Source organism: Rhodobacter aestuarii, assembly GCF_900156655.1.
Lineage (GTDB): Bacteria > Pseudomonadota > Alphaproteobacteria > Rhodobacterales > Rhodobacteraceae > Rhodobacter > Rhodobacter aestuarii.
This window is the reverse complement of record NZ_FTOG01000009.1, coordinates 114,299-224,798: the sequence shown is the minus strand read 5'-3', so window position 1 is coordinate 224,798 and position 110,500 is coordinate 114,299. Positions and strand designations below refer to the sequence as shown.

Below are 110,500 nucleotides of genomic sequence, written 5' to 3'. Positions count from 1 at the left end.
GATAGGCCAGCGCGACCCCAAGGCCCACCAGCCCGGCAAACCAGTAAAGCACGCGGAACGGATGCAGCCCGTAGCCGATGAAAAGCTTCGAGCCCCAAAGCCAGATCCGGTCGCGCAGCGGCGTGTTGCCGGCGCGGCGTTCGTGCTCGAACCGGGCCTCTTCCACCGCCTCGGCCTGCGGCAGCGCCCCCGCCTCGGTCAGCGCCCGCGCCAGCGCGCGATAGGGCTGCGGGGTGAAATAGGCGTCATGGGCGGGGTCGGGTCTGCCCGCCGCATCGCGCCGCTCGATCAGCGCAATCAACTGCGCGGCGCTGGCATCGGCCAGATTGGTGCGCCCCGAACTGCGATCGGCGGCCCTGAGCCCGCCAAGGGTGCGGTAGTCGAAGCCCGCAAGGTCAAGGTCGATCCAGCCGCCATCGGCGCGCTGAAATGCCTCGATCTCGGCCTGAAAGCCCTGCGCGGTGGCATTGCGCAGGATCAGGCTGGCCTCCGCACCCCAGTTCGGGCGGCCGATATCGGAGGAAGAGAGGATCAGATCCCCCGCCACCCGCGCCCCGGAAAGCTCGATCCGGCCCGCGAAAGTGCTGGCGCCGAAGTGCACGTTGCCGCCCACCCGGGCGCCGGTCAAGGCGATGCCTTGCTTGAACACGGCGCCCTCGCGCAGGAAAAGTTCGCCCCCAACCTCGATCCCGTCGGCGCGCACCTTGCCTTTGATGCTGGCGCCGATGGCCGCGACATCCCCGCCGACCTTCGCGCCGATCAGGCGCAGATCGCCCTTGACCGTGGTGTGGTCGTTCAGGAAAAGATCGCCCCCGACCTCGATCCCGTCGGCGCGCACCGTGCCGTCGAAGCTGGCGCCGGAGGCCGAGACATTCCCGCCCACCTTCGCGCCGGGCAGGCGCAGTTCGCCCTTGACCGTGGTGTGGTCGCGCAGGAAAAGATCGCCCCCGACCTCGAGACTGGAGGCGGAAACCTTCCCGTCGATCTGCGTGCCTTGCACGATCAGCGACCGGGCGAAGTGGCTGCGCAGGAACGTCGCCCCTGCGGTCAGGTGGCTCTGGAGCAGGGCCAATTCCGGCGCCACCGCGTCGTTTTCCAGATCGAGTTCCCCCTCGATCCGCGCGCAGTCCACCTCGACCTGCGGCCGCTCCAGCGCCGCGGTATATTGCGGGTGGGTCAGGATCAGCCGCAGGAAGCGCGGTGACAGGCGGCGGCCCTCGGGCACGGTGTCGGTGATGTCGGCGGGGTTGCAGGGCTGATCATCGCCCGAAAACTTCCGCATGTCGGCCCAGCGGCCCTCGCAAATCTGCGTCCAGGCCCAGATCTCGGCCTTGCTCCACTCCCCCTCGGCGGGCAGCTTCAGCGCGCATGTGCCGCCCGGAAAGGTGCGTTGACCCTCTTCGGCCCGCAGCGGCGGGGCAAGGCAGAGGGGGCCGAGGATCAGGAGCGCGAACAGGGGCAGCAAAAATCGCATGACGACTTCCGGGGTAAAAACACTGACGTTCAGCTTTGCCGCCTTTCGCCCATGCCGCAACCGCCTGCCTTGCGGCAAAGTGCCGTTTGCGGTATCGAGCCGCGATCACGGAGAGCCCTTATGACCGATGCGCAAAACGAGCCCAAAAAGCTCTTTATCAAGACCTATGGCTGTCAGATGAATGTCTATGACAGTGAGCGCATGGCCGAGGCCATGGGCGCGAAGGGCTATGTGCTGACCGAGGCGCTGGAAGACGCCGATCTGGTGCTGCTCAACACCTGCCACATTCGGGAAAAGGCGGCCGAGAAGGTCTATTCGGACCTTGGCCGCTTGCGCCCTTACAAAGACGCCAAGCCCGATCTGAAAATTGGTGTGGCGGGCTGTGTCGCGCAGGCCGAGGGCGAAGAAATTTTGAACCGGATGCCCTTGGTTGACTTGGTGGTGGGCTCGCAAAACTACCATCGCCTGCCCGATATGGTGGCGGCGGCCGAGCGGGGCGAGCATCCGGTGGATACCGAATTCCCGGCGGAGGATAAGTTCGACCTTCTGCCCGAGCGCCCGGTGCAGGCGCGCCCGACTGCGTTTTTGACGGTGCAAGAAGGCTGCGACAAATTCTGTGCCTTTTGCGTGGTGCCCTATACCCGTGGGGCGGAGATCTCGCGCCCGGTGTCGCGGATTTTGTCCGAGGCGCATAAGCTGGTGGAAAAGGGCGTGCGCGAAATCACGCTCTTGGGGCAAAACGTCAACGGCTACCACGGTGAGGGGCAGGGCGGTGCTTGGGGGCTGGGCCGCTTGGTGCGGGAACTCGCGAAAATCGACGGGCTGGACCGCATTCGCTATACGACCTCGCATCCCAATGACATGGCCGATGATCTGATCGCGGCGCATGGCGAAGAGCCGAAGCTGATGCCCTATTTGCATTTGCCGGTGCAATCGGGCTCGGACCGGGTGCTAAAAGCGATGAACCGTAAGCACACCGCCGAGGAATATTTGCGCCTGATCGAGCGTATTCGGGCCGCGCGGCCTGATATTATGCTCTCGTCTGATTTTATCGCCGGTTTCCCCGGGGAAACGGATGCCGACCATCAAGACAGCCTCGATCTGATCCGCGAAGTGGGCTTTGGCGCGGCCTATTCGTTCAAATATTCGCCGCGCCCGGGCACTCCGGCGGCGGGCCGTGAAGGTGTGCCCTCTGAGGTGGGCGATGCCCGGCTGCAAGAGTTGCAAGCGCTGATCACCGCGCAACAAAAGGCCACGCAAGAAAGCATGGTGGGCCGCACCGTGGGCGTATTGTTCGAGAAACCGGGCCGATTGGAAGGCCAGTGGATTGGCAAATCTGATTACCTGCATGCCGTCTATGTGAAGGCCGACGGGATCGGGCAGGGCACGCTTGCGCAGGTGAGAATCACGGCCGCAGGGCCAAATTCCTTGGCGGGTGAGCTGCTCTGATCTGCTTCGGGGCGGGCGCTGCAAGAGCAGGCGGTGCCGCAATCTGAGGCGGTAAAGTGGTTTCGTCTGGCACCATTCGTGCCAATTTGTCCCCGGTTTGTTTGCGGATCAGACACAATAACAAGGCAAAGCCCCTTCCTTTGTCGCAAGGTTTTGTTACTGTGTGCCAAATTCGTTACCGTTTTGCGCAGTCAAAACGGGTGCTTTCGAGGAGGCTTGGTGGGGATGACTAGATTGATCCGCGAATTCAAACCGGCGGCTTTGCGCCTTGGTGCGGCGGCGGTGGCACTGGTGGCCACACTGGGCACGGCTTCGGCTGATGAAGCCTATGTTCCGACGATCTGGGTTGATCCCGATGGCTGCGAGCATTGGGCGATGGACGACGGGGCGGAGGGCTATATGGATGCCCGTATCACCCGCGACGGTCGCCCGGTTTGCCACCGCGATGTCTGCGGCGTGCTGCCCACCGACCAGCTGTTTGCCACCGATAGTTCGCGCATCACCGCGCAAGGCCGCGCCACGCTGCAAAACTTCTTCCAAACCGCACAGGCGCGCAGCTTCATCATCTCGGGCCACACCGACAGCCGCGCCTCGGATGAATATAACATGCGCCTGTCGAAGCGTCGCGCCGAAGCGGTTGCGGGTGTTGCGCAGTCGATCGGGGCGCCGGTTCTCGCGGTCAACTGGTATGGCGAGCGGATGCCGCGCGCGACCAATGGCACTGCCGCGGGCATGGCGCAAAACCGCCGCGTCGAAATCATTTGTGTGAAGTGAGGGCAAGAACATGAACGGTACGAAATACCTTCTGATGGGTCTTGCCGCTGTTGGGTTGGCCGCTTGCGATGATGTTGGCCCCGACAAAAGCTACGACCGTGGTGTCAACGCCCACCATCTGAGCCAGCTTGAGGCCGGGATCTGGATCGACCCGGAAGGCTGCGACCACTGGATCATTGACGATGGCGTCGAGGGCTACCTGACTCAGCGCGTTGACGATTACGGCAAGCCGATCTGTTCGGGCGCTGGCGCCCCCTCGACCGCCGTGGGGCCGTTTAAGCAAGGCTCGCCGATCGCGGACCCGCTCTAACGCGAGTAAAGGGCGCGAAATTCAGCGCCTGCTCAAAAATAAGGCATTCAAGCCGCGCGATGCTTCGCGCGGCCTCTTTCGTGACGTCTGCGTGAATTTTGGGTCATTGCGCGCGGATTGTGCAAACCATGTCTTGCGTCATTTAAGGGGTAGGTGCACCATATCTTTACCAACGCCAGCCAGGGAGACGCTTTTGGGCTTTAGCGCGATCACCCCCCCGCCCAGCACTCAGGATGCTTACGAGACCCTTCTCGAGTTTCCTGACAACCGATTGCTGATCGACCTTTGCGGAGAATTTGATCGCAACCTCGCGCAGATCGAACACAAGATGTCGGTCCATATCCTGCGTCGAGGGAACCAGCTGGCCGTGGTCGGCACGCCCGAAGCGCAAGAACAAGCCGCCGCCGTGCTCAACACGCTTTATGCGCGGCTTGAACAGGGCAAGGCGATTGACGCGGGCGAAATTGATGGCGCGATCCGGATGTCGGACCTTGGCCATGATGGCGTCTCGGTGGACGAGCAGCTTGAGATGTTCGCCGCCGGAAAATACGAAATTCGCACCCGCAAGAAACAGATCGAACCCCGGACCGAGGCGCAAAAGGCCTATGTGCGGGCGCTTTTTGAAAATGAGCTCGCCTTTGGCATCGGTCCGGCGGGCACGGGCAAAACCTATCTCGCCGTTGCCGTGGGCGTGACCATGCTGATTGGCGGGCATGTAGATAAGATCATCCTGAGCCGTCCGGCGGTGGAAGCGGGCGAGCGGCTTGGCTTCTTGCCCGGCGACATGAAGGAAAAGGTCGATCCTTACATGCAGCCGCTTTACGACGCGCTGAATGATTTTCTGCCGTCGAAACAGCTTGCCAAGCTGATGGAAGAAAAGCGCATTGAAATTGCGCCCTTGGCCTTTATGCGCGGCCGCACGCTGTCGAGCGCCTTTGTGGTGCTGGATGAGGCGCAAAACGCGACCACCATGCAAATGAAGATGTTCCTGACCCGTCTGGGGCAGGGGAGCCGCATGGTGATTACTGGCGACCGGACGCAGATCGACCTTCCGCGCGGCACGGCCTCGGGTCTGCAAGATGCCGAGCGCATCTTGGACGGGGTGAAGGGCATCGCCTTCAATTACTTCACGGCTTCCGATGTGGTGCGCCACCCGCTCGTGGCGCGGATCATTGATGCCTATGACAAATCCGAAATCGCCTAGCCCGGTTCAGCGGTTCTTTTTGGCGGCTTTGCCCCCGCGCTGGGGGCAAAGCATGATGCGTTCTTCTGAAGCTTGGAAGATGATCTGCCCCAATTGTGGGCATGCAGTTTCGGTTTGGGAGAGCGGCGGCATTCGTTGGGGCGCAAAATCTGTTAGCAAGCGGGTGGCCGGGCGCTGCCCAGCTTGCGGTACGGCAGGCATGATGCCGCTTGAAAAGCGCCCCTAAGCTGGCATGCTTTTTGTCTTGCTGTAACCTTGGGGGCAGAGTAACGCGCGCAGATGCAGATTGAAGTTGATATCGAAGATCCGCGATGGGAGTCTCTTGACCTTGCCGCGCGCAGTGAAGTGGCCGCGCGCGCGGTGCTCGCCGATTTGGGGGTGGCGCCTGAGGGTGTGACGCTTTCGGTTTTGGGCTGTGATGACGCCCGAATTGCTGAATTGAATGAAGAGTTTCGCGGCAAGCCCACGCCCACGAATGTGCTAAGTTGGCCCGCCGAAGAGCGCGGCGCCGAAGCGCCGGGCGGCGTGCCTGAGAGGCCAGTGGCGGATGTTTTTGGTGAGATTGAACTGGGCGATATTGCCATCGCCTATGAGACCTGTGCGCGTGAAGCCCAAGAAGCGGGCAAATCCGTTCACGATCACGTCACACATTTGATGGTACATGGTGTTTTGCATCTTCTGGGCTATGACCATATCCGCGACGCAGACGCGCAGTTGATGGAAAGCTGTGAAGTGCGTATCTTGGCGGCTCTGGGAATTTCTAATCCCTATGAGCTTTAGCGGCAAAGCCGCTGCATTTGGAAAGGTAAGATGGGACAAGTCGCAGACGGAAGTAATTCCGCCGCCGTGCCCGCTTCGGACCCCGAAGCTGGCGAGAGTAGTTCTGAGCCGCAGTCTAGAGGGTTGTTCGGGCGCATATTTGGCGCGCTTGGAGGCAACTCGGATGACACTGACACAATCTACCATGATGGGGCCGCCAACAGCGCCGCCACGCCTGTAGGCCCGCCGGGGCTGGGCAACCTGCGCAAAATGCGGGTGGGCGATGTTGCTATTCCCAAGGCTGAGATTGTCGCGGTGCCCATCACCACAACCCGCGATGAGCTGGTTGAGGTGTTTCGCGAGCAAGGCTATTCGCGGCTGCCCGTTTTCAAAGAAACGCTCGATAGCCCGATGGGGCTTGTCCACCTGAAAGACCTCGCCCTTGGCTGGGGCTTTGGCGCGGGCTCGGGGCGGTTTTCCCTGCGCAAACTGCTGCGCCCGCTGCTTTATGTGCCGCCTTCGATGCCGATTGGTGTGTTGCTGCAAAAGATGCAGGTGCAGCGCATCCATATGGCGCTGGTGATTGATGAATATGGCGGGGTCGATGGGCTGGTCACGCTTGAAGACCTGATCGAACAGGTGATCGGCGAGATCGAAGACGAGCATGACGAGGCCGAGGACGGGCTTTGGAAGCTTGAAAAGCCCGGCCAATGGATCGTGCAAGCCCGTGCGCCGCTTGATGAATTTGAACCCGAGATCGGGATGCAATTGGCTGACCCGGAAGAACATGGCGACGTTGATACGCTCGGCGGTCTGGTAGTCACGCAAATCGGCCGTGTGCCTGCGCGCGGCGAAGTGATCGTGGCCGAAAGCGGCGTTGAATTTGAAGTGGTCGATGCCGATCCGCGCCGCGTGAAGCGGTTGCGGGTGCGTTTGCCTGGCGTGGCCCCGGCTGAGTAATACCTGAATGCGCGTACCTGCTGGCTATAATCCGATTTGGCGTCCGCTTGTCTGGGGGCTCGCCGCCCTTCTTGGTGCCGGTGTGGCGTTTGGGCAGGCACCCTTTGGGCATTGGTGGCTGGCGCTCATTGCGCTGACCTTCCTTTTCCCGCTCGCGTTGCGCACCGCGCCTTTTAAGGCAGGGCTTGCGGCGGGCATGGGCTATGGCCTTGTGACGATGTTCTGGATCATTGATCCGTTCTTCGTTGAGCCAGAGATTTATGGCTGGATGGCGCCTTTTGCCCTTTTCTTCATGGCGTCGGGCGTGGGGGTGTTTTGGGCGCTTGGTATGGGGCTCGGGGCCAAACTTGGCGCGGGCGAACCCTCGCGCGCGCTGGGCATGGTGCTTGGCCTATTTGCCGCCGATTTCGCGCGCAGCTACATCTTCACCGGCTTTCCTTGGGTGCTGTTCGGCCACATCTGGCTCGATACACCTGTCGCGCAATGGGCCTCGGTCGTAGGGGCCTTGGGCTTGGGGCTCTTGACCTTGGGCATTGCGGCGGCCCCTTGGCTTGTGCCGGTGCCGGGCAAGCGCTGGCTGGCGGATCTGGTCGCAGCGGTGGTTTTGGGGCTTCTTTGGTGGGGTGGCGATGCGCGGTTGAAAGACCCGCTGCCGGAGCGTGAAACGCCTATCAACCTGCGCATCTTGCAGCCCAATGCGCCGCAAGACCTGAAATGGGACCCGGACTACGCCGAAGAGTTCTTTTTCCGGCATCTGGACCTGACGGCCGAACCGCCCGCCGAAGGTAAGCCCAAGCCCGATTTGATCTTGTGGCCGGAAACGGCTGTGCCCTTCTTGCTCAACCGTCCCGGCGCAGGGCTTGAGATGGTGGCCGAGGCGGCGCAAGGCATCCCAGTCGCGCTGGGCATCCAGCGGGGCGAGGGGATGCGCTACTATAATTCGCTGGCTGTGGTGGGGGCGGGCGGCACCGTCAGCGCCACTTACGACAAGGTGCATCTGGTTCCCTTTGGCGAATACATCCCCTTTGGCGATGCGTTCGCGAAAATCGGCATCACCGCCTTTGCCGCGCAGGCGGGCAATGGCTATTCGGCGGGGGCGAACCGCACGCTTTTGGACCTTGGCCCGCTCGGTGTCGTACAACCGCTCATTTGCTATGAGGCGGTCTTTGCCCATGAAATCCAAGGCAAGAACCCGCGCCCCGATTGGCTGTTGCAGATCACCAATGACGCATGGTTTGGCACCTCTTCCGGCCCCTATCAGCATCTCGCCCAAGCGCGGTTTCGCTCGATCGAATTTGGCCTGCCGCTCGCGCGTTCGGCCAATACCGGGGTGAGCGCGCTCATTGATGCGCGCGGGCGGATGGTCGAAAGCCTGCCCATGGGGGAACAGGGGGTGATTGATGCGCCTCTGCCCCCCTCTGCCACGGTGACGATCTATGCCGGAATGGGGGATTACCCGTTTCTCGAAGGGCTTGCGATCGTGGCTCTGACACTTTTTGCCACTGCGCGCTTTGCGCGCGTTGACCGCCGTAAAAAGCAGGTCTAGGCAGGATTATCCGTTCCAACGGCTTCCTGGCGGGACGGAGCATTTCTCTAATGGAGCACTTCTCAATGTCTCGCACGAACTACGTTTTCACCTCCGAATCCGTTTCGGAGGGCCATCCCGACAAGGTCTGCGACCGCATCTCTGATGCCGTCCTCGACGCCTTCCTTGCCGAAGAACCCAACGCCCGTGTCGCCTGTGAAACCTTCGCAACCACCAATCAGGTGGTCGTTGGTGGCGAAGTGGGGCTTTCGGACAAGACGCGCCTTGCCGAATTCATGACCCGTATCGACGGGATCGTGCGCGACTGCGTGAAAGATATCGGCTACGAGCAAGATGCCTTCCACTGGGCGACGCTGAACTTCGCCAACTACCTGCACCCGCAATCGGCGCATATCTCGCAAGGCGTCGATAAAGACGGGGCGGGCGACCAAGGTATCATGTTCGGTTACGCCACCGATGAAACCGAAGCGCTGATGCCCGCGCCGATCCAATACAGCCATGCGATCCTGCGTCGCTTGGCCGAGGTGCGCAAATCTGGCGAGGCGGCGACGCTTGGCCCCGACGCGAAATCGCAGCTTTCGGTGCGCTACGAAAATGGCAAACCCGTCGGCGTGACCTCGATCGTGCTCTCGACCCAGCACAAATACGAAAGCCAAACCTCGGATGACATCCGCGCCATCGTGGAACCCTATATCCGCGAAGTGCTGCCCTCGGGCTGGATCGACGAAAAAACCGAATGGTGGGTGAACCCGACCGGAACCTTTGTGATTGGTGGCCCCGATGGGGACGCGGGTCTGACGGGCCGTAAGATCATCGTCGACACCTATGGTGGCGCGGCGCCGCACGGCGGCGGGGCGTTCTCGGGCAAAGACCCGACCAAGGTGGACCGCTCGGCCGCTTATGCCGCGCGCTATCTGGCGAAAAACGTGGTCGCGGCGGGTCTGGCGAAGAAATGCTGCATCCAAGTCAGCTATGCGATTGGGGTGGCGAAACCGCTTTCGATCTATGCCGACACCTATGGCACGGGGGAAGTGCCCGAATCCGAGATCGAGCGGATCGTGGCCCAATGCATGGACCTGACCCCGCGCGGCATCCGCGAGCATCTTGAACTGTGCAAACCGATCTATGCCCGCACCGCCGCTTACGGCCACTTTGGCCGCGCGCCTGAAGCCGACGGCGGCTTCTCGTGGGAGCGCACCGATCTGGTCGAGGCGCTGAAAAAAGCGCTCTGATCTGATCCGACATATGATCGAAAAGGGGGCCTCGGCCCCCTTTTTCTTTGCGCGTATTGAGGTAGCGCGAGGTGCAACAGCGCAGTATCGCTTGCCTCAGCGCCGCAGTTCAGCGAGCCTTGCCATGGGAGAAATGGGAGGTGCGCATGGGCGAGAGCTTGCGCTACGCGGCAGTGATGCTGGCCGCGGGTATTGGAATTCCGGTTTTGGCCGCGCTCAATGCGCAACTCGGCACACGGATCGGCTCGCCCGTGGTGGCGGCGGTTGTTTTGTTTTGCGTCGCTTTAACGGGCGCGGTGGTGGTGATGCTGGTCACCGCAGGGCCAACGGCGCTGCGTGACGTGCCCGCACAACCGCGCCATCTGTTCTTGGCGGGGCTGCTGGTTTGTTTTTACGTGCTCTCTGTCACCTTTGTTGCGCCGCGCTTTGGCGTGGGAAATGCGGTGTTCTTCGTGTTGATGGGGCAGATGATTTCCGCCGCGCTGATCGACCAATTCGGTCTTTTCGGGGCGATTGCACGCCCGATCAGCCTCGCCCGCGCTGCGGGCCTTGGCCTGATGGCGAGTGGGCTTTTCTTGATCATGCGCGGATAATGCGTCAAATCCCGGGGGCGTTGTCCCGCGCGCCTTGATGCAAGTCTAAGAGCAGGAGGTGCCTCTGTGGCGAACCGATGGAACATCCCTGCATGGCTTGAGGCAAAGGTGCGGGCGCGCGACCAAGTCTGTGTTTACTGCGGAACGGCTTTCACGGCCTTCAAAGTCTCTGCAAGATCTGGGCCGAGTTGGGAGCATATCATCAATGACGCGACGCTCATCCGTGAGGACAATATTGCGCTTTGCTGCCGCGGCTGTAACGCGAGTAAAGGGCAAAAACGCGTGTCAGATTGGCTTGTGACGCCCTATTGCAAAGATCGAGGGATTTCTGCTCAGACGGTGGCACCAATCATTCAGCGCGCGATCCGCAACGGTCAATAGGTTCAAGAGAGAAGCTGTGGCCCTGCCAAAGCAGCGATTTCAACATTTTTGAAGGTAGAGATTTTATGGAACGCACCGATACATCTGGTTTGACCCAATTGGGCCAATCTGTCGCCGCGCCGACCTCCCCGGAAGAGGCCGTGTTGGAGCGTGTGCCGGCCTCGCATCCGGGCACCGATTATACCGTGCGCTTTACCGCGCCGGAATTTACCTCGCTGTGCCCGCTCACGGGGCAGCCTGATTTCGCCCATATCGTGATTGATTACATCCCCGGTGACTGGCTGGTGGAGAGCAAATCTCTCAAGCTTTATCTGGCAAGTTTCCGCAATCATGGCGTGTTTCACGAGACCTGCTCCGTTGAGATTGCGCTGAGCTGGTGGAGCTGCTCGCGCCGAAATGGCTACGCATCGGGGCCTATTGGTATCCGCGCGGGGGCATTCCGATTGATGTCTTTTGGCAAACCGGGGCGCCGCCCGAAGGTGTTTGGATCCCCGATCAGGGTGTGGCCCCCTATCGCGGGCGCGGTTGAGAAGGCTTGACCGAGGCGCAACAGCCCCCTAAAGGCGCGGCCATGAGCGAAGAGACCAACATCCCCGAGGAAACCGCCGCCGCCCCGCAACCGGAGTGGCGCAATTTCTATGGCCGCCGCGCAGGCAAAACGCTGCGCCCAAGCCAAAAGGTTTACTTGGGCGAAGATCTCGACACGCTGACCCCGCAGGGCTTTTCGCGCGAAGAAAACCCTGAGCGGGATGTGGTCGATCCGGCGACGATCTTTGGCAATGATGCGCCGTTTTGGCTGGAGGTTGGCTTTGGCGGCGGCGAGCACATGGTGCATATGGCCGCCACCTATCCGGGGATCAACATTCTGGGCTGTGAGCCTTTCATCAATGGCGTTGCGATGCTTTTGGGCAAAATTCGCGCGGCGGGCGTGGAAAACGTTGCCGTTTGGCCGGGGGACGCGCGCGATGTGATGGATGTGCTGCCCGAGGGCTCGGTTGCCAAAGCGTTTTTGAACTATCCCGACCCTTGGCCAAAGCGTCGCCATCATCGCCGCCGCTTTGTTACGCAAGACCATCTTGTGCCGCTTTATCGGTGCCTTGCGCCGGGGGCGGAGTTCCGCGTCGCCACCGATATTCCCGATTACATGCGCCAAGCTTTGCGCGAAGTGCCGAAAGCGGGCTTTGAGCTCATCGCGCATTCCGGCACGGCGTGGGAGGATTGGATCTCGACCCGCTATGAACAAAAGGCGCTGCGCGAAGGTCGCGTGCCCGATTACGCCACTTTCCGCAAACCTTAAGCCGCCCCTTGGGGCTTTTAGGCGGGCGCGGCTTGCGCTATGGGAGGCCGAACCATCAGGGAGGCTTTTCATGTCCGGTCACGGCGATCCTATTTTGATGACCGCGCGCAAGGGCGGGCCGCTTTCGGGCGTGGCCGAGGTGCCGGGCGACAAGTCGATCTCGCATCGGGCGCTGATCTTGGGGGCGCTGTCGGTTGGGCGCACCGAGATCACCGGGCTTTTGGAAGGCCAAGATGTGCTCGATACCGCCAAGGCGATGCAGGCGTTTGGCGCCACGGTCACCCAACATGGCCCCGGCGCTTGGTCGGTAGAGGGCGTGGGCGTGGGCGGCTTTGCCGAACCCGAGGCGGTGATTGATTGCGGCAATTCGGGCACCGGGGTGCGGCTGATCATGGGGTGCATGGCGAGTTCTGCGCTGACCGCCACTTTCACGGGCGATGCGAGCCTGCGCAAACGCCCGATGGGCCGGGTGACGGACCCGCTCGCGCTCTTTGGCGCGCGGGCTTATGGCCGTGAAGGCGGTCGTTTGCCGATGACGGTGGTCGGTGCGGCAGAACCTGTGCCGGTGTGCTACACCACGCCGATGGCCTCGGCGCAGGTGAAGTCTGCGGTGCTCCTCGCGGGGCTCAATGCGCCGGGCGAGACCGTGGTGATTGAGAAAACCCCCACCCGCGACCATACCGAGCGGATGCTGCGCGGCTTTGGCGCCGAGGTGACGGTGGAAGAAACGCCCGAGGGCAACCGGATCACGCTCAAGGGCCAGCCGGAACTGACCGCGCAAAAGGTAGCCGTGCCGCGCGACCCGTCGTCTGCCGCTTTCCCGGTCTGCGCCGCGCTGTTGGTGCCGGGCTCTGACATCATGGTGCCGGGCGTCAGCCAAAACCCGACCCGTAATGGGCTCTTCCTGACGCTCAAGGAAATGGGCGCAAATATCGAATTTCTGAACGAGCGCGAAGAGGGCGGCGAACCGGTCGCCGATCTGCGCGTACGTTATTCGGAGCTGACGGGGATCACCGTGCCCGCCGCGCGCGCGGCAAGCCAAATTGACGAATATCCGGTGCTGGCGGCAGTGGCGGCTTGTGCGCGTGGCACCACCACCATGCCCGGTGTGCATGAGTTGCGGGTGAAGGAAAGCGACCGGATCGACGCGATGGCGCGCGGGCTTGAGGCTTGCGGCGTCAAAATTGAGGAAGACGAGGACACGCTGATCGTGCATGGCCTTGGGCCGGATGGCGTTCCGGGCGGCGCGACGGTGGCAACCCATATCGACCACCGTATCGCGATGAGCTTTTTGGTGCTCGGGCTTGCAAGTCAGCAACCGATCACGGTGGATGACGGCTCGCCGATTGCGACCTCTTTCCCGGTGTTTGAAGAGCTGATGCGCGGGCTCGGCGCTACGATCACGCGCGCAGAGTAAGAAAGCGAGACGTTCTGTGGGGCTATTCCGGCAAGCTGAAAGTGTTTTTCATCTTGCCATAAATATCCCCGCTGAAGGCGCTGCGGAGAAAACGAGAGGGCCGTATGCAGTTCACAGTCGCGATTGATGGGCCCGCTGCGGCGGGTAAAGGCACGCTGTCGCGCGCGGTGGCGGAAAAGTTCGGCTTCGCGCATCTTGATACCGGCGCGCTTTACCGTGCCGTTGGGGTGAAGGCCGAGGCAGAGGGGCTGGACCCGGTCGCGGCCGCGCGCAGCCTGACGCCTGCAGACCTTGCGCGCGCGGATCTGCGCACGCTTGCAGCGGGGCAGGCGGCTTCCAAGGTCGCGGTGATCCCCGAGGTGCGCCAAGCCCTGCTTGACTATCAGCGCGATTTTGCCCGCCGTGCGGGCGGTGCGGTGCTTGATGGCCGCGATATTGGCACGGTGATTTGCCCCACGGCGGAGGTGAAGCTTTTTGTCACCGCCTCTGCCGAGGTACGGGCGCATCGCCGCTGGCTGGAACTGGGCGGCGATGAGGCGCAGGTCTTGGCCGAGGTCCGCGCCCGCGATGAGCGGGATATGAACCGCGCCGATGCGCCACTCAAACCCGCCGAGGATGCGGTGCAGATTGATACCTCTGACATGAGCATCGAGGCCGCCGTGGCCGCCGCTTGTGATTTGATTGCAAAGGCGATGGCGTGAATCGTCGCCAAACCAAAAGATAAAGAGGGTTTCATGAAGGGTATTGGGTCTTCCGTTCTGCTTTGCGGGCTCGCAGCGGCGCTTTCGGCTTGCATGGAGGCGCCATCTGCCCCCGCACCGGTGACCGTGACCCCGCCGCCTGTAGAGGTTGCCGAGCCCCCCGGCACCAGCCCCGCCAGCGCCATCCCGGCCAGCAGCGTTGCCGCCGAATACGCCTATGTTTCGGAGCATTTCCCCGGTTGGCAGGTGCAAACGCAGGGGCTGATGATGCAACCCTCGGGCCGCGCGGTGGATGTGCTGACGCTGGAAAAGGCGGGCGAGAACCGCGATCTTTACTTCGATATCTCCAGCGTCTTCGTGACCGGGCTTTAAGCCTGACTCTGTGCCGCCGCGCATGGGGTCCGTGCGCCATTGCGCAGAACTTGCCATTGTGCGGTTTTTGGGTGCGTCTAATCTGCGGCTCCTTCCAAGATCGCGCAATAAGGACCCCTCATGCTGATCGACACGCTCAACTGGCGCTACGCCACCAAAAAGATGGACCCGGCCAAAGCCGTGCCGGAAGAGAAGGTGGCCCGCATTCTGGCTGCGGCGCAGCTTGCGCCGACCTCTTCGGGGCTTCAGCCCTTTGAAATTCTGGTGATCACCAATGCCGATCTGCGCGCGCAACTTCGCGGGGCCGCCTATGATCAGGCCCAAGTCACCGATGGTTCGCATCTGATCGTTTTTGCCGCTTGGGACAATTACACCGACGCGCGCATTGAGGCTGTGGTCGATCACACCGTGGCGGAGCGCGGTATCCCGCGCGAAATGGTCACGCCGTACTATGACAACCTCAAAGCGCAATTCCTGCCCCGCCCGGCGGAGGTGAACTTCGACCATGCCGCGCGCCAAGCCTATATCGCTTTTGGCATCGCGCTGGCCCAAGCCGCCGAAGAAGAGGTGGATGCCACCCCGATGGAAGGGTTCGACCCCGCAAAAGTCGACGAAATCCTTGGCCTGCGCGAAAAGGGCCTGCGCTCGGTTACGCTGATGCCGCTGGGCTACCGCGCCAACGAGGGTGACTGGCTCTTGGGCATGAAGAAAGTGCGTAAGCCGCTGAGCGAGCTGGTCACGCGGATCGACTGAGCGCGCAAAACCCCCTGTTTTGCGAGGCGCTGCCGCAAGGCGGCGCCTTTTATATTGCGGTGTTGCGCGGCAGGGGGATTCGCCACTAGGCTAAACTGCGGCTTGAAGGATCGCGTTCACCCCCGGCAAAACGGAGGAAAATTCTTCATGCCAACCACGCATATCGCACGTTTCACCCAAAAAGTTTCGGCCGCCGCTCTGACATTGGGCTTGGTCTTGAGTTCTATGCCGGTTGCGGCACAGGGCCCTGCGACGCAGATGATGAATGGCCGTCCGGTTTTGGCTTGGGAGGTTGGGCATCCAGAACGGAAAATTTGGTCGACCCGCCTGCGTGAGCGAATTTACAAATACCTCGATAAAATGGGCACACCCGCCGATATAGCGGATTATTGCCCCAATTTTGCGGAACTCCCGCGCGCGCGCCGGGTGGATGTGTGGGCGCAGATTGCCGTGACGATTGCCGGACAGGAAAGCGACTTCGTGCCCGGTTTGGTGGTGCCTGCGAAATCGCCCCGCGGGAAAGACCGTGCTGGGCTGTTTCAGCTGACCTATGGCAAGTCGAACAAGGTCTGCACCTATGATCCGGCGACGGCCAGCCTGACCAATCCGCTGGAAAGCATTGATTGCGCCGTGTCGCGGATGCAAAGCGGTGTCGCACGCGATGGGCTGGTGGCGCAGGGCGCGCGCTCGGGCGAGTATCGCGGCATCGCGCGGACATGGAAATCGATGCGGATCGGCAAGGACTCCCGCAAGGCGGACGTGCAAGCCGCCGTGCGTGCCTTGCCCTTCTGCGGGTAGGAGCCGGATCGCGCTCACCCCCACATTTGCCAACAAATCCTTGCCCTGAGGGCGATTCGCGCCTATAGGGGCCCGGTCGAAGGGGGTAGCCATGGGCTGCCCCCTTGCGACATTCGCAACGAAAGACCGGCGGAGCCAACCGCATGGCCAGTCAAACCATGATGTAAAGGAAACTGAGACGAATGTGCGCCAAAGCAACAATGGAAGAATTTGAAGCCCTTCTCCAAGAGAGCTTCGAGATCGACACCCCCCAAGAGGGTTCGGTCGTCAAAGGCAAAGTCATCGCCATCGAGGCGGGCCAAGCCATCATCGACGTCGGCTACAAAATGGAAGGCCGCGTTGACCTGAAAGAATTCTCGAACCCGGGTGAAGCTCCCTCGATCGCCGTTGGCGATGAGGTCGAAGTTTATCTGGATCGCGTCGAGAACGCGCGTGGCGAAGCCGTCATCTCGCGTGAGAAAGCCCGTCGCGAAGAAGCTTGGGATCGTCTGGAAAAAGCCTATGCTTCGGAAGAGCGCGTCGATGGCGCCATCTTCGGTCGCGTCAAAGGCGGCTTCACCGTCGATCTGGGCGGCGCTGTGGCCTTCTTGCCCGGCTCGCAAGTCGACGTGCGTCCGGTGCGCGACGCTGGCCCGCTCATGGGTCTGAAACAGCCGTTCCAAATCCTGAAAATGGACCGTCGTCGTGGCAACATCGTTGTGTCGCGTCGTGCCATTCTCGAAGAATCGCGTGCCGAACAGCGTGCCGAAGTCATCGGCAACCTGTCGGAAGGCCAAGTGGTCGACGGCGTGGTCAAGAACATCACCGAATACGGTGCGTTCGTTGATCTGGGCGGCGTGGACGGCCTGCTGCACGTCACCGACATGGCGTGGCGCCGTGTGAACCATCCGTCGGAAATCCTGTCGATCGGCGAAACCGTCAAGGTTCAAGTCGTCAAGATCAACAAGGAAACGCACCGCATCAGCCTCGGCATGAAGCAGCTGCAAAACGACCCGTGGGATTCGGTGGAAACCAAATTCTCGCTCGGTTCGGTCCACAAAGGCCGCGTCACCAACATCACCGACTACGGCGCATTCGTCGAGTTGGAAGCTGGTGTCGAAGGTCTGGTTCACGTGTCCGAAATGTCGTGGACCAAGAAAAACGTGCATCCCGGCAAAATCGTTTCGACCTCGCAAGAAGTCGACGTCATGGTGCTCGAGATCGACACCGCGAAACGCCGCGTGTCGCTTGGCCTCAAACAATGCATGCGCAACCCGTGGGAATCGTTTGCTGACGCCCATCCGGTTGGCAGCATGATCGAAGGCGAAGTGAAGAACATCACCGAATTCGGTCTGTTCATCGGCCTCGACAACGACATCGACGGCATGGTTCACCTGTCGGACCTGTCGTGGGACAAGCGCGGCGAAGAAGCGATCCAAGATTACCGCAAAGGCGACGTGGTCAAAGCCGCGGTCACCGAAGTGGATATCGACAAAGAGCGTATCTCGCTCTCGATCAAAGCGCTCGACGCCGACACCTTCTCTGATGCGGTTGATGGCGTGAAACGTGGCTCGGTGATCACCGTGAACGTGACCGCGATCGAAGACGGCGGCATCGAAGTCGAATACAACGGCATGAAGTCGTTCATTCGTCGTTCGGACCTTGCCCGTGACCGTGCCGACCAACGCCCCGAGCGTTTCCAAGTGGGCGACCACGTGGACGTGCGCGTTGTCAACGTCGACAGCAAAACCCGCAAACTGGGCGTGTCGATCAAGGCGCGTGAAATCGCTGAAGAGAAAGAAGCCGTGGAACAATACGGCTCGTCGGACTCGGGCGCTTCGCTCGGCGACATCCTCGGCGCCGCCCTCAAAGGCCGCGAATAAGCTTCTCCCGAAAGGGAACGGAAAGGCCCCGCGCAGGCGGGGCCTTTTGCTTTTCGATTCGCGCAAAAGGTGTGTTGAAGGGGCGAAAGAGGCGCTTCTGAGCCATATCTGGCCGCTTTCCGCCCCGAGAATGCCGCCTGCAAAGCGAAAAGCGTGCCCAAATCTCCCGCTATCCCCCCTGAATTCCCCGTTTTTCCAAGCCTTTGCTGTTTGAGACGCCGAGAATTCCTCCTATAGTCGGAGAAAGAGAAAATAGGGCTGACAGTCGGATAGCCTACGGGGGGATATTATGATTCGATCTGAATTGATCGCCAAGATTGCCGAGGAAAATCCTCACCTTTTCCAGCGTGACGTCGAAAAGATCGTCAACACGATCTTCGAAGAGATCATTGAAGCGATGGCCCGTGGAGACCGGGTTGAGTTGCGCGGTTTCGGCGCCTTTTCGGTAAAGAAACGCGATGCTAGAACGGGGCGCAACCCGCGCACCGGCACCTCGGTCGCGGTAGAAGAAAAACACGTCCCCTTCTTCAAGACCGGTAAGCTTTTGCGAGACCGGCTGAACGGGGCAGAGGAGTAAGACCCCAGATGATCCGCCTGATCCGCTACCTGTTCCTGTTGGTGCTCGCCGTTGTTTTGGTCGTTTTGGCGATGTCGAATCGCGCCATCGTCGCGCTGCAACTGCTGCCCGCAGAGGCCGAGACCTATCTGGGCATGAACTGGCGCGTGGATGTGCCGCTTTACCTCGTGATCTTTGCGGGGCTCGGCGTCGGGCTGCTGGTTGGCTTCTTTTGGGAGTTCTTCCGCGAGCGGAGCTTCCGTAAAACCGCCCGCAAAGCGACCAAGCGCGCGCAAAACCTTGAACGTGAGCTGGGCCGTTTGAAAGAAAAGACCCAAGGCCCGCGGGATGACGTTTTGGCGTTGCTCGACAAGCCGCGCGCCTAACGCGGCATGGTCACCGTTGCCATCAATAAAGGCCGCCCCGGCGGGGTGCGCTGTAAGATCTGCGGGCTGAAAACGCCCGCAGATGTCGTTTCAGCCTCTGAGGCTGGCGCAGGCTATATGGGGCTCGTCTTCTTCCCGCGCTCGCCGCGCCATGTGGAAATTGCCCAAGCGCGGGAACTGGCGCTGGCTGCGCCCTTGGGGCTCGCCAAGGTCGCGCTGGTGGTGAATGCCGAGGATGACCTGCTTGATGCGATCACCGCCGAAGTGCCCCTTGATATGCTGCAGCTTCACGGCAAAGAAAGCCCCGCCCGCGTGGCCGAATTGCGCGCGCGCTACGGCCTGCCGGTGATGAAGGCGGTGGGCGTGGCCGAGGCAGCAGACCTGAAAGCGATTGCGGATTACGAGGCGGTCGCCGATCAAATCCTGCTTGATGCCAAAGCGCCCAAAGAGGCCACACTTCCCGGCGGCAATGGGCTCTCGTTTGACTGGCGTCTGATTGCCGGGCGCGACTGGGTGCGGCCTTGGATGCTGGCCGGCGGTCTTACGCCCGACAACGTGGCCGAGGCGGTGCGGCTGACGGGGGCAACGCAGGTCGATGTGTCGTCAGGCGTGGAAAGCGCGCCGGGCGTGAAGGATGCCGCCAAGATCGCCGCCTTCGTGCAGGCCGCGCAAAGCGCCTAAGCCGCCAAGGCCCGCGGTATTTCAGCCTTATCTGCATGGGAAACTTTACCCAGCCCCAAGAGCGCGCTATCTGCGGGGCAAGGGAACAGGGGAATGAGACCAATGGCCGAAGATCTGCCCAACAGCTACATGACCGCGCCGGATGAAAACGGGCGTTTCGGCATCCACGGGGGCCGGTTCGTTTCGGAAACGCTGATGCCGCTCATTTTGGAGCTGGAAGCGCAATACGAACATGCCAAAACCGATCCGACCTTCTGGGCGGAGATGGACCTGCTTTGGCGCGACTATGTGGGCCGCCCCTCGCCTTTGTATTTCGCGCCGCGCATGACCGAGGAATTGGGCGGGGCCAAGGTTTACCTCAAGCGCGAAGAGCTCAACCACACCGGCGCGCATAAAATCAACAACGTGCTGGGGCAAATTCTGCTCGCGCGGCGCATGGGCAAAAGCCGGATCATTGCCGAAACCGGCGCGGGCCAGCATGGCGTGGCGACGGCGACGGTTTGCGCCAAGTTCGGGCTCAAATGCATCGTCTATATGGGCGCGACCGATGTGGAGCGTCAGGCCCCGAACGTGTTCCGCATGAAGCTTCTGGGCGCGGAAGTGGTGCCGGTGACCTCTGGCCGCGGCACGCTGAAAGACGCGATGAACGACGCCTTGCGCGATTGGGTCACCAATGTGCGCGACACCTTCTATTGCATCGGCACGGTGGCGGGCCCCGCGCCTTACCCGGCGATGGTGCGCGATTTTCAATCCATCATCGGGCGCGAAACCCGCTGGCAGCTTGAACAGCAAGAGGGCGAAGGCCGCTTGCCCGATACGATCATTGCCGCCGTGGGCGGGGGGTCGAACGCGATGGGCCTGTTTCACCCGTTCCTTGATGACAAAGAGGTCCGCATCATCGGCGTTGAGGCCGGGGGCTTGGGCGTGGATGACCGGATGCAGCATTGCGCCTCGCTCACCGGGGGGCGGCCCGGCGTGCTGCACGGGAACCGTACCTATTTGCTGCAAGACGAAGACGGGCAGATTCTCGAAGGCCATTCGATCTCGGCGGGCCTCGATTATCCCGGCATCGGCCCTGAACATAGCTGGCTGCGCGACATCAAGCGGGCGGAATATGTGTCGATCACCGATGCCGAGGCTTTGGAGGCGTTCCAGTTCTGCTGCCGCACCGAAGGGATCATCCCGGCGCTGGAGAGTAGCCACGCGGTCGCCCATGTGATGAAACTCGCGCCCACGCTGCCCAAAGACCATATCATCGTGATCAACCTCTCGGGCCGGGGCGACAAAGACATCTTCACCGTCGCCAAACACCTTGGCGAGGAGATGAAGGTTTAATCCGGCGGTAGGCAGGGATCGGGGCGGATGAAGAAGGGTTCCAGGTAGCGAGCCATCCCGTCTCGATACTGGCAGAGCGTGACGGGTATGGTTGCGGGTAGGCCGATGGGCGGGCTGTCGGCCCAAGCCCAGACGTCGGTGAAATGGGCGGTGTCTAGGCCGACGACCTTGTTGAAATCGGCGCCCGAAATCTGAGCCCGGTCCAGATGCGCGTACGAAAGGTCGGCCCCCTCCATCTGCGCCTTCCAAAGGGAAGCCTCCTCCAGATGTGCGCCCCGGAGGTCCGCCCCTTCCATCTGCGCCTCCCAAAGCGCCGCCCCCTCCAGATGCGTTTCCCGGAGGCTTGCCTTCTGCAGATACGCGCCCCCGAGCCGCGCCGCCTCAAGATGCGCTTCGAAGAGCCCCGCCCCCTCCAGATGCGCGACTCTGAGGTCTGCCCCTTCCAGGTGCGCCTCCCCGAGGTTCCCACCCGCCAGATGCGCGAGCAAGAGCTTCGCCCCCTGCAGATGCGCGCGGTAAAGGTCCACTCGCTCCCCCTCGGGCGCCTTTGGCGTCAGACGCATCAAATCCACCGGATTGTCACAGGCCTTCTGCGCCTCATCCCAACCGCCGCCCATCTTTTCGCACGACAGATCAATCCCCCGCAGCGACACCCCTTGCGCCGCCAGATATTCCAGCGCCTCGCGCTTGCCCGAATTGCCGGTGGCCGGGGCGGTCAGGATGCTCCATGCGCGGTTGATCGCTTCCTCGCGGCGGGTGTCGTGTTCTTCCTTCCACGCCCAGATGCCGAAGATCACCGAAACCAAGGTCGCCATCAGCACGACGCGCTCAAACCACGCCCATCCGTTGGTAATCTCCCGCCCGCCCGCCATATGGGCGGGATGCGCGGTCTTTGCGGGGCGTAAACCCGGCGCGGGGTGCTGCGTCGCTTGGCGTAGGAAAAGGCGTTTTTGCGCTTTGAAGCGCTTCGAACCGGGCATGAAATATCCTCGTCACAAATCGCCCCAGCCTAGGCGCGCGCGAAAGCCCGCGTCAATCGGCCTTGGGCGTATATACCGGGGGTTTATAGAAGTGCTTTAAGCTGAAAAACGTCTCTCGCACTGCTTGCTTTCCGTGTGCGGCAGGCGTTTCCTACCCTTGGCCCGTCCCCCAAAGCGTGGCCAGGTTCCCTCCCAGCCAGCCGACCCCAATCGGTCCGAGGGAGCCAGATTTTCGGCCGGGGGCCCGGGGGCCTCCGTTTCCTATCGCTCACGGAAGATGGGGCGGAGCGGGCTCCCGGTCGATCGCAGACAAAGCTGGGGCAGAATTGACGCGCACTGGCGCAAGGCAGGAACGAGATGGATTGGTTGATCGGAACACGTGAAGGCGATCGCAGCACGGGGCAATGGCCGGGCAAATTGGCCTTTGCCACGGTGATGCTGGGCGTGGTCATGGCGACTGCGGGACCGGTGCTGGCCGACCGACAAGAAGAGATCATCTCGGAGCTTGAGGCCGAAGGTTATACCGATATCACCACCTCCAAGACATGGCTGCGCCGCACGCGCATCGTGGCGCAGGGGGAAGAGGGGGAGCGCGAGATCGTGCTCGACCCGCGCAATGACGAAGTTCTTCGCGACTATGTCCGCCCCCCGCGGGAGGGCCAGCGTGGTGGGCCGGGGGGGCGCCCGGCTCCCGATGGGCGTCCGCGTCCCGATGGTCCGCCGCCCGGTGCACCGGGGGAGGGGCGCGGTCCGGGCGGTCCAGCGGGTGATCCGCCGGATCGGCCTTCCGGTCCCTCAGATCATGGTCTTGGGGGATCGCGCGGCGGGGAGGCTTTCAGATGACCGAGCAAATCTCCGAATCGGCTCGCCCCTCGCCCGTTGTGCAAAGCTGGCTGCGCTCGCGGGTGATCGTTGTGGCCTTGTTCGTTCTTCAAGCAATCCCGGCACTCTACTACGTTTCCGATATCGTTTCGGCGCTGATCGGGATCGCTTTGCCGCCGATCCCGTGGGAACTGCGCGAGGCGTTTGAAATTGGCGCGGCTGTCGCGCTTTTGGTCGGGCTTGGCTTTGGCGCGCATGTGCTGTTGGCGGTGCGGCGTGAAGCGAAAGTGGCGCGCGAAGGTTTGCGGCGCGCTTCGGCGGAATTTGCCGATCTTTTGGAAGAGCGTTTCACCGAATGGGGCCTGACCCCGGCAGAGCGCGATGTGGCGCTTTTCGCGATCAAAGGGCTGAGCTTGGCCGAGATCGCGCAATTGCGGGCCACGTCCGAGGGTACGGTGAAGGCGCAGACGGCTTCGATTTATCGCAAGGCCGGGGTGGGGGCGCGCAGCCAGCTTGTCAGCCTCTTTATCGAGGATCTGATGGAAGTGCCCGAGCAACGCGCCGCAGTTGATCGTGCAGAGACGCATCCGGTGCCCCGGTCTGCCACCCCAGCGCCCCGCACGGCGGCGAAAGCGGAAAAGACGGGCGCAGAGACGGTGCTGCGCAAAAGCGCCCCTGCTACGAAAAGCCGTGCGCGTGCGGCGCGGGTGAGTAAGGCCTAAGCCTTATTTGCCGCGCTGGCCTTTCTTCTTTTTCTTCTCGGCTTTGTCGGCGCCCATGAATTGCGCGAAATCGGCGGCATCGCGGCGCAGTTGCCGGGCAAACCAATCCTCGGCCACTGCTGACATTTCGGCCAGCGCCGCAACGCGCGGGTCCGTGTTATCGGTCGCGGCCAGTGTGGCGAGCCTGTCGGTTAAGGGGGCGATTTCGCGGCGGTGGCGGTCCGCCAGCGCGGCGCGCAGCAGCGCCCAAGGGTTTGGGTCAGCCACATAGAAATCACGCCTTGTGCCTGGCGCGCGCGCCACCTGCACGAGCCCCGCTTGGCGCAGTTCTTTCAGCGCGACCGAGACATTGGAGCGCGAAAGGCCAAGCGCGTTGCACAGGTCTTCGGCAGAGGGGGCCTGCGCCGCGCGCCAGATCGTGCCAAGGCAGGCGCCCGCGGCGCGGCTCATGCCAAAACGGGTGGCGAGATCGGCAAACAGCGCCGTGACTTCGGAGGCGGGCGGGGTGGTCATAGCGCGGTCCTCGCGGGCTTGTCCGTGGAAATGCTACGGCTCAGCTGCAATCGGGTTACTTGGCGCCACGTTTCGCCCGGATGGAGCGTAATGGCAGGGAAATCGGGATGTTGCGGCGCATCGGGCCACATCTGCGGCTCAAGTGCAAGACCTGCATGGGGGCCATACGCCGCACCGCTGAGGCCAAGGACTGGGTGCGCGCCGATATGCTGCCCATCATAGACCTGAAGTCCGGGTGCATCGGTTTCAATCGTGAGCGAAACACCCGCGCTGCCGGTCAGTTCTGCTACCGCGCGCAGCCCCGTGCCGGGCAGGCAGTAATTGTTATCGAGCGGCGGCAGGTCGGCGACAAGGCGCGCTTGGCGCAGGTCATAGACCGTATCCGCGACTGAAATCGGGGCGCGCGGCAGGTTTTGCGCATCGCAGGGCAGCATCTGCTCTGCTGCAACTTTCAAATGATGCGCTGCGGTGGTTGGCTTGCCGTCAAGGTTCCAATAGGGGTGATGCGCAAGGTTCATCAACGTCTCGGCATCGGTTTCTGCGCTGAGCGTGATCTCCAGCGTGCTTGGCGCCAAGATCTGATAACAGGCCCGCAGCACCCGGTTTCCGGGAAGGGCGGCCGCCCCATGCGGCAGATCAAGCCGAAAGGTGACACTGTCAGCATTGGCGGTTTCGATTTCCCAAACCTGCTGAGAGCAGCCTGCATCGCCCGAATGTAACAGGTTTGCCCCGTCATTTGGCGCGGCACGCCAAAGCTGCCCGGCAATTTCGACCTGCGCGCCTGAGAGCCGATTGGCCACCGGGCCGACCACAGCGCCTGCCCAAGCCAGCGCCCCGCTTTCATAGGCGGAAAGGGTATCGGAGCCCAAGATCAGCGGCCAAGGTGTGCCCGCCAGACGCAAATCTTGCAAGCTGGCCCCAAAGGTGATTAGCCGCGCAGTCAATTCGCCCGCGCGCAGCGTTACGGCCTCGACCAAGTCTCCTGTGGATGTGGTGCCGAAACGGCGGATATCGGCTGACATGGCGCCCCCTTGTTCGCCCGGAGCGTTTCACGAATGCCCCGGACGAACAAGAGTGCGTAAGACCTTATTCGGAAAGGCAATCGCGCAATGTGTCGGCCAAGCCGGTCATCAGCGCGGCGTAAAGCTCGGGGCCATAGGGCAGGGCGGAACCAGAGGGATCGAGCGTGCCGCCGCGCTTAACCGAGGTGCCCTCGAGCAGAGCATCAATTTGCTTCGGGTCATGCTGCGCTTCGGGGAAAGCACAAACAATGTGTTGGGCCGCGAATTGGTCGCGCAATTCGGCCAAATGCGCGGCGCCCGGCGCGGTTGCATCGCCCAGATTGACCGCGCCGGCCACGTTCAGCCCGTAATGGCTCGCAAAATAGCCATAGGCCGCGTGGAAGGTGACAAAGGGTTTCTGCGCAACCGGGGCCAGTTCGGCGGTGATTTGTGCGTCTAGGGCGCGCAGGGCTTCCTGCGCGGTGGCGGCATTGGCGGCATAGATCGCGGCATGTTCCGGATCGGCTGCCGAAAGCTCTTGGGCAATCACGCCCAGCCAAGTTTCGGCGTTTTCGGGCGTCAGCCAGGCATGGGGGTCCAGCCCTTCGTGTACATGGTCATGATCGTCGTGATCTGCTTCGCCATGCTCATCATGGTCTTCTTCATGGGCTTCGTGATCCTGCGCTTCTTCGGCGGGGGCGTGCATATGGGCATGGCCGTCAAAATCTTGCAGATGCGTGCCAGGGGCATCAAGCAATTCGAGTTGCGCACCTTTCAAGCTGACACCGTCAATGGCGCGTTCCAGCCACGGGGTCATTTCCGGCCCGAGCCAGATCACCAGATCCGCGTTTTGCAGGGCGGCTGCTTGGCTCGGCTTCATCTGGTAGTTATGCGCATTGCCGCCCTGTTCGAGCAAAACGGCGGGGCTGCCCAGATCGCCCATCACTTGCGCGGTGAGCGAATGCACGGCGGGGATATCTGTCACCACATTCGGCACATCGGCCAAAGCGGGCAGGGGCAAAAGCGCGAGCGCGGGGATCAGTGTCTTCTTCATCGAAACCTCAGAGGAAGGTGAGGGGGAACTTGCGGGTCGGTTGCGGGTTATCTATGTTATACCGTAACAGGTCAAGAGAAATGTGATAAAGTAACATGCCTCACGATACCCCTACCGATCCGGGCTGCGCCTTCGGCCAGCATGACCATGCGCATTGCGCGGGGGCCGTGCTTGAGCGCGCGGCGGCTGAAGCCGAGCGGCGGGGGCTGCGGTTTACGCCCGTGCGCAAGCGGGTGCTGGAGATATTGCTGGAGGCGCATCGGGCGATGGGCGCCTATGAGGTGCTGGATCGTCTTGCGGCGGAGGGCTTTGGCAATCAGCCGCCCGTCGCTTATCGCGCGTTGGAATTTCTGGTCGAGGCGGGGCTGGCGCATCGGGTGCAGCGGCTCAATGCCTTTGCGGCCTGTATGCATCCGGGCGAGGCGCATGCGCCGGTGTTCTTGATCTGCCGGGAGTGCGACACCGTGGTGGAAGCCGAGGCGGCCCCGCTGCGCCAAGCGCTTGATCTGGTTGCCGGGGAGCTTGCGTTCACCGTAGAGCGTGCAAGTTTTGAGGCGCTGGGTCTTTGCCCAGATTGCCGCGCCAAGGCGGAGGCTTCCGCATGAGTGCGTTGATTGCCGCCGAGAACCTGTCAGTGCGCCATGGCGAGGCGACGGTGCTGGGCGGAGTTCAGTTTGCGATTGAGCGCGGCGAAATCGTTACCGTTGTTGGCCCGAATGGCTCGGGCAAATCCACCTTGATCAGGGCCTTGATTGGCCTTGAAGCCGCCGCGACGGGGGCGGTCACGCGCGCGCCGGGGCTGGTAATCGGCTATGTGCCGCAAAAGCTGCATATTGATGCCGGCCTGCCGATGACGGTGCGGCGTTTCCTGTCTTTGCCGCGCCGGGTGAGCGATGCGCAGGCCGAGGCGGCTTTGGCGCGCACCGGTGTGCCGGGGCTTGGCCCAAGGCAATTGGCGCGACTTTCGGGGGGGCAATTGCAGCGCGTGCTGGTGGCGCGCGCGCTTTTGGCAAACCCCGATATTTTGATCTTGGATGAGCCAACGCAGGGGCTCGACCAGCCCGGCACGGCGGGCTTTTACCGACTGATTGAAGAGGTCCGCGCGGAAATGGGTGTCGCGGTGCTGATGGTCAGCCATGATCTGCATGTGGTGATGTCTGCCTCTGATCGGGTGATTTGCCTCAATGGCCATGTCTGCTGCCAAGGCACGCCCAAGGTCGTTTCTGCCGCGCCGGAATATCGCGCGCTTTTTGGCCTTGGCACCGGGGGCGCCTTCGCGCTTTACCGCCATATGCACGACCATGATCATGAGGAAGACGAGGGGCATGGCCATGACCATGGCGCGCCCCATGTTGCCCATCCGCATGAGCCCCACAGCCACGGCCACCATCACGCCGCAGGATGCACCCACGACCATGCTTGACGATTTTCTGATCCGTGCCGCGCTGGCGGGCATTGGCCTGACGCTTGCCACCGGGCCGCTCGGCTCTTTCGTGGTCTGGCGGCGTATGGCCTATTTCGGGGATGCCACCTCGCATGCCGCGATTTTAGGGGTAGCACTGGCCTTTGGGTTTGGGCTGCCACTTTATGCGGGCACACTGGTTGTCGCGCTTGCAATGGCGCTGACCGTGGCGGCGCTGTCCGGGCGCGGGCATGCGATGGATACGGTCTTGGGCGTGCTCGCCCATGCGGCGCTGGCCTTTGGCCTTGTCGCGGCATCGTTCATTTCGGGGCTGCGGGTCGATCTGACGGCGTTTCTGTTTGGAGATATTTTGGCCGTGAGCCGCACCGATTTGGCCGTCGTTTGGGGCGGCTCTGCCGTGGTTGCGGTGCTTTTGATCTGGCGCTGGCAGGAGCTTTTGACCGCCACAGTGAACGAAGAACTCGCCCAAGCCTCGGGGCAAGATCCGCTGCGCGCGCGGTTGGTGCTGACCTTGGCCTTGGCGCTGACGGTGGCGGTGGCGATCAAGATCGTAGGCGCGCTGTTGATCGCGGCACTTTTGATCATTCCGGCGGCCGCCGCACGCCAACTTGCGCGCGGCCCCGAGTCGATGGCGCTCGCGGCGACGGCGATTGGAGCCACCTCGGTTCTGGGCGGGCTACAGGCCTCGCTCAATTTCGACACGCCAGCAGGCCCGTCCATCGTCGTTGTTGCGGCGCTGATCTTTGTGCTGAGCTTGGGTGTGAAGCGGCGCGGTTGAGTGGCGCCTCACACCGACCTCTTGCACCATCTCTGACGCATCAAAGCTTTTCCTCGAGCGCTCATTTTTCGCGTCCTGCGGGTGCAAGAAGGGCCGCTTCAAGCCCTTTTATCATGGGTTTTCGGGGGATTTTCTGCAGATGCGTGCAAAACCGCAACACTTCCTTTACGCCACGTGAAAGGGCCCGCGATTTACCCTTTGCAATTCCCAACGCTTGTGCTTTTCTCGCCGTGATGCTGCCGGGCTTGGCGGCTCTCTACAGCAATGACGGAGATTTAAAATGAAAAAGATCGCTACCATCGCCCTGGTTGCCAGCCTTTCGGCTTCCACCGCTTTCGCCGGCGGCTACACCGCCCCGGTCGTCGACGCGACCCCGGTCGTCGCCGAGTCGTCGTCCTCGAACGCCGGCATCCTGATCCCGGTGCTGCTGCTCGTCGGCGTCGCCGTTGCGGCTTCGTCGAACTAAGTTCGACACCGAATTTCGCGGTCTTCGGACCACGAGAAGGCCGGAAAGCGCAAGCTTTCCGGCTTTTTGCTTACGCGCTTGGCGGGGCATCGGTTTAGGTTTCCTTAAGCCTTTGCCACGGTTACGCCACAAACTCTCCGCATTTTAACCACGTGTTTACTTTGCTGGCCCGATTCAGCAGCCTTTGCTTCGAATTTGGGGGGGAATCGTGTATCCATTGGTTATCGAAACCCTAACGCCAGGATGAAACGTAAATGCAAAAGATCTTCCTTCCTGTGGTCGCTCTCATGCTTTCGGTTGCTTCGGTCTCGGCGCAACCGGTCCTTCCGATCATTTCCGCTCTCGCGCCGACCGCCCCCAATGGCATGGTGATCAGCGCGCTCTCTGCTTCGTCCAGCACCACGACTGTGGCGACTGTTGTGGCCTCGGCCATGTCGGAAGCAGGCGGGACTTCGGCCACCGGCACCACCAACTGACGGTCAGAAAGACGTTCAGGGCTTCGGTCAGAATGGCCACCAGCCGCGCTCGCATGAGGGGCGCTTTGTAACGCGTACCAACCGAAAAGGCCGGAGCAGTGATGCTCCGGCCTTTCTAATAGGTTTCGCGACTGTCGGGCCGAGTTAGGGGCGCAGCACTTGCAGCGTGAAATAGCCCAGCTCCGGGGTCACCCATTGGCGTGAGGTGGCGATCTGCCCGCTGCTGGTGACAAGGTAGCTGTTGGTGAAGTCAAACCCTTGCCCGGTGCAATGCTCGGCCATCACCGTGCCGTTCCAGTCGCGCCCGGCGAAGCTGTATTTCGCACCGGTTTGGGCCGGTGCCACCGTGCAGGTGAGCGGAAGCGGGCGTTCAGTGCCCAGCCCGTCAAGCAGGCGGATCACGCGTGCGCCCGTCCCGGCGCGGCGCGCATGGATCAGCGTGGCGACCTCGTCCACCTCGGCGGACATCATATCATGCCCCAAGCCACGCGTGCCGACGACCAACCCGTTGCGCAGCATCAGGGTCTGCATTTGCGGCGTGGCATAGGTGCGCATTGGGCCGTTTTCACCGATCATGCCCAAAACAGCGGGCCCGGTTCCGGCATTTTCGCGGGTTGAAAAGAGCAGCGGCCCTTGGTTGAGCGCCAGCGCCTCGCGCGCCATGGCCTCTGGATCAGGGGCGGTCACGCCTTCAGATTTTGCGCGCCGCGCGGCAACCTTGCCCTTCAAATCGGCGGTCATCGCGCGAAAGAGACCGCCTTGGCGGTCTTCGCGGGCACTGTCATGGCTACAGCCAGCCGCCACCAAAACGGCCATTGCAAGCGCGCCGAGGCGCCATTTGCGCATCATCGTGCTCACCGCCAGAACCTCCCCCAGTTCTCGTAAAGCGCCCCCATATGGTCGCTGCGCACCGTTTCGTACAAACGTCCGTCAACATCCAGACGGGCGCCGCCATCGCGTTGCAGCGGGCGCAGGACGGTACTCATCGACGCGCGCGAGGGTTTGCCCGAGAGCCAAGCAATCGGTGCGGTGATGCGGATACCTTTGTCAAACGAGCCTTCGCCGAAATCTGCCGAAGACATATCGGTCACCGTCGCAAAAGCACCAACCTGCCAACCGTTCGAGAATTCGCGCGCGAGCGAGATCGTCGCGCCCCAATCTTTGGCGAGATAACGGCCAAGGTCCAATTCGCCAGTATAGCCGCCGCCGAAATCGTAATAGGCCGAGGCATGGCCGGTGGCGACATCGTAATCTTGGAAGCCAAAGCGTTGGTCATAGTCGCGCTTGGTGACCCAGTTGGCCTCCACGCCGAGTGCCAGCCGGTTGTCGACCGGTTTCCAGAGCAATTCGCCCGAAATACCGCCGTACATACGCTCCAAATAGCCTACAGTCAGGCGCGAATAAAGATTCTCGGCCGGGCGTCCATAGTGGGCGAAGGTCAAGCGGTGCAGCGCAAGATCGCCGTTCTTTTGGTATTCGGAACTGTCAGAGCGCACATGCGGCGCGGTCGAGGTCGAGACGCGGTCACTTTGGTCAAGGTTGCCCAGCAGCGTTTGCCGCAGATCGCCCGACAGCACAAAACCACTGCCTAGATCATAGCGCGCCTTCAGGCTCAGCCCGACATCGGCACGAAGTGGCGAATCCGGGTCGAAATACGAGGCTTCCAGATAGGGCCGCAAAGACCATTGGAAGCGCGGGAACAGCCCTTCGGTCACCACTTGGGTAGGGTCTTTCCCGGCTTCGGTGATTTGTGCAACGCTCAGGATGTCGCCGGATCGACCGTTTTCCAACCGCTCCAGATCAGAGCGGGTTACGGTCACCGACGACACGGCCATGCCTTTTTCCATCAGCGTGACGGTGATCGTCTCGACCGAGGAGGGCAGGGCGCGGGTGGCGATGCGGGCGACACGGCCCACGGCTTGCGGCGCAGCGTTATAGGTTTCGTTGCGCACGCGCAGCTCGGCCCGGGTCGCCGTCAGCGACATCGATTCGAGGATTTGACCGTCTTTGGCCAGCGCCTGCGCGATGGCGCCCTGAATCGCGGGTTGTGCAGTGGGATCGGCGGTCCAAGCCCCCGACCATCCATCAACATCGGCACTTTGCGCCGGGCGCGGGCGCACCGGCAGCGGCGCGCTTTCAAGCCCGGTCGGATAGGCGGGCCGTTTCGGGTCAATCGCATAAGAGAACTGGAAGCCGATCTTGTCGCCATGCAGATAGAACATCTGCAGGTTCGTCGCGGCACCAAGTTTGTAATCCAGCCCCACGTTCACAGCGCTTTGGTGTTCCCAGTCGCTTAGCCGCGTTTCTTGCACGTAAGCGTCAGAGGAATACTCCGCTTTCAGCGTCAGCCGGTCGTTGAATTTGTAGCTCACCCCAAAGAAGGGGGCGACATCGCCGCGGAACCATGCGCCCGAATTGAATTCGCCGCCGTTGGAATTGTAGTCATAAACCGGGCGCGTGCCGGTGGAGCCGATAGAGCCAAAGCTCCCCAAGCGCCCCCAGCCAACGCCCGCCGTGACCCGCAGCGCGCTGCCAAAGCCTTTGGTGGCAACGATATATTCCGAGGAATAGACGCTGGTGCCGACCATGTCGTTAAGGCCGACGGCGAGCGCAGGCGTATAGCGCCCCTCTTCAAGCACTTGCCAGCGAATGTCGAACGAGCGGTCGTAAAGCTCTTTGTAGCCAGAGATGCCGCCAGAGCCATCGGGGATCGGCATCAGGTCGGGCACGCGCGAATAGCGGAACGCGCCGGTCACATGCGGGGCGATCTGGAAGGTGAGCGTGTTGCGCAGCGTGCCGCCCCCCAGCGCCGTGATCGAGACACCAAGCGTGCCATCGCTAAACCCTTCGGCCGTTGGCATGTCGATCAAGCCGGGCATGCCATAGGTGTTGCGCGAGGCGCCGACCATCGGATCGGCGAGCCCTGGCACAGCGGTTGACACGGCATACACAAGGGCAGACGCGCACAAAAGCGCGGCCCGGTTGCGGGAATGAGGCATAGCGGTCCGGGGCAGGGCGGACCGGTTCGGTTGGGCAGACTGCACGCGTTCCTCCGAAGTCTTTGGGCCGTTATACCCAATTTCACCGCAGAGACGAGATGAAACACGTCGCCGCAAGGCAGTTTTGCCCTGCCATGGCACGAATGCCGCAAAGAAAAGACCCGACGGCGCGTGAACGCCGCCGGGGAGGTCAATTTCGCGCCCTTACATGCAGGCGGCGAAAAGCGCGCGGGTATTTTCCTGCGTCATTTCGATTGGGTTGCCGCCGCAAGATGGGTCTTCGAGCGCCATTTCGGTGAGCATATCGAGGTCTTCTGCCTTCACGCCCATGTCGGTGAGGGTTTCGGGGATGGAAAGCTCTTTGCGCAGCGCAACAATCGCGGCGCGGAACCCGTCAAACCCGCCCGAAATACCCAAGTAAGCAGCGGCTTTTTCGATCCGCTCCTCAATGGCCGAACGGTTATAATCCAGCACCATCGGCATCACGCAGGCGTTCGTTGTGCCGTGGTGCGTGCCATAAACCGCGCCAACGGGGTGGCTCAGCGAGTGGATCGCGCCAAGGCCCTTTTGGAAGGCCACGGCGCCCATCGCCGCCGCACTCATCATATGCGCGCGGGCCTCAAGGTCAGTCGGGTTGGCATAGACTTTCGGCAGGTTTTCAAACACCAGCCGCATGCCTTCCAGCGCGATGCCTTGGCTCATCGGGTGATAGAAGGGCGAGCAATAGGCCTCAAGGCAATGCGCCAGCGCATCCATGCCAGTGCCTGCGGTGATGAAGGCGGGCATGCCCACCGTCAACTCCGGGTCGCAAATGGTGATTGCGGGCATCAGCTTCGGGTGGAAGATGATCTTTTTCTTATGCGTGTCGGAATTTGTCAGCACGCCTGCGCGGCCCACTTCCGAGCCCGTGCCAGCGGTGGTCGGCACCGCGATGATCGGGGCGATTTTCGACGCATCCGCACGGGTCCACCAATCGCCGATGTCTTCCAATTCCCAAACACTGAGCGTTTCGGGCTGATCGGCCATCAGCGCGATCATTTTGCCAAGATCGAGCGCTGAGCCGCCGCCAAAGCAGACCACGCCATCATGGCCGCCCGCTTTGTAAACGGCGATGCCCGCTTTCATATTGGCTTCGGTCGGGTTCGGGTCCACCTCGCAAAACATCGCGCGGCCAAGGCCCGCTTTGGCGAGCACATCCAGCGCGCCTGCGGTGATCGGCAGGCTGGAAAGCGCTTTATCGGTTACCAAAAGCGGTTTCGCCATGCCCACGGCCTTGCAATGCTCGGCCAATTCGGCAATCCGCCCGGGGCCAAATTTGATCGGCGTGGGGTAGCCCCAGTTCATGCTCGGAACGCTCATTTCGTCACCTTCTTGAGATGGTAGGATTTCGGTCGGGTGACCGAGTAATAGCCAAGCGCCGAAAGCGCCGTGCCGCGCCCGGTGTCTTTGCAGCCGGTCCAGCACAAAGCCGGGTCAAGATAGTCGCAGCGGTTCATGAAGACGGTGCCGGTCTCCAGCCGCGCGCCAATTTCGGCGGCTTTGTCGGGGTCGGCAGTCCAGATCGAGCAGGTCAGCCCATAGGGGCTGTCGTTCATCGCAGCGATCGCTTCTTCATCGTCTTTCACCGACATGATGCCGACCACGGGGCCAAAGCTTTCTTCGCGCATCACCCGCATTTCGTGGTTCACATTGACGAGGATCTGCGGGGCAAGGTAAGCGCCGCCATCATCGGCTGGGAAAAGCGCCGGGTCAATGAGCGCCTCGGCGCCCTCGGCCACGGCCTCAGCGATTTGGTCGCGCACGATATGGGCAAAGCGTTTATTCGCCATCGGGCCCAGCGTGCTTTCGGGCTCAAACGGATTGCCCAGTTTGAGCGTTTTCACCCAAGCCACGGCCTTTTCGACAAAAGCGTCATAAAGGCTTTCGTGCACATAGATGCGCTCGATCCCGCAGCAACATTGGCCCGCGTTGAACATCGCGCCATCCATCAGGCCATCGACCGCGGCATCAAGATCTGCATCGGCCATCACATAGCCGGGGTCTTTGCCGCCAAGCTCCAGCCCGACACCCGCAAAAGTGCCCGCCGCCGCGCGCTCGATCGTGGCACCGCCGTTCACCGAGCCGGTGAAGTTGATGAAGTTGAACGCCCGCTGGCCGATCAGCGCCTCGGTCACGTCATGCGTCAGATAGACGTTTTGGAACACGTCTTCGGGCACGCCCGCCGCGTGGAAGGCTTCGGTCAGCCGTTCGCCCACCAGCATGGTTTGCGTGGCATGTTTGAGCACGACCGTATTGCCCGCAATCAGCGCGGGCGCGAGCGTGTTGATCGTGGTCAGATAGGGGTAGTTCCACGGCGCGATGATAAAGACCACGCCCACTGGTTCGCGCGCGAGGTAACGGCGGAATTTATCGCTGTCTTCCACCACTTTGGGGGCCAGCGTTTCGGCGGCGATCTCGGCCATGTAATTGGCGCGGTCATTCACGCCGCCAAATTCGCCGCCAAAGCGGGTGGGGCGGCCCATTTGCCAAGCGAGTTCTTCAACCACGCGGTCTTTCATCTCGTTGAGCTTGGCCACCCCGGCTTGCACCAGCGCGATACGCTCTTCAAGTGGGCGCGCGGCCCATGCGGGTTGGGCAGCGCGGGCGCGCGCGGCCATTTCCTCTGCATCGGGCAGGCTCAGGGCCGGCCGCTCGGCATAGACCCGCCCATCCACGGGCGAGATACACTGGATCATCTTCGTCATGTCGACCTTCCTCTCGTGGCCCCTTCGGCCCCGGTAAACTTGAAATCTTAAGCCCGTTCGAAGCCGCGCATCCGTTCCCAATCGGTCACGACGCGATCATTTTCCTCGATCTCCCAGCGCGCCGCGCGCAGGTAATGCGCCACGACCTCTTCGCCAAGGGCGCGTTTGAGGAAATCAGAATTCTCGAGCGCCGCGGCCGCTTCGGGCAGGGTTTTGGGCACTTCGGGCGCCGCCTCGGCATGATACAAATCGCCCGAGATCGGCGCGCCCGGATCAAGCTTGTTTACGACGCCCTCAAGCCCCGCTGCCAAAAGCGCCGCGCAGGCCAAATAGGGGTTCAGATCGGCCCCGCCGATGCGGCATTCGACCCGCACACCCTTGGTGCCTTCGCCACAAATCCGGTAGCCCGCGGTGCGGTTGTCAAGCGACCAAACCGCCTTGGTGGGGGCAAACAGCCCGACACAGAAGCGTTTGTAGCTGTTCACATAAGGTGCCAAGAAGTAGCTGATATCGCGCGAAAATTCGAGCTGCCCGGCGAGGAAATGGCGCATCAGATCGCTCATGCCATGCGCGGCCTTGGGGTCGTAAAAGGCATTCGCGCCGTCTTTCCAAAGCGATTGGTGCACGTGGCTCGACGAGCCCGCCTTTTCGGTGTGGTATTTCGCCATGAAGGTGGCCGAGGCGCCGTGTTGCTGGGCAATTTCCTTCACGCCTTGCTTGATGAGCGTGTGCATGTCGGCGGTATCAAGCGCTTGGGAATATTTCGCGTTGATCTCTTCTTGGCCGCGTTCGGCCTCGCCCTTGGAGCATTCCACCGGGATGCCCGCACCATAAAGGTAATTGCGGATATCGCGCATGATCGGCTCATCGCGCGCGGTGCCCATGATCGAATAATCGACATTGTAGCGCGCGACCGGTGTGGGGGTTGGGTAATTCGTGTCGAAAAGCTCGGTATAGCTTTGCTCAAAAAGGAAAAACTCAAGCTCCGTCGCCATCATCACGTCAAAGCCCATCGCTTTGGCGCGGTCGATCTGTCGCTTGAGCACCGAACGCGGCGCATGCGGCACGGGTTCATGGGTGTGATGGTCGAGCACATCGCACATCACAAGCGCGGTGCCATCCACCCATGGGATACGGCGAAGCGTCTCCATATCGGGCTTCATGACATAATCGCCATAGCCGCGCGTCCAGCTGGAGGCCTCATAGCCCTCGACCGTGACCATCTCCATATCGGTGGCGAGCAGATAGTTGCAGCAATGGGTTTCTTCCCAAGCGCTGTCGATAAAATGCTGTGCGTGGAAACGCTTGCCCTGCAACCGGCCCTGCATATCGCAAATACATGCGATCACGGTGTCGATCTCGCCCGAGGCGACAGCGGTTTTCAGGGCCTCAAAGGTCAGGTTGGCGGGCATGGTTTCCTCCGTTCAATGGCGCGGTTGTCCCGCCGCGCGCGGGTCGTGGGAGTGGGCCGGGGATGCCCCGGCCCGCACCGATCAGTAGCGATAAGGCACGCCGGCCTTGACCATCGTCTCATTATATTTGCGGATGATGTCCACCACCTTGGCCTTGAGCGGGCTTTCGGCGGCCACCTCATCCCAGAACTTATGCGCGGCTTCTTCAAGCTTGGCATAATCTTCTGTGGGCAGCGAGGTCAGCGTCATATCGGCCCCTTCGACGCGCAGCTTGGCTTCGCCCGCCCAATACCACCATTGGCGGTGATAATGCGATTGGTCGAAGCAGGTTTGCAAAAGCTGCTGCAGGTGGGCGGGAACCGCGTTCCACCGCTCCATATTGGCGAAGAAGTGGCCGATCCACGCGCCCGAGATGTTGTTGGTGAGGAAGTAAGGCGCCACTTTCGACCAGCCCGAGGTGTAATCCTCGGTGATGCCCGACCAGGCCAAGCCATCCAACTCGCCGGTTTGCAGCGCAACTTCCACATCTTCCCACGGGATCGTCACCGGAATGACGCCGAATTGGGCCAGGAAGCGCCCTGCGGTCGGGAAGGTGAAGACGCGCTTGCCGCGCAGATCTTCCAGCGAGTTCACCGGCTCTTTCATGTTGAAGTTGCACGGATCCCACGAGCCTGCCGAGATGTGCTTGATGCCCACCTTGGCATATTCCTCTTCCCAGATTTCCTTCAGACCCCAAGAGTTGAAGAGCGCGGGCACATCAAGCGAATAGCGCAAAGCAAAGGGGAAATAGCCGCCGAAGACGGTGACTTCGGTGGGCGAGGCCATAGAGTCATCATCCGATTGCACGGCATCGATGGTGCCGTTTTGCATCGCGCGGAAAAGTTCGCCCGTCGGCACCAACTGGTCCGAGGTGTAAAGCTCGATCTCCATTTGCCCATTGGCGATGGTGTTGAACGCCTCGATCGCGGGTTTGACCACCTCTTCGGCGAGCGCCGGGCCCGCATAGGTTTGCAAACGCCATTTGATGGTTTCTTGCGCGCGGGCCGGGGCGGCAAGCCCTGCGGCGGCTGCGGCGCCCACGGCACCAGTGGTTAGAAACTTCCGTCTCGTCGTCGTCATTTCTCTCTCCTTGTTGTGGGGTGCCCCGTTCGGGGTCATTTTTCTCAGCGCCCCAGCACCGTTTGCGGCAGCCAAAGCGCAATTTGGGGAAACACCATGATCAGAACCAAGGTCAGCACCATCACGAGCACGAAGGGCAGCACCGAACGGTAGATCACCGGCAAGGTGAACTCGGGCGGGGCGAGCGCCTTCATCAAGAACAGATTGTAGCCAAAGGGAGGCGTCAGGTAAGCGATTTGACAGGTGATGGTGTAGAGCACGCCATACCAGATCAGATCAAAGCCAAGCGCTTTCGCCAGCCCCACAAAAACGGGGGCAACGATCACCAGCATCGCGGTGTCGTCCAAGAACATGCCAAGGAACAAAAAGCTCAACTGCATCAGCACCAAGATCATCCAAGGCGCGAGCCCCAGATCCGAGGTGAAAAAGTTTTGGATCGCGCGGCCCGCGCCCAAGCCATCGAACACCGCGCCAAACGACAGCGCGGCGGTGATGATCAGCATGAACATCACCGTGATATGCAGCGTTTGCTTGGTGGCGGTTTCAAAGACGCGCCAGCTTAGACGGCGTTTGATCGCGGCCACGAGCACAGTCGCGGCAACGCCCACGACCGAGGCCTCGGTCAGGCTCGCCCAGCCGTTGATGAAGGGCACCATCATCGCCGCAAAGATGAAGATCGGCAAAAGCCCCGCGCGCAGAAGTTTGTATTTCTCGGCGCGCGGAATGCTGGCGCGTTCCGCGGCGCTCATGCGCGGGGCAAGCTGTGGGTTCAGCCAAGTGCGGATGGTGATATAGGCGATGAACATCACCGCCATCAAAAGCCCCGGCCCAATGCCCGCAAGCCAGAGGTTGGACACCGGCTGGCGCGCAATCAGTGCAAAAAGCACCAACACCACCGAAGGCGGGATCAAAATGCCAAGGCTTGAGCCCGCCTGAATGACGCCCGAAATCATCAGCTTGTCATAGTTACGCCGCACGAGTTCGGGCAGCGCAATGGTCGCCCCAATCGCCATGCCCGCGACCGAAAGCCCGTTCATCGCCGAAATCAGCACCATCAACAGGATCGTGCCAATCGCCAAGCCTCCCGGCAATGGCCCGAACCAGACGTGGAACATCCGATACAGGTCTTCGGCCAAGCGGCTTTCTGACATGACATAGCCCATGAAAACGAACATCGGCAGCGTTAGCAGCGGCGTCCATTTCATCAGCTTCATCACGGCGGAAAAGCCCATATCGGTGCCGCCCGGCCCCCAAAGCGTGAGCGCCGCAATCACCGCCACAAAGCCAATGGCGCCAAAGACCCGCTGCCCGGTGAGCATCATCAACAGCAGCGATGAAAACATCAAAAGCGCGATGGTGTTGTGATCCATCAAATCTTCTCCCCGCGCAAAGTGGCAATGTCGCGGATCAGAAGGGCCGTTGCCTGCAACAGCATCAGCGCGAAACTGAAGGTGATGATCGACTTGAGCGGCCACAGCACGGGCCGCCATGCGGTCGGATTGCGTTCGTTATAGGTGTAGGAATAGACGGTGCTGTCAAAAGCGCCGTAAAGCATGATGCCGAGATAGGTCATCAAAAAGAAGACGGTCAGCGCATCGGTTAGTGCTCTGCCCTTGTGCGAAAACCTTGCGTAGATCAGGTCCATCCGCACATTCACTTCGGATTGCATGGTCCAAGGTGCGCCAAGCATGTAATAGGCGACCAGCGTGAATTGCGCCATTTCCAGCGTCCAAAGCGCGGGGATATGGGCGAATTTGGTGATCATCGACCAAACCATAATGCCCATCATCACAAACAGCAGATACATGGCCACCCGGCCAAATGTGCGGTTGATCGTTTCTACAATCTGGACATAGCGCACAAGGAACCGCGGCATCACACGACCTCCAGCGGTTTTTGGATCCGCGCCAGCGCCGCTTGCAGCACCGGGGCGAGCAAAGAGGCCATCGCCTTTTGCGCGGCCGCGTCTGGAAGCAGATCGTTGCGCAGTTCCAGCATCACATTCATCAGACCCAGCGGTGTGGCCTGAAGAGCCAGCGTATGGGTCACCTCATCGGCGGCACTATAGGGCTCGTTCAGCCGAGAATCGAGCCTTGTCTGGGCGCGCGCCTCTTCCAGAACGGCGCAGGCAAGGGCAGGGTCCGCATCATGAATGATGCCCAATTCCACATCCCGCGGGCGGCCATAATAAACGGGCGTGAACGAATGCACGGTCACCAAGATCGGGCGCTGCCCCAGCGCCAGCTTTTCGGCCAAAAGCATGCGCAATTCGGCATGGAAGGGCAGGTAAAGCGCCTGCGTGCGGTCTAACCGCTCTTTCGCGCTCAGATCGGCATTTCCGGGAATGTCATGCAGTTCTGAACGCGCGGGCATCGCGCTCGCAGATTGTGGCGGGCGGTTGAGGTCATAAATCAGCCGCGAGGTGGTGGCGCGCACCAGCGGGCTTTCAAGTTGCACAGACAGCGCGCGGGCAAGCCCCAATGCGCCCGGGTCCCAAGCCACATGCGCGTGGCGTTGCGATGCCGTGAGGCCCAAATCGCCCCAGCGCGCCGGAAAGGCATTGACCGCATGTTCGCATACGAAAACGAACGGGCCTTTGGCCGCGCGTCTCTCAAGGACGACCGCGCCTTCAGTCTCGTCTTCCACAGTCTCCCCCGAGCGTTTCGTCGATTCTGCAAGCTTCGTTCCACAGGCTTGACCGGAGCGGTGAAGCTGTCAACATTATTTCAGGAGAGATAATCTTGTTACAATCTGTTCGGCGGTGCGGCAAAGCGTCCGCAGCAAGGAGTGCCTGTTTTGGTGGCAGTGAAAGGTACGATCGAGGACGAGCTGCGCGCATCCATTGCAACGATGACCCGCGCAGAACGGCAATTGGCCAGTCATATCTTGCGCAATTACCCCGTTTCGCTCTTGGGGTCGGTGACGCAACTCGCTAAAGCCGCGGATGTTAGCTCGCCCACCGTGGTGCGGCTTGCGCAAAAAATGGGCTATGGCGGCTATCCGGGGCTGCAAGCCGCGCTACGTGAAGAAATCGAATCGCGCCTTGTTGGCCCTTTGGCGAAGCACGATCTTTGGGCCGCGCGCGCGCCCGAAGGGCATATGCTGAACCGATTTGCCGATGCGGTGATGGCCAATCTGCATGCCACATTGTCACAGATTGATCAGGCGGATTTCGATGCGGTTGCCGCGCTGCTGGCGGACCCGACCCGTAAGATCTTTGCCACCGGGGGCCGGATCACGCTGGCGATGGCGGAATATTTCGCCACCCATATGAAAGTGATCCGCCCCGATGTGGAGCTGCTGATCCCGCTGTCCAATGCTTGGCCGCCCGCGCTTTTGGAGATTGAGCGGGGCGATGTGCTCTTGGTCTTCGACATTCGCCGCTATGAAAACGCGGTGTTGCAACTGGTGGAAATGGCCTCTGAGCAGGGCGCGGAGATCGTGTTGATCACCGACCCATGGGTGAGCCCGGCGGCGGCGCATGCGCGTATTCGGCTTTCGGCGCAAGTGGAGGTGCCAAGCGCCTGGGACAGCACAGTTGCCATTCAGCTGATTGTCGAAACGCTGATGGCCGCCGTGCAAGCGCTGACATGGGACACAACTGCCGCCCGGATGCAGCGGCTTGAAGAACTCTACGAGCGCGCAAGGTTCTTTCGCGGCAAGAAATAGGCGGGGCGAGAGGCGCTGGGCAAGGGGCACGCGCACCGGGGCGGCCCCCGGATTTTCGGTGCCCGGCGCTCTTTTTTCTTTATTTTCGTCACAGAATAAGATGATTTGGATTCATCTTTCGTGATGCAGGCATCGCAAGCGCGATCTTGCCGTTAGCCCGCCTTTCCTTGCTCTTAAAGATGGATTCAGATGACCGCTCTCTTTCCGCATGCCTTGACGACGTTCGCCTTGGTAGCCCTTTCGTGTGGGGCCGCGCAGGCACAAGATTTTCAACGCACCGACGATCGTTTCTGCCAGCAATATGCCTCGACCACCGCGGCTGTGGCGCAAGAAGCGATTGATCAAAACCCGAACTGCCTCGACTTCAGCCGTGGTGTGCATGGCGTCTATCAGATGCATTACGACTGGTGCATGCAAAACACCCGTGACGAGGTCTGGGGGGCCGCCGATCATATCCGCAATCTGGCGGCGGAATGTACCACCCCCTTCGCGCCGCCGATGCCAGCAGCCCCCGCATGGCAGCCGCAACAAAGCGCGCCCGTGGGGCCAACCCAGACCTATGCGCAACTTGGCGCTTGGGAGATTTTGCAATGGGCGCCGGGCTCGTGCAGCGCGCTTTTGATGGATTGGTCAAAGCCCGAGGGCGCAGGCCGGTTGCTGCGCTTTGATGCCGGGCCAGAGGGCTTCATGGTTGTGTCGGATCAATGGTCTGATACTTCGCCCGCAGCGGCTTTGATTGACGGGCAATTTTACCCGATGGTGCTGAGCCAAATTGGCGAAGTGACCACCTCGCCGATTGATCGCAGCTTTTTGGCGGCGGTGCAGCGAGGCAACCGGCTGAACCTGAACTTTGACCCCGACGGGCCGGAATACGCGCTTTCGGGCTCTTCGGCGGCGATCGACACAATGCTGCAATGTGCAGGCATGGCGCAGCCTGCGCCCGCCGCGCAGCCCTATGTCCTCAACGGCACCTGCAAGCTGATCGTGGATGGGTGGACCTATGTCGATATGAACGGCAACTGCCCGATCTGGATGGCCAATGACGGCACCGGCAGCTTCTGGATCAACACCAACCGCGACACCTATTTGGGCGATTTCTTTGCCGAGATCGTGCCCTCGGGCAATGGTTTCGCCTCGGGTCACTGGAACGCGCAAGCCGGGGCCACCCATGCGCAAGCCCCGCTGGGCGAGGATTTCCGCCAAGTCGGTGGCGGGTGCTGGGTGAATGCCCGCGCCACGGTTTGCGCCGCGCGCTAACGGTTTTGGGGCCGCCGCAAGGGCGGCCTCATTTTTCTTTGCGGAGCTTCTTTGATGCGTTTTCTTATTTTGGCCCTTTGGGCCGTGCTGCTGCCCAGCTTTGCACTTGCCGATACCCGCCCGGTGAATTGTGAAATCACCGTGGGCGGGGTGCGTCATGTCACTGGCCGGTGTTATTTTTCGCCCCGTAGCGGCGGCTCGTTTCAGGTTGGCAATGACAGCTATTTTGCCGATGTTTCCGTGAATACCCCGGGGCAGGCCGATGGGCACTGGAACGCCGATCCGCTCTCCACCCATGCGCAGGCCCCGCTTGGGGCGCTGCGCCAAGAGGGGGCGTGCTGGGTCGCACCAGGCACGCGGATTTGTGCTTGGGCCTTGCCTGCGGCGGAAACGCAGGCGGCCTTGGCCGCCCAGCCCGATGGGGTGATGCTCTCGCCGATCTCGGCCAGTTCGGCCTGTATTGGCGCGGCGGGCCATTGATGGCGGGGCAGCCGCTCGAGTTGCACAATTGTCGGCTCGGGCAGGATCGTTTGTTCGATATTATGCCGGGCGGGCGGATTACGGTGAACAAGCACCCGGATCTGTGCATTGGGCTTGAGGCGCCGGGGATGATGAAACCCGCCGAATTGGTGCTCCAGCCTTGCGACGAGGTCACGGCCGATTGGTATTGGGTGCAACAGGGCCAATTCGCGTTCGAAGGCCTGGTGCGGCGCGGCGGGGACGGCACCTGCTGGACGATCTTGCAAGAGACCCGCGACCCGTCAATGAGCTTTCCTTGGCCGGTCAATGCTGTGCCCTGCGATGCGCAGGCAGAGCAAACAGCACATTTCGCCTATTCGCGCGAGTGAACGGACGTGATCGGCGGGTTAGCCGCCGATCACCAAAAGATCCGCCGGGTCGAGCCCGAGCGCGACCGTTTCCCCCACTTTGGGCGGGGTGGTTTTGGTGGTGTTGAATGTGTCAAAGGCAATCGACTGACCGGCCAAATCGGCCCGCAGTCGGATCACCGAGCCCAAGAAATCAACGTCTTTGATCGTCGCTTGCAGTTGTGGGCCAGTGCCATTGCCGAGACGCACCGCCTCGGGGCGCAGCCCCAGCGTGACCGACCCTGCAGGCAGCGGGCCGGGCAGGGTGATCTCTGCCCCGCCAAGCGCCACTTTACCCGCAGCGGCATCCAGCACCTTCGCTTCCAGCGTGTTCAACGTGCCGACAAAGCCTGCCACAAACCGCGTGGCGGGGCGGTTATAAATGTCAAACGGCGTGCCGACCTGATCGGCAATGCCTTCATGCATCACCACCACCCGGTCCGACATCGACAGCGCCTCTTCTTGGTCATGGGTCACAAAGATCGTGGTGATGCCCAATTCGCGCTGAATCTGGCGAATTTCATTGCGCAGGCTGACCCGCACCTTGGCATCAAGCGCGGAAAGCGGCTCATCAAGCAACAGCACCGAAGGTTTGGGTGCGAGCGCGCGCGCAAGGGCCACCCGCTGCTGCTGCCCGCCCGAAAGCTGGAACGGATAGCGGTTGCCAAGGTCCGAGAGGCCAATGAGCGACAGCATCTCTTCCACCCGGCCCTTGATCTCGGCCTTGGGGGTGCCTTTGACCTTCAGCCCAAAGCCCACGTTTTGCGCCACCGTCAGGTTTGGGAAAAGCGCATAGGCCTGAAACACCATGCCGATATTGCGTTGGTTCGGGCGGAGGTGCGTGACGTCTTGCCCTTCAATCGTGATGCCGCCCGAGGTGGGCAGTTCAAACCCTGCCACCATGCGCAAGACCGTGGTCTTGCCGCAGCCCGAGGGGCCCAAAAGCGAGATGAACTCACCCTGTTCCACGGTGAGGTTGAAATCCTTCACCACCCGCGCCGGGCCGAAGCTTTTTTCCAGATGCGATAGCGTGAGATAGCTCATCGGGCGGCCTTGTCGTGTTTGGTGAGCCGGGTCACGAGCTGGATCAGCCCCATGCAGGCCCAAGTGATGATGAAAGCGATGGTGGAAAGCGCAAACGGCTCATAGGCTTTGTTGGCGCCCATAAGCTGCAGATAGGGGCCAAAGGCGGGCCGGTCCAAAAGCGCGGCGAGCGTGAATTCCCCCATCACGATGGCAAAGGTGACGAACGCGCCAGAGAGCACCGCCACCAACACATTTGGCATGATGATCTTCGCCAAGATCGTAAACCAGCCCGCGCCAAGCGATTGCGCGGCCTCGGTCAGCGTGGCGACATCAATCGTGCGCAGCCCCGTGTCGATAGCGCGATACATGTAAGGCAGGCTCAGCATCGAATAGCCAAAGAGCAACAACAGGTTCGTGCCGGTGACAGAGCCGGTCATCGGCAACCAGCTTGAGGTGTTATAGAGCCGTATATAGCCAAAAACGACGACAATCGCCGGGATCACGAGCGGCAACAGCGTGACGAATTCTACATAGGGCCGCAGACCCGGCAGCTTAAGACGCACCCAAAACGCCGTGGGCACCACCAAAAGCACGCCAAACAGGATCGTCAGCACTGCCATCAAGACCGAGTAGGAGAAGGTCTGGCGAAACTGCGGATCGGCAAAAACAACGCGATACGCCTCAAAACTATAAACCCCGCGCTTCATCGAGAGCGAGAACTCCACCATGCCGACGAGCGGCAAGATGAAGTAAAGCATCCCAACAAGCAGGATCGACCAAGCGGCAGCACGTTTCATTTGAGCCACCTTTCTGAGCGCATCCGCAGCACGATATAAAGCACATTGGCCAGCGCTGTGACCAAGATCATGCCAAAGGCCATCGCATAGCCCAAATGCGGGTTGCCCAGCACGTCGCCGCGAATTTGCGCAAAGAGCATGATCGGCACGATGTTGAGGCTAGAACCCGTCAGCGCAATCGCCGTGGCCACAGCCCCGAAAGCATTAGCAAACAGCAGCGCGAAAGTGCCCAAAATGTTGGGGGCCAAAATCGGCAGCGCGACTTGGGTCCAATATTGCGTGGCAGAGGCGCCAAGCGATTGCGCCGCCTCGCGCCATTCGCGTTTCAGCCCATCAAGGGCGGGGGTGATGATCAAGATCATCAAGGGGATCTGAAAGAAGATATAGGTGATCGTCAGACCCCAGAAACTGAGGATGTTGAACCCCATAGCGCGCAGGTTGATGCCAAATTCGGTGCGCAGCCACATGGTCACCAGCCCCAGCGGGCCAAGGGTCGCCAAAAACGCAAAGGCGAGCGGCACGCCCGCAAAGTTTGACGCCACGCCCGAAAAGGTGAGCAAAGGGGAGCGGATGAAGCGCGGCAACCCGCCCAGCACCATCGCTGCCGCCATCAAAAAGCCGATCAACGACCCCAAAGCCGAAGAGGCGAGCGAAATTTTGATAGAAACCCAATAGCTTGAGAGGATCGTCGGCGTGAACAGCCCAAAGATGTTTTCAAGCGTGAAGCTGCCATCGGCCCGCTGAAAGGCGCCGATCACGATCTTCATCGTTGGCGCAATCAAAAACAGCGCGACAAAGGCGGCGAAAGGCAAAATGCCGATCCAGGCAAGGTTGAGCCTGCGGCGCGGGGGCGGCGGGGGATGCTCTGTCACGCGTGGGTCCATTCGGTCAAAAGCCGCCCCCGGCGCGGGGCCGGAGGCGGCGAAGGGGCAGGGGCCCCGGTTTATTGGACGTTGGCGCCCACGACCGCATCCCAGCCAGCGGTCACGGCTTCTTTGTTCGCGCCTTGCTCGTCAAGAGACGGGAAATAGGCCTTGGCATAGGCTTCTGCCGGGGGCAGCGCGTCGATCAGCTCTTGCGGCACAACGCCCGCTTCGGCCATCGCGTTGAAGCGCGCCGGGTGGCAGTAGCCTTTGAGCCAGAGGTTTTGGCCTTCATCCGAATAGATGTATTCCATCCAGAGTTTCGCGGCATTCGGGTGCGGCGCATGGGCGGAAATCGCCTGCACATAAACGCCCGCCAAAACGCCGGTTTCCGGCACAACGACCTCAACCGGCGGGTTGCCCGCCAGCGTGTCGCGCGCGGCCAAGGCGTTATAGTCCCACATCACGACGATCGGCGTCGCGCCTTGGGCGAGCGTGCCCGCTTTGCCGATGACCGGAACGAAGTTGCCGTTCGCATTCATTTCCTTGAAGTATTCAAGGCCTTTCTCACCGGCTTCTTGGCCAGCCGCACCGCCATTGGCCATGCCCGCGGCGAGCACCGCCAAGATCGCTTGGTTCGAGGCACGCGGGTCACCGGCCAGCGCCACTTGGCCCACGTAATCGGATTTGAGCAGATCGCCCCAATCTTTGGGGGTATCCATCACGAGGTCTTTGTTCACCATGAAGGACATGACGCCATAATAGTCGCCATACCAATAGCCATCAGCGTCTTTCACGGCATCCGGGATATCGTCCCAGGTGGACACTTTATAGGGTTGGATCAGGCCTTCTTCTTTGGCTTGCGGGCCAAAGGACAGACCCACGTCGATCACGTCGGGGGCTTGCGGGCCGGTGTTGCCGACGTTCGCACGGATCGCTTCCAGCTCATCGGCCGAGCCCGCATCGGGGTTCAACTCGTTGACTTCAATGTCCGGATATTTCGCTTTGAAGCCAGCGATCACATCGCCATAGCCACACCAGCTGTGCGGCAGCGCGATGGTGGTCAGCATGCCTTCTTCTTTCGCGGCAGCTTCCAGCGCGGCCATATCATCGGCATGGACGAGCGCGGTCGAGGCCAGAAGCGCAGCAGCCCCGGCGAGGACGTGGATCGGTTTCATTCTTTTCTCCCCGTTTTCGGAAGGTTGGGCCCACAACGGGCACCAGCCAGCACCTAGGCGCGTTCTGTGACAGTCTTGCGACGTGCGCCCCCCTTCAATGGTCGGTTTTGACCGACCGGGAAAGATTTGCGCGAAATGCGCCGCGTTGCAACAATTCTGTTACGCCCCCGTCATGCGTGGGGTTCGGAGCAGGGGCGGAACGCTGCGGCACGGGCGAAAAGGCTGGATTTTGTGCGGACCTGTGTCATCCTGACGCAAGGGAGACAGGAGGAGAGAGCATGCCAGAGATCAAAGCCGATTTTGATGGCCAGACGGTGATCTGCACCTTCGAGATGACACCGGCCACAGCGTCCGAACTGATGGAGCATCTGCAAAAAGCCTATACCGAGTGCATCAGCCAAGCGGCGGGCTTTCTGGGCGCTGGGCTGCATATGAATGACGCCCAGACCCGGATCGCCACCTATTCGAAATGGGAAAAGCGTGGCGATTACCAAGCCATGCTCCGCAGCCCGGAAATGATCGCGCGCAACAAGGTGATCGCCACCCTGTGCCGGAGTTTTGAGCCCGTGATGTATGAGGTGGCGGCGGATTATTAAATCCGCCCCATCCTCAAGGCGTTAAAAGCCGGGTTTGCGCGGGAGTTGGCCGCCCGGATAAAGCTTCGCCGCCTCGGGACCGATCACCATTTCCAAGTATTCGGCAACCTGCGCGGCCGCGGCCAAAATCGCTTCCTCTTCCTTGGCGTTGCGGTGTTCTTTTTTCTCCGCAGCGCTCAGGCCCGGACCTTGTGCGGCAAGCCACGCATCGACGGTTTTCATGTAGGCGCGCTCGGTTTTTTCATAAAGCCCTTCGAGGGCAGGAGCGATTGGCGCGATTTCTTTCCAGTGGCCCGCAAGGATCGCCAACCGTTCCCCTGCCGCGCCTGTTGCGTAATGCTGTAGCACCCGCTCAAAGGCGATATCTATGCCCAGAAAGTCTTTTAGATCCTTATGGTTGGGCGGGTATGGCGGGGCTTTGTCGATCAAAAAGCCTTGCTCGGCAAGATCATAGGCTTGAAAGGCTGCGATGATGTCCAGAATTCGGCGCGTGGTGTCAAAGATATCCGCCCCGGCAGGAAGGGGCTTTTCATAGGCTGGCAGTGCTTTGAGTTGGTTCAGTGCGCGGTCGAAATAGGTCGCGTTGCGCTCCAGCATCGCCCGCTCCGGCGTGTTGTTCGGGAGCAGCGCGGTGATGGCATCAATGATCGGGGTAGGATACGAGTTGGAGTGCTGTTCACAGGCGTGAATGAGCTCATGCACAAAGGTCGCGGCCCCGCCACCATCCATCTTGGCCGGGTCAAACCGCACATAAAGCTTTTTCGTGCTCCAGTCATAGCATGCGTTTGGCGGATTTTTCGGATTGCGCTTTTTGCAAAACGCTTCGCCGTCTTTTCCCGTGACAATCTTGGCCGGAAATCCCGCAGCGGCTTCGAATTTTGAGCTATCTCCAAGCGTGACAGCACGCATACATTCGGCGGGGGGCGCGCTCAGCATGCTCATGGCGGCGAAAGCCTTTTTCGCCATATCTTTGGGGGTGAGTGTTGCAACAGTCATATCAACCTCATGTGCCAGACGGGCGACTGCATGTTTTGGGGGCGCAGCCCGGAAACGCGTAACTTAAACAACGTGATTAAAACGGTTTTCCGCAGCTTTGGACCGATCTTGGGAGAGCTGCGGGCGAGTTTTAAATTGCGGCACGCATGTGCGCGCGGGTAAGGGGCGGGAAATGCCGCCCCAATGCTTGGCGTAAGATTCAGCGATGCGGGGTCAGGTCGCGTTCTTTCAGCTTGAGAACTTCGTCCAACATGTCGCGCAACTCGTTGGCCGCCTTGATTTGGCGAGCGATTTTCATCCGCTCGAACCAATCTGCCCGCTTCGGATCTTTGGCAAGCATTCGGTTGAAAATCGGGTCATCGAAGAATAGCGGATCATCATAAAACAATGGATCATCATAGCCTTGCGGAACCGGCTCTGGCAGATGCAGGCCTTCGGGTGAGGCAAGTTCTAGAATTTCCAGCTTTTTGACCATTGCATCGCGCCAGCGCTCAATTTCGTTCCGTCTGGCTTTTTCAAGCATTTCGCGGAACCAAGCGCGGTTGTCCGTAGGGGTCGGATGTTTCATGGGGTAACTCCTTCCTCAACACACTTACAATGCGGAGAAGGATACACCCAAATCACGCGATTTTGAATTCGAAACAGCCCTTGGTTGTGCTTTGGCTAGCGCTTTTTCGGCCTTTTCACACCCCCCCGTTGCCCCGGGCGGCCAGCGGTTGAGCGGCCTGTCGCCTTCGTTGCGGCCTCCACCGCTTCATCCACCGCCGATTGCCGCGCCAGCGGGTCATCGGCCACGGCCAATTCCACCGCTTCCAAACGCTTGACCTCATCGCGCAAACGGGCCGCTTCTTCAAACTCAAGGTTCTCTGCGGCCTTGCGCATTTGCAACCTAAGAGCGTCAAGATGCGCTGCTAAATTGGCCCCGGCTTTCACATTGTCAACTTTTGCGGTGACGCGGGCCATATCGGTGTCGCCCTGCCACAACCCGGCCAGAACATCATCCACATTCTTGCGCACGGTTTGCGGGGTGATGCCGTGTTCGGTGTTGTAAGCGATCTGCTTTTCGCGGCGCCGGTTCGTTTCATCCAGTGCACGCTGCATCGACCCGGTGATTTTATCGGCATACATGATCACCCGGCCATCGGCGTTCCGCGCTGCCCGGCCGATGGTCTGAATCAGCGAGGTTTCCGAGCGCAAGAACCCCTCTTTATCGGCATCGAGAATGGCCACCAGCCCGCATTCGGGAATATCCAAGCCCTCGCGCAGCAGGTTGATGCCAATCAGCACATCAAAGGCCCCGAGCCGCAGGTCTCGCAAAATCTCGATACGTTCGATTGTGTCAATATCCGAGTGCATATACCGCACGCGAATGCCCTGTTCATGTAGATATTCTGTAAGGTCTTCGGCCATCCGCTTTGTCAGCGTGGTGCACAAAACGCGCAAGCCTTTGGCCGCAACTTTGCGGATTTCATCCAAAAGATCATCGACCTGCGTTTCGACCGGACGAATTTCCACCTCCGGGTCCAAAAGCCCGGTGGGGCGGATGACTTGTTCGGTAAAGACGCCGCCGGTTTGCTCCATCTCCCAGCCTGCGGGTGTGGCAGATACAAAGACCGATTGCGGCCGCATCGCATCCCATTCTTCGAACTTCAGCGGCCGGTTGTCCATGCAAGAGGGCAGGCGGAACCCGTGTTCGGCCAGCGTGAACTTGCGCCGATAGTCGCCCCGATACATGCCGCCGATTTGCGGCACGGTAACGTGAGATTCATCTGCAAAAACAATCGCATTATCGGGGATGAATTCAAAAAGGGTGGGCGGTGGCTCGCCGGGGTTACGGCCTGTCAGATAGCGCGAATAGTTCTCGATCCCCGAGCAAACACCGGTCGCTTCCAACATCTCTAGGTCGAAATTGGTGCGCTGCTCCAGCCGCTGCGCTTCCAAAAGCTTGCCTTCGTCATTGAACTGCTTAAGCCGCTGCGCCAGTTCCACCCGGATTTGTTTCGTCGCCTGTTGAAGGGTCGGGCGCGGGGTCACATAGTGGCTGTTTGCATAGATCCGGATCTGCTCAAAACTATTCGTTTTCGAACCTGTCAGCGGGTCAAACTCGGTGATCGCTTCCAATTCCTCACCAAAAAACGACATACGCCAAGCGCGGTCTTCAAGGTGAGCCGGCCAAAGATCAACCGTGTCCCCCTTCACCCGGAACGCGCCGCGCTGAAAGGCGGCATCCAAGCGTTTGTATTGCTGCGCCACCAGATCGGCAAGGAATTTGCGCTGGTCGTAAAGCTCGCCCACCTTCAGATCGAGCGTCATCGCCGAATAGGTTTCGACCGAGCCGATACCATAAATGCAAGACACCGAGGCGACGATGATCACATCATCGCGTTCCAGCAGCGCCCGGGTGGCCGAGTGGCGCATCCGGTCGATCTGCTCGTTGATCATCGATTCCTTCTCGATATAGGTGTCAGTCCGCGCGACATAGGCTTCTGGCTGGTAGTAGTCGTAGTAGGAAACGAAATATTCCACCGCGTTGTCAGGGAAGAAGCCTTTGAATTCCCCATATAATTGCGCCGCAAGTGTCTTGTTCGGCGCCAGAATGATCGCCGGGCGCTGGGTCTGCTCAATGACCTTCGCCATCGTATAGGTTTTGCCGGTGCCGGTGGCCCCGAGCAGCACCTGATCGCGCTCGCCCGCCAGCACCGCCGCCGAGAGTTCCGCAATCGCGCTTGGTTGGTCCCCAGCGGGGGCAAATTCGGTCGCCATCACAAAGCGTTTGCCGCCCTCAAGCTTGGGGCGGGTCAGCACTTCGGGACGGGGAACGGGTTGATTGGTGGTGTTGTGGGGCATCGCGGCATCCTTGGACAGGCCTCAATGTCGGTCCCTTTTCGTTCTCTTTCAAGGTCTTGTGGAAAGTGTTGCGAAAAGGTTAAGGTAAATGCTAAAATTTTCTATGCATATCAGTGGCTTGCGGGCGGGAAGCGCTTGCGATTCGAGGTCATATTTCGCATCCTATTCAAGCAAGCAGCATTGGCTACCGGCCGGGGCACCACCCCACCCCTCGCTCCCCAGACCCGGCCGGTAGCATCCCTCCCTCATCAAAGGTGTCGACTAGGTCGATTTCGGCACACATTGGTATGCAAGGCTTGCGCTTTTCGCCCAAAACGCTAAAACCAAGCCTGTCAGCAGAGAGGATTCCCATGCGCGCACGTATCTATCAACCTGCCCGCAACGCCATGCAGTCTGGTCAGGCGAAGACCAAACTCTGGTATCTGGATTTTCTGCCCGCCGAGGCGCGCGACATTGATCCGCTGATGGGCTGGACCGGCTCGGCCGATACGCAAAGCCAAGTACGGCTGAAGTTCGACAGCCGCGAGGCGGCCGAGCACTATGCCAAGAGCCACGGCCTTGATTACACCGTGACCACCGCCCACAAACGCGCGGTGAACATCCGCCCGATGGGATACGGTGAAAACTTCCAGCCTAACCGCCGGGCGAACTGGACCCATTGAGGGTGTAGAACTAACCTGAGTTTTTCCCAACGAAGGCTAAGTTTTTCCCGAGGTCTATATATAGGGCGCCCGATGGGCGCCTTTTCTATATGTTGACTTGCGGGGGCGTTCGTTATGCTAGGATGACCTCGGAGATACAAAGGCAGCGCCATGGCCGGAAAACCGCTCAACAAAACCAATCTGATGGCACTCGGCGCCGAGGCTCTGGCCGATCTTCTCCTTGAGACAGTGAAGGGGGATGCCGCGCGGCAACGTCGGGTGCGCATGGCGTTGGCCGCCGATGATGGGCCCGAGGCCGTGGCCGCCGATATCCGCAAGCGCTTTGCCGCGATCCGGCGGGCCCAAAGCTTCCTCAATCGTCCCGCACAGAAAAAGCTCGCGCAGGAGTTGACCGGGGTTATCGAGCTGATCACAACCCGCATCGCGCCCACTGCGCCGTCTTTGGCCTTCGATCTGCTCTGGGCGCAGTTGCATCTCGCCGAAGGGATCCATGCGCGCACCGATGACAGCTGGGGCAGCATTGGTGACACGATGCGCGCCGCAATGGAGGCCATTGGCGAGATCGCTCCGCACCTGACGCTCAGCGCAGAGACCTTGGCTGAGCAAATCCTTGAGGCCACGGTCGCAGATGGTTACGGCGCGTTCGACCACGCGATTGACGTTCTTGCGCCGGCGCTTGGCCCGGACGGGCTTGCCGCGCTGAAGGAGAAGGCGACTGCGGCTTTCGATGCGCCGATCTCTGCCGCGGACCTCGCCCAGCACGACTATGTCCGCCAATCTGAGCGCGAAAGCCGCGCCCGTGCGCATCGCAATAACACGTTGGAGCACATCTTGCAGGACGTGGCCGACCAGCAAGGCGATGTTGATGGCTGGATGGCGAAATACACGCCCGAGCAATTGACATTGGTTGCCGCTTTGACCCATCGATTCAGTCCCCAAACACAGTAGCATCCACCACCTTCAGCTTTATGAGCACTGCAAAACAGCGCTTATATCAACGACAGTCTGCTTTTGGGGCGGCCAAGTCACCAAAGTTGACTATAGCTCGCAGTTTTGCCTGATCCGGAGCCTTCGCTTCGCCTAGCTCGAAGGTCGCGATTGGGCTGGCTCCGGTCATCTGCTGCGCCCGACATCAAGGTCGGCTCTGGGACGACATCGTTCACTCAAGCTGCACCTTTTTCCTGCCCCCAATAGCCTCAAACTCCACAATTCAATTCCCTGCGAGAAGATAAGTTAGGCCCACCCCTCAATTTCAACCCTACGGAACGTCACCACCCTAAGCCAATATCCAAGATGAGCCGCTACGCACCGATCCCAGAGTGCTCTCCCCCCCGTCTGACACCGCGCCACCTTCGTTTTAGAACCAGAATCACACAGTCTCAGCTAAAAAAGCAGCGGGCAGCATGTGTGGGAGACATGTGTGGAAAACATGTGTGGGAGAAGAATGAGCCATCCGCGCAAGATATTGATTTCCATAAAGTATTTCGGATTTCGGAAATCTGGCGGAAGCGGTGGGATTCGAACCCACGGTGGAGTCTCCCCCACGCTGGTTTTCAAGACCAGAGCCTTAAACCACTCGGCCACACTTCCGTGACGCATGCCCTAACCGCTCTCACGCGATTCTGAAAGCACCTGCGTGCCGAAAACCGCCTGAACGTTCTGGCTGCGCTTTTCTTGGCGCAGCGAAGCCGCTACAGTTTCGCCAAAGCGCCCGAACCCGGCCCGAACCTGGTGCGCGGCGGCAAAACGGCGCAGGCAACAGGCGCAAGCTGTGCGGGGCAAAGCCGCCTCACAGGCGCAAGAAGGGGCAAAGGGCATGTCGAAATCGATCCATTGGATCTGGACGCTGGCTGCGGTGGCGGCGCTCAGCGGCTGCGCCGAAGGTAGCCAACCTTTTGGCTTCCTGGAGGGCGCGCCCAAAGAAGATGGTGCGCCCGAGGCGGCCAGCGCCCCCGCCACCTCTGCGCGCATTGTTGAGCGGGATGTCGAGACGCCCGAGGTATTTAGCGCCAATGAAGACGGGCTTTGGGATGGGCGGCCGTCGCTGGGCGGTGTTTGGGTCGCGCATCCGGGGGTCAAAGACCCTGAGCGCGTGATCATCCGCAACCCGGCAAACGGCAAATTCGTGATTGGCGCCTTGTTCCGGCGCGAACGGGAAAACCCCGGGCCGCGGTTGCAGGTGTCTTCTGATGCGGCGGCGGCGCTCGACGTGCTTGCCGGTGCGCCAACGAAGCTTTCGGTCGTCGCGCTTCGCCGCGAAGAAGCCCCCGAACCGGCACCCGTGGCGGCGCAAGAAACGGAAACCGGCGCCATGCCCGCAGCGGAAACGATTGCCGCCGCCCCGCTGGAGCCGCCGGGCAAAACGGGTGCCCGCCCTGCGCCGAAACCCGTGGCAGACGTAACCGCCACCGCTGGGGCGGCGATTGCCGCTGCCGAGGCCGCGCCCGCGAAACCCGTGCCGCCTAAACCGGCGGCCCCCAAACCCGCCCCCTCGGGCAAGATGTTCTTGCAAATCGGCATCTTCTCGACCGAGGCAAATGCCAAACGGGCCACCGCCCAGCTCGCCCAAGCTGGCGTCACCGCCACGATCCGCACCGAGAAAACCCAAGGCAAGACCTTCTGGAGCGTGGTCGCAGGCCCCGCGGCCTCGGTGGCGGAACGCGACGCTATGCTCAAAAAGAGCAAAGGCGTTGGCTATACTGACGCCTATGCCGTTTCGAAATGAGGTTCCCATTCCCCATGACAAACCGTGCCATGCTTTTTGCCCGCCCTTTTGCGATCTTCTGTGCGGCGGCCCTTTCGTTTTGCCTCGCGCTGCCGGCAAGTGCGTTTGACACGCGCGCGCGCGCCGCTTGGGTGTATGATCTGACGACCCAGACCGTGCTCTTGGAAAAAGAGGCTGATGTCGCACTGCCGCCCGCCTCGATGTCGAAACTGATGACGCTGAACCTTCTGTTTGAGGCGTTGCGCGAGGGGCGCGTGTCGATGGACACGACCTTTGCCGTGTCGACCCGCGCCAAGCAGATGGGCGGTTCGACGATGTTCCTCAATGAGATGGACCGCCCCACGGTGCGCGATCTGATGCAGGGCATTGTGATCAATTCGGGCAATGATGCCTGTGTGGTGGTGGCCGAAGGGCTTGCGGGCACCGAAGATGCCTTTGCCCAACGCATGACCGAACGCGCCCACCAACTTGGTATGGCGCATTCGACCTTTGCCAATGCCTCGGGCTGGCCGCACCCCAATCAGCGCATGTCGATGCATGATCTGGGGATTTTGGCAGTGCGCCTGATCACACAATTCCCCGAATATTACCCGCTCTTCTCGGAGACCGAGTTCAACTACAAAAACCGCGCCCCGGCGAATGCGCATAACCGCAACCCGCTTTTGAAAATTTCTGCCGCCGATTGGCACGCCGATGGGCTGAAAACCGGCCATACCGAAGAGGCGGGCTATGGGCTTGTTGGTTCTGCGGTGATGGGCGATCGGCGTATTGTCTTTGTGATTTCGGGGCTGGGTTCTGAGGCCGATCGTGCGCGCGAGGCGGAAGCCGTTGCGAACTGGGCGTTTCGCCAATTTGTTCTGAAAACCGTGGCGGAAAAGGGCACGCGGCTGGCCGAGGCCCCGGTGTGGCTTGGCGAAAGCAAAACCGTGGGGCTGGTGCCGGCCGAGGATGTCTCGCTTCTGTTGCCTGCAGGCGCAGCCGCCGGTGTGACCGCCGAGGCCGTCTTTGATGCGCCGCTGACCGCACCGGTCGCAGCGGGGGCGCAAATCGGGCGGTTGGAGATTACCGTGCCGGGGTTTGACGCGCCGCGTTCGGTGCCGCTTGTCGCCGAGGCTGAAGTGCCCGCAGGCGGCTTCGTGACCCGGTTCACCTCGTCCGCGCTGCGCCTTTTTGAACGCGCAATGGCGATGACGGCCAGCAGCTAAGCGATGTTCATTACTTTTGAGGGCATCGACGGTTCGGGCAAATCCACCCAAGTGCGGCTGTTGGCCGAGGCGCTTGAGGCAGCGGGCCATGATGTGATCCGCACCCGCGAACCCGGCGGCAGCCCCGGGGCCGAAGAAATTCGCGCCCTTGTCTTGCAAGGCGACCCGGAGCGGTGGTCGCCCGAGACCGAGATTTTGCTTTTCACCGCCGCGCGGCGCGACCATTTGGAGCGTACCATCACCCCGGCTTTGGCGGCGGGCAAGGTGGTGCTCTGTGATCGCTTTGCCGATAGCACGCGGATGTATCAGGGGCTGTCGCGCGGCGATCTGCGCGCGCAGGTAGATGATTTGCACCGGCTGATGATCGGGCGCGAACCGGATCTGACCTTTCTGATCGACATTGACCCTGCCGTGGGGCTTGCGCGCGCCAAGGGGCGGCAGGGCCATGAAGAACGGTTTGAAGATATGGGCGTGGCGATGCAGGCGCGGATGCGCGCGGGGTTCTTGGAACTCGCCCGCGAATTTGCGCCCCGGTTTCGGGTGATTGATGGCGCCCGCGCGCCCGAGGCTGTGGCCGCCGATGTACTTGCGCAAACCCAAGCCGCGCTTGCGGGGCGGGCATGAGCGAAGCGGAGTTTCCAGACCCAACACAGGTGGAAGGTGCGCCCCATCCGCGCCAAACCGCGCATCTCTACGGCCAAGAGCATGCCGAACAGGCGTTCTTGGATGCGTTTAACTCGGGCCGTCTGCATCATGCTTGGATGCTGACCGGTCCGCGCGGTGTCGGTAAGGCGACATTTGCGTGGCGGATTGCGCGGTTTTTGCTGACACAGCCTTTGGAGCAGGGCGGCGGGCTCTTTGGTGCGCCTGAACCGCCCCGCACCCTAGAGACGGACCCAGAGCATCCCGTCTGCCGTCGCCTTTTGGCGGAAGCCGAGCCACGCGTCTTTCACCTCAAGCGCGGGCTCAATGACAAGAAAACCGCGATCTCGGATGACATTCGGGTGGAAGAGGTGCGCAAGCTGACCTCGTTCCTTCACCTGTCGGCGGCTGACGGCGGGCGGCGTGTGGTGGTGGTGGATTGTGCCGATGAATTGGCCACAGCGGGCGCCAATGCGCTTTTGAAACTGCTGGAAGAACCGCCGCCTTTGGTGACCTTTCTTTTGGTCACGCACCAACCCGCGCGGCTTTTGCCGACGATCCGCTCGCGCTGCCGCGAATTGCGGCTTACGACCTTGGCCCCTGATGATCTTGCCCTTGCGCTTGCGGCGGCAGAGGCCGATGCGGAGGGCGAAACGCTGGCCCTCTCTGCCCTTGCTGGTGGCTCGGTGGGCGAGGCGATCCGGCTTTTGAACCTTGAGGGGCTGGAAAGTTACGCCACGCTCGTGGGGCTTTTCGCGACCTTGCCCCGGCTTGACCGGATCAAGGCTTGGGCCCTTGCAGAAAGTGCTGCGGGCAAGGCCAATGCGGCGCGGTTTGATTTGATGCTGCGGCTGATGGATTTGTTCCTCTCACGCCTTGCGCGCGCGGGGCTCACTGGCCCGCCAGAGCCGGAGGCGGCGAAGGGCGAGGCACAGCTGATGGCGCGGCTTTCCCCCGATGGCGCGGCGGCGATGAAATGGGCCGGGCTGCATCAAGAGTTGGGCGCACGCGCGCGTCACGGCAAGGCCGTCAACCTTGACCCGGCGGCCTTGGTCATGGATATGGTTCTGGCAATCAATACCGCCGCCTAAACGGCAGGAGACAGCGTGACCAAGCCTCTTCCCCAGATCGTCGACAGCCATTGCCACCTTGATTTCCCGGATTTCGCCGAGGAACTGCCCGAGGTTGTGGCCCGCGCGAAAGCGGCAGGCGTGACCCGCATGGTCACGATCTGCACAAAGCTGCGCAATGTCGATCAGGTGAAAGCGATTTCTGAGGCGCATGAGGGCGTTTACTGGGCTGCTGGCACGCATCCGATGAGCGCCGCCGAGGAACCGATGGCCACGGTCGCGGAACTGGTAGCGCTGGCGAGCCACCCCAAATTCGTGGGCATTGGTGAAACGGGGCTAGATTATCACTACACCGCCGAGAGTGCCGAGGTGCAAAAGGTCTCGCTTCGCCTGCACATCGAGGCCGCGCAAGAAACTGGGCTGCCGCTGATCATCCATTCGCGTGCCGCCGATGAAGACATGGCCGAAATCCTGACCGAGGGTATGAAACGCAAGCCCTTTGGTTGCGTGATGCATTGCTTCTCGTCTGGGCCGGAGCTCGCACGCCAAACGCTCGAACTGGGCTGTTATCTTTCCATGTCGGGCGTCGCCACCTTCCCCAAAAGCGGCGAGATCCGTGATATTTTCGCGCAAGCGCCGCTGGATCGGATTTTGGTGGAAACCGACAGCCCCTATCTTGCCCCGCCGCCGCATCGCGGCCGCCGCAATGAGCCCGCCTATACGGTGCATACCGCGCTAGTGGGGGCAGATGTCTTTGGGCTGAGCCTTGAAGAGTTTGCCGCCGCCACGACGGCCAATTTTGATCGGTTGTTTGCGAAGGCGTGCCATGGCTGACCGGTTGCGCTTCACCATTCTGGGCTGTGGCTCCTCGGGGGGCGTGCCGCGGATTGGGGGGCATTGGGGGGATTGCGACCCGCAAAACCCGAAAAACCGCCGCTCGCGCTGTTCGATGCTGGTGGAACGGGTCAGCACGGCGGGCACCACGCGGGTGTTGATCGACACTTCGCCCGATTTGCGCGAACAACTTTTGCGCGCCGAGGTGGCGGTGCTGGATGCTGTGGCCTTCACCCACCCGCATGCCGATCACATGCATGGGCTCGATGACATCCGCCAGATCACCTTCAACATGCATGCCCGCCTGCCGGTTTGGGCGGATGCGCCCACGCGTGAAGCGCTGCTGAGCCGGTTTGACTATGCCTTCGTGCAGCCCAAGGGCAGCAACTACCCGCCGATTTGCGATCTGCACGAGATCGACGGCCCCTTCACCATCACCGGCGCGGGCGGGCCGATCTGCTTTACACCCTTCACGGTGGAGCATGGCAACATTCCTGCGCTTGGCTTCCGCATTGGGGGCTTGGCCTATCTGCCCGATGTCTCGGCCATTCCCGAAGCGGCTTGGGCGCATTTGCAGGGGCTTGAGTGTTGGGTGCTCGATGCTTTGCGCTACAAACCCCACCCGAGCCACGCGCATTTGGCGCAAGCGCTCGCATGGATCGCGCAGGCGCAGGCCAAAACCGCCGTGCTGACCAATATGCATATCGACCTTGATCACGCGCGGGTGGAGGCGGAAACGCCCGACCATATTCGCGGCGCTTATGACGGTATGGTGCTGGACCTGCCCGCCCCATGAGCGCGCTGATCGACGTCATCCTGCCCGTCTTTTTGGTCATCGGCTTTGGCTATATCGTTGCGTGGAAGGGGCTTTTCTCTGAAACGGCGGTTGAGGGGTTGATGCGCTTTGCGCAGAACTTCGCCGTGCCGGTGCTGCTCGCCCGCTCCATCGCGCGGCTCGATCTTGACGCGAGCTATGACCTTGGGCTGATGGTCAGCTTTTACGCGGGCGCGCTGATTTCCTTTGCCATTGGCGCCACGCTTGCACGCGGGGTGCTGCGCCGCACCGGGCCGGATGCGGTGGCGATTGGCTTTGCCTGCCTGTTCTCCAACTCGCTCCTTTTGGGCGTGCCGATCACCGAACGTGCCTATGGGCACGACGCGCTTGCGGGCAACTTCGCGATCATCTCGGTGCATTCGCCGTTTCTTTACACGATCGGCATCGTAGCGATGGAATGGGTGCGCAGCAAAGGCACGGGCGCGGGGCTCAGCCGCGTGGGGCTGAATGCACTCATCGGCGTTTTGCGCACGCCTTTGGTGATTGGCATTTTGACGGGTTTTGCCATTCAGGCGGGCCAACATCTGACCGGGATGGCGCTGCCTGCGCCGGTTTGGTCAGCCATGGATATGATCGCGGGCGCGGCCCTGCCTGCGGCGCTCTTTGGCCTTGGCGGCGTGCTGGTGCGCTACCGGCCAGAGGGCGATGGCCGCGCGATTGCGATGGTGACGGGGCTGTCGCTGCTGCTGCACCCGGCCATTGCCTATGGGCTGGGCCATTTCGTCTTTGACCTTGGCACGCCCGCGCTGCGCTCGGCCACGCTCACTGCGGCGATGGCGCCGGGGGTGAACGCCTATCTCTTTGCCAATATGTATGGCGCGGCCAAACGCGTGGCGGCCTCCTCGGTACTGGTCGCCACCGCGCTGTCGATCCTGAGCGTCTGGGTCTGGCTCGCCATTTTGCCGTAGCCTTTTCCCCAAAGGGTGTGAGCTGTGAGGGCCATGGCGCGCGCGAGCCGCTGTGGCGTTTTTTGGCCGTGGTGACTTTGGCAAAAGGCGGGCGCTATCTCGTGCTCGCTTGGGCGACGGTTCAGCTTTCGTGACCTGATGGCAACGTGATCCAAACCGCCAGCCCACCTTCGGTACGATTGGCGATCTTGAGCGCCCAGCCATTGGCGCGCGCAAGTTCCCGCACGATTGCCAGCCCTAACCCAGAGCCGCCCGTTTTCGGGCTGCGCGATGGTTCAAGCCGCTCAAACGGTTCGCACATCAGGGAAATGCGATCTTCTGGGATCCCGGGGCCTTGGTCCAGCACGCCAAATCTTAGCCTTTCGCCGGCCTGTTCAGCCCTGAGCACAATTTCACCGCCCGTGGCATGTCGCTGCGCGTTTTCAATAAGGTTCGTCAAAGCACGCCGCAGCGCTTGCGGGGCAAAGAGACCCTGCGTGGGGGCTCCAATTTCTACCTTTAACTCGGGTGCCTCCGCCACGAAGCTTGCAAGAAATGACGCGATCTTGACCTGTTCTGTTGGCGCCGGATCTAAACCGCGCGCCAGATCAAGGCTTTGCCCGATGAGTGCATCCATGCGCGCGATATCCCGCTCTAACCCATCAATGCGGCCCGCATTCTCCTTTGAACGCGCAAGTTCAAGCCCAAGCCGCATCCGCGCCAAAGGGGTGCGCAGATCGTGCGAAATGCCCGCCAAAAGGAGGGTTCGCGCCGCCACCAAATCACGGACCTGCCGTGTCATCGCATTGAAATGGCGCCCCAAAGAGGCGATCTCGCGCGGGCCCGTTTCGGGCACGGGGGGCGCGGTTGCATCGCGCCCAAAGGCATCCATGGCCGCTTCAATATGCCGGATCGGGCGCGAAAGCCGCCCAGCGAGCCAAGCAGAAAGCACCAAAGCCAGCACCAGACCAATCGTCAAGCCTCCACCAATCGCTACGAGCGGTTGCCCGTTATACCGGCGATGCGGCAAGCCAATGGCCACCTCTTCGGCCCCGGCAGGCAGGTTGACCCAAAACCATGCCTCCCCCTCGACGGTTTCGGCATGGAGATGAACCGTATGCCCAAGGCGTCGTGTCAACGCAGCTTCCAACAGATAGGCGAAAGGCCGATGCAATTCATCCACCGGCGTGTAATCGACGCGCGGCGCCAAAATCAGCCCGTGCCCGGTGCGCAATTCCTTGATCAACGCGGGGCGCGTTTCGGGCGGCAGTTCGGCCCATGTTTGCGCCGATAGCACCATCAATCCGGCCAAATCATCGGCCGAACGGCGCGACATCGGCAGCGCCATAAACAGCGTGAAGAGGATTGCCAGAACAAATGCATAGGCCACAAAAACGCTCGCCAAACGCGCCATATGCCAGCGGATGAGGCTTGGGGCGTCGCTCATGGTGCGCTTGACCCGCCAGAGCCCGGTTCTGGATCAAAAAGATACCCCGCGCCACGCAGGGTGCGGATGAAGCGCGGATGGGTCGGATCTTCCTCGATCTTACGCCGCAACCGCGTCACCCGATTGTCGATGCTGCGATCAAACGGATCGCGCGCGCCGCCGCGGATCAATTCGATCAACTGATCCCGGCTTAGCCCCCGACGGGGATGTGCCAAGAAGGCTTCCAGCAGATCATATTCGGCGGTGGTCAGCGTGATTTCTTCGCCGTCGCGCCACAAAACCCGTGCGCCGCAATCAAGCCGAAACGGGCCAAAAGTAAATTGCACGGCACTTTCGGGCGCGGCTGGGGCGCGTCTACGCATCAAGGCCCGCAACCGCGCCAACAACTCACGCGGATTGAAGGGCTTGGCCATATAGTCATCCGCCCCGACTTCAAGGCCAATGATCCGGTCCATCTCATCGCCGCGCGCAGAGAGCATCAGCACCGGAAGGTCCGTTTGCACCCGCAACCGCCGCAAGAGGCTCAACCCGTCTTCGCCCGGCAGCATCAGGTCTAACACCAAAGCCGCGGGCGGTTCTGGCAATGCCCCAAGCGCGCGCCAAAGCGCTGCGCCATCGGCGGCAGGGGTGGGCGCCAGCCCGTTTTCATGCAGATAGTCGCACAAAAGCGCGCGCAGTTCTGGGTCGTCATCCACCACCAACACGGCGGGTTTTCGGGTCATGCTCATGCGCATCTCCGACCCGCCTCACACACCCTTTTGCGACAAACTGCGACACAGCTGGGATCAGGCGGTTACACATATAATCTAACCTGAACACGTCGAAAGGACCATCGCTATGAATGCCGCATGCCGCCTTGGCGCCCTTTTCCTCGCGCTGTGTCTCGGGGCGGGGGAAGCGCAAGCCGGACCGGGACAGGTGCCTGCAACCGAGCCGAAACCACGGCCACATTGGCTGTGGCTACTACTCACGGCGCCGCCAGCCGACCCATCCGTTCCTTACGGGACCGGATACGGGTCACGCTATGGCGCGGGCAAGGGGGCACAGTCGGGAGGAGTCGGTTCCGGCACCGGGGGGGGCGGTGAGGGCGGACATGGCAATGGGAGTGGCCGGGGCAACTAACCCCGGCCCTCCGATCGGCCATTGGTGAACAGGAAAGGAAACGACCATGAAACATTTTGCTATGGCTTTGGCCGCCCTTGCTGCCCTTGCCTTTGTTGCGGGGCCAGTGAGCGCAGGGGATCAAACCCGGGCCCGTGACAAAAGCCAAATCGACAGCCCGACCAAAGATCAAAAGCGCGATAAAACCGGCGATTGCATCAGCGGGTAAGCAAAGGGTCGGCGCGAAGGGTCCGGGCACAAATGGGTGCCCGGACCATCAAGAGCAAAGGAGTTCCTGAAGATGCGTAAGCTGATCTTGGCGGCCATCGTTTGTGTGGCGGCATCCGGTATGGCCTTGGCGGGAAATGGAAATGGTCCCGGCAATGGGCAAGGGAACGGCCAGGGCAATCGCGCTGGCGCTGGGGCTGGTATGGGCGCAGGCTCCGGGCTCAAGGCACAACGGCTCACCCGCACGCAGGCCGACATTTCAGCCGTTTTTGCCGCGATGGATGCCAATAGCGACGGGCTCGTCACGGCCCAAGAATATATGGCTGTGCGCAATGGAGCGGGTGCGGGCTGGAACGCCGCGCGTGTGGCCACGATGCAAGAGGCCAAAGAAGCGCGGTTTGAGGCGCTCGATACGGATCACTCAGGTAGCCTGACAGCCGCAGAATTCGCGGTGCATTTCCGCTGAGCATACGTTTTTTCGAGAGGGCCCCGACTCCCGGAAAAATGTAGAGGCGTCGGTGTTCGGCACCGGCGCCTCGTTGTAATTTAGTGGATATGCTGGGGGTATCCGGTAACCTATTTTCCGGTGCGTTTCAGCATCGTTGTCACCGTCCACAAGACGATGGCGAGGTCCCCAACGAAGCTTGCGTTTCTCGCATAGTGAACGTCCAGACGCACACGGCTCGAGTAGCTGATCGCGTTGCGACCGGATACCTGCCAAAGGCCGGTCACCCCAGGGCGCACAGACTGCACCGTGCGGGCATGCTTTCCGTAAAGTTCGACTTCTTTTTTGGTGACGGGGCGCGGACCAACGACGGACATGTCGCCCAAGAGCACGTTCCAGAACTGCGGAAGTTCGTCCAGGCTTGAGCGGCGCAGAAATTGGCCAAGCGCTGTAATACGCGGATCATTGTCGAGTTTGAACTCACGCTGCCATTGCTCGCGCGCCACGGGATCACGTTCGAGAAGATCGTTCAAGCGCTTCTCGGCATCGACCACCATGGTCCGGATTTTCCAGCAGGTGAACGGCTTGCCGTCGCGACCGATCCGTTTGTGCCCAAAGAACGCTGGCCCGCCATCGCGTTTGACAATGAACGCTAGGATCAAAAGCGCCGGCATGAGCAAAATCAGCGCGGTGGCCGAGAAGACAATGTCAAAAATGCGCTTGCCAACGCGACGATAGATCAAAGATCCAAGTCGCGGCGCTTTTTCGCGCAAATTCCAATTGGTTGAGACAGGTTGCCCCACAAAGTCTACTTCATTAAACGCCATCTCAGCCCCCAGCTTCCGGCAAACAAGTAAATGAAAGGCATTCTGCCTTAACGGCCAGACTGCCTAAACGCGCCCTACAATGGGTGCGATCAGAGACAGTGTATCGACTGCCGTTAACAACTTGGTAACGCCTATCACCCAATGCGTGAGACTCGCAAGCTTAAGATAGCCACCTGAATGTGCGTATGCGTAATTTGTCGGCAGATATTATCGTTAATGGACACGGTTTGCGCGTTCTTCGCGTCAGTGCACCGAAGTCTTCGGTGCCGTTTCGAGATGAGACGGTGATGAACCGGGATCTGCCGCAGCCGAATCGGTCTTGCGTCCGCTATGCAGAGTATGCTTGGAGAGCATCGTGTGAGGCGGTTGAGAATGAAGAGTTTATTGGCGCAGGTGCTGTCCCGGTCGAGGCGTCGTCAGGTGACGACGGTCAAGTCGCGTTCTCCGGAGGTGATTTCGTTCTGCCCACCGGCGCCGGAGCGCCCCCTTGCAGTGATTGGCGACGTGCATGGCGTGAGCACTCTTTTTGAGCGCATGCTTGAAAAATTGGCGTGTGAAGCGCCTGAGGCTTCGGTTCTTTGTGTCGGCGATTTGGTGGATCGGGGCGAGAACAGCGCCGACGTCTTGAGGCGCGCTTGGGCCTGCAGTGAGATGCTGACCGTATTATTGGGCAATCACGAGGAGATGCTTCTCAGTTTTCTCGATGCGCCGACGCGTGAAGGGCCGCGATGGCTGCGCAATGGCGGCTTACAAACCCTTGCGAGCTTCGGGGTTGGGGGCGTGAGCGAATCGTCATCGGCTGCGCGTCTCGTAGCGGCGGCAGATGAACTGCGTGAAAAGATGGGCGATGAGCTTGAGCGCTGGTTGCGAGGTTTGCCCCGGATGGTTCAAAGCGGGAACATCGTCGTTACACATGCAGGCGCAGACCCATGGCGTCCGATTTCGCAGCAAAGCGATCATGTTTTGACATGGGGGCATCGAGATTTCGGCCAAAGGCCCCGGACAGATGGTCTTTGGATTGTACACGGTCACACGATTGTTCCAGAACCCGTTTGTGACCGAGGGCAAATTTCGGTAGATACTGGAGCCTATGCGGGGAATGGGCTTACGGCTGCGCTGATCTCGGTCGAGGGGGTGCGGTTTTTAAGGGTGTGAGTGTGGTGCGGGATTGGTTGAAGAGTGGCATCGTAGTTTCATGTTTTGATGCGATGACGTCTTCGGGCCGTTTCGGATCGAATAACCGGATTGGTTTCGTGTATTGGAATGAATGGATGGAATGCGGATGCAGATGAGTACTCCGGTGCAAAAAAGTAATCTGAACGAACAAGATGATGTCATCGACCTCGGGCAGATTCTGATGTCGCTACGGGCGGGTTGGAAGAGTATCGCCATTTCTTTCCTCGTCGCTGTAAGCCTCGGGTTCATCTACGTTCTTTTTGTTGCAACGCCGATCTATACGGCGAAGTCTGTGGTGGTGCTTGATACGCGTAAGCCGCAGGTGATCGACCTCGAAGGGATGATCGGCGGGCTCACCGGCGATTCAAGTGAATTGAATACCGAGGTTGAGGTTCTGCGCTCGCGTGGTCTTGCGAAAAAAGCGGTCGCTGAGCTGGAGTTGATCAACGATCCCGAATTCAATGGCGCTTTGGTGCCGCCTTCCATCATTGGCCGCATCCGCGGTGTTCTATCCGCAGGGGAGCAGACGGAACCGAGCGCCGACGAAATCGAAGCAAATGTGGTCAGCGCGCTCCTTGAGCATGTTTCTGTGCGAAACGTTCCGTCTAGCTATGTCTTTGAAATCTCAGTGCAGTCCGAAAGTGCTGAGAAGGCGGCGCGCATCGCGGACAAAATTGCCGAACTCTACACCCTCAGCCAGATCGAGACGAAGTTCGCCTCGATGGAGCAGGCAACGGCTTGGCTCGCGAACCGCGTCGGAGAACTGAAGACCGAGTTGGAAGTCGCCGAAGAGAAGGTCAAAACCTTCAATGCGCAAACGACGCTGATTTCTTCCGAGGCTCTCGCGGCGATGGAAATTCAGCTCAAAGATTTGCGCGAGCGTGTGGAGCAATCGGGGGCGCAGGTCACATCTGCACAGGCGCGGGTTGACGCGCTGAAAGCCGCACAGTCGCCGCAAGAAAAGCGGCTTGCCGCGCGTGACACGTTACTCGATCAGATTGCGGAAGAGGATTCCGCCGCGTTTGACAGCCGTTATAGTCAAGTTCTGGCCCGTGCCGAATTGGACTTGGCGCGCGCCTCCGATCAAAAGACGGCGCTCGAACGGTCTCTTGAAAATATGACGGCGCAGATCGCGCGGCAGGGCGATGATATGATCACCTTGCAGCAATTGACCCGCGAAGCCGAAGCAAGCCGGACGCTCTATGAGTATTTTCTGTCCCGCCTGAAAGAGACCTCCGCGCAGCAGGGCATTCAGCAAGCGGACAGTCGGTTGCTGTCTGCGGCCGTTGTCCCAACTTCGCCGACCGCGCCACGCAAGAGCCTCGTCTTGGCGATGTGTGGTATTCTTGGTTTGATGGCGGGTGTCGGGATCGTGTTGCTGCGTGAAGCGATGCACAATGGCTACCGCACGGCACGCCAGCTGGAAGAAGAAGCGGGCGTTGTCGTGATGGGGCAAATCCCCTTGATCCCGGCGAAAAACCGTCCGGATATCCTGCGGTACTTGCTCGATAAGCCCACCTCAGCGGTGATGGAGTCGATCCGGAACCTGCGGACTTCGGTGCTGCTGTCGAATGTCGACAAGCCGCCGCAAGTGATTTTGATGACATCTTCTATTCCTGAAGAGGGTAAAACCACCAACGCGCTGGCGCTCGCGCTCAATTTCGTGGGTGTTGGGAAATCGGTGCTTTTGGTCGAGGGGGATATCCGGCGCAATGTTCTTGCCGAGTACTTCCCGGGCAAAAGTAAGCCCAAAGGGCTGGTATCGCTTCTCTCCGGTCAGGCCTCGCTTGAGGATGTGATTACGCGCGACGAAGAACTGGGCTTCTCTCGTATCATGGGGGAAAGCTCAAACATCAACGCGGCGGACTTGTTTATGTCGGAGGCTTTCCAAAACTTCGTCGCGCAGATGCGGGAGCTTTTTGACTACGTCATCATCGACGCGCCGCCGGTTCTGGTGGTTCCCGACGCCCGGATCATTGCGCAATCTACCGATGCGGTGCTCTTCACGGTCCGTTGGAACCAAACGAGCCGGGGGCAGGTGCAAGAAGCCGTTCAAATGTTTGAAACGGTGAACCGGCGGATTAGCGGGCTCGTTCTGAGCCAGATCGATAATGAAGAAATGAAGCGCTATGGATACGCTGGAAAACACGGCAGTTATGGTGTTTACGGCGCGAAATATTACACCGAATAAGGTGACTTGGCGCGCCATCAACGCATCGTAACGTCGCTTTAAAGCCGGTCTCTTCGAGAGGCCGGCTTTAAATATATGGCCCGTGTCAGATGCTAAAGAAAAAGGCGATGGGCATATGTGCCACCGCCTTCAAATCTGCTTCGGTTTTCGCAGGAAATTTCTCCCGCAACGGTGATCTTAGTTTCCGGTGCCCGAGGTCGCACCCGTCGCACCGGTGGCGTTTGCCCCGCCGCCACCGCCGCCACCGCCTGCAAGCGCCGCTGCCGCGCTTACGCCAGCACCAGCAATGAGCGGTACGAGGCCCACCACGTTGGTTGCCTCGCCCACCGCCACTTTGCCATTCGGTAGAAGCATGACACCGCAGGTGCCATCATCTTTTTTCTCGGTGTTGGGGTCGTCGCACTCGCATTGGTTGTCTTTTAGCGACTGGCCCTTAGGGCATTGGGGAATCTCAGCATAAGCCGATGCGCTGGCCAAGGTGAAGGCAAGCGAAAGAAGGAAAAGAGAACGCATTATGACCGCCTCGCACTTAGTCAGGAAAACGATGGCTAAAACTACCATGCCTGCCGCGCCCTGCACAGCGCTTTCTGCGGGGCAGCGTGATGTTCTGCGGCAAGAAAGTTCTGAGTGATGCATGACTGAGCAAAGTCTTGAAAAACTGTCGCTATGTCCCGCAAAGGCGCAGGGGCAGACGTAAACCTTTCTTAAGTCCCGGCTGATCTACTGATCCCGATGGTGCTGGTGGAGCGCCGTCGCGTCGCGCGGATGCGTGACCGACTATGGGGTGAAAACATATGAAAATCTTCTTCGCACGCCTTCGGGCGCGGCGGCTGAGGCCGCTTGTCTTTGCGTCTGCCGTGATCACGGGGCTTGTGGGTGCGCCCGTTTTGACGGTGTCTGAAGCGGCTGCACAGGCTATTCCGGCGGCCTATGGTCGACAAGCCATCGTTGTTCGCGGCGATTTGGGCGGGGATGTCGGGGCGCGTGCCAATAAGATCCAAGCGATGGCGGCGGCCGGGCAGACCGTTGCAATCAAAGGGGCCTGCTACTCTTCTTGCACCATGTATCTGGGGCTGCCGGGCAGTTGTGTGACCCGTAACAGCAGCTTCGGCTTTCATCGGCCGAGCTTTTATGGAGCCGCGCTGCCGCCGAAGAAATTTGAGTTCTGGTCGCAGCTGATCGCGGCACATTACCCGCCAGCGCTGAAAAGCTGGTATTTGCGCGAGGGGCGTTACAGCGTCAACTTGAAGATGATCTCCGGGGCGCAGCTTATCCGTTTGGGCGTGCCTGAATGCAGTTAAGGCCTTTCGGGACGGGGAGATGAACGGCGGAAGGGCTGACGGGAGGGCTCATCAGTTTTCCTCTGCCGCTGCCCAATCTGCGCGAGGCTCGAGAGACTATCAGAACGCGCCGCCAGCTTTGGGGGCGCGTCTTACTTTGTAAATAGTGCAGGCAGAGCACTAGTCTTCTTGTCATGCTGCCCTTGCGTTGCTTTCCTTTCAGGCGTCTTATCGCGCTGAAATATTGGTGTTTTTGTCCTTCGTCCGGTTCCCTTGTTCTTCTCCTTGGCGACGGCGGTCCGTCTTACGGCCGTGGCGCCCGATTGAAAGAGACCCCATGCTTGCTGTCCCCAAACCGCTTGGCTTTGCGCTGGCCGCTTGTTTGGCTGTCACACTTTCCACGCCTGCCTTTTCGCAAGCGGTTGGTGATTATGGCTTTGCCATTCCCGAGAAAGATGTGCTCGACATTCGTTCCGGTCCGGGGCGTGAGGCAACGGTCGTCGGCGCTATTGCGCGCGGCGATGTCGTTCAGCTGTTGGAGCTTCGCAAAGATTGGGCTTGGGTGCAAAGCAGTGCCGGTGCGAGCGGCTGGGTATATTTGCCGCTGATCGCTTTCGATTTCGATGACATTCTGGTCGAGGAGGGCAGTTGCGAAGTTGTGGTAGCCTGGCGGCATACGCTGGAGGGCGCCAAGCAAGTGATCGAAAGCATCACCGACACCCAGTTCACTTCGGTTTTCCGCACCGAAGAAGACAAATATGACATCTCCGTCACCAACCTGCCGGTTGAGGATGCTGAGACGGTCATGGCGCAATGGAAGGCAGAGGATCGTATTCCCCCAACCGCGTTTTGCACCACCGGGATGCAGGATATTCGCACCGCGGATTTCGTCGAAGACATGGATTGGCGCAGCGCGCCTTTGCCCGAGGGCATAGAGTTGGGCGATCCGGCCGATTGGCAGGGCAGGGTGCTGGTGGAGGCTTATGAGGAGGTAGACACATTGGGCGAACCCTGAGGGGCGCCCCGGGGCCATCACCGCAAGTTCTTGATCCCTTTTAAGAAAAAGCCGGTCGCGCAAGGGCGACCGGCTTTTTTTCTTTTGTATCGGCGGATCTTAGAACTGCGATTGCACGGTCACCGAGGCGGCGATTTTGTCTTCCGTGCCGGTGCTTATGCCCGCGCGCAGCGTCGCGTTCAAAGCCTCGATCCGGCGCGTATAGGCAAGCTGCAGGGCAAGACGGCGGGTGTGGCGGGTGGCGCTGCCATCAACATCAATGGTCCAGCTTTCGATGCCATCCTCACTTAGGCCCGCAAGCCCGAAGGCAAGCCCGATGCCGCATTCATTGTCTCCGTCGAAATTGCCGCTGCACAGAAGCGAGGGCGTCAGGGTGATTTCCGAGGCCAGCCCATCAAGCAGCCCTTTGCCATCCCCCGCAAGCGACAAGTCGTTGCGGAACTCGCTTTCCACGAACAGCCGCCAGCTGCCCACAGACCCAAGATCAAAATCGCCGGTTTCGCTGAGCGCGCCTTGCGTGGCGGTCACCGAAACCTGCGCGCCGGGGGCGTAGGCCAGATCAAAGCCCACACGCGGCGTGACGATCAGATCTTGCCACGCATAGCTGCGCGAAAGCCCCGCTCCTGCCAAAAGTGCGGCGTAGGTGTAGGAGCCATCGGCGGTGATCGTCACCGTATGCGGGAAGTCAAAGGTGAAGCTGTGCCGCCCCATCGCACCGGCGAGGTAGTAGTCCAGCATCCCCTCGCCACCGAGCTTGCGCGCGCCGTAAAGGCCGCCATAGATCCCCAGCCCGTCGATGCTGCCATCGGCGGTGCCGGTGGAAATATCGCTATGGCTGGCATAGGCGCCCCAGAACTTCCCGGCAATCCGGTCATCGCCTTTGAGCCGTTCCACACGGTGGGTGTAGCTCAGCAGCGTTTGGTTGCCCGAGAGGTCATCTTGCATGGTGGAGACTTCGACACTGTCGATCCGCCATTCACGTTTCGCGCAGTCATAGACTTCTTTGCCAAGGCTGCCATCGGCGCGCAGGCCGGTGTCGTTCAGCGTCAGCGTGAAGTCATTGTCAGGCGTTTCGTTGTTCAGGCAGCCCTCCGGCGCACCTGCACGCAACCGCCGTGCCGCATCGCGGGCAAAACCCGAGAAGCTGCGGCCAAGCCGATCGAGCGTGCGCGACAGATCATCCCGCAAAATCTCTTCCAACTCGGGGCGGATCACGTCGATCAGACCTTGCAGCGTAACCACGGTGGGCGTGCCATTGCCGGTGCCGAAGGTTCCGTTGCCAAGGGCGCTGCTTTCCAGCACCGCCGGTTGGCCCCAAGCATCGGTGCCGCTCAGCGTCGCAAGGTTTTCGATCTGGGTGAGGTTCACACTGGTTGCGTCAAGCGTGATCGACGCGGTCCAGACCCAAGTTTCGCCCGGATCAAGGTCGCCGTTCGCGGTTTCGGTATTGGTCGTGTCCAGCGTTTCATTCGTGGTGAGCGGGTCATCCAAACTCGCGCCGGTCAGCGGCAACACGCCACCATTATGCGCGGTGATCGTATAGCTGATCACATCGCCCACCTGCGGGGGGGTAGACAGCCCCGAGGTATCGGCAACTTTGGTCAGCGTGAGTTGCGTGGCCAAGCCTGACGGGTCCATCGGGATGTGGTTGTGGATCACACCCTTAGAGAGCGTTGTTGCATCACCCCAATCGGGGAAGCTCATGTTGAAGGCAAGATAGTGGGTGGTGTCCCCGCCCACGACAGGCGCATTGGCCGAGGTCACAACCTCTTCCACGCCAAGACCGATGCCCGGGGTCAAGGCCCCGGCTTGGGCCGGGATCAGGGTCGAGGCATCATAGCCCGGCGCGGTGACCTGCAACGTATAGGTGCCGGTTTGCGCCGGATCTTGCAGCAAGAACGAATAGCGCCCATCCGAGCCGGTCACTTTGTTGTTGCTGTCGCCGGTGTTCGAAAGCCAGCTGTTCGGCACGGGGGTGCCATTGTGGAGCAGCGTGACCGTCGCGCCTGCGAGCGGCGCACGCGTGACCGCGTCATAAACCACCCCGCTCGGGTCGACCATGACGGCATCGACGCCGGTGATCGTGCGGCCAGACCCCAAAACGATGTCGAGCCCGCAGACTTCGGCGCCATTGGAGCGGCCATTTTCGGCCGAACCAGTGGTTGAAACGACGGCTTCTTCTTCATCATGCACGAAGCTGATGCAGAAAGAGCCTGCATCAAGTCCGATGAAGGCATAGTTGCCCTGCGCGTCGGTCGTCACCTCGGCCACGACAGCTTTCGTGATCGGGTCGGTCAATTGCACGCGCGCACCGCTGCGCGCGCCCGAAACATCGGCCACCTTGCCCGCAATCGAGCCAAGGAAGGTGATGGTTTGGGTGTCGTCATCGCGGGTCACGCCCGAGAGGTCGCTGACCGAGCTGCTGGTGCCATGCGTGGCCGTGGCCGTAGCTTGGTTGGTGACATAGCCTGCCAGCACATCCGCCGCCGTCACCGTGTATTGCGCGGTGAAATGCGTGCCGCTATCGGTCCCCGGTGCGAGCGTGGGCAGCGTTGTGGCAACCGCCCCCCCCAGCATCGGATCGGTGACGGTGATGTCGCGCAGGGTGACAGAGCCGGTGTTGGTGACGGTGAACACATACTCAATCGTGTCCCCCGCGCTCACCCCCTTGGTGCCATCGTCGTCGTTGAGGGTGCCGACTTTGACAAGCGCAACGCCCGCAGGCGCCACCAAAGGCGTGACCGTCGCGTCATCATTCTCGGGCGCAGTGCCTGAGAGGTCACTGACAGGGCTGCCACTCGGCGGTTGGCCCGAAACGGTGGCCGTGTTCGTCACCCCACCCGCGTCGATATCGGCTTGGGTGATGGTGTAGGTCGCGGTGAAGGTCGTGGTGTCGCTTATGCCCACGGCGAGGCTTGCCAGCGGGCCGCCCGAAACCGTCACTTTGTCGTCGACGATGGTGATATTTGTCAGCGTCGTGGCCCCGGTGTTGATCACCGTGAACGTGTAGTCGATGGTGTCGCCCACGCTCACGCCCGACGTGCCGTCGCTGTCGTTGAACGTGGCCGATTTCACCAGCGCAATGCCCGGTGTCGCGCTCAGCGGCGTGACGGTGTCATCGTCATTGTCAGGCGCGGTGCCCGAAGTGTCTCCGACCGGGCCGCCGCTCGGCGGCTGGCCCGAAACGGTCGCGGTGTTCGACACCCCACCCGCGTCAATATCGGCTTGGGTGATGGTGTAAGTTGCGGTGAAGGTGCTGGTATCGCTTGCGCCGACAGCAAGGCTTGCCAGCGGACCACCCGAAACCGTCACTTTGGCGTCGCTGACGGTGATCGCCGTCAGCGTCACGTTACCGGTGTTGGTCACGGTGAACGCATAGTCGATGGTATCGCCCGCGCTCACGCCCGGCGTGCCATCGTCATCGTTCAGCGTGGCCGATTTCACCAGTGCAATGCCCGGGCTCGCCGCAAGGTCCGTGATGGTGTCATCGTCATTGTCGGGCGCGGTGCCCGAGGTATCTCCGACCGGGCCGCCGCTCGGCGGAGAGCCGGAAACGGTCGCCGTGTTCGAGACACTCCCCGCGTCGATATCGGCTTGGGTGATGGTGTAGGTCGCGGTGAAGGTGCTGCTATCGCTTGCGCCAGAAGCCAAAGTGGCGAGCGGGCCGCCCGAAACCGTCACTTTGGCGTCGCTGACGGTGATCGCCGTCAGCGTCACGGCCCCGGTGTTTGTCACCGTGAACGTATAGTCGATCGTGTCGCCCGCGCTCACGCCCGGTGTACCATCATCATCGTTCAGGCTCGCGGATTTTTCCAAAGCGATGCTGGCGACGCCGGTGAAGCTGTAATCGCTTTCATCATCATCGGTGTTGCCATCGCCATCATCCCCGTCATCGGTCACATCGGTGATCGGCGTGCCGCCCGAATGGGTGGCCGCAGCTGTTGCGGTGTTGGAAATTCCGCCCGCATCCACATCTCCTGCGGTCAGCGTGTAAGTGGCGGTGAAGCTTGTGGAATCCCCCGCGGCAAGGCTTGCCACGCTGGCGGGGCTGAAATCGCCCGCCCCAAAGCCCGCAATCGGCGTGCTATCGGCGCGGGTCATTGTATCCGCGCTCACCGTCACATCGCTCAGCGGCAGGCTGCCGGTATTGGTGACGGTGACGGTCCATGTCACGGTATCACCGATGCTTGGCCCGGTAATCGTGTCCAGATCATTCAACACCGAGGTTTTCACCGCCTTCATCGTGGCGGTGTCATTGTCGGTGATGGTGCCCGTGCCCTGCGTGCCATCAATGTCGAGCGTATAGCCCTCATCGCCTTCGATCAGCGCGTCTTCGGCCCCGGCCAAGGTGATGGTGAAGCTCGAAACGCCCGCCGGAACGGTGAGGGTGGAGCCCGACAGCGTCACCCCATCGGAAAAGCTGAAGCTGCCGTAATCGGCGGCAGAGGTCGTGCCATCGCTCAGCGTGAGGGTAAAGGTTTGCGGCACAACGGTGGTGCCCGAGAGCGTCACCAAATGGGCCAGATCGGTGCCCTCAGCTTCGGTCGCATTTCCGACCGAGCCGATGGTGATGCTGGGCACCCCGTCATTGTCGACGATCGTGCCGGTGCCCTGCGTTTCGCGCAGCGTTAGCGTGTATGTCTCGTTGCCTTCATCATCGGCATCATCAACCGTGGGGTAGGTGATCGTGAAGCTCGACACTCCCGTCGGCACCGAAAGCACGCCATTCGAGAGCGTCACACCGTTTGAGAAGGTCGGCGTGCCGAGATCGGCATCGGAGGTGCCGACGTGGCTGCGCGAAAAGACGATCTGCTCGACGGCCGTCGTGGCACCGGAAAGCGTGACGGTATGCACGATATTGCCGCCTTCTGTCGCGCTCGCATCAGAGACGGACACAACGAAAGCGAAGAAGCTGTCCAACTGGCCCGCAATGGCGGCGCCATCGGCGTTCGCCGAGGTCGAGACACTCCCGCCCGAGGTGTAGCTTGCTGCGTCGCCAATCACCACAAGCACGAAATCACCGTAATGCCCGTAAAGGGCGGTGCCCGGATCGAGCACAAAGGTCACCGCCGAGATCGTGGTGCTGCCTGTTGGGGCGCGGCGCGCAAAGTAGCCTGAACTGCCGCCCGCACCGCAGATGTTCGTGTCGGCGCAGGTGATCACACCGAACAACTCGTTTGAGGTGAGCGAGTTGAGGAAAGTGTCATTGTCAGGGTTCGAAACAAAGCGTGCCTTCTGCCCCGGTGCAAATACGCTGAGTGGCTGGCTGATTGAGATATTGCCGGTCGCGCTGGTCGCTGCATATAGCTCCAACAGATCAAAGGAAGCGGCCCGTGCCGATCCTGCAAAACTGATAACCAAGGCGGCTGCAAAACAAAGCTGCGACAGCCAGCGCAGCAGAATCGTGTTTTTCATCAGGGGACACTCCAGACAAGCGTCCCTGCTTTGCACTTAGGCTCTTAATTAAATGCTATTTATCTGCGACGTTTCCGCGCGCCCAAAGGTATCTTTGCGGGCATGGTTAAAAGAGCGTTTCTTTCGCGGGTTTCGATGGGGTTCGGCGGGCGTTTCGCTCAAAAATAAGCCAAGATCCGGCGCCCGCCTGCAAGGGGCGTCGAAAACGCCATCAGCCTCAAATTGCCCCGACAGCCAAAGCGCGGGCAGAGCCAAGACCGAGGCGAAGATAAGAAGATAAGCTGAGGCGCGGGTTTGCAGCAGGGGGGGGGGCGCACTGCACCAAAAGAAAAAGGGCACCTGACGCGGTGCCCCTTCATAAGATGATCTTGCAAAGCGTGGTGTCAGAGCTTCGAGAGCTTGGATTGCAGATCCGCCAATTGCTTCTTTATCGCATCCAATTCCTCGCGCCCACCGGAGCCGTCGGCACTGGCGTCTCCCTCGCCAACCGCAGCGCCCCAGCCCGCCATCATGGATTTCAAAAACGCCTCTTGCTGGCGTTGCAGCGCTTCAAACCCCGGCATCGTCGCCATCGGGTTGGGCATGGTGGAGAAATTCTCCATCATTTTCGACTGGCCTTCGCGCAGCATCTCAAAGCTTGCCGCCAAGAATTGCGGCACGACAGATTGCGCCTGCGTGGTGTAGCTGCGCACCAGATCGGTCAGCACATCCACGGGCAGAACATTTTCGCCCCGGCTTTCATGTTCGGCGATGATTTGCAGCAGATATTGCCGCGTCAGATCATCGCCCGATTTCAGATCGACAATCTGCACCTCCCGGCCTTGCCGGATGAAGGAAGCGATGTCTTCCAGCGTCACATAGTCACTGGTTTCGGTGTTGTAGAGCCGCCGGCTGGCATAACGCTTGATCAGCAAGGGCTTGGTCTCTTCGGCCATGTTGTTTTCCTCCCCGGACTAATCCTGCCCGCATTTTGGCGACGCAGCAATGTTTAAGCCGCAGCGCCGCAAAAGCAACAAAAGAAAAGGGCGCACCGAAGTGCGCCCTTCAAATACGGTCCGGCAGGGAGGAGGAAGCCGGATCCGTCGAGACGATTATTTCGCAGCCGCAGAAGCCGCAGCGGTGGCTTTTTTCGCTGCCGTGGTCACCTCTTCGGTGGCCTTTTTCATCACCGCAGTGGTTTCTTCGGTCATCTCTTTGCCCGCCGAGAGCATCAGTTCGACCGTTTCCATTTGAACTTTCTTCGCCACTTCAGCGAAAGCGGCGAGGTTCTCAGCCGCCATCTCAGCCGAAGCCGAAGCGAAATCGCTCATCGCTTTGGCATAGTCGGCCGGCTCGGTTTTCGAGGTGGTCAGCGCGCCGAATTTGCCCAGCGTGTCTTTGGTCCATTTCGACGAGATGTCGGTCGATTTCTCAGCGGCTTCAAGCGCCACTTTCGCCATTTTCTCGCCAAGCGCGGTTTGCGCTTTGAAGGCGTCTTGCATTTTCGACATGTCCATCGGCATCGAAGCCATCATGTCTTGCATCATTTTCGTGAAATCTTGCGTCTTCGCCATGGGTCTTGCTCCGGTTTGAGGGGCCCGGGTGTTCACGGCGGGGCCCGTTTCTTGTCCTATTTTATACATGCTGCAGTGCAGCATTTCAACAGGAATTTGCTGCGTCGCAGAAATTTTACATTCGGAGGTTGTGTGAAAAGGGGCTCAGCCGCCCGCTTCCAAAATGCTGCGCGCCACGGCAATGCAGCGTTCGCGCGCATGTGGGCCAAAAAGTGTAAAGACCATCATGACCTTACCCTCATGGCTCCAAACGGTAAGCTGGTGCATCGTCGCTTCCCAAAGCGCGGCAAGGCCCAAATCGAGTTCTTCAAAATTGGGTGGTGGGTTCATGACAGAGGCCAGTTCGTCACGATAGGCGGCGACCAGATCGGCGGGGCTGCGCGTCTCGTCCGAGGTGTCGCGGTAAAGGAGCGCAAGCGAATCGCCGTCCTCTGTCGTGGCGGTGCACAAAGACACGCGGACCGCCGCATTTGTGCGCGAAAATCCGGGGGTAAGCGTGACCGGCGCGCCCAACGTTGCCTCAAGTTCCGCCCGCGCCAGCCAATCGCAGGCGGTCTTCGGCGTGTCCCCCAAAACGGGGGTGGCGAGCATGGCAAGGATCATCGCGACACGGATCATTTGCAGATACTTTCCATTTGCACTGGCGGAATCCGGTAGCAAAGCCGCGTCATCCGCGCCGCTTTTGCCTGCTCCGCCATCTGCACGAGAAACGGCGACCTTGGGTAAAGATACCACGCTTCTTGTGACACCATAGGCACGGGTGCCAGCGACAAAAGCGCGCCCTGCGGCGCAGCATAATTTTCTGTGCATAAGCAGCGTAAAAAGGGCTCCCTTACGCGCGCGTTAGCGAAACCAGAATTGCCTTTAGCCCCGTGAACCGTTAACCCGGTGCTGCAACTGCAAAGAGCCGCCCGGGGGAAGCCGGGCCCGAAATCGGGGGTCGATGATGGCGAAAACGATGATGGAACACATGATGAAGGGCGAGGGCTTCATTGCCGCGCTCGACCAATCGGGTGGCTCGACGCCGAAGGCGCTCGGCCTCTATGGCATCACCGAAGACGCCTATTCGAACGAAACCGAAATGTTCGACCTGATCCACGAGATGCGTGCGCGCATCATCCGTTCCTCGGCCTTCACCGGCGAGAAAGTGGTCGGCGCGATCTTGTTTGAACAAACCATGGACCGTGATGTCGAGGGGATCCCGACCGCGACCTATCTGTGGGAAAAACGCGGCGTGGTGCCGTTCCTCAAAATCGACAAAGGTCTTGAGGAAGAAAAAGACGGCTGCCAAATGATGAAACCCATTCCGGGTCTTGAAGCGCTGTTGGAACGTGCCGCCGAGCAAGGCATTTTCGGCACCAAAGAGCGTTCGGTGATTTCGGCAGCGGATCCGATGGGCATTGCCTCTGTGGTCGCGCAGCAATTCGAACTCGGCGAAAAGGTTCTCGCCGCAGGTATGGTGCCGATCCTTGAGCCGGAAGTGACGATCTCGATCTCGGACAAAATCGATGCCGAGGCGATGCTGCGCGACGCGCTGCTGGCTGGCCTTGAAACCGTCTCGGCCCCGGTGATGCTGAAACTCAGCCTGCCGACCATCGATAACTTCTACCTGCCGCTGGTCGAGCATCCGAATGTGATCAAGGTTGTGGCGCTGTCGGGCGGCCATGTCCGCGCCGAAGCGAACGAAATCCTTGCTCGCAACAAAGGCATCATCGCCTCGTTCAGCCGCGCGCTGAGCGAAGGGCTGACCGCGCAAATGTCGGATGACGAATTCGACGCCGCGCTGGCCGAAGCGATCGACAGCATCTACCGCGCGTCCATCGCGGGCTGATCTGGCCTCATCGCGAGAATAAAGAAACGCGCCACTTTCGGGTGGCGCGTTTTTTCATGGGCATGGCAGGGGCGGGCGCTTGCGCGCCACGCCTCAAGCCACTTCGGCGAAGACTTTCTTCAGCGCCTTTTCAAGCTTTTCAAACATCTCATCCATCTGCGGCTCGGTCAGGATGAAGGGCGGGCAGAGCACAATGGATTGCCCCAGCGGACGGCAGATCAGCCCCATATCGGTGCAAGTATTGGCGATCCGCTCCGATACGCTCAGGCTGCCATCAAAGGGCGTTTTCGTGGCACGGTCTTTCACCGCTTCAAGCGCCCACATATAGCCCACGCCGCGCAACTCGCCGATGTTCGGGTTCTGCGCGATCTGCGCCAAGCCCGCCTCCAGCCGCGGCGAGAGCCGGTTGACGTTGTCAGCCAGCCCCTCGTTCATCACCACATCAATGGCTTTGAGCGCAATCGCACAGCCGACCGGGTGGCCCGAGGCGGTGAACCCATGCGGGAATTCTTCAATCGCTTCGGCGGCGGCTTGCACGCGGTCCGCAAGTTCCGGCCCCAAGATAACCGCCCCCATCGGGAAGAAGCCCGCCGTCAGGTTTTTCGAGGAAATGATCGCATCGGGCATGAAATCATAGGTTTCACAGCCCCAAGTGTTGCCGGTGCGGCCAAAGCCACAGATCACCTCATCCGAAATGAGCGGGATGTCGTATTTCTTCAAAATCGGCGCGATGGCTTGGAAATAGCCTTTTGACGGCGGAATAACCCCGCCCGCGCCCATCACCGGCTCGGCAAAGAAGGCCGCGATCGTGTCGGGGCCTTCCTTGATGATCGTGGCCTCAAGCTCCGCGGCGAGCCGCGCGGTGAATTGTTCCTCGGTTTCGCCGTCTTGGCCAAAGCGCCAGTAATGCGGGCAGGTCAGGTGGATGAAGCCCGGCAGCGGTAGGCCAAAGACCGAGTTATAAGGCTTCCCGGTCATTGAGGCGGAAACGGCGGTCACGCCATGATAAGCGTTCACGCGGGTCAAAATTTTGCGGCGCTGCGGTTTGCCTTCGGCGGCGTGCAGGAACCACAGGGTCTTGACCATCGTGTCATTCGCCTCGGAGCCGGAGTTGGTGTAAAACACCCGGCCCCGGTCATAGGGCGAAACCTCGATCAGCTTTTCGCTGAGCAAAACGGTTTGGTCTGACATCCGGCCAAAGAAGGCGTGATAGCCCGGAAAACGCGCATATTGCGCCTGCGCAGCCTCAATCAGGCCCTTATGATCAAAACCCGCGACCATGTTCCAAAGGCCCGAGTTCGCATCAAGGTATTTGCGCCCCTTGGTGTCAAAAATGTAAGGCCCCTCACCATGCGTGACGACCACCGCGCCGCGGTCATGGACCGAGGGCAGATCGGTGAAGCCGTAAAGGCTGAAATCATCGGCTTTTTGTTCCCAGGAAAGGTCGGTCATGGCGGGGGCTCCTGTAGCGGTTTGGCGACAGGCTAACGGGTGGCGCGGCGGCGTCAATGGGGCGCGCATCACGCTTGGGTGCTTTGGTAAGGCGCGGGGCCTTCGGCCTTGCCAAAACGGGCAGGGGCCGCGCATTGTGCTGACAAGCGGCGGGCAGGGGACCAGATGAGCGGACGCGGTGACAAGATCAGCCTTTGGGCCGTAGAGATGCTGGTGGCCACCGCCGAAGAACGCGCGATCACCGCCGCCGCGCGCAGGCTTGGGGTCTCGCCTTCATCGGTCAGCCAGCAGATCGCCGCGCTTGAAGCCGCGCTTGGTGCAGAATTGGTAGACCGAACCGCGCGCCCTTTCGGGCTGACCGCTGCCGGTCAGGCGTTTTTGCCCCATGCCGAAGCGATGCTCGATGAACTGGCTAAGGGCCGCGCCGGGGTGGGCCTTGCCGATCCTGCGGGGCTGCGCAGCTTCCGGCTCGGCATGATCGAGGATTTCGAGGCCGAGGTGACGCCGCTTTTGCTCGCCGGGATGGGGGCGGAGCTCACCGCCTGTCGGTTCTTGCTCGAAACCGGCCCCAGTCACCGCTTGGCCGCGCAGCTTGAGGCGCGCGCGCTCGATATGGTGGTGGCCGCCGAAAGCGATGGTCCGACCGAGGGGCTTGAGCGGCACGCGCTTTTGACCGAGCCGTTCATTGCGGTTTGGCCAGAGGGGCAGGTGGGCGCGGATTTGCCGCTGTTGCATTACAGCCCGCGCACGGTGATGGGGCGGCAAATTGCGGCGCATTTGGCGCGGACCGGGGCGCAACCCACGCATCGCTTTGAAATTGATAGCTATCCGGCGATTTTGGCACTGGTGGCTGCGGGGCAGGGCTGGTCGATCCTGACGCCCTCGGGCGTGCGCCACGGCAAACGCGCGGGGGTGACATTGGCCGCGCTGCCCGGCGATGGGCTGGCGCGCCGCATTCAACTCACCGCCCGGGCGGGCGTGATGGGCGAGCTGCCCGGCGCGGTCGCGGCGCGCTTGCGGGGGCTTTTGGCCGAACGGATCGTTGCGCCGATGCTAGAGGAGGCCCCTTGGCTTGCGGGCGCGCTGCGCGTGGAAGGCTAGGGGGATTGGGCTGGGCAGGGGGCGCTGCTCCCTCGGCTCCTCCGGAGCCTTCACCCCCGGGATATTTGGACAAAGTCGAAGGGGCAGCAGAGTCTCAGAAATGAGAAAAGGCGCTTCACTCGGGCCTCAGAGGGGAGGGTAAGCGAAGCGCCTTCGACTTTGACGGTCATCGGCGTCCCCGCCTGTACCGTGGCTTAAGGCTGGCTGAGTCTGGTTAATGAAACCTTAAGGGCCCAGCCTTTTTAGAGCTATCCGGGGCGGGATGGCCAAAGGGGCAAGGGGGACCGCGGCCCTATTCGGGCCGCATAGCCCCAAAGGCCCCAATTGGAGCGCCCGCCAAAGCGGGCGCAACGCGGTCAGACCAAACGGCTTTGCGCGAGCGCCGCTTTCACAAAGCCCGCGAAAAGCGGATGCGGTGCGAAGGGTTTGGATTTCAGTTCCGGGTGGAACTGCACGCCGATGAACCACGGATGGTCTTTGTGCTCAACGATCTCGGGCAGGCGGCCATCGGGGCTCATACCCGAAAACACCAGCCCGCAGCCTTCCAGCGCCTCGCGATATTTCACATCCACCTCATAGCGGTGGCGGTGGCGTTCCTCGATCTCGGTGGTGCCATACACCTCGGCCACGCGCGACCCCGCTTTGAGCGCCGCCGAATAGGCGCCAAGGCGCATGGTGCCGCCTTTGTCATCGGTCACTTTGCGCTCGACCCGGTGGTTGCCCTGCACCCATTCCTTGAGGTGATAGACCACGGGGGTGAAACGCTTTTCGCCCGCTTCATGGTCAAACTCTTCCGAGCCTGCATCACTCACACCGGCGAGGTTGCGCGCGGCTTCAATCACCGCCATTTGCATACCAAGGCAGATGCCAAGATAGGGCACGCCCTTTTCACGGGCAAATTGCGCGGCGCGGATCTTGCCTTCGGTGCCGCGCTCGCCAAAGCCGCCGGGCACCAAAATCGCGTGGAAGCGCTCCAGATGCGGGGCCGGATCTTCGTTTTCAAAGATCTCGGCGTCGATCCATTCGGCCTTCACCTTCACCCGGTTCGCCATGCCGCCATGCGTCAGCGCCTCGGCAATGGATTTATAGGCGTCTTCCAACTGAACATATTTGCCCACGATGGCCACACGCACCTCGCCCTCGGCATGGGTCAGGCGGTCCATCACATCTTCCCAACGCGTCATATCCGGGCGCGGCGCGGGAGAAATGCCAAAGGCATCGAGCACGGCTTGGTCAAGGCCCACACGGTGGTAGGCCAAGGGAGCTTCGTAGATCGAGCGCAGATCATAGGCCGGGATCACTGCCTCGGGCCGCACGTTACAGAAGAGCGCGATCTTGGCGCGTTCCTTATCCGGGATCGGATGTTCCGAACGGCACACAAGCACATCCGGCTGCAAGCCAATGGAGCGCAGCTCTTTCACCGAGTGCTGGGTCGGTTTGGTTTTGAGTTCGCCCGACGCGGCAAGGTAAGGCAGCAGCGTCAGGTGCATGAAGATGCACTGCCCACGCGGCTTGTCTTGCGCAAATTGGCGGATCGCTTCGAAGAAGGGCAGGCCCTCAATATCGCCGACCGTGCCGCCGATCTCGCACAGCATGAAATCCACCTCATCATCGCCAACGCCGATGAAGTCTTTGATTTCGTTGGTCACATGCGGGATCACTTGGATTGTCTTGCCAAGGTAGGCACCGCGACGCTCTTTTTCGAGCACGTTGGAATAGATCCGGCCCGAGGAAACAGAGTCGGTCTTGCGCGCGCTCACGCCGGTGAAGCGTTCATAGTGGCCAAGGTCGAGGTCGGTTTCCGCGCCGTCATCGGTGACGAACACTTCGCCATGCTCAAACGGGCTCATGGTGCCGGGGTCGACGTTCAGATAGGGGTCAAGCTTGCGTAGCCGCACCGAAAACCCACGGGCTTGCAAAAGCGAACCAAGCGCCGCCGACGCCAGACCTTTGCCGAGCGAGGAAACCACGCCACCGGTAATGAAGACATATCGTGCCATGAGACCCCGCGAGCAGCAAAAGTAAGCTTGGACCGGCAGCAGAACCACCAGCATCACGGGACTTAGGTGTTACACGATTCGCGGTCTGCCCGCAACCGGACCGCAAGACCTAGAGGAAACTTGTCAAAGCGGCCCCAAAAGATGGGGACCGCTATGCGTAAGGGCGCTTGCGACTCAGTTCGAGGCAGGCGCGTCAGCGTAGGGCGAAACGCCCAGCGGCAGCTCCGGCATGGCGGGCGCTTCAGGGGCAGCATCGTCCACCGGGGCCTCGGCAGCGGGCTCTTCCGCAGCAGGGGCTTCTTCAACCGGGGTTTCTTCGGCAGCAGGCGCTTCGGGCGCAGGTTCTTCCACGACCGGCGTTTCGGCGGCGGGCACCGGCGGCAGCACCGGTTCATCAGCGGCGGGCGGCGGCGGGGCAAAAGGTTGCGCGGTGCCGGTGGGCAGCGCGGGCGCATCGGCCTCAGCCGGGGTTTCGATGGTCACGGTGTCCAGCACGGACCCCTCTTTCGCGGCGCGCGCGGCAAAAACAGTCAGCGTGACCGAGGTGGCAAAGAACGCGGCCGCAAAGACCCACGTCACTTTGGAAAGCGCATTGGCCGCTTGGCGACCGGTCATCACACCGTTGCCACCGCCGCCACCACCGCCGCCCATGCCAAGGCCACCGCCCTCAGAGCGTTGCAGCAGCACAACCCCGATCAGCAAAAGCGCCAGCACGAGGTGGATGACGAGGATGACGTTTTGGACGTTTTCCATGAGGTGGCCGCGCCTTTGTTCATTCGACGCGCCTATCTAGGCGTATGACTGCCTTCGTGCAACCCGGTTTTCCACCGCAGGGGGCCACTGCGGCAGTTGGGCGGTGAAAAAGCGGTTTCCCCCGCGCCGCGTGACAGCTATATGTCGCTCGGTTTCACACCAGCGGAGAGAAATACATGGCCAACGTGGTGGTTGTCGGCGCCCAATGGGGCGACGAGGGCAAGGGCAAGATCGTCGACTGGCTTTCTGAGCGCGCCGACGTGATCGCGCGGTTCCAGGGCGGCCATAATGCGGGCCATACGCTGGTGATCGGCGGCAAGGTCTATAAGCTGAATGCGCTGCCCTCGGGCGTGGTGCGCGGCGGCAAACTGTCGGTGATCGGCAACGGTGTTGTGCTGGACCCGTGGCACCTGATCAAAGAGATCGCCACGATCCGCGAACAGGGCGTGGAAATCACCCCCGAAAACCTGATGATCGCGGAAAATACCCCGATGATCATGCCCTTCCACGGTGAACTTGACCGTGCGCGCGAGGCGCAGGCGACCGGCTCGAACGCGAAAATCGGCACCACCGGGCGCGGCATTGGCCCGACCTATGAAGATAAAGTGGGCCGTCGTGTGATCCGCGTGGCGGACCTTTCCGATGATGCGACGCTCGAAACCCGCGTGGATCGCGCGCTGATCCACCACAACGCTTTGCGCGAAGGTCTGGGCCTTGAGCCGATCGACCGGGACGCGCTTTTGGCCGAACTGCGTGCGATTGCGCCGGAAATCCTGCAATACGCCAAACCGGTCTGGAAAGTGCTCAATGAACTGCGCAAGGCGGGCAAACGAATCTTGTTCGAAGGCGCACAAGGCTCGCTTCTCGACATCGACTTTGGCACCTATCCGTTTGTCACCTCGTCGAACGTGACCGCGGGGCAGGCGGCGACCGGTGTGGGCCTTGGGCCGAATGCGGTCGAATATTCGCTTGGGATCGTGAAAGCCTATACCACCCGCGTGGGCGAAGGTCCGTTCCCGACCGAGTTGAAAGACGATGATGGCGAGCGGCTTGGCACGCGCGGTCATGAATTTGGCACCGTGACCGGGCGCAAGCGCCGCTGCGGTTGGTTCGACGCGGTTTTGGTGCGTCAAACCTGTGCCATCTCCGGCATGAACGGCATCGCACTGACCAAGCTTGACGTGCTCGATGGGTTCGAGACGTTGAAAATCTGCGTCGGCTATGAGGTCGATGGCCAGCGTTACGACTATCTGCCGACGCAAGCCGCGCTCCAAGCCAAAGCCATGCCGATCTACGAAGAGATGCAGGGCTGGTCGGAAAGCACCCAAGGCGCGCGGTCGTGGAATGACCTGCCGGGCGCGGCGGTGAAATATGTCCGCCGCATCGAAGAGCTGATCGGTTGCCCGGTCGCCATGCTCTCGACCTCGCCGGAGCGCGACGACACCATCCTTGTCACCGACCCGTTCGAAGACTGATGGCGCTGTCGTATCGCACCCGCCGGCGTTTGTCGCTTTTGGTCCTCGTTCTGGGGCTGCCCGCCTATATCGTGGTGGCGGTTTCGGCGGTGGCATGGGCCGAAGCGCGCTGGGGCATGCTGCCGTGGTGGGGCTCGGTGCTCACCTATTTGGTGCTGGGGGTGCTGTGGATCGTGCCGCTCAAGCCAATTTTCATTGGCGTGGGCAAGCCCGACCCGGACGCGGAAACCCAAGACTGAAATTGAAAACGCGGGGGCCAAGGCTCCCGCGTTTTTCTTTAAGATCATGTGGGTTCTGCCGTGCTTTAGGCGCGGCGTTGGTAGAACCGGCTTGCCTCGGTAATCGCATATTGGCCGCGTTTGACCTTGGCGATTTTTCCTTGGCGCAGCAGTGTGCCAAAAACCCGCAGCCGGTCTTCGCGGCTGAAGGTCTCTTCTCCGATGGCGGTCACTTTGCGCATGATCTGCGGCGGCGAGAAATGCGGTCGTCCCTCCACCTGCTCGGTATAAGCGGCCGCAGCTTCAAGTAATTCCCCCAATCCCTGCGGGGCTCGGCTCTCGGCAAATTCGGCAAAGCTTGTTGCGGCCTCGGCGGAAATGGCTTCGTGTTCAGCGCTGCTTTCCGCGCTTTCCGGTTCAATCTCGCGGTGCAGGCTTGCTGCGGTGATCCGGCGCGGGCGCACAGCTTGCGCGGTGACCGATTCCTCGGGCGTGCTGCGATCCACACGTTGTTCCGAGACCAGAACCAACGGCGCGGGCCGCACTTCAGGGCGTGCGCTCTGCGCCATAATCCCTTCGGGCCGCTCGGTTTTCGCGGCGGCCACCGGGCGGCGCGGGCGCACCGCGTGGCTCAGGTCTTGGCGGTAGGGTTCGGTTTCATCTGAGCCCTGCTGGCTGTCAGCCCCGGCCTTGCGATCCGCGACCGTGGCGGCGACCGCCGCTTTCAGATGCGCAATGGCCGAGATACGGCGACGATTTTCCGTCACCGCCATTTGCTCATCGGCTTTTTCCAAAAGCCGCGACAAATCCCCTTCCGGCAAGGCACGTTTGTTGGTCGGCGCTTGCGGGGCCTCGCTCGTGGGCTGTTCGGGCGCGGGCGTCACCGGCGTCGGGGCCGCAGCCTCTGGCGCATCGTCCAGATCGCTCTCGTCTTCGTCGAATTCCTCGATAAAGTCTTCTTCGAGATCGTCTTCATAGTCGCTCTCGAGCGCCGCTTCCTCCGCTTCCTCCGCTTGGGCGGCGGGCTCGACTTCGGCCGCCTCAATCTCGGTGGGTTCAAAGGCCGGTTGCTCTTGCACGGGCGCTTCCGCGACAGTCTCGTCAACGGTTTCGATCGGCGCGGCGTCTTCTTCGATCTCGTCTGCTTCGATCGCGTCCAGATTGGTCTGGAGCGAGGTCAGCGTGCCCCAATCATCGTCATCGGGCAGGTCTTCGGTCAGCGCGGCCAGTTCCGCCAGCAGGGCCTCGTCGGCCTCGTCTGCGGCTTCGACGGGTTCAACCGCATCTTGTGCCGTTTCTTCGGGGGCCTCATCCAGTTGCGCGGCAATCGCGGCCAGCATCGCATCGGCGTCGTCTTCCGCAACCGCTTCCGCTTCGGCCAGTGCCTCGTGCGCTTCCGGTTGGGCGTCTTGCACTGCTTGCGCGATGTCGGAAGCGGCTTCCTCCACCGGCTGGGCGCGGCGCAGTTTGATCACGCGGGCGCGCACCATCGGGCGCGCCGGTTCCACCACCGGGGCTTCGACGGTTTCGGGCTCGGAGGCTTCCGCTTCTAGCTCTTGCGCAGCCTCGGCAATGAGTGCGTCCGGCTCTTCGGAAACGGTTTCAACCGGAGCGTCTTCCGTCACGTCTTCTGCCGGGGCTTCAACCGCCTCGGTGGAAACAAGCGGTGCTTCCTCAAGCTCAGCGGCTTCAGGCTCTTGCGGCGCGTCTGCGGCACTTTCTTCTTGCGCGTCGGCTTCCGATTCCGCTTTTGCGGCTTCGGCTTGCGCTTTTTCGGCCTCAATCTGTGCAAGGCGCGCGGCGCGGCGTTCCGCACGGCGGCGCTGACGAACCTGGCGCATCTCTTCTGCCGCCGCAATCGCGGCTTCTTCGGCAGCTTCTACCTCGGTGATCGTCGCGGCGTCATCATGCGCTTCGGCGGGGGCTTCCGGTGCGGCTTCGGGCGCAATTTCTGCCTCCGGTGCTTCCGCAGGTTCCGGTTCAGGCTCTGTTTCCGGGGCCTTTGCCGATTCCGGTTCTGGCGCCACCTCGGGCTCGGAATGAACTTCAGCCTCAGCCTCGGGCGTCTCGACCTCGCCAATCTCGGCGGTTTCTTCGTCGCTCAGCGGGCCAGAGATATCGAGTGCAAAGCCAAAATCTCCCTCGGCGCTGTCGGCCTCGGGCGCTTCTTGCGGGGCCACAAACCCCGTGGGTTCGGCAATCGCTTCCGGCTCGGCTTCAAACTCCGCAGTTTCCTCAACCGCTTGGCTTGCACGCGCCTGCGCCACGGCGGCGCGGATACGCTGCAGCTTGGCGGCAACCGATTCCGTGACCGGATCATGCGGCATCGCGTCTTCGGCCACCGGATCGGGGCGCGGCACCGGGATCGACACCTGCGTCAGTTGTGGTTGCGGCGCTTCCGGCACCGGTTGGGCAAAGGGCACACGCACGCTCGGCGCGCTGGCCGGCGCTTCCGCGACGGGCGGTTGTGGGGCCTCAAGCTGTGCTTCGGCCTCGCTCGGGCGCAGCACAATGCCGTTTTTCTGGATCTTCGCCTCAACCCGGCGCTGAATCTCGCGCTCGGCGATTTTGTGCAGCATCTCGGCATCCGGCTGCGGTGGTTCCGCGCCGAAATAGCGGTCATCAGCAGCAAGATCGCGGAAATACTCCGCAATCGCCTTCATCGTGTTAAACGGCTGCTCGAACCCCTCAAGGGTGCACGAGAAGGTCCCGTAGGACACGGTGAGAATCTTGCTCGCTCCAACCATCGACCATCGCCTTCTACCAAAACTTCTGGCGTTCACCATGAACGCGTAACTGGTTCTTTCCGGTGAACGAAAAAAGGAAAATCTGTGAAATCTTAGCGATTGCGCTTGAGTTTCCTTGCCTTAATCGTAACCAATCATGCCATGTCCACAAGAATTGTCCAATGCCATGGCGGGGTCACGTTGCTGGGAGGCGGGGCCGTAGACCCAACAGATGTTGCCCTTTGCGCGACAATCACCCCCGATCTGGTCGCCGCCGATGGGGGGGGCGATCGAGCCTTGGCGCTTGGGTGCGCACCTTTGGCGGTGATTGGCGATCTCGATAGCTTGTCTCAAAATGGACGGAGAATTTTAGCCGACCGGTTGATGCCGATTCTCGAACAGGACAGTACGGATTTTGGCAAGTGCCTGCGCCATGTGAAGGCGGACTTCTATCTATGCCTTGGGTTTACGGGGATGCGGCTCGATCATACGCTGGCCGCATTGACCGAACTTGCAGCCCGCCCCGATCAGACAATCTTGCTGATTGCTGAAGATGAGGTGATTTTTCTCGCCCCGCCAAGCCTCACGCTGGATCTTCCCATCGGCACACGGTTTTCGCTTTACCCTATGGGCGCAGCTTCGGGCCGCTCAGAAGGGCTGCGCTGGCCAATTGAGGGGCTCGCCTTCACGCCTGCGGGCCGGGTCGGCACCTCAAACGAAGTAACGGGCGTGGTTAAGCTTGAGATGAACGGGCCAATGTTGGTTATGGTCCCAAAGGCGCATCTGGCAGCGGTGCTTTGCGCGCTTTGGCCGCCAGCCGCTCGCGGTGAATGAGGTAAAGCCCCGAACTGGTGATGATCGCAATGCCCACCCAAGTGAGTGCATTGGGGAAATCGCCAAAGACCAGATAGCCAAACAAGGTCGCGGTTAGGATCTCAAAATAATGCAGCGGCGCAAGCGTTGAAGAGGGGGCAAATTTCAGCGCATAGCTCATCGACATATGGCTGACGGTTGCGGCGAGCCCGACACAAAAACACCAAAGCCAAAAGATGCCGGTGGGGGGGACAAGCTGGAATTGGCCGATCTCAAACGTGCCGCCAAGCGCGAGCACGGGCAGCATCAACACCACCGCCGCCCAAGCGGTGTGCAATTGCATCGGGATCGGGTGCATATGGCGCGACAGCGCGCGGGTCAGCAGAATATAAAGCGCAAAGCTGATGGCCGAGCCCAGCGGATAAAGCGCCACCGCCCCAAACCGCGCGAAAGAGGGCTGGATCACGCACAAAACGCCCATAAACCCCACGACCGAGGCCCCAATCCGGCGCGGGCCCACCTCTTCGCCCATAAAGAAATAGCCAATCAGCAAGATGATGAAGGGTTCAACGAAGGCAATGGCGAGCGCATCGGCAATCGGCATGTGCTGGATGGCGGCTACAAAAGTATAAGTTGCGGCAATTGAAACGGCAGCGCGGGCAAACGTCAGCCAAAGCGCGCGGCGGGTCATGCCAAACGGCTGGCCCATCAAAGCGACGATCGGCAGCATCAACAGCATTTGCGCCACATAGCGCCCCAGCGTGACCGTGCCCACCGGCACGCCTTGCGCCGCCAGCTTCGAGGCCACATCAATCAGCGGCGCGATGGTGCAAAAACCAAGCATCAGCATGATGCCGGGCAGGATACGGTCTTGGTCACTCATGCGCTTGGCGTAACTTGGCCCAAACTTTCCGTCCATCCTGAAAGCGACCGGGGCCCGCGTCGTTTCGCGCGCCTTGAGGTGGGCGGGGCAGGGCGCTAGGCTCGCCCCATGCAACCGCAGGAGTTCCCATGACTGATGTCTTCACCACGCCCGAAGGCCACCGCATCGCCTATAAAAAGCGCGCAGGCTCCGGACCGGGGGTGCTGTTCTTGCATGGGCTGCATTCCGATATGAATGGCGACAAGGCCGAAGCGCTTGATGCTTGGGCGGCAGAAAAGGGCCGGGCGTTTTTGCGCTTTGATTGCTCGGGGCATGGCGAGTCGTCGGAAGCCTATCCTGACACGTCGATTGCCGATTGGTATGCTGATGCCAAAGCGGTGCTGAATGACCTAGCCGAGGGGCCGCAGGTGCTGGTGGGCTCGTCGATGGGGGGCTGGCTTGCGCTGCTTTTGGCGCGCGAATTCCCCGAAAAGGTCGCCGCTTTGGTGACCGTCGCCGCCGCGCCCGACTTTACCGAAGATGGCTATTTCGCCTCTTTCACCGAGGAGCAGAAAACGCTCTTGATGGAGCAGGGCTATGTCGATCTGCAATATGGCCCGCAACCCTACCGCATCATGAAGAAATTCATCGTCGATGGGCGCGATCACTTTGTCATGCGCGATCCGCTGCCGCTGAAAATGCCGGTGCGGCTGTTGCAAGGCTCCGAAGATCGCTCGGTTCCGCCGGATTGGGCGGTGAAGCTGTTCCATCATGCCGATGGCCGCAATATTCGGCTGACGATGGTGAAAGGCGCGGATCACCGCTTCTCGGCGCCCGAGAATATTGAGCTGATCAAGGCCACGCTCGACGAAGTGCTCGCCTAAGCTTTCGGATAGGCTGGCCTCGCCTTTGTGCGGAAGGGGATTCCCCTTTCGCGCGGATCGCGCTACCCTGCGACCAAATGCACCAAAGAGTGCAGGTTTGAGGTGAGCGAATGTCTGTTCCGTTGGTTTTTCTGCCGGGATTCATGTGCGATGCACGTCTTTTCTGGCACCAGATCTTAGAGTTTTCGGCCGATCGCGGGGTGGTCACCGCGCCTTTGCAAGGTGCGACGATCGAGGAAATGGCGTCTGCCGTTTTGGCGATGGCCCCGCCCAAATTCGCGCTTGTGGGCCATTGGCTTGGCGGGCTGGTGGCGATGGAGATATTGCGTCGCGTGCCCGAACGCGTCAGCGAAATAGCGTTGATGAATGTCTCGCCCCTGGCCGAGCCGCCTGCAGTGGCGGGGCAGCGCGAGCCGCGCATCATTCGCGCGCGCACCGGGCGGCTTGATGAGGTGATGCTCGAAGAAGTGCCCGAAGCGGCGCTTGCCCCCGGCGAAGGCCGGACCGAAGTGCAAGCGATGCTCTTGGATATGGCGGGCACTTTGGGGGCAGAGACCTTCACCCGGCAATCGCGCGCCTTGATGCGCCGTCCCGATCAGCAGCGCGCTTTACGCAACACGCGGCTGCGCGCGATGCTGATTTGCGGTGAATATGACACGATCTGCCCGCCAAGGCGGCATGAGTTTTTGGCCGAATTGATGCCCCATGCCGAATATCGGCTGATCATGGGGGCGGGGCATCTGAGCCCGCTGGAGCAGCCCGTAAAAGTGAGCCGCGCGCTGCGCGATTGGCTCGACGCGCCGCTTTTGCTGCGCTGAGGGCACCAGGCCCGGAATAGCCGCTTCAGCGGCCCGGGCAGCGCCCGACCGCCCCCTCCCCCTCGGGCGGGCGCTTTGCGGCCTTCGCGCGGGGATCGGCGTAGGACGTGCTTGAACCATAAACTGCACCATTCCGGCGATGGACGCCCACCCGGCGGTCAGTCGCTGCCCTGAGCACAACAAAAAAGGCCGCCCCGAAAGGCGACCCTTTATTCCGTAAAGCCCTTCGGCCTTAGATACCTTCGCCGACGAAGGCCTTTTCCACCACGAATTCGCGCGGCTCAGAGTTTGCCCCCTCGCGCAGCCCGTAGCTTTCGAGCACTTTCATCACGTCAACGTTGAACGCGAGCGAGCCGCAGACCATTGCGCGGTCGGTCTCGGGGCACATCGGTTCAATGCCAAGGTCTTCAAACACTTTGCCCGAGGCAAGGTTGTCGGTGATCCGGCCCATGTGATGGAATTCTTCACGGGTGGTGGTCGGGTAGTATTTCAGCTTGCCCTCGACCATTTCGCCGATCAGCGGGTCATCTTGCAGCGCCTCAACCAGTTGGCGGCCGTATTCCAGCTCGGCCACGGTGCGGCAGGTGTGCATCATGATGACTTCGTCAAACTTCTCGTAGGCTTCGGGCTCACGCATCAGCGAAGCAAAAGGCGCAATCCCGGTGCCGGTGGCCAGGAACCACAGCCGTTTGCCCGGCAGCAGCGCATCAATCACCAGCGTGCCCACGGGTTTGGGGCGCAGAATGATTTGATCACCGGGCTGAATGTGTTGCAGCCGCGAGGTCAGCGGGCCGTCTTGCACTTTGATCGAGTAGAATTCGAGCTCTTCATCCCACGCGGGCGAGGCAATCGAATAGGCGCGCATGATCGGCTTGCCATTGTCGTCCAGCAGGCCAATCATCACAAACTCACCCGAGCGGAAACGCAGGGTTTGCGGGCGGCTCACCCGGAAGGAAAACAGCGTATCGGTCCAGTGCTTGACCTCGGTCACGGTCTGGGCATCGGGCAGGATTTTGGCGGGCGCAATGGGGGAAGTCACGTTCACGGTCGTCTCGTCTTTCGGGGCCCAAGGGCCAGTGAACAGTCACCGACGGGCGGCGGGCAGGGCTGCTGCGGGCCACGGGTCGGAAAGAAACATGTCTTGCGGATATCATAATTCCGCGGGTCATGCCATCTTTCCGGCAATGGCCCGCGGGAGGCTGCGAGTCAAGCGAGCAGGCTGTCGCAACCCTTAAAACCAAGGCGTTTACGGTAGTCATGGGCTTGCCAATCGGCTCTGGAAAGCCAATCTGCTTCGCTTTGCCGCGCCGCGATCTCGGGCGGAATCTCCACCTCGTCAAAGCCAGCGCGGCGTGCCATCGCATATTGATCGGCAATCAAAGGGCCGCGCGCGCGCAACCGCCCGGTGTAGCCTGCCGCTCGCACAAGGCGGCCCAGCGTGAAGCCCCGGCCATCGGCGAAGCTGTCAAACCGCACCACCACCAGACCGGCATTGGCGATCAGCGTGGCAATTTCGTCGGGCTTTGTGGTGGGGGCAAGCTCGACCGCCAGCCCGTCAAAATCCTCCGTGTGAAAGCCGTCATCGCGGACCAAAACACTCATGCCACTTTCTCCGACTTCTCTGCTTCAAGGCTGCCCGGCCGCACGATGCGCCCATTGACGAAATGGATGCCGCATTCGGTCTTTTCTTGACCGCGCCAGCGGCCCGCACGCGGGTCTTCGCCCGCCGCGACGGGCGAGGTGCAGGGTGCGCAGCCAATCGAGGGGTAACCGCGCGCCACCAGCGGATGCCGCGGCAGGTCATAGCGGTCCATATAATCGGCAATCTCGGTCCGGCCCCAATGGGCGAGCGGGTTGATCTTCATCCGGGTGGGCGTTTCCACCTCGAAATGGTCAATATCGGCACGCGTCTGGCCTTGGTAGCGCTTGCGCCCGGTCATCCAGCCGTCAAACTCCGCCAAAGCAGCCTCTAGCGGCGCGGTTTTGCGCAAGGCGCAGCAGGCATCGGTGTCGGTTTTGTGCAGCTTGTTTTCGGGGTCCTGCGCCGCCAGATCCGCCTCAGAGGCACGGATCACCCGCAGGTCTTTCAAGCCAAGGGTTTCGGCCACTTCGCGCTGATAGGCGAGCGTTTCTTCAAACAGCATCAGCGTATCGACAAACAGCACCGGCGTTTCTGGCGCACGGGTGGCGACCATATGCAGAAGCACAACGGATTCCGCCCCAAAGGACGACACAAGCGCCACGCGCCCGGTATCTGGGTCATTCAGCGTCGCGGCAACCAGCGCCGCCGGGTCATGGCTGCGGTAGCGGTGGTTCAACCCCGCCACACGTCGGGAAAGCTCAAGCCGCATCGCGTACCTCTGCGTAAAGTGCCGCCCGGAAGGGCGCGAGGCCCAGCCGCTTCACGGCATCCAGAAAGGTTTCCTCTGCCCCGTTGCGCAGATCCAAATAGGTGCGCAACAGCCGTTCCAGCGCCGGAACCACTGCCTCATAGGCAAAGCCCGGCCCCATTTTCTCGCCAATCGCGGCGGGGTGCTTTTTGTCACCCTCGTGCCCGCCAATGGTGATCTGGTAGTTTTCTGCGCCTGCACGGTCAAGCCCGAGGATGCCAATATGCCCCAAGTGATGGTGCCCACAGGCATTGATGCAGCCCGAAATTTTCAAATTCAGCGCGCCGATCTCCTCTTCCAGCCCAAGGGTCTGGAAATGTTGCGCGATTTCTTGCGCAAGCGGGATAGACCGGGCCGTTGCCAGCGCGCAGTAATCCATGCCGGGGCAGGCGATGATGTCGCCAAGCCTGCCCATATTTGCCGCAGCCAAACCGGCGCGCAAAAGCGCGGCATGAACGGTGGGCAGGTCTTCACGCGCCACATGCGGCAGCACCACGTTTTGGCTGTGGGTGATGCGCAGCTCGTTATAGCCATAACGCTCGGCAATATCGGCCAGCGCGCGCATCTGCGCGGCAGAGGCATCGCCCGGCTCTTCGCCCGCGACTTTCAGCGCCACGGTGACGCTGGCATGATCGGCGCGCTTGTGGTCCGTCACTGCGCGCGCCGCCCAAGCCGCATAAAGCGGGTCCACCGCGCGGGTGGTGGCGTCAAACTCGGCCAAGTTCTCGCGCAGATCGGGCAGCGCGAATTGCGCAGCGATCTCGGCCAGAAGCGCTTGATCCTCGCCCGTATAGGCGGGGCGGATCTTGGCGAATTGTTCCTCAACCGCCGCGCGGAACGTGTCGATCCCGTGCTCGAACACGGTGATCTTGATGCGCGCCTTATATTTATTGTCGCGCCGCCCGATCAGGTTATAGGCCGACAAAATGGCCTCCAAATAAGGCAGGAGCTCCGCTGAGGGGAGGAAGGCGCGAAGCTCCTGCGCGAGCATCGGCGTGCGGCCAAGGCCGCCCCCCACCAACACCCGAAACCCGATTTCACCGCCTTGTTCGACCAGTTGCAGCCCCACATCATGCGCGGCAATTGCGGCACGATCCTCGGGCGAGCCGGTGACGGCAATCTTGAACTTGCGCGGCAGGAACTGGAATTCGGCGTGATCGGTGGACCATTGCCGGATCAGTTCCGCATAGGGGCGCGGATCGGCCAATTCATCGGCACTTGCGCCCGCCAAAGCATCTGCGGTGGTGTTGCGAATGCAGTTGCCCGAGCTTTGGATCGCATGCATCCCCACCTCGGCCATACGGTCGAGAATGTCCGGGATATCGGTCAGCGCGACCCAGTTGAACTGGATGTTTTGGCGCGTGGTGAAATGGCCGTAGCCCCGGTCCCACCGCTCGGCCACTTCGGCCAGAACGCGCATTTGATCGGCAGACAGCGTGCCATAGGGAATGGCGACGCGCAGCATATAGGCGTGCAGTTGCAGATAGACGCCATTCATCAGCCGCAGCGGCTTGAACTCGTCTTCCGTCAGGCTGCCCGAGAGGCGGCGCTCTACCTGAGACCGGAATTGCGCATTGCGGTTGCGCAAGAAGGCTTGGTCAAAGTCATTATGCTGATACATGGCGGGCCTCCGCGCGGGCGGTTTGCTTGCTGGGGTGGATCGAGGGGCCTTGCGCGCGGAAGCGTTCGCGCAATGCCACCGGCTTCGGGCCATCAGAACCCGGCTCCACATCGACGAGATAGGCACCCACCACGACAGTGGCATGACCAATCGCGTCAAGCAGGCGCAATTGCGCCTCGGCTTCATCGGTGATCACTTCGGCTTGGGTGATATAACGGCTCCAGCCGCCATTGGAGGTCAGATAGACCGTATGTCCCGCGCGCAGATCATTGGCGGAGACGACTTTTGCATGGGTGCGGCTCATTGGGCGGCTTCCAGAATTTCAGCAGTTTCGGCGGCGCGGGGGGCAAGCCCCCACAAAATCACGGCGGGGCCATCCAGTTGGGCGGCAAGCGCGGGCAGATCGGCCAGCGTGCCCGAAAGGCGGCGTTCTTCGGCGCGGGAGGCGTTTTCAACCAGCGTCACCGGGGTGGTGGGACAGCCGCCATGCATCATCAGGCGGCCCTGAATGAAGCGCGCGGCCTTCTTACCCATGTAAATCGCAGCGACCGTGCCGGGGCGGGCAAGGCTTGCCCAATCGGCCTCGGCAAAACCATCGGCGCCATGCCCGGTGAGCAGGCGAAACTCACGGTTGCGGCCCCGCTCGGTCAGGCTTTGGTTCAGGCTTGCGGCAGCGGCCGCAGCAGCGGTGATGCCGGGCAGCACGGTGTAGGCAATGCCCGCCGCATCCAGCGCGTCCAACTCTTCGCCCAAACGCCCGAAAAGCCCCGGATCTCCCGATTTCAGCCGCAGCACATTGCGGCCCGCCTGCGCAAAGCCGACCATCAGCGTTTCAATATGCGATTGCGCCATCGAGGGGCCAAACCCCTCTTTGCCGGTTTCCACGAGCGTCGCTTGCGGGCCAGCGAGCGCCAGAACCTCGGCCGAAACCAGCTTATCATGCAGCACGATATCGGCGCCTTCCAAAGCGCGCGCGACAGCCAGCGTCAAATGCCCCACAGCGCCGGGGCCGGCGCCCGCAAGGGTGACATGTCCGAAGGGGAGGGGATGTGTCATGGCGGTCTCCTTTGATGGGCAATATAGAAAAATATTCCCCCAAATCGCCAGTATCCCTTGCGAATAAGGAATTTTGTTTCATATCCTTGCGCCGAGGGAAGCAGTTTCCCAAGGAACGGGAGTTTTCGCGAATGGCGGTCCGGCTAGACGAGATGGATCGGAAGATTTTGTTTCAGCTTCAGGAAGATGCGAGCCAATCGCTCGATGAAATTGCGCGCAAGGTGGGCTCTTCGAAGACCCCGGTCTGGAACCGGATTCGCAAGATGAAGGATCTCGGTGTGATCGGGCGGCAGACGGTGCTGCTGGATGCCGAGGCTTTGGGGCTGGAGGCCTGTTTCTTCGTACTGATCCGCACCTCGGAACATGAGGCGGATTGGCAAAACAAATTCCTCGCCACCCTGCGCGCCCGGCCCGAAGTGTTGGAGGCGCATCGGCTTGCGGGAGAGATCGACTATATCTTGAAAGTGCGGGTCAAAAACGCCCGCGCCTATGACACTTTCTATCAGGCGCTGATCTCAGAGGTGCGGATTTACAACGTCACCGCGCTTTTGAGCATGGAAGAGATCAAATCGACCACAATCTTGCCGGTGTGAAGGGGGGGGGCGAAGCTGCCCCCATCCTGCGGGATATTTGCCCCAAGTTGAAAAGGCTTGGTAGGAAAAAGGGCACCTCTCTGAGCGCCCTTTGGCTTCGACTTTGTCGAAATATCTCGGGGGTTTGGGGGCGGAGCCCCTATTTTTCCCCTAGGCCGCGTCAAGTGCTGCGATGATCGCGCCGAAATCGGCGGCTTTCAGGCTCGCACCGCCGACCAAAGCGCCATCCACATTCGAGGTGGCAAAGATTTCGGTCGCGTTCGAGGGTTTGACCGAGCCGCCGTAAAGCAGACGGATGCCCTCGGCGGCTTCACCAAAACGAGCCACCAGTTCGGCACGCATGAAATCATGCACTTCGGCAATTTGCTCAAGCGTTGGCGTGCGCCCGGTGCCAATCGCCCAAACGGGCTCATAGGCGATCACGGTGTTTTCGTCATTTGCTCCTTCGGGCACCGAGGTATGGAGCTGCTTGCCCACCACCTCAAGCGTGTCGCCTGCATCGCGTTGCGCTTCGGTCTCGCCCACGCAAATCACCGCCACAAGACCCGCCGCTTTCGCCGCTTCGGCCTTGGCGCAGACCATTGCGCTGCTTTCATCATGGTCCGCACGGCGCTCCGAATGGCCCAAAATCACGTAAGTGGCGCCGCAATCTTTGAGCATTTCCGCCGCCACATCACCGGTATGCGCGCCCGATTGCTTCATATGGCAATCTTGCCCGCCGACCGCGATTTTACCGCCAGCGGTTTGCGCCATCGCTTCCACCAAGGTGGCAGGCGGGCAGAGCAGAACTTCGGATTTCGGATCGGGATGGGCCGCAATCAGCGCCGTGACCTCGCCAAGGCTCGCCTTGGTGCCATTCATCTTCCAATTGCCTGCGGCCAGTTTCTTGCGCATGCGCCCCTCCGTTAATCAATTCCGGGGCAGATTAGGCCGCTCACGGGCGCGCGCAAGCCGTAAAACGCGCGACCCGGGCTTGCGTTGGGCTCAGCCCTCGGCCGTGTCGCGGAATTTGACGGATTCGCCGCAGCCGCAGCTATCGACCACATTGGGGTTACGGAACTTAAAACCCGCCTCCAGCAGGCTTTCTTCATAGTCGATCTCGGTGCCGAGCAAGAACATTTGCGCCAGCGGCGCAATCAGCACCCGCGCCGCGCCTTCTTCAACCACAATATCCATCGGGTCGGCTTCAGCCGCGACCTCCATCGTGTATTCCATCCCCGCGCAGCCGCCCTTTTTTACACCAATGCGAAAGCCTGCCGCGCCCTCGCGCGCCATCAGGGCGGCGATTTGGGTGACGGCAGCAGGGGTGAGGGTAACGGGGGCTTGGCCGGGAATGGCGAACATGGGGCGGCTCCTTAGAGCGAAAGCTGTTTTTACAAATATAGGTTTTGCGGGGCGCGCTCGCAAGGCGCCCCGCGTGGTTTGGCTTTAGCGAAGCGTTGGGTAGTCGGTATAGCCCTCGGCCCCGCCGCCGTAGAAGAGCTCTACCTTCGGCGGGGTCAGCGGCGCGTCGCGCTGCAGCCGTGCAGGCAGATCGGGGTTGGAGATGAAGGCCTTGCCAAAGGCTACCGCGGTCGCCGCACCGCTGCGCACCGCATCCAGCGCCATATCCCGGCTGTAGCCATTGTTGGCGATATAGGGGGCCGCCACCATTGCGCGCAGCTTTTCCAATTCGCCTGCGGGCCAATCACGCGCGCCGCCGGTTTGGCCCTCGACCATATGCACGAAAGCAAGCGGGCGGGCGTTAAGTTGCCCAATCGCATGGCCGAAAAGCTCCAACGTATGGCTGTCGAGCCCCACGTTATTGGCGTTGGAATAGGGCGAAAGCCGCACGCCAACGCGCCCCGGCCCCCAAACGCCCGTCAGCGCATCCACCGCGCCCAGCAAAAAGCGGCAGCGGTTGGCGATCGAACCGCCCCAATCATCGGTGCGGGTGTTGGAGCTATCGCGCAGGAATTGGTCGATCAGATAGCCATTGGCGGCATGCAACTCGACCCCGTCAAAGCCCGCTTGCTTGGCCAATTGACCGGCATGGGCGTAATCAAGGAAGGTGCGCTCAATGTCTTCCGCGCTCATTTCGCGGGGCAGGGCGGTTTCCACAAAGCCTGTGCCGTCAAAGGTTTTGGCCGCGGCGGAAAGCGCCGAGGGGGCCACGGGCGTTGCGCCGTCAATAATGCTTGGGTGCGAGACGCGGCCCACATGCCACAGCTGTATGACGATTTTGCCGCCCGCCGCATGCACCGCCGATGTGACCTTGGCCCAGCCCTCGGCCTGTTCTTCGGTGTGAATGCCCGGCGTCCAAGCATAGCCTTGCGCCACGGGCGAAATTTGCGCGCCCTCGGTCACAATCAACCCCGCCGTCGCGCGCTGGCGGTAATACTCCACCATCAAATCGGTGGGCACACGGTTCGGCGCGCGGTTGCGGGTGAGCGGCGCCATCACAAGGCGGTTGGCAATGGAAATTTCGCCCAATTGCCCGGGCGAAAACAGCGTGTCGGTCATGAAACCCTCGTCAGACAGCGGTATCTTTGGACCCTAGGGTAGGCGCGCGGGCCGCTGCGACAAGGGCAAAGCTTACATGAAGCCGAGTTCCAGCCGGGCTTCTTCGGACATCATATCCATGCCCCAAGCCGGATCGAAGGTCATGTCAATCTCGCAGCGCTGCACGCCATCAAGCGCCTCGACCGCATCCACCACCCATTGCGGCATCTCGCCCGCCACCGGGCAGCCCGGTGCGGTCAGCGTCATGATGATCTTCACCACGCCATCATCGCCGATCTTGATCGTATAGATCAGGCCAAGATCATAGATATTGACCGGAATTTCCGGGTCATAAACGGTGCGGCAGGCATCAACCACCGCATCGTAAAGCGGATGGTCAAGATCGGAAGGGGCAATCAGCGGCGTTCCCTCGGGAAGCGGTTGCGCATCGGTGGTCATGGGTCATCCCTGCAAAATCCAAGCATTTATATAAGGTATCTAGGCGCAAGGTAAAGCCCGCGAACCGTCGCGCCGGTGCGGAATGCGAATGCCGTGCCAAGTGCGCGTGAAAAAGCGCAGACCTGCCGCGCAAAAACGCGGTTTTGCCTGCAAGATATGCGGGGTTTGTGCGAGCTGGCGCGGCCGGGCGGATCGCCCGCGCCACTTAGGGCGCTCAGACTTGGACGACCCGAACCGCGCCGCCCGCAGCGGTCAGCGCAATTTCGCCCGCCGCCAAGCGCAGCGCGTCGATGCCGAAAACTTCTTTGCGCCAGCCCGAAAGCGCGGCCACATCGCGCTTGCCCGCGGCGATCCGGTCCAGGTCCGAAGCGGTGGCAATCAGCTTCGCCGCCACGCCCGCCTGTTCCGATTTCGCCTTCAAAAGCACGCGCAGCAAATCGGCCAAAGCGGTATTGACCTGCAGTTGCGCCTCTTCGCTGTCGGTGCGGGGGAAGTCTTCGGGCTTCACCTCAAGACCCGCTTTCACAGCGGTGATGATCCCTTCGGCAATCTCGCCGCGCCGGGCTTCACGCAGCAAAAGCCGTGATTTGCCAAGCTCTTCCATCGAGGTGGGCTTGGTCGAGGCCAGTTCAAGGAGCGCATCATCTTTGAAAATGCGCGAGCGCGGAATGTTCTTGGCCTGCGCAAAGCCTTCGCGGAATTTAGCCAATTCGCGCACCACGGCCATGAAACGCCCCGAATTGGTGCGCGTTTTCACCCGCATCCAAGCCTCTTCCGGGCGGTTGATATAGGTTTCGGGGTTCAGAAGGATCGCTTCTTCTTCCTCAACCCAGCTTTCGCGGCCCGATTTCGACAGTTCCTTGGACAGGAATTCGTAGATCACCCGCAAATGGGTCACATCGGCGATCGCGTAATTCTTTTGCGCCTCGGTCAGCGGGCGGCGCGACCAATCTGTGAAACGCGAGGTTTTATCGAGCGATTGCTTGGCGATCTTTTTCACCAGCGTCTCATAGCCCACCTGCTCGCCAAAGCCGCACACCATCGCCGCGACTTGGGTGTCAAACAGCGGATGCGGGAAGACTTTGGCTTCAGTGAAGAAAATCTCTAGGTCTTGGCGCGCCGCATGGAAGACCTTCACCGTCGCCTCATGGCGGAAGAGGTCGTAAAGCGGCTCAAGCGAAAGCCCGTCCGAGAGCGGGTCGACCAGCACCGCGTCGCCCTCTTTGCCGGGCAGCGCCATTTGCACAAGGCACAGCTTCGACCAATATGTGCGCTCGCGCAAAAACTCTGTATCGAGCGTTACATAGGGCGCGTCTTTCGCACGGGCGCAAAACTCGGCCAAGGCTTCGGTGGTGGTGATCGTGTGCATTCGCGCCCTCTCTTTCGCGGGGTCATCCCGCCTGAATGCAATTCCCTTAAGCGCTGCGCGGCCTAAAGGAAAGTGCGGATTCGCTGTGTTTGGGGCGGTTTTGGCCCGCGCTTAGGCCAAAAACAGCGGTTCGCGATTGCCCGCGAGGAAGCGGCGCAGCACGGCGGGGTAAAGCGCGTGCTCTTGACCAAGCACCCGCGCGGCCAATGTTTCGGCATTGTCGCCCGCCTGCACCGGCACCCGCGCTTGGCCCAAAATCGGCCCATCATCCAAAACCGGCGTCACCTCATGCACGGTGCAGCCTGCTTCCGCATCGCCTGCGTCGAGCGCGCGTTGATGCGTGTGCAGCCCCGGATATTTCGGCAAAAGCGAGGGGTGGATGTTGAGCATCCGCCCCTCAAATTCTTTGACGAAATCGGGCGTCAGCACCCGCATAAAGCCTGCGAGACAAACCACATCGGGCTTGGCGGCCAAGATCGGCTTCAAAAGTTCCGCCTCAAAGGCCGCGCGGTCTTTGCCAAAGGGGCGATGGTCGATCACCGCTGTCGGCACGCCTTTGCGCGCGGCTTTCTCGATGCCGCCCGCGCTCGGGTCATTTGAGGCGACCAGAACCGGTTTGGCATAGGCAAGGGTCTTCATGTCCTCGACAAGGCGCAGCATGTTCGAGCCGCCCCCCGAGATGAGGATGGCAACGCGTTTCACAGCAATTTGCCTTCGTAAGCCACACCCGCGCCTGCGGTGATGGTGCCAAGCTTGGTGACGGTTTCACCCTCGGCTTCCAAAAGCGCTTTGAGCGTGTCGGCTTGGTCTGCCGCCACAACGCAAATCATGCCAATGCCGCAGTTGAAGGTTTTGAGAAGCTCCGCCTCTTCCATATTCGCGGTTTCGGCCAACCAGCGGAACACGCCCGGCAATTGCCATGCGCCAAGGTCGATGGTCGCGCCCATGCCCTCCGGCAAAACGCGGGGCAGGTTCTCGGTCAGCCCGCCACCAGTGATATGGGCCAGCGCATGAACGCCGCCCGCCCGCACCGCCGCCAGCGCTTGTTTGACGTAAAGCCGGGTGGGGGCAAGGAGCGCTTCGCCAAGCGAGCCATCGCCAAAGGGAGAGGCCGCGTCCCAGCCAAGGCCCGACAGTTCCACCACTTTGCGCACGAAGCTATAGCCGTTCGAATGCACGCCATTGGAAGCCAGACCCAACAGCACATCGCCTTCCTGCACGCCCGCGGGCAGATCGGCCCCGCGTTCCATTGCGCCCACGGCAAAGCCGGCAAGGTCAAAATCATCCTTGGCATACATGCCCGGCATTTCCGCCGTTTCGCCGCCAATCAGCGCACAGCCCGATTGCGCGCAGCCCTCGGCAATACCTTCGATGATGCGGGCGGCCTGATCGACCTCCAGTTTGCCGGTGGCGAAGTAATCCAAAAAGAACAGCGGCTCGGCGCCTTGGCAGACAAGGTCGTTCACGCACATCGCCACAAGGTCGATGCCGATCGTATCGACATTGCCGGTATCAATCGCGATGCGCAGCTTGGTGCCCACGCCATCGGTGGCGGCGACCAAGATCGGGTCTTGGTAGCCCGCGCCTTTGAGGTCGAACAAAGCGCCAAAGCCGCCAAGGCCCGACATGGTGCCGGGGCGGGTGGTGCGTTTGGCGGCGGGCTTGATGCGTTCGACAAGGGCATTGCCCGCGTCGATATCGACCCCCGCTTGCGAATAGGTCAGGCCGGGTTTGCGCTCGCTCATGGCTGTCTCCTCGGGGTGCGTCGCGGGGGGATTCGTCGCGCGAAGCCCTAGCGCAAAGCCGCCAATCCCGCAACGGCTTGCCGCATTTCCGAAAGACGGATGCTAAGCTTCGTCAGCTGAGGCGGACAAGCGGGCTTCAAGCACGGCATCAATGATGGAGACATAGCGCTCCGCTAGGTCGCGCACTTCCTGATGTCCAAGCGCAATAATCTTGGAAATCTCCGCATCGGTGCCAAGTGGGACATATCCGTGCTTGGCCATATGCGCTTCAATAGCGGCGATGCGTGCGGGGTCCTCAGCAATAAAGTCGCGAAAGTCTTGATCTGCCTTTTCTGAGTTGCAGCGGTGGCAGGCTGGCACCAGATTGCCCAGGCGGTGCTCGCCAAGCGTTAGCTTATTGATGGCGATTGCATGATCTATGACCAAATTCTCAGTGCTTCCGCAGTAAGCACAGCAGTCCCCAAATTCTGTAATAACATCATGCCATTGCGCGGCATTGAAGGTCTCTTGGCCTAATCGACTTAAGATGTTGCGCACAAATAGGTTTTGCGCGTTGCCGATGGCATGACCTTTATACCGCCCCTTGGGCGCGCGTTCTGGCGCCTGCTCTGTCGTGATCGCATCCGTTTCTAAGGGAAATTCTACAAAGGGAATGCGATGTGCGGCCAAGTAGGCCCGCAGTCTTGGTAGGCTTTGGCTTGTCGGAGGATTGAACCATTGGCTGGTCACCCTGACCGCAAAACCGTGGACGGTGTATATGCGTTTCCAATAACGCACGTGATCGTCGGGACTGATCTTACTGACAGGCGTACAAAAGGGATAATTGATGTCGAAATTAACCTTTGAATAAGTGACGTTCTGCAGACGGGCAAACTCGCCAAGGTCATGAGCCTCGCAATATGCGAAAATAGCTGGAATATTGTTTTGAACGATTTGGCCGATCTTCACCGCAACAGCCTCCTTCTTTGCGGGAATATACCACTTTATAAGCTGGTTTGCGATCTTCACCGAAAAATAGTCTCGGAGATGGATCATTTTGGGTCTGAGTGTTTACGGAAAAGATAAAAAACAAAACGCCCCACCCGATCAGATCGGATGGGGCTATACTCGCTACGAACAAACGACCATGTCGCTGCGCGCATCAGGGCGACCTGTTTGGTCGACCTGATGCGCTGCAAGTCATGGGTTAGCTCCAGCCGCTAGTGTCGGTGGGAGGGGTGTATTCGTTGCTGGGCGGGGTGTAATCGCTGGGCGGGGTGTAGTCTTCAGTTTCCGGCCCGTTCTTACCCGTGCCCATCGATTTTGCCCGCGCTTGGGCGGCGGCTCCGGCAGAACCCGTGACGGATTGGTCACCGCCCTCGCCAAAAATCATGGAGCCCGGACCGCAGCCTGCAAAAAAGGCTGTCGCAGCAAAAAGGGCGGTCAGTTTGACGGTTGTGCGAACCGGCGCCGTGAACAGAGTTTTCACGCGTATCTCCTCATAAAAAGCGGGCATAAACCTAAGTGATATGCCTGCATGGCCAATGGATTGGCTGATTTCGCGCGTGCCCAGAAAAAGTGTCAAGTTTACGAGGCCGAGAAAGTGACGGCATTCCCCAACGGGGGGATGCGTCGCACCGCCTCCAAGAGCGGCGATCGCCTCTTTCAAGCGCCTTCGCTTCTCAATAGGCGTCGAATTGCTTAAAATTTGATCAGGTGGTTTGATGTATTTATCGGCTTGGCGCGTGGCTCAACCGCGCGCCGATTCTGGCGCTTTCGCGACCATTGCACGCGAAAGTCTGTCAGCTTGAATGCTGTTTGAAGGGCCTCAGCGGCTGACTGCGCGCTGGTTGCCAGCGCCAATCACCACGACCTTTTTCACCTGCGCAAGCTTCACATTGTTGATGAAGGCGGCGGCGGTGATCTCGCGCGATTCGGGGGTGCTGATGCGTTGGCCTGCGGGGCTGCCCGGGTTCGGCCAAGCGGCAACGAAGCGATAGGTCATCACCCCATCGACCGGGCTACCATCGTTTTCCGCCAGCAAATCGGCGCCCCACCAGCCCTGCGTCGGCGGCATACCGGTGGCGGCGACAATCGCGCCGCCTTGGGTGCGCTTGATCTCCAGCTTGGTCACCGTGGCAACCAGTTCGCGTGGGTCATTGGCGATCTCCGGATAGCCTTCCTTCGGCGCGAGCGTGGTCACCTCTTCCTGCGAGAACCAGTTCCACGGGTTCATCTTGCTGTCTTTCCAGCCACAGCCCGAAAGCGCCACAGAACTGGCCAACAGCAGAGCCACGGGGGCGAAACGGCGGATCTCGGTCATGGTCACTCCGGTCGGGCAGAAATGGTCCCTGTCTGGGTAGCTTATTGCGCAGGCTTTGAAAAGCGGCACATGGCGCACTGGACGCAAGCAACGTCGCAGGCTACCCATGTTGCAGCGCAGCAATACCGGAGAGAGCCATGGCCAGCCCCGCCTTCGAAGAGATCGCCGAAACTTTCGACTTCCTCGATGATTGGGAAGACCGCTACCGCCATGTGATTGAAATGGGCAAAGCGCTGCCGCCGCTGGATGAGGCGCTCAAAGTGCCCGCCACCAAGGTCGAAGGCTGCGCGAGCCAAGTGTGGTTGATGCCGCGCATCGAAGGCACTGGGCCGCAGGCGGTGTTTGATTTTGAAGGCGCTTCGGATGCGATGATCGTGCAAGGGCTGATCGCGCTCTTGCACACGCTTTATTCGGGCCTGACGGTGACGGAGGTGGGCGCGGTCGACGCCAAGGCGGAAATGGGGCGGCTTGGGCTTGATGCGCATCTAAGCGCGCAACGCTCGAACGGGCTGGCGGCGATGGTCGAGCGTATTCGCAAACTCGCTGCCGAAGCCGCCGCGGCCTGACCCTGCGCGCATGCACAAAAGCTGCGCATGCCGAAAGGCTTGCGCATTGGCGCTGAGCCATTAGCTTGAGTGCAAAGGAGCACGTTATGGCAAGCGCAGCACATCGCCCGGTCGTCGGGATCATTGGCAACAGAGGTCTTCTGAACGACCATTACCCGATCCATGAAGGCGGGCAGATGAACTCTTGCGCGGTGGCGCGTGTGTCGGATTGCATTCCGCTTTTGATCCCCGCCGATCCTGAAATGGTTGCGGTCGAGGAATTGATGGAGGTCTGCGACGGCTTTCTGTTCACCGGCGGGCGCCCGAACATCCACCCCGAGGAATATGGGGAAGAGCCGACCGAGAAACACGGCGCCTTTGACCGCGCCCGCGATGCGATCACGTTGCCTTTGGTGCGCGCCTGTGTGGAGCGTGGCCAGCCGTTTTTTGGCATTTGTCGTGGCTTTCAAGAGGTGAATGTGGCGATGGGGGGCACGCTGCACCCTGAAATTCGCGAGTTGCCGGGCCGGATGAACCACCGCATGCCGCCCGAAGGCACGCTGGAGGAATCTTTTGCGTTGCGCCACAAGGTGCATTTGGAGCCTGGCGGGCGGTTCGCGCAATTGTTCGGCGCAGATGAGGTTCTGACCAACACGCTGCACGGGCAGGGGATTTGCCAACCGGGGCCCCGCATCGTGATTGAAGGCCGCGCCGAAGATGGCACGCCCGAGGCGATTTATGTGAAAGATGCGCCCGGCTTCACGATGGCTGTGCAATGGCACCCCGAATGGAATGCCGCGCAAGACCCGGTTTCGCGCCCTCTGTTTGAGGCTTTTGGCAATGCCGTCCGGGATTGGGCGGCGGCGAAACGCAGCTAAGCCCTTACTTCAGGTGTTTCGCGGCTTCTTTGCGCGCAAAGGGCTTGAGCATCTCGCCATGCTGGGCAAGCCAATTGCGCACGGCAGTCGCATCATGCTTTGAAAGCTCGCGCAGCCACCAGCCAATTGCCTTTTGGATGAACCATTCGCGCTCCGGCGCGAGGGTTTCACACCAGCCCAGAACGCGGGTTCTCGCTGCTTGTTCTTCTTCGCTCGGATTGTTCGATTTTGTAAAGGGCAGCGTGATAACCAGCGCCGCGCGCCGGGTCCACATGTTCGAATTCTGCAACCACGCTTCGACCTGATCGAGCCGTTCGGGCGCTCCAATCAGCCGCCGCCCGCCCGCATTACAGGCGTGATCGGCGACCGCCCAGCCGTTGAAACCGGGCGCCCATCCGGCGATGGTTTCCCAGACCGCGTCATCGGGGCGAATGCGCGCTTGGGTGAGCAGTTTCGCCGCCGCAACCATTGCCTCATGCACGTCAGAGCGCCACAACCCCTCGGCCAGCGCGACGCGTTCCTCAAGCGTGCATTGTGCGCGCCACAGCCGCGCCATGTCTTCAATCAGTGGTACGGTAATGCCCAAATAGCGCCGCTCGACCTTGTGATAGGCCGCCGCGCTTTCGGCACGCTCCGCATCGCCGCAGCTTTCAAGCGCGGCAATTGCTTCGTCTACGCTGGGCGGCGGGCCAAGGTCTTCCTCTTCGGCCTCCGCATATTGCGTATATTCTGCGTCGGAGGCTGCATAGGCGGCGGCTTCGGCGGCCAGTTGCGCCTCTTCTTCGGTCATCGGGCGGTCTTCAGCCACAATCACCCGGCTGCGGCGCTTGCGGGCCATTATTCCACCGTCACCGATTTGGCGAGGTTGCGCGGCTGATCGACATCCGTGCCCTTCGCGATGGCGGTGTAATAGGCCAAGAGTTGCGCGGGCAGGGCGTAAAGCAGCGGCGCAAAAGGCTCGGCCACTTCGGGCATGCGCAGATGCGCCCAAGTGCCCTCAGCGGCGCTTGCCACGCCTTTGCCATCGGTCACCAACAGCACTTTGCCGTGGCGCGCCATCACCTCTTGCATGTTCGACACGGTCTTGTCGAAAAGCTTGTCATGCGGGGCCATCACAATCACTGGCACGGTCCGGTCAATCAGCGCGATCGGCCCGTGCTTCAGCTCGCCCGACGCATAACCCTCTGCATGGATGTAGCTGATTTCCTTGAGCTTCAGCGCGCCCTCCAAGGCGAGCGGATACATCGGACCGCGCCCCAAGAACAAAATATCCTGCGCTTCGGCAAGTTGCTCGGCAAGCTTGGCAATGTCATCCGCCGTGGTCAGCGCGGCATTCATCAGCCCCGGCATCGCGCGCAGAGTATCGAGATGCCCGTCGAACTGCACCTTGGTCAAATGCCCCCGGTCGCGCCCGGCTTTGAGCGCCATCACAGCGAGTGCCAGCAATTGGCAGGTGAAGGCTTTGGTAGAGGCTACGCCCACCTCAACCCCCGCCAAAATCGGCAGCGCCAGATCGGCCTCGCGCGCGATGGACGAGCTTGGCACGTTCACCACCGCAACGGTTTTGGCGACCTTGCCCGCACAATAGCGCAAAGCCGCCAGCGTATCGGCGGTTTCCCCCGATTGGCTGACAAACAGTGCATAGCTTTGAATGGGCATCGGCGGTTCGCGGTAGCGGAACTCGGAAGCCACATCAATTTCGCACGGAATACCGGCGAGCGTTTCAAACCAATACTTGGCCACAGAGCAGGCATAGAAAGCCGTGCCGCAGGCCACGAGCGTCAACCGCTCAATGCTGGAAAAGTCCAACTCTGGCGGCAAATTCACCCCGTCGAGGGTCAGATAATGTCGCAAAGCGTCACCCAAAACCACGGGCTGCTCTGCGATTTCTTTCGCCATGAAGTGCTTGTAACCCGCTTTTTCCACCTGCGTGGCGCTGCGGTCGACCTTGGTTTCGCCCCGATGCACCACCACGCCCGCTTGGTCGAAAATCTCAACGCCCGCGCGGGTGACAAAGGCGTAATCGCCCTCTTCCAGATAGGTGATCCGGTCGGTGAAGGGCGAGAGCGCAATCGCATCCGAGCCCACAAACATCTCGCCCTCGCCATGGCCAATCGCCAGCGGCGAGCCTTTGCGGGCGGCGATCATCAGATTGTCTTCGCCCTCAAAGATCCACAAAAGCGCAAAGGCCCCCTCAAGCTTATGCAGCGTCGCAATGGCGGCCGCATGGGGGCCCATACCGCGCTCCATATGCATCCGGGTGAGCAGGGCCACAGTTTCCGTATCAGTCTGCGTTTCGGGGGTGATGCCTGCTTCGGCCAGTTCTTCGCGCAAGTCGCGGAAGTTTTCGATGATCCCGTTATGCACCACCGCCACCGGGCCAGAGCGATGCGGATGCGCATTGCCCGTGGTCGCGGCGCCATGCGTGGCCCAACGGGTGTGGCCAATACCCAGACGCCCGGCCAGCGGCTCATGCACCAGCAAATCTGACAGATGCACCAGCTTGCCGACAGCCCGACGCCGATCCAGCACGCCCTTGCTCACCGTGGCAATCCCGGCGCTGTCATAGCCGCGATATTCGAGCCGTTTGAGCGCCTCAACCAGCAGGGGGGCAACCTCGTGGTGGCCCAAAATGCCAATGATCCCACACATCTATCCGACCCTTTACTTCAACGCGGCTTTCTTGGCGCGCAGCATTTCAAACAGTTTCACCGCCAGCCCCGGCTTGTTCACCTGCTTTGCCCGGGCGAGCGCCACGGCGCCCGCGGGCACATCTTCGGTGATTGTGGAGCCAGAGCCCGTCAGCGCACCATCGCCCACCGTGACTGGCGCGACCAGCATCGTATCCGAGCCGATGAAGACATTCGCACCAATCGTCGTGCGGTGCTTGAACACGCCATCATAATTGCAGGTGATTGTGCCCGCGCCGATATTTGTGTGCTCGCCCACATTGGTATCGCCCAAATAGGTCAGGTGCCCGACCTTCACCCCTTCGGCCAGAAGCGAGTTTTTCACCTCGACGAAGTTGCCAATATGCACATCTTCGGCCAGTTCCGCGCCGGGGCGCAGCCGCGCAAAGGGGCCAATCGTCGCCCCGCGCGAAATGTGGCAGCCCTCCAAATGGCAAAAGGCTTCAATCGACGCGC

The 110,500-nt window shown here is 61.1% G+C and carries 110 protein-coding genes, 1 tRNA gene, 1 pseudogene and 1 riboswitch (2 of these 113 cut by a window edge); of the genes and pseudogenes, 58 read left to right on the top strand and 54 right to left on the bottom strand.

Annotated features, from left to right (window positions below; all coding sequences use genetic code 11):
• Positions 1 to 1,474: the 5' portion of a bactofilin family protein gene (locus BW967_RS14095; RefSeq protein ID WP_076485726.1), read on the bottom strand. The gene continues 206 nt to the left of window position 1, outside the view; only the first 1,474 of its 1,680 coding nucleotides appear in the window; the start codon lies at positions 1,472 to 1,474; its stop codon lies beyond the left edge, outside the window.
• 120 nt (positions 1,475 to 1,594) lie between these two features.
• On the opposite strand from BW967_RS14095, the gene miaB reads away from it, so the two are divergent.
• From miaB to trpB, 21 genes and pseudogenes are all read left to right on the top strand, one after another.
• On the top strand, positions 1,595 to 2,923 hold the full coding sequence (miaB, locus tag BW967_RS14090; RefSeq protein WP_076485725.1) for a tRNA (N6-isopentenyl adenosine(37)-C2)-methylthiotransferase MiaB: 1,329 nt from the start codon (positions 1,595 to 1,597) through the stop codon (positions 2,921 to 2,923).
• A 225-nt stretch (positions 2,924 to 3,148) separates the two neighbouring features.
• Positions 3,149 to 3,697: an OmpA family protein gene (locus BW967_RS14085; protein ID WP_076485724.1), complete on the top strand. Its 549-nt coding sequence runs from the start codon at positions 3,149 to 3,151 to the stop codon at positions 3,695 to 3,697.
• Positions 3,698 to 3,707: 10 nt separating this feature from the next.
• Complete coding sequence (locus BW967_RS14080) at positions 3,708 to 4,007, top strand: hypothetical protein (protein WP_076485723.1); 300 nt, start codon at positions 3,708 to 3,710, stop codon at positions 4,005 to 4,007.
• Positions 4,008 to 4,200: 193 nt separating this feature from the next.
• Complete coding sequence (locus BW967_RS14075) at positions 4,201 to 5,211, top strand: PhoH family protein (RefSeq protein WP_076485722.1); 1,011 nt, start codon at positions 4,201 to 4,203, stop codon at positions 5,209 to 5,211.
• Positions 5,212 to 5,490: 279 nt separating this feature from the next.
• Positions 5,491 to 5,991 carry an rRNA maturation RNase YbeY gene (gene ybeY / locus BW967_RS14065; RefSeq protein ID WP_076485720.1) on the top strand — a complete coding sequence of 167 codons (501 nt, stop codon included), beginning with the start codon at positions 5,491 to 5,493 and terminating at the stop codon, positions 5,989 to 5,991.
• Between the two features lie 30 nt (positions 5,992 to 6,021).
• On the top strand, positions 6,022 to 6,930 hold the full coding sequence (locus BW967_RS14060; RefSeq protein WP_076485719.1) for a hemolysin family protein: 909 nt from the start codon (positions 6,022 to 6,024) through the stop codon (positions 6,928 to 6,930).
• 7 nt (positions 6,931 to 6,937) lie between these two features.
• A complete protein-coding gene (lnt, locus tag BW967_RS14055; protein WP_076485718.1) occupies positions 6,938 to 8,476 on the top strand; it encodes an apolipoprotein N-acyltransferase in 1,539 nt (512 codons plus the stop codon).
• A gap of 7 nt (positions 8,477 to 8,483) precedes the next feature.
• A riboswitch (SAM-SAH riboswitch) is annotated at positions 8,484 to 8,534 on the top strand.
• A gap of 7 nt (positions 8,535 to 8,541) precedes the next feature.
• A complete protein-coding gene (gene metK, locus BW967_RS14050; protein ID WP_076485717.1) occupies positions 8,542 to 9,708 on the top strand; it encodes a methionine adenosyltransferase in 1,167 nt (388 codons plus the stop codon).
• Positions 9,709 to 9,854: 146 nt separating this feature from the next.
• Positions 9,855 to 10,301 carry a DMT family transporter gene (locus tag BW967_RS14045; protein ID WP_076485716.1) on the top strand — a complete coding sequence of 149 codons (447 nt, stop codon included), beginning with the start codon at positions 9,855 to 9,857 and terminating at the stop codon, positions 10,299 to 10,301.
• Positions 10,302 to 10,747: 446 nt separating this feature from the next.
• Positions 10,748 to 11,211, top strand: a pseudogene (queF, locus tag BW967_RS14035) (preQ(1) synthase).
• A 42-nt stretch (positions 11,212 to 11,253) separates the two neighbouring features.
• Positions 11,254 to 11,979 carry a tRNA (guanine(46)-N(7))-methyltransferase TrmB gene (gene trmB, locus BW967_RS14030; protein ID WP_076485714.1) on the top strand — a complete coding sequence of 242 codons (726 nt, stop codon included), beginning with the start codon at positions 11,254 to 11,256 and terminating at the stop codon, positions 11,977 to 11,979.
• Positions 11,980 to 12,049: 70 nt separating this feature from the next.
• Entirely contained in the window at positions 12,050 to 13,396 is a 1,347-nt protein-coding gene (aroA, locus tag BW967_RS14025) for a 3-phosphoshikimate 1-carboxyvinyltransferase (protein WP_076485713.1), read from the top strand.
• Positions 13,397 to 13,500: 104 nt separating this feature from the next.
• Positions 13,501 to 14,097, top strand: coding sequence for a (d)CMP kinase (locus BW967_RS14020; RefSeq protein WP_076485712.1), 597 nt, complete (start codon positions 13,501 to 13,503; stop codon positions 14,095 to 14,097).
• 33 nt (positions 14,098 to 14,130) lie between these two features.
• Positions 14,131 to 14,469, top strand: a complete 339-nt coding sequence (locus tag BW967_RS14015) for a hypothetical protein (RefSeq protein WP_076485711.1) — start codon at positions 14,131 to 14,133, stop codon at positions 14,467 to 14,469.
• A 120-nt stretch (positions 14,470 to 14,589) separates the two neighbouring features.
• Positions 14,590 to 15,222: an NAD(P)H-dependent oxidoreductase gene (locus BW967_RS14010; RefSeq protein ID WP_076485710.1), complete on the top strand. Its 633-nt coding sequence runs from the start codon at positions 14,590 to 14,592 to the stop codon at positions 15,220 to 15,222.
• Between the two features lie 147 nt (positions 15,223 to 15,369).
• Positions 15,370 to 16,020 carry a transglycosylase SLT domain-containing protein gene (locus tag BW967_RS14005; protein WP_076485709.1) on the top strand — a complete coding sequence of 217 codons (651 nt, stop codon included), beginning with the start codon at positions 15,370 to 15,372 and terminating at the stop codon, positions 16,018 to 16,020.
• 182 nt (positions 16,021 to 16,202) lie between these two features.
• Complete coding sequence (rpsA, locus tag BW967_RS14000) at positions 16,203 to 17,882, top strand: 30S ribosomal protein S1 (protein WP_076485708.1); 1,680 nt, start codon at positions 16,203 to 16,205, stop codon at positions 17,880 to 17,882.
• 289 nt (positions 17,883 to 18,171) lie between these two features.
• Positions 18,172 to 18,459: an integration host factor subunit beta gene (gene ihfB / locus BW967_RS13995; RefSeq protein ID WP_076485707.1), complete on the top strand. Its 288-nt coding sequence runs from the start codon at positions 18,172 to 18,174 to the stop codon at positions 18,457 to 18,459.
• A gap of 8 nt (positions 18,460 to 18,467) precedes the next feature.
• Entirely contained in the window at positions 18,468 to 18,824 is a 357-nt protein-coding gene (locus BW967_RS13990; RefSeq protein WP_083952257.1) for a LapA family protein, read from the top strand.
• Positions 18,825 to 18,830: 6 nt separating this feature from the next.
• The gene (locus tag BW967_RS13985; protein ID WP_076485706.1) at positions 18,831 to 19,505 is read left to right on the top strand and encodes a phosphoribosylanthranilate isomerase; all 675 of its coding nucleotides are present in this window, start codon (positions 18,831 to 18,833) and stop codon (positions 19,503 to 19,505) included.
• A gap of 102 nt (positions 19,506 to 19,607) precedes the next feature.
• Complete coding sequence (gene trpB, locus BW967_RS13980; protein ID WP_076485705.1) at positions 19,608 to 20,840, top strand: tryptophan synthase subunit beta; 1,233 nt, start codon at positions 19,608 to 19,610, stop codon at positions 20,838 to 20,840.
• On the opposite strand, the gene BW967_RS13975 is transcribed toward trpB, so the two are convergent.
• The gene (locus BW967_RS13975) at positions 20,837 to 21,820 is read right to left on the bottom strand and encodes a pentapeptide repeat-containing protein (protein WP_076485704.1); all 984 of its coding nucleotides are present in this window, start codon (positions 21,818 to 21,820) and stop codon (positions 20,837 to 20,839) included. The genes trpB and BW967_RS13975 overlap by 4 nt on opposite strands.
• Positions 21,821 to 22,177: 357 nt before the next feature.
• Here BW967_RS13975 and BW967_RS13970 point away from each other — a divergent pair, with 357 nt between their 5' ends.
• Together BW967_RS13970 and BW967_RS13965 are read left to right on the top strand one after the other, a co-directional pair.
• Complete coding sequence (locus tag BW967_RS13970) at positions 22,178 to 22,663, top strand: hypothetical protein (protein WP_076485703.1); 486 nt, start codon at positions 22,178 to 22,180, stop codon at positions 22,661 to 22,663.
• A complete protein-coding gene (locus BW967_RS13965) occupies positions 22,660 to 23,364 on the top strand; it encodes a helix-turn-helix transcriptional regulator (protein ID WP_076485702.1) in 705 nt (234 codons plus the stop codon). The genes BW967_RS13970 and BW967_RS13965 overlap by 4 nt, the downstream gene beginning before the upstream one ends.
• Positions 23,365 to 23,367: 3 nt before the next feature.
• Here the strand turns inward: BW967_RS13965 and BW967_RS13960 are convergent, their stop codons facing one another.
• The 3 genes from BW967_RS13960 to BW967_RS13950 form a co-directional block, all read right to left on the bottom strand.
• Complete coding sequence (locus BW967_RS13960) at positions 23,368 to 23,877, bottom strand: GbsR/MarR family transcriptional regulator (protein WP_076485701.1); 510 nt, start codon at positions 23,875 to 23,877, stop codon at positions 23,368 to 23,370.
• Entirely contained in the window at positions 23,874 to 24,899 is a 1,026-nt protein-coding gene (locus tag BW967_RS13955) for an aldose epimerase family protein (RefSeq protein WP_076485700.1), read from the bottom strand. The genes BW967_RS13960 and BW967_RS13955 overlap by 4 nt, the downstream gene beginning before the upstream one ends.
• A gap of 64 nt (positions 24,900 to 24,963) precedes the next feature.
• Positions 24,964 to 25,932 carry a zinc ABC transporter substrate-binding protein gene (locus BW967_RS13950; RefSeq protein WP_076485699.1) on the bottom strand — a complete coding sequence of 323 codons (969 nt, stop codon included), beginning with the start codon at positions 25,930 to 25,932 and terminating at the stop codon, positions 24,964 to 24,966.
• A gap of 95 nt (positions 25,933 to 26,027) precedes the next feature.
• Between BW967_RS13950 and BW967_RS13945 the strand changes: the two genes are divergently transcribed.
• The 5 genes from BW967_RS13945 (at position 26,028) to BW967_RS13925 (ending at position 29,075) form a co-directional block, all read left to right on the top strand.
• Positions 26,028 to 26,537, top strand: coding sequence for a Fur family transcriptional regulator (locus BW967_RS13945; protein WP_076485698.1), 510 nt, complete (start codon positions 26,028 to 26,030; stop codon positions 26,535 to 26,537).
• Positions 26,534 to 27,355, top strand: a complete 822-nt coding sequence (locus BW967_RS13940) for an ATP-binding cassette domain-containing protein (RefSeq protein WP_076485697.1) — start codon at positions 26,534 to 26,536, stop codon at positions 27,353 to 27,355. Before BW967_RS13945 ends, BW967_RS13940 begins: the two co-directional genes overlap by 4 nt.
• Positions 27,348 to 28,133, top strand: coding sequence for a metal ABC transporter permease (locus BW967_RS13935; protein WP_076485696.1), 786 nt, complete (start codon positions 27,348 to 27,350; stop codon positions 28,131 to 28,133). The genes BW967_RS13940 and BW967_RS13935 overlap by 8 nt, the downstream gene beginning before the upstream one ends.
• 280 nt (positions 28,134 to 28,413) lie before the next feature.
• Positions 28,414 to 28,599 carry a hypothetical protein gene (locus tag BW967_RS13930; protein ID WP_076485695.1) on the top strand — a complete coding sequence of 62 codons (186 nt, stop codon included), beginning with the start codon at positions 28,414 to 28,416 and terminating at the stop codon, positions 28,597 to 28,599.
• 254 nt (positions 28,600 to 28,853) lie between these two features.
• The gene (locus BW967_RS13925) at positions 28,854 to 29,075 is read left to right on the top strand and encodes a hypothetical protein (protein ID WP_076485694.1); all 222 of its coding nucleotides are present in this window, start codon (positions 28,854 to 28,856) and stop codon (positions 29,073 to 29,075) included.
• Between the two features lie 144 nt (positions 29,076 to 29,219).
• On the opposite strand, the gene BW967_RS13920 is transcribed toward BW967_RS13925, so the two are convergent.
• The 9 genes from BW967_RS13920 to BW967_RS13880 all read right to left on the bottom strand — a co-directional run bounded on the left by BW967_RS13920 (position 29,220) and on the right by BW967_RS13880 (position 39,995).
• Entirely contained in the window at positions 29,220 to 29,924 is a 705-nt protein-coding gene (locus BW967_RS13920; RefSeq protein ID WP_245826554.1) for a YjbF family lipoprotein, read from the bottom strand.
• A 5-nt stretch (positions 29,925 to 29,929) separates the two neighbouring features.
• On the bottom strand, positions 29,930 to 32,119 hold the full coding sequence (locus BW967_RS13915; protein WP_139327841.1) for a YjbH domain-containing protein: 2,190 nt from the start codon (positions 32,117 to 32,119) through the stop codon (positions 29,930 to 29,932).
• Positions 32,120 to 32,278: 159 nt separating this feature from the next.
• Complete coding sequence (locus BW967_RS13910) at positions 32,279 to 33,433, bottom strand: iron-containing alcohol dehydrogenase (RefSeq protein ID WP_076485691.1); 1,155 nt, start codon at positions 33,431 to 33,433, stop codon at positions 32,279 to 32,281.
• Positions 33,430 to 34,818, bottom strand: coding sequence for an aldehyde dehydrogenase family protein (locus BW967_RS13905; protein ID WP_076485690.1), 1,389 nt, complete (start codon positions 34,816 to 34,818; stop codon positions 33,430 to 33,432). The genes BW967_RS13910 and BW967_RS13905 overlap by 4 nt, the downstream gene beginning before the upstream one ends.
• 47 nt (positions 34,819 to 34,865) lie before the next feature.
• Positions 34,866 to 36,230 (bottom strand): glutamine synthetase family protein, encoded by a 1,365-nt coding sequence (locus BW967_RS13900; RefSeq protein WP_076485689.1) that lies wholly within the window; start codon positions 36,228 to 36,230, stop codon positions 34,866 to 34,868.
• Positions 36,231 to 36,311: 81 nt separating this feature from the next.
• Entirely contained in the window at positions 36,312 to 37,349 is a 1,038-nt protein-coding gene (locus BW967_RS13895; RefSeq protein ID WP_076485688.1) for a TRAP transporter substrate-binding protein, read from the bottom strand.
• 44 nt (positions 37,350 to 37,393) lie between these two features.
• The gene (locus BW967_RS13890; RefSeq protein ID WP_076485687.1) at positions 37,394 to 38,719 is read right to left on the bottom strand and encodes a TRAP transporter large permease; all 1,326 of its coding nucleotides are present in this window, start codon (positions 38,717 to 38,719) and stop codon (positions 37,394 to 37,396) included.
• Positions 38,719 to 39,225, bottom strand: a complete 507-nt coding sequence (locus BW967_RS13885; protein WP_076485686.1) for a TRAP transporter small permease subunit — start codon at positions 39,223 to 39,225, stop codon at positions 38,719 to 38,721. Before BW967_RS13885 ends, BW967_RS13890 begins: the two co-directional genes overlap by 1 nt.
• Positions 39,225 to 39,995 carry an N-formylglutamate amidohydrolase gene (locus BW967_RS13880; protein WP_076485685.1) on the bottom strand — a complete coding sequence of 257 codons (771 nt, stop codon included), beginning with the start codon at positions 39,993 to 39,995 and terminating at the stop codon, positions 39,225 to 39,227. Before BW967_RS13880 ends, BW967_RS13885 begins: the two co-directional genes overlap by 1 nt.
• A 150-nt stretch (positions 39,996 to 40,145) precedes the next feature.
• On the opposite strand from BW967_RS13880, the gene BW967_RS13875 reads away from it, so the two are divergent.
• From BW967_RS13875 to BW967_RS13860, 4 genes are all read left to right on the top strand, one after another.
• The gene (locus BW967_RS13875; protein ID WP_076485684.1) at positions 40,146 to 41,018 is read left to right on the top strand and encodes a MurR/RpiR family transcriptional regulator; all 873 of its coding nucleotides are present in this window, start codon (positions 40,146 to 40,148) and stop codon (positions 41,016 to 41,018) included.
• A gap of 189 nt (positions 41,019 to 41,207) precedes the next feature.
• Positions 41,208 to 42,275: a hypothetical protein gene (locus BW967_RS13870; protein ID WP_076485683.1), complete on the top strand. Its 1,068-nt coding sequence runs from the start codon at positions 41,208 to 41,210 to the stop codon at positions 42,273 to 42,275.
• 54 nt (positions 42,276 to 42,329) lie between these two features.
• A complete protein-coding gene (locus BW967_RS13865; RefSeq protein ID WP_076485682.1) occupies positions 42,330 to 42,755 on the top strand; it encodes a hypothetical protein in 426 nt (141 codons plus the stop codon).
• Complete coding sequence (locus tag BW967_RS13860) at positions 42,755 to 43,123, top strand: hypothetical protein (RefSeq protein ID WP_076485681.1); 369 nt, start codon at positions 42,755 to 42,757, stop codon at positions 43,121 to 43,123. The genes BW967_RS13865 and BW967_RS13860 overlap by 1 nt, the downstream gene beginning before the upstream one ends.
• An 18-nt stretch (positions 43,124 to 43,141) precedes the next feature.
• Here BW967_RS13860 and BW967_RS13855 read toward each other — a convergent pair whose 3' ends face one another.
• The 4 genes from BW967_RS13855 to BW967_RS13840 form a co-directional block, all read right to left on the bottom strand.
• Positions 43,142 to 44,185 (bottom strand): ABC transporter ATP-binding protein, encoded by a 1,044-nt coding sequence (locus tag BW967_RS13855; protein WP_076485680.1) that lies wholly within the window; start codon positions 44,183 to 44,185, stop codon positions 43,142 to 43,144.
• Entirely contained in the window at positions 44,182 to 44,964 is a 783-nt protein-coding gene (locus BW967_RS13850; RefSeq protein ID WP_076485679.1) for an ABC transporter permease, read from the bottom strand. The genes BW967_RS13855 and BW967_RS13850 overlap by 4 nt, the downstream gene beginning before the upstream one ends.
• Positions 44,961 to 45,836 (bottom strand): ABC transporter permease, encoded by an 876-nt coding sequence (locus tag BW967_RS13845; RefSeq protein ID WP_217696383.1) that lies wholly within the window; start codon positions 45,834 to 45,836, stop codon positions 44,961 to 44,963. Before BW967_RS13845 ends, BW967_RS13850 begins: the two co-directional genes overlap by 4 nt.
• A 71-nt stretch (positions 45,837 to 45,907) precedes the next feature.
• Positions 45,908 to 47,005, bottom strand: a complete 1,098-nt coding sequence (locus BW967_RS13840; RefSeq protein WP_076485677.1) for an ABC transporter substrate-binding protein — start codon at positions 47,003 to 47,005, stop codon at positions 45,908 to 45,910.
• 278 nt (positions 47,006 to 47,283) lie between these two features.
• Here BW967_RS13840 and BW967_RS13835 point away from each other — a divergent pair, with 278 nt between their 5' ends.
• Positions 47,284 to 47,601: an antibiotic biosynthesis monooxygenase family protein gene (locus BW967_RS13835; RefSeq protein WP_076485676.1), complete on the top strand. Its 318-nt coding sequence runs from the start codon at positions 47,284 to 47,286 to the stop codon at positions 47,599 to 47,601.
• Positions 47,602 to 47,622: 21 nt separating this feature from the next.
• On the opposite strand, the gene BW967_RS13830 is transcribed toward BW967_RS13835, so the two are convergent.
• From BW967_RS13830 to uvrB, 3 genes are all read right to left on the bottom strand, one after another.
• On the bottom strand, positions 47,623 to 48,597 hold the full coding sequence (locus BW967_RS13830; protein ID WP_076485675.1) for a hypothetical protein: 975 nt from the start codon (positions 48,595 to 48,597) through the stop codon (positions 47,623 to 47,625).
• 199 nt (positions 48,598 to 48,796) lie between these two features.
• Positions 48,797 to 49,165, bottom strand: coding sequence for a hypothetical protein (locus BW967_RS13825; protein WP_076485674.1), 369 nt, complete (start codon positions 49,163 to 49,165; stop codon positions 48,797 to 48,799).
• A gap of 95 nt (positions 49,166 to 49,260) precedes the next feature.
• The gene (gene uvrB / locus BW967_RS13820; RefSeq protein ID WP_076485673.1) at positions 49,261 to 51,444 is read right to left on the bottom strand and encodes an excinuclease ABC subunit UvrB; all 2,184 of its coding nucleotides are present in this window, start codon (positions 51,442 to 51,444) and stop codon (positions 49,261 to 49,263) included.
• A 350-nt stretch (positions 51,445 to 51,794) separates the two neighbouring features.
• Between uvrB and BW967_RS13815 the strand changes: the two genes are divergently transcribed.
• Together BW967_RS13815 and BW967_RS13810 are read left to right on the top strand one after the other, a co-directional pair.
• The gene (locus BW967_RS13815) at positions 51,795 to 52,106 is read left to right on the top strand and encodes an ETC complex I subunit (protein ID WP_076485672.1); all 312 of its coding nucleotides are present in this window, start codon (positions 51,795 to 51,797) and stop codon (positions 52,104 to 52,106) included.
• Between the two features lie 150 nt (positions 52,107 to 52,256).
• Positions 52,257 to 53,054 (top strand): DUF6880 family protein, encoded by a 798-nt coding sequence (locus tag BW967_RS13810; protein WP_076485671.1) that lies wholly within the window; start codon positions 52,257 to 52,259, stop codon positions 53,052 to 53,054.
• 552 nt (positions 53,055 to 53,606) lie between these two features.
• Here the strand turns inward: BW967_RS13810 and BW967_RS13805 are convergent.
• Positions 53,607 to 53,696: transfer RNA gene (locus BW967_RS13805), tRNA-Ser, on the bottom strand.
• Positions 53,697 to 53,922: 226 nt separating this feature from the next.
• Between BW967_RS13805 and BW967_RS13795 the strand changes: the two genes are divergently transcribed.
• The 7 genes from BW967_RS13795 to BW967_RS13765 are packed head-to-tail and all read left to right on the top strand — an operon-like array spanning position 53,923 to position 60,325.
• Positions 53,923 to 54,831 carry an SPOR domain-containing protein gene (locus BW967_RS13795; RefSeq protein ID WP_076485669.1) on the top strand — a complete coding sequence of 303 codons (909 nt, stop codon included), beginning with the start codon at positions 53,923 to 53,925 and terminating at the stop codon, positions 54,829 to 54,831.
• Between the two features lie 14 nt (positions 54,832 to 54,845).
• Positions 54,846 to 56,036, top strand: coding sequence for a D-alanyl-D-alanine carboxypeptidase family protein (locus BW967_RS13790; RefSeq protein WP_373455183.1), 1,191 nt, complete (start codon positions 54,846 to 54,848; stop codon positions 56,034 to 56,036).
• Between the two features lie 3 nt (positions 56,037 to 56,039).
• Positions 56,040 to 56,660, top strand: a complete 621-nt coding sequence (tmk, locus tag BW967_RS13785) for a dTMP kinase (RefSeq protein WP_076485667.1) — start codon at positions 56,040 to 56,042, stop codon at positions 56,658 to 56,660.
• On the top strand, positions 56,657 to 57,769 hold the full coding sequence (locus tag BW967_RS13780) for a DNA polymerase III subunit delta' (protein ID WP_076485666.1): 1,113 nt from the start codon (positions 56,657 to 56,659) through the stop codon (positions 57,767 to 57,769). Before tmk ends, BW967_RS13780 begins: the two co-directional genes overlap by 4 nt.
• A gap of 15 nt (positions 57,770 to 57,784) precedes the next feature.
• The gene (locus BW967_RS13775; RefSeq protein ID WP_076485665.1) at positions 57,785 to 58,582 is read left to right on the top strand and encodes a TatD family hydrolase; all 798 of its coding nucleotides are present in this window, start codon (positions 57,785 to 57,787) and stop codon (positions 58,580 to 58,582) included.
• Positions 58,575 to 59,378: an MBL fold metallo-hydrolase gene (locus tag BW967_RS13770; protein WP_076485664.1), complete on the top strand. Its 804-nt coding sequence runs from the start codon at positions 58,575 to 58,577 to the stop codon at positions 59,376 to 59,378. The genes BW967_RS13775 and BW967_RS13770 overlap by 8 nt, the downstream gene beginning before the upstream one ends.
• Positions 59,375 to 60,325, top strand: coding sequence for an AEC family transporter (locus BW967_RS13765; RefSeq protein WP_076485663.1), 951 nt, complete (start codon positions 59,375 to 59,377; stop codon positions 60,323 to 60,325). Before BW967_RS13770 ends, BW967_RS13765 begins: the two co-directional genes overlap by 4 nt.
• Before the next feature lie 121 nt (positions 60,326 to 60,446).
• On the opposite strand, the gene BW967_RS13760 is transcribed toward BW967_RS13765, so the two are convergent.
• Together BW967_RS13760 and BW967_RS13755 are read right to left on the bottom strand one after the other, a co-directional pair.
• On the bottom strand, positions 60,447 to 61,751 hold the full coding sequence (locus BW967_RS13760) for an ATP-binding protein (protein WP_083952255.1): 1,305 nt from the start codon (positions 61,749 to 61,751) through the stop codon (positions 60,447 to 60,449).
• Positions 61,748 to 62,479 carry a response regulator gene (locus tag BW967_RS13755; RefSeq protein ID WP_308811417.1) on the bottom strand — a complete coding sequence of 244 codons (732 nt, stop codon included), beginning with the start codon at positions 62,477 to 62,479 and terminating at the stop codon, positions 61,748 to 61,750. The genes BW967_RS13760 and BW967_RS13755 overlap by 4 nt, the downstream gene beginning before the upstream one ends.
• A gap of 440 nt (positions 62,480 to 62,919) precedes the next feature.
• Here BW967_RS13755 and BW967_RS18745 point away from each other — a divergent pair, with 440 nt between their 5' ends.
• Together BW967_RS18745 and BW967_RS13750 are read left to right on the top strand one after the other, a co-directional pair.
• The gene (locus BW967_RS18745; protein WP_170952604.1) at positions 62,920 to 63,081 is read left to right on the top strand and encodes a hypothetical protein; all 162 of its coding nucleotides are present in this window, start codon (positions 62,920 to 62,922) and stop codon (positions 63,079 to 63,081) included.
• Between the two features lie 72 nt (positions 63,082 to 63,153).
• Entirely contained in the window at positions 63,154 to 63,546 is a 393-nt protein-coding gene (locus BW967_RS13750) for an EF-hand domain-containing protein (RefSeq protein ID WP_076485662.1), read from the top strand.
• A gap of 110 nt (positions 63,547 to 63,656) precedes the next feature.
• On the opposite strand, the gene BW967_RS13745 is transcribed toward BW967_RS13750, so the two are convergent.
• The gene (locus BW967_RS13745; RefSeq protein WP_175610459.1) at positions 63,657 to 64,298 is read right to left on the bottom strand and encodes a sugar transferase; all 642 of its coding nucleotides are present in this window, start codon (positions 64,296 to 64,298) and stop codon (positions 63,657 to 63,659) included.
• A gap of 426 nt (positions 64,299 to 64,724) precedes the next feature.
• On the opposite strand from BW967_RS13745, the gene BW967_RS13740 reads away from it, so the two are divergent.
• Both BW967_RS13740 and BW967_RS13735 read left to right on the top strand, forming a co-directional pair.
• Positions 64,725 to 65,507: a metallophosphoesterase gene (locus tag BW967_RS13740; protein ID WP_108188574.1), complete on the top strand. Its 783-nt coding sequence runs from the start codon at positions 64,725 to 64,727 to the stop codon at positions 65,505 to 65,507.
• 121 nt (positions 65,508 to 65,628) lie between these two features.
• A complete protein-coding gene (locus BW967_RS13735; RefSeq protein WP_083952253.1) occupies positions 65,629 to 67,719 on the top strand; it encodes a GumC family protein in 2,091 nt (696 codons plus the stop codon).
• 177 nt (positions 67,720 to 67,896) lie between these two features.
• On the opposite strand, the gene BW967_RS13730 is transcribed toward BW967_RS13735, so the two are convergent.
• Positions 67,897 to 68,232, bottom strand: a complete 336-nt coding sequence (locus BW967_RS13730; RefSeq protein ID WP_076485659.1) for a hypothetical protein — start codon at positions 68,230 to 68,232, stop codon at positions 67,897 to 67,899.
• A gap of 281 nt (positions 68,233 to 68,513) precedes the next feature.
• Here BW967_RS13730 and BW967_RS13725 point away from each other — a divergent pair, with 281 nt between their 5' ends.
• Positions 68,514 to 69,020: a hypothetical protein gene (locus BW967_RS13725; RefSeq protein ID WP_083952251.1), complete on the top strand. Its 507-nt coding sequence runs from the start codon at positions 68,514 to 68,516 to the stop codon at positions 69,018 to 69,020.
• Between the two features lie 316 nt (positions 69,021 to 69,336).
• Positions 69,337 to 70,014: an SH3 domain-containing protein gene (locus tag BW967_RS13720; RefSeq protein WP_076485658.1), complete on the top strand. Its 678-nt coding sequence runs from the start codon at positions 69,337 to 69,339 to the stop codon at positions 70,012 to 70,014.
• 99 nt (positions 70,015 to 70,113) lie between these two features.
• On the opposite strand, the gene BW967_RS13715 is transcribed toward BW967_RS13720, so the two are convergent.
• The 4 genes from BW967_RS13715 to BW967_RS13695 form a co-directional block, all read right to left on the bottom strand.
• Positions 70,114 to 75,429, bottom strand: coding sequence for a beta strand repeat-containing protein (locus BW967_RS13715; protein WP_076485657.1), 5,316 nt, complete (start codon positions 75,427 to 75,429; stop codon positions 70,114 to 70,116).
• A gap of 383 nt (positions 75,430 to 75,812) precedes the next feature.
• On the bottom strand, positions 75,813 to 76,364 hold the full coding sequence (phaR, locus tag BW967_RS13705) for a polyhydroxyalkanoate synthesis repressor PhaR (RefSeq protein ID WP_076485655.1): 552 nt from the start codon (positions 76,362 to 76,364) through the stop codon (positions 75,813 to 75,815).
• 156 nt (positions 76,365 to 76,520) lie between these two features.
• Entirely contained in the window at positions 76,521 to 76,982 is a 462-nt protein-coding gene (locus tag BW967_RS13700; RefSeq protein WP_076485654.1) for a phasin family protein, read from the bottom strand.
• A gap of 144 nt (positions 76,983 to 77,126) precedes the next feature.
• Entirely contained in the window at positions 77,127 to 77,600 is a 474-nt protein-coding gene (locus BW967_RS13695) for a hypothetical protein (protein WP_076485653.1), read from the bottom strand.
• A 328-nt stretch (positions 77,601 to 77,928) separates the two neighbouring features.
• Between BW967_RS13695 and BW967_RS13690 the strand changes: the two genes are divergently transcribed.
• Positions 77,929 to 78,813, top strand: a complete 885-nt coding sequence (locus BW967_RS13690; protein ID WP_097081916.1) for a fructose bisphosphate aldolase — start codon at positions 77,929 to 77,931, stop codon at positions 78,811 to 78,813.
• Positions 78,814 to 78,906: 93 nt separating this feature from the next.
• Here the strand turns inward: BW967_RS13690 and BW967_RS13685 are convergent, their stop codons facing one another.
• On the bottom strand, positions 78,907 to 80,265 hold the full coding sequence (locus tag BW967_RS13685; protein WP_076485651.1) for an aminotransferase: 1,359 nt from the start codon (positions 80,263 to 80,265) through the stop codon (positions 78,907 to 78,909).
• Between the two features lie 165 nt (positions 80,266 to 80,430).
• Between BW967_RS13685 and BW967_RS13680 the strand changes: the two genes are divergently transcribed.
• Positions 80,431 to 81,366, top strand: a complete 936-nt coding sequence (locus BW967_RS13680) for a LysR family transcriptional regulator (protein ID WP_076485650.1) — start codon at positions 80,431 to 80,433, stop codon at positions 81,364 to 81,366.
• A gap of 356 nt (positions 81,367 to 81,722) precedes the next feature.
• On the opposite strand, the gene BW967_RS13675 is transcribed toward BW967_RS13680, so the two are convergent.
• Both BW967_RS13675 and secG read right to left on the bottom strand, forming a co-directional pair.
• Positions 81,723 to 83,366, bottom strand: coding sequence for a CTP synthase (locus BW967_RS13675; RefSeq protein ID WP_076485743.1), 1,644 nt, complete (start codon positions 83,364 to 83,366; stop codon positions 81,723 to 81,725).
• Positions 83,367 to 83,540: 174 nt separating this feature from the next.
• Positions 83,541 to 84,119 (bottom strand): preprotein translocase subunit SecG, encoded by a 579-nt coding sequence (secG, locus tag BW967_RS13670; RefSeq protein ID WP_076485649.1) that lies wholly within the window; start codon positions 84,117 to 84,119, stop codon positions 83,541 to 83,543.
• Positions 84,120 to 84,295: 176 nt separating this feature from the next.
• Here secG and BW967_RS13665 point away from each other — a divergent pair, with 176 nt between their 5' ends.
• Complete coding sequence (locus tag BW967_RS13665; protein ID WP_076485648.1) at positions 84,296 to 85,594, top strand: adenylosuccinate synthase; 1,299 nt, start codon at positions 84,296 to 84,298, stop codon at positions 85,592 to 85,594.
• The gene (locus BW967_RS13660; protein WP_076485647.1) at positions 85,594 to 85,833 is read left to right on the top strand and encodes a DUF2842 domain-containing protein; all 240 of its coding nucleotides are present in this window, start codon (positions 85,594 to 85,596) and stop codon (positions 85,831 to 85,833) included. The genes BW967_RS13665 and BW967_RS13660 overlap by 1 nt, the downstream gene beginning before the upstream one ends.
• 65 nt (positions 85,834 to 85,898) lie before the next feature.
• Here BW967_RS13660 and BW967_RS13655 read toward each other — a convergent pair whose 3' ends face one another.
• Complete coding sequence (locus BW967_RS13655; RefSeq protein ID WP_076485646.1) at positions 85,899 to 88,559, bottom strand: hypothetical protein; 2,661 nt, start codon at positions 88,557 to 88,559, stop codon at positions 85,899 to 85,901.
• Positions 88,560 to 88,700: 141 nt separating this feature from the next.
• Here BW967_RS13655 and BW967_RS13650 point away from each other — a divergent pair, with 141 nt between their 5' ends.
• Positions 88,701 to 89,372 carry a thiamine diphosphokinase gene (locus tag BW967_RS13650; protein WP_076485742.1) on the top strand — a complete coding sequence of 224 codons (672 nt, stop codon included), beginning with the start codon at positions 88,701 to 88,703 and terminating at the stop codon, positions 89,370 to 89,372.
• Here the strand turns inward: BW967_RS13650 and BW967_RS13645 are convergent.
• Positions 89,302 to 90,234, bottom strand: coding sequence for a DMT family transporter (locus BW967_RS13645; RefSeq protein ID WP_076485645.1), 933 nt, complete (start codon positions 90,232 to 90,234; stop codon positions 89,302 to 89,304). The genes BW967_RS13650 and BW967_RS13645 overlap by 71 nt on opposite strands.
• Positions 90,235 to 90,362: 128 nt before the next feature.
• On the opposite strand from BW967_RS13645, the gene BW967_RS13640 reads away from it, so the two are divergent.
• Positions 90,363 to 91,097: an alpha/beta fold hydrolase gene (locus BW967_RS13640; RefSeq protein WP_076485644.1), complete on the top strand. Its 735-nt coding sequence runs from the start codon at positions 90,363 to 90,365 to the stop codon at positions 91,095 to 91,097.
• A 110-nt stretch (positions 91,098 to 91,207) separates the two neighbouring features.
• Entirely contained in the window at positions 91,208 to 91,915 is a 708-nt protein-coding gene (locus BW967_RS13635; RefSeq protein ID WP_076485643.1) for an alpha/beta fold hydrolase, read from the top strand.
• A 232-nt stretch (positions 91,916 to 92,147) separates the two neighbouring features.
• Here the strand turns inward: BW967_RS13635 and BW967_RS13630 are convergent, their stop codons facing one another.
• From BW967_RS13630 to cobA, 6 genes are all read right to left on the bottom strand, one after another.
• Positions 92,148 to 92,954 (bottom strand): ferredoxin--NADP reductase, encoded by an 807-nt coding sequence (locus BW967_RS13630; RefSeq protein ID WP_076485741.1) that lies wholly within the window; start codon positions 92,952 to 92,954, stop codon positions 92,148 to 92,150.
• Positions 92,955 to 93,121: 167 nt separating this feature from the next.
• A complete protein-coding gene (locus tag BW967_RS13625; protein WP_076485642.1) occupies positions 93,122 to 93,517 on the bottom strand; it encodes a DUF934 domain-containing protein in 396 nt (131 codons plus the stop codon).
• A complete protein-coding gene (locus BW967_RS13620; protein ID WP_076485641.1) occupies positions 93,514 to 94,266 on the bottom strand; it encodes a phosphoadenylyl-sulfate reductase in 753 nt (250 codons plus the stop codon). Before BW967_RS13620 ends, BW967_RS13625 begins: the two co-directional genes overlap by 4 nt.
• A complete protein-coding gene (locus BW967_RS13615) occupies positions 94,256 to 95,926 on the bottom strand; it encodes a nitrite/sulfite reductase (RefSeq protein WP_076485640.1) in 1,671 nt (556 codons plus the stop codon). The genes BW967_RS13620 and BW967_RS13615 overlap by 11 nt, the downstream gene beginning before the upstream one ends.
• A complete protein-coding gene (locus BW967_RS13610; protein ID WP_076485639.1) occupies positions 95,913 to 96,230 on the bottom strand; it encodes a DUF2849 domain-containing protein in 318 nt (105 codons plus the stop codon). The genes BW967_RS13615 and BW967_RS13610 overlap by 14 nt, the downstream gene beginning before the upstream one ends.
• The gene (cobA, locus tag BW967_RS13605; RefSeq protein WP_076485638.1) at positions 96,227 to 96,982 is read right to left on the bottom strand and encodes a uroporphyrinogen-III C-methyltransferase; all 756 of its coding nucleotides are present in this window, start codon (positions 96,980 to 96,982) and stop codon (positions 96,227 to 96,229) included. The genes BW967_RS13610 and cobA overlap by 4 nt, the downstream gene beginning before the upstream one ends.
• Positions 96,983 to 97,113: 131 nt before the next feature.
• Here cobA and BW967_RS13600 point away from each other — a divergent pair, with 131 nt between their 5' ends.
• Positions 97,114 to 97,575, top strand: a complete 462-nt coding sequence (locus BW967_RS13600; RefSeq protein ID WP_076485637.1) for an Lrp/AsnC family transcriptional regulator — start codon at positions 97,114 to 97,116, stop codon at positions 97,573 to 97,575.
• A 150-nt stretch (positions 97,576 to 97,725) separates the two neighbouring features.
• Here BW967_RS13600 and tpiA read toward each other — a convergent pair whose 3' ends face one another.
• The 10 genes from tpiA to BW967_RS13550 all read right to left on the bottom strand — a co-directional run bounded on the left by tpiA (position 97,726) and on the right by BW967_RS13550 (position 105,931).
• The gene (gene tpiA / locus BW967_RS13595; RefSeq protein WP_076485636.1) at positions 97,726 to 98,469 is read right to left on the bottom strand and encodes a triose-phosphate isomerase; all 744 of its coding nucleotides are present in this window, start codon (positions 98,467 to 98,469) and stop codon (positions 97,726 to 97,728) included.
• Positions 98,470 to 98,559: 90 nt separating this feature from the next.
• On the bottom strand, positions 98,560 to 98,919 hold the full coding sequence (locus tag BW967_RS13590) for a HesB/IscA family protein (protein ID WP_076485635.1): 360 nt from the start codon (positions 98,917 to 98,919) through the stop codon (positions 98,560 to 98,562).
• A gap of 84 nt (positions 98,920 to 99,003) precedes the next feature.
• A complete protein-coding gene (locus tag BW967_RS13585) occupies positions 99,004 to 100,077 on the bottom strand; it encodes an alkene reductase (protein ID WP_076485634.1) in 1,074 nt (357 codons plus the stop codon).
• Between the two features lie 72 nt (positions 100,078 to 100,149).
• Positions 100,150 to 100,515 (bottom strand): SUF system Fe-S cluster assembly protein, encoded by a 366-nt coding sequence (locus BW967_RS13580; RefSeq protein ID WP_076485633.1) that lies wholly within the window; start codon positions 100,513 to 100,515, stop codon positions 100,150 to 100,152.
• 214 nt (positions 100,516 to 100,729) lie between these two features.
• Complete coding sequence (rnd, locus tag BW967_RS13575) at positions 100,730 to 101,884, bottom strand: ribonuclease D (RefSeq protein ID WP_076485632.1); 1,155 nt, start codon at positions 101,882 to 101,884, stop codon at positions 100,730 to 100,732.
• A gap of 111 nt (positions 101,885 to 101,995) precedes the next feature.
• Positions 101,996 to 102,586, bottom strand: a complete 591-nt coding sequence (gene purN, locus BW967_RS13570) for a phosphoribosylglycinamide formyltransferase (protein ID WP_076485631.1) — start codon at positions 102,584 to 102,586, stop codon at positions 101,996 to 101,998.
• Complete coding sequence (purM, locus tag BW967_RS13565) at positions 102,583 to 103,629, bottom strand: phosphoribosylformylglycinamidine cyclo-ligase (protein ID WP_076485630.1); 1,047 nt, start codon at positions 103,627 to 103,629, stop codon at positions 102,583 to 102,585. The genes purN and purM overlap by 4 nt, the downstream gene beginning before the upstream one ends.
• Before the next feature lie 102 nt (positions 103,630 to 103,731).
• Entirely contained in the window at positions 103,732 to 104,664 is a 933-nt protein-coding gene (locus BW967_RS13560) for an HNH endonuclease (RefSeq protein ID WP_083952249.1), read from the bottom strand.
• A 151-nt stretch (positions 104,665 to 104,815) separates the two neighbouring features.
• Entirely contained in the window at positions 104,816 to 105,277 is a 462-nt protein-coding gene (locus BW967_RS13555; protein ID WP_139327840.1) for a hypothetical protein, read from the bottom strand.
• Between the two features lie 159 nt (positions 105,278 to 105,436).
• Positions 105,437 to 105,931, bottom strand: a complete 495-nt coding sequence (locus tag BW967_RS13550) for a hypothetical protein (protein ID WP_083952247.1) — start codon at positions 105,929 to 105,931, stop codon at positions 105,437 to 105,439.
• Between the two features lie 137 nt (positions 105,932 to 106,068).
• Between BW967_RS13550 and BW967_RS13545 the strand changes: the two genes are divergently transcribed.
• Positions 106,069 to 106,497, top strand: a complete 429-nt coding sequence (locus tag BW967_RS13545) for a SufE family protein (RefSeq protein ID WP_076485628.1) — start codon at positions 106,069 to 106,071, stop codon at positions 106,495 to 106,497.
• 86 nt (positions 106,498 to 106,583) lie between these two features.
• Positions 106,584 to 107,354, top strand: a complete 771-nt coding sequence (locus tag BW967_RS13540; protein ID WP_076485627.1) for a gamma-glutamyl-gamma-aminobutyrate hydrolase family protein — start codon at positions 106,584 to 106,586, stop codon at positions 107,352 to 107,354.
• A gap of 4 nt (positions 107,355 to 107,358) precedes the next feature.
• Here the strand turns inward: BW967_RS13540 and BW967_RS13535 are convergent, their stop codons facing one another.
• The 3 genes in view from BW967_RS13535 to glmU are tightly spaced (at most 12 nt apart) and all read right to left on the bottom strand, a layout consistent with a single transcriptional unit that may run on beyond the window.
• A complete protein-coding gene (locus tag BW967_RS13535; protein WP_373455182.1) occupies positions 107,359 to 108,192 on the bottom strand; it encodes a DNA alkylation repair protein in 834 nt (277 codons plus the stop codon).
• A complete protein-coding gene (gene glmS / locus BW967_RS13530) occupies positions 108,192 to 110,006 on the bottom strand; it encodes a glutamine--fructose-6-phosphate transaminase (isomerizing) (protein WP_076485626.1) in 1,815 nt (604 codons plus the stop codon). Before glmS ends, BW967_RS13535 begins: the two co-directional genes overlap by 1 nt.
• 12 nt (positions 110,007 to 110,018) lie before the next feature.
• Positions 110,019 to 110,500, bottom strand: the final stretch of a protein-coding gene (gene glmU / locus BW967_RS13525; protein ID WP_076485625.1) for a bifunctional UDP-N-acetylglucosamine diphosphorylase/glucosamine-1-phosphate N-acetyltransferase GlmU. The gene runs 856 nt beyond the window's last position; the window shows 482 of its 1,338 coding nt (coding positions 857–1,338); the start codon falls outside the window, past its right edge; it ends in the stop codon at positions 110,019 to 110,021.

What these genes read in the sequence shown, in the direction of transcription:
- miaB (WP_076485725.1), top strand. Translation starts at nt 1,595, where the DNA reads ATGACCGATGCGCAAAACGAGCCCAAAAAGCTCTTTATCAAGACCTAT.
- BW967_RS14085 (WP_076485724.1), top strand. Translation starts at nt 3,149, where the DNA reads ATGACTAGATTGATCCGCGAATTCAAACCGGCGGCTTTGCGCCTTGGT.
- BW967_RS14080 (WP_076485723.1), top strand. Translation starts at nt 3,708, where the DNA reads ATGAACGGTACGAAATACCTTCTGATGGGTCTTGCCGCTGTTGGGTTG.
- ybeY (WP_076485720.1), top strand. Translation starts at nt 5,491, where the DNA reads ATGCAGATTGAAGTTGATATCGAAGATCCGCGATGGGAGTCTCTTGAC.
- BW967_RS14060 (WP_076485719.1), top strand. Translation starts at nt 6,022, where the DNA reads ATGGGACAAGTCGCAGACGGAAGTAATTCCGCCGCCGTGCCCGCTTCG.
- lnt (WP_076485718.1), top strand. Translation starts at nt 6,938, where the DNA reads ATGCGCGTACCTGCTGGCTATAATCCGATTTGGCGTCCGCTTGTCTGG.
- metK (WP_076485717.1), top strand. Translation starts at nt 8,542, where the DNA reads ATGTCTCGCACGAACTACGTTTTCACCTCCGAATCCGTTTCGGAGGGC.
- BW967_RS14045 (WP_076485716.1), top strand. Translation starts at nt 9,855, where the DNA reads ATGGGCGAGAGCTTGCGCTACGCGGCAGTGATGCTGGCCGCGGGTATT.
- trmB (WP_076485714.1), top strand. Translation starts at nt 11,254, where the DNA reads ATGAGCGAAGAGACCAACATCCCCGAGGAAACCGCCGCCGCCCCGCAA.
- aroA (WP_076485713.1), top strand. Translation starts at nt 12,050, where the DNA reads ATGTCCGGTCACGGCGATCCTATTTTGATGACCGCGCGCAAGGGCGGG.
- BW967_RS14020 (WP_076485712.1), top strand. Translation starts at nt 13,501, where the DNA reads ATGCAGTTCACAGTCGCGATTGATGGGCCCGCTGCGGCGGGTAAAGGC.
- BW967_RS14015 (WP_076485711.1), top strand. Translation starts at nt 14,131, where the DNA reads ATGAAGGGTATTGGGTCTTCCGTTCTGCTTTGCGGGCTCGCAGCGGCG.
- BW967_RS14010 (WP_076485710.1), top strand. Translation starts at nt 14,590, where the DNA reads ATGCTGATCGACACGCTCAACTGGCGCTACGCCACCAAAAAGATGGAC.
- BW967_RS14005 (WP_076485709.1), top strand. Translation starts at nt 15,370, where the DNA reads ATGCCAACCACGCATATCGCACGTTTCACCCAAAAAGTTTCGGCCGCC.
- rpsA (WP_076485708.1), top strand. Translation starts at nt 16,203, where the DNA reads ATGTGCGCCAAAGCAACAATGGAAGAATTTGAAGCCCTTCTCCAAGAG.
- ihfB (WP_076485707.1), top strand. Translation starts at nt 18,172, where the DNA reads ATGATTCGATCTGAATTGATCGCCAAGATTGCCGAGGAAAATCCTCAC.
- BW967_RS13990 (WP_083952257.1), top strand. Translation starts at nt 18,468, where the DNA reads ATGATCCGCCTGATCCGCTACCTGTTCCTGTTGGTGCTCGCCGTTGTT.
- BW967_RS13985 (WP_076485706.1), top strand. Translation starts at nt 18,831, where the DNA reads ATGGTCACCGTTGCCATCAATAAAGGCCGCCCCGGCGGGGTGCGCTGT.
- trpB (WP_076485705.1), top strand. Translation starts at nt 19,608, where the DNA reads ATGGCCGAAGATCTGCCCAACAGCTACATGACCGCGCCGGATGAAAAC.
- BW967_RS13975 (WP_076485704.1), bottom strand. Translation starts at nt 21,820, where the DNA reads ATGCCCGGTTCGAAGCGCTTCAAAGCGCAAAAACGCCTTTTCCTACGC.
- BW967_RS13970 (WP_076485703.1), top strand. Translation starts at nt 22,178, where the DNA reads ATGGATTGGTTGATCGGAACACGTGAAGGCGATCGCAGCACGGGGCAA.
- BW967_RS13965 (WP_076485702.1), top strand. Translation starts at nt 22,660, where the DNA reads ATGACCGAGCAAATCTCCGAATCGGCTCGCCCCTCGCCCGTTGTGCAA.
- BW967_RS13960 (WP_076485701.1), bottom strand. Translation starts at nt 23,877, where the DNA reads ATGACCACCCCGCCCGCCTCCGAAGTCACGGCGCTGTTTGCCGATCTC.
- BW967_RS13955 (WP_076485700.1), bottom strand. Translation starts at nt 24,899, where the DNA reads ATGTCAGCCGATATCCGCCGTTTCGGCACCACATCCACAGGAGACTTG.
- BW967_RS13950 (WP_076485699.1), bottom strand. Translation starts at nt 25,932, where the DNA reads ATGAAGAAGACACTGATCCCCGCGCTCGCGCTTTTGCCCCTGCCCGCT.
- BW967_RS13945 (WP_076485698.1), top strand. Translation starts at nt 26,028, where the DNA reads ATGCCTCACGATACCCCTACCGATCCGGGCTGCGCCTTCGGCCAGCAT.
- BW967_RS13940 (WP_076485697.1), top strand. Translation starts at nt 26,534, where the DNA reads ATGAGTGCGTTGATTGCCGCCGAGAACCTGTCAGTGCGCCATGGCGAG.
- BW967_RS13935 (WP_076485696.1), top strand. Translation starts at nt 27,348, where the DNA reads ATGCTTGACGATTTTCTGATCCGTGCCGCGCTGGCGGGCATTGGCCTG.
- BW967_RS13930 (WP_076485695.1), top strand. Translation starts at nt 28,414, where the DNA reads ATGAAAAAGATCGCTACCATCGCCCTGGTTGCCAGCCTTTCGGCTTCC.
- BW967_RS13925 (WP_076485694.1), top strand. Translation starts at nt 28,854, where the DNA reads ATGCAAAAGATCTTCCTTCCTGTGGTCGCTCTCATGCTTTCGGTTGCT.
- BW967_RS13920 (WP_245826554.1), bottom strand. Translation starts at nt 29,924, where the DNA reads ATGATGCGCAAATGGCGCCTCGGCGCGCTTGCAATGGCCGTTTTGGTG.
- BW967_RS13910 (WP_076485691.1), bottom strand. Translation starts at nt 33,433, where the DNA reads ATGAGCGTTCCGAGCATGAACTGGGGCTACCCCACGCCGATCAAATTT.
- BW967_RS13905 (WP_076485690.1), bottom strand. Translation starts at nt 34,818, where the DNA reads ATGACGAAGATGATCCAGTGTATCTCGCCCGTGGATGGGCGGGTCTAT.
- BW967_RS13900 (WP_076485689.1), bottom strand. Translation starts at nt 36,230, where the DNA reads ATGCCCGCCAACCTGACCTTTGAGGCCCTGAAAACCGCTGTCGCCTCG.
- BW967_RS13895 (WP_076485688.1), bottom strand. Translation starts at nt 37,349, where the DNA reads ATGACGACGACGAGACGGAAGTTTCTAACCACTGGTGCCGTGGGCGCC.
- BW967_RS13890 (WP_076485687.1), bottom strand. Translation starts at nt 38,719, where the DNA reads ATGGATCACAACACCATCGCGCTTTTGATGTTTTCATCGCTGCTGTTG.
- BW967_RS13885 (WP_076485686.1), bottom strand. Translation starts at nt 39,225, where the DNA reads ATGCCGCGGTTCCTTGTGCGCTATGTCCAGATTGTAGAAACGATCAAC.
- BW967_RS13870 (WP_076485683.1), top strand. Translation starts at nt 41,208, where the DNA reads ATGACCGCTCTCTTTCCGCATGCCTTGACGACGTTCGCCTTGGTAGCC.
- BW967_RS13865 (WP_076485682.1), top strand. Translation starts at nt 42,330, where the DNA reads ATGCGTTTTCTTATTTTGGCCCTTTGGGCCGTGCTGCTGCCCAGCTTT.
- BW967_RS13860 (WP_076485681.1), top strand. Translation starts at nt 42,755, where the DNA reads ATGGCGGGGCAGCCGCTCGAGTTGCACAATTGTCGGCTCGGGCAGGAT.
- BW967_RS13855 (WP_076485680.1), bottom strand. Translation starts at nt 44,185, where the DNA reads ATGAGCTATCTCACGCTATCGCATCTGGAAAAAAGCTTCGGCCCGGCG.
- BW967_RS13850 (WP_076485679.1), bottom strand. Translation starts at nt 44,964, where the DNA reads ATGAAACGTGCTGCCGCTTGGTCGATCCTGCTTGTTGGGATGCTTTAC.
- BW967_RS13840 (WP_076485677.1), bottom strand. Translation starts at nt 47,005, where the DNA reads ATGAAACCGATCCACGTCCTCGCCGGGGCTGCTGCGCTTCTGGCCTCG.
- BW967_RS13835 (WP_076485676.1), top strand. Translation starts at nt 47,284, where the DNA reads ATGCCAGAGATCAAAGCCGATTTTGATGGCCAGACGGTGATCTGCACC.
- BW967_RS13830 (WP_076485675.1), bottom strand. Translation starts at nt 48,597, where the DNA reads ATGACTGTTGCAACACTCACCCCCAAAGATATGGCGAAAAAGGCTTTC.
- BW967_RS13825 (WP_076485674.1), bottom strand. Translation starts at nt 49,165, where the DNA reads ATGAAACATCCGACCCCTACGGACAACCGCGCTTGGTTCCGCGAAATG.
- uvrB (WP_076485673.1), bottom strand. Translation starts at nt 51,444, where the DNA reads ATGCCCCACAACACCACCAATCAACCCGTTCCCCGTCCCGAAGTGCTG.
- BW967_RS13815 (WP_076485672.1), top strand. Translation starts at nt 51,795, where the DNA reads ATGCGCGCACGTATCTATCAACCTGCCCGCAACGCCATGCAGTCTGGT.
- BW967_RS13810 (WP_076485671.1), top strand. Translation starts at nt 52,257, where the DNA reads ATGGCCGGAAAACCGCTCAACAAAACCAATCTGATGGCACTCGGCGCC.
- BW967_RS13795 (WP_076485669.1), top strand. Translation starts at nt 53,923, where the DNA reads ATGTCGAAATCGATCCATTGGATCTGGACGCTGGCTGCGGTGGCGGCG.
- BW967_RS13790 (WP_373455183.1), top strand. Translation starts at nt 54,846, where the DNA reads ATGACAAACCGTGCCATGCTTTTTGCCCGCCCTTTTGCGATCTTCTGT.
- tmk (WP_076485667.1), top strand. Translation starts at nt 56,040, where the DNA reads ATGTTCATTACTTTTGAGGGCATCGACGGTTCGGGCAAATCCACCCAA.
- BW967_RS13780 (WP_076485666.1), top strand. Translation starts at nt 56,657, where the DNA reads ATGAGCGAAGCGGAGTTTCCAGACCCAACACAGGTGGAAGGTGCGCCC.
- BW967_RS13770 (WP_076485664.1), top strand. Translation starts at nt 58,575, where the DNA reads ATGGCTGACCGGTTGCGCTTCACCATTCTGGGCTGTGGCTCCTCGGGG.
- BW967_RS13765 (WP_076485663.1), top strand. Translation starts at nt 59,375, where the DNA reads ATGAGCGCGCTGATCGACGTCATCCTGCCCGTCTTTTTGGTCATCGGC.
- BW967_RS13760 (WP_083952255.1), bottom strand. Translation starts at nt 61,751, where the DNA reads ATGAGCGACGCCCCAAGCCTCATCCGCTGGCATATGGCGCGTTTGGCG.
- BW967_RS13755 (WP_308811417.1), bottom strand. Translation starts at nt 62,479, where the DNA reads ATGAGCATGACCCGAAAACCCGCCGTGTTGGTGGTGGATGACGACCCA.
- BW967_RS18745 (WP_170952604.1), top strand. Translation starts at nt 62,920, where the DNA reads ATGAAACATTTTGCTATGGCTTTGGCCGCCCTTGCTGCCCTTGCCTTT.
- BW967_RS13750 (WP_076485662.1), top strand. Translation starts at nt 63,154, where the DNA reads ATGCGTAAGCTGATCTTGGCGGCCATCGTTTGTGTGGCGGCATCCGGT.
- BW967_RS13740 (WP_108188574.1), top strand. Translation starts at nt 64,725, where the DNA reads ATGAAGAGTTTATTGGCGCAGGTGCTGTCCCGGTCGAGGCGTCGTCAG.
- BW967_RS13735 (WP_083952253.1), top strand. Translation starts at nt 65,629, where the DNA reads ATGCGGATGCAGATGAGTACTCCGGTGCAAAAAAGTAATCTGAACGAA.
- BW967_RS13730 (WP_076485659.1), bottom strand. Translation starts at nt 68,232, where the DNA reads ATGCGTTCTCTTTTCCTTCTTTCGCTTGCCTTCACCTTGGCCAGCGCA.
- BW967_RS13725 (WP_083952251.1), top strand. Translation starts at nt 68,514, where the DNA reads ATGAAAATCTTCTTCGCACGCCTTCGGGCGCGGCGGCTGAGGCCGCTT.
- BW967_RS13720 (WP_076485658.1), top strand. Translation starts at nt 69,337, where the DNA reads ATGCTTGCTGTCCCCAAACCGCTTGGCTTTGCGCTGGCCGCTTGTTTG.
- BW967_RS13715 (WP_076485657.1), bottom strand. Translation starts at nt 75,429, where the DNA reads ATGAAAAACACGATTCTGCTGCGCTGGCTGTCGCAGCTTTGTTTTGCA.
- phaR (WP_076485655.1), bottom strand. Translation starts at nt 76,364, where the DNA reads ATGGCCGAAGAGACCAAGCCCTTGCTGATCAAGCGTTATGCCAGCCGG.
- BW967_RS13700 (WP_076485654.1), bottom strand. Translation starts at nt 76,982, where the DNA reads ATGGCGAAGACGCAAGATTTCACGAAAATGATGCAAGACATGATGGCT.
- BW967_RS13695 (WP_076485653.1), bottom strand. Translation starts at nt 77,600, where the DNA reads ATGATCCGTGTCGCGATGATCCTTGCCATGCTCGCCACCCCCGTTTTG.
- BW967_RS13690 (WP_097081916.1), top strand. Translation starts at nt 77,929, where the DNA reads ATGGCGAAAACGATGATGGAACACATGATGAAGGGCGAGGGCTTCATT.
- BW967_RS13685 (WP_076485651.1), bottom strand. Translation starts at nt 80,265, where the DNA reads ATGACCGACCTTTCCTGGGAACAAAAAGCCGATGATTTCAGCCTTTAC.
- BW967_RS13680 (WP_076485650.1), top strand. Translation starts at nt 80,431, where the DNA reads ATGAGCGGACGCGGTGACAAGATCAGCCTTTGGGCCGTAGAGATGCTG.
- BW967_RS13675 (WP_076485743.1), bottom strand. Translation starts at nt 83,366, where the DNA reads ATGGCACGATATGTCTTCATTACCGGTGGCGTGGTTTCCTCGCTCGGC.
- secG (WP_076485649.1), bottom strand. Translation starts at nt 84,119, where the DNA reads ATGGAAAACGTCCAAAACGTCATCCTCGTCATCCACCTCGTGCTGGCG.
- BW967_RS13665 (WP_076485648.1), top strand. Translation starts at nt 84,296, where the DNA reads ATGGCCAACGTGGTGGTTGTCGGCGCCCAATGGGGCGACGAGGGCAAG.
- BW967_RS13660 (WP_076485647.1), top strand. Translation starts at nt 85,594, where the DNA reads ATGGCGCTGTCGTATCGCACCCGCCGGCGTTTGTCGCTTTTGGTCCTC.
- BW967_RS13655 (WP_076485646.1), bottom strand. Translation starts at nt 88,559, where the DNA reads ATGGTTGGAGCGAGCAAGATTCTCACCGTGTCCTACGGGACCTTCTCG.
- BW967_RS13650 (WP_076485742.1), top strand. Translation starts at nt 88,701, where the DNA reads ATGTCCACAAGAATTGTCCAATGCCATGGCGGGGTCACGTTGCTGGGA.
- BW967_RS13645 (WP_076485645.1), bottom strand. Translation starts at nt 90,234, where the DNA reads ATGAGTGACCAAGACCGTATCCTGCCCGGCATCATGCTGATGCTTGGT.
- BW967_RS13640 (WP_076485644.1), top strand. Translation starts at nt 90,363, where the DNA reads ATGACTGATGTCTTCACCACGCCCGAAGGCCACCGCATCGCCTATAAA.
- BW967_RS13635 (WP_076485643.1), top strand. Translation starts at nt 91,208, where the DNA reads ATGTCTGTTCCGTTGGTTTTTCTGCCGGGATTCATGTGCGATGCACGT.
- BW967_RS13625 (WP_076485642.1), bottom strand. Translation starts at nt 93,517, where the DNA reads ATGAGTGTTTTGGTCCGCGATGACGGCTTTCACACGGAGGATTTTGAC.
- BW967_RS13620 (WP_076485641.1), bottom strand. Translation starts at nt 94,266, where the DNA reads ATGCGGCTTGAGCTTTCCCGACGTGTGGCGGGGTTGAACCACCGCTAC.
- BW967_RS13615 (WP_076485640.1), bottom strand. Translation starts at nt 95,926, where the DNA reads ATGTATCAGCATAATGACTTTGACCAAGCCTTCTTGCGCAACCGCAAT.
- BW967_RS13610 (WP_076485639.1), bottom strand. Translation starts at nt 96,230, where the DNA reads ATGAGCCGCACCCATGCAAAAGTCGTCTCCGCCAATGATCTGCGCGCG.
- cobA (WP_076485638.1), bottom strand. Translation starts at nt 96,982, where the DNA reads ATGACACATCCCCTCCCCTTCGGACATGTCACCCTTGCGGGCGCCGGC.
- BW967_RS13600 (WP_076485637.1), top strand. Translation starts at nt 97,114, where the DNA reads ATGGCGGTCCGGCTAGACGAGATGGATCGGAAGATTTTGTTTCAGCTT.
- tpiA (WP_076485636.1), bottom strand. Translation starts at nt 98,469, where the DNA reads ATGCGCAAGAAACTGGCCGCAGGCAATTGGAAGATGAATGGCACCAAG.
- BW967_RS13590 (WP_076485635.1), bottom strand. Translation starts at nt 98,919, where the DNA reads ATGTTCGCCATTCCCGGCCAAGCCCCCGTTACCCTCACCCCTGCTGCC.
- BW967_RS13585 (WP_076485634.1), bottom strand. Translation starts at nt 100,077, where the DNA reads ATGACCGACACGCTGTTTTCGCCCGGGCAATTGGGCGAAATTTCCATT.
- BW967_RS13580 (WP_076485633.1), bottom strand. Translation starts at nt 100,515, where the DNA reads ATGACCACCGATGCGCAACCGCTTCCCGAGGGAACGCCGCTGATTGCC.
- rnd (WP_076485632.1), bottom strand. Translation starts at nt 101,884, where the DNA reads ATGCACACGATCACCACCACCGAAGCCTTGGCCGAGTTTTGCGCCCGT.
- purM (WP_076485630.1), bottom strand. Translation starts at nt 103,629, where the DNA reads ATGAGCGAGCGCAAACCCGGCCTGACCTATTCGCAAGCGGGGGTCGAT.
- BW967_RS13560 (WP_083952249.1), bottom strand. Translation starts at nt 104,664, where the DNA reads ATGATCCATCTCCGAGACTATTTTTCGGTGAAGATCGCAAACCAGCTT.
- BW967_RS13550 (WP_083952247.1), bottom strand. Translation starts at nt 105,931, where the DNA reads ATGACCGAGATCCGCCGTTTCGCCCCCGTGGCTCTGCTGTTGGCCAGT.
- BW967_RS13545 (WP_076485628.1), top strand. Translation starts at nt 106,069, where the DNA reads ATGGCCAGCCCCGCCTTCGAAGAGATCGCCGAAACTTTCGACTTCCTC.
- BW967_RS13540 (WP_076485627.1), top strand. Translation starts at nt 106,584, where the DNA reads ATGGCAAGCGCAGCACATCGCCCGGTCGTCGGGATCATTGGCAACAGA.
- BW967_RS13535 (WP_373455182.1), bottom strand. Translation starts at nt 108,192, where the DNA reads ATGGCCCGCAAGCGCCGCAGCCGGGTGATTGTGGCTGAAGACCGCCCG.
- glmS (WP_076485626.1), bottom strand. Translation starts at nt 110,006, where the DNA reads ATGTGTGGGATCATTGGCATTTTGGGCCACCACGAGGTTGCCCCCCTG.